Origin of the sequence: Promicromonospora kroppenstedtii, assembly GCF_044389675.1 — a bacterium.
In the GTDB taxonomy this organism is placed as follows: Bacteria; Actinomycetota; Actinomycetes; order Actinomycetales; family Cellulomonadaceae; genus Promicromonospora; species Promicromonospora kroppenstedtii.
In genome coordinates this window covers 258,280-348,870 of the sequence record NZ_JBIRYI010000006.1, presented here as the reverse complement: position 1 = coordinate 348,870, position 90,591 = coordinate 258,280, and the positions used below count along the sequence as shown (strand labels likewise).

The following is a 90,591-nucleotide window of genomic DNA, read 5'->3' as shown; positions in this document are numbered from 1 at the left end:
TGGGTCAGGTCACGGCGGAGTTGGTGGTGACGCAGGCGGAGGGGTCGGAGGTGGTGGTGCGGGCGGAGTCCGGTGTCGAGCACCCCACGGTGATCAGTGCGTTGGTCGCGGGGCGGATCGACGTGAAGAAGGCGCACACGCTGCTGCGGTCGGCTGCCCGGTTGACGGTGGTGGAGCGTGCCGAGGCGATTGCCCGGTACCTACCGCAGGCGCCGTATCGGACGTGGCGGTGGTTGCGGAACAAGATGCTGGCGTTCGCGAAGGCCCGGCATGGCGCGCAAGAGACGGCTCGGGCGGCTGCGTTGGACCGCAACGTTCAGCTGGACCGGGCGGAGAACGACATGGGTTGGCTGTCGGCGTATCTGCCGGCGGTGGATGCTGCGGCGGTGTGGGGTGTGGTGGATGACCTGGCGCATCAGTTGCGGTACACGGCTGGTGAGGAGCGGACTCTGGGTCAGTTGCGTGCGGACTGTCTGACGGGGATCGTGACTGGGCGGTTGGTGCCGGGGGACCGGTTCGCGGCCACTTGCAAAGTGGAGGACGCCACGACCACGCGTGCGGGCGTGACGACGAATGCGACCGGAGGCACGGACCCGGACGCGAGCACGAGCACGAGCACGAGCACGACTGTTCGCACGGAGCCGAGCAGGGACCCGGGCACGAGCGCGGGTGATGCCGGTGCCGGTGCCGGTGCCGGTCGGGTCTGCTCGTGTGGTGGCCGGGCGCCCGTCGTCCACCAGAAGGTCGTGCGGGTGACGCCCACGCGCCCCGTCGTCCGGGTCACCGTCCCGGCGTGCACACTCCTGGGCCTGGACGAAGCGCCAGGTGACCTGGACGGGTTCGGTCCGGTCCCTGCTGAGACGGCGCGGCTTATCGCTGAGGACGCTACCTGGCAGCGTCTGCTCACGGACCCGGTCACGGGTGTGCTGACTGACTACTCCACGACCGCGTACAAGCCGGGCCGGGTGCTGCGCTCGGCGGTCGAGGCGAGGGATGGGACGTGCACTTTCGTCGGTTGCGACGCCCGGGCTGCATCGTGCGATCTGGACCATATCGAGCCGTTCGACCACGACCAGGAAGCGAGTCAGCACGCAGCCGGGAAGGCGGCGCCCGGGCAGACCCGTGCTGAGAACCTGCACGCGCTCTGCCGACGTCACCATCTGCTCAAGACGCACGCGGGCTGGGGCGTCGAACGCGACCCGGCCACCGGGATCACGACCTGGACCACACCCGCGGGCAAGAAGCGCGTCCGTCCGCCGACGGTCCTGGACACCCGGGTCGACCTGGACCAGGTCGACCCGGATACCAGTCACGACCTGACCCTGCGTGCCCTGACCGGCCGCCGGCTACCCCGGGCCTACACCACGGTTGTACCGGTGACCGATTCCTCCGATACCTCCGACGCCTCTGACCTCACCGCCCCATCCGGACCCGGCGAGCCGCCGTTCTGAACAGGGAACACCATGCCGGCCCTGGCCGGCCCGGAACCGACGGCCAGGCGCCGAAGCCGCCGCCATCGCGCACTCGGCGGTGACCCGCCACCGCCGGGAACAAGCCACCCGAGCCGACAGGTTGAGGCGGGTGCGCCCTGGATCTCGGGGCGATCACGCGGCGAGAAAGGCGAGCACATGGGCGAGTCGCGGGACGAGGGGCTGGACGCGCTGATCGGGGCGATACCCGAGGGCTGGTCGCGCGCACGGATAGCAGGGCAGGCGTGGGGAGTCACCCGCACCACGCGCGCGGGGGGCAAGGTCGTCTCGTTCGAGGCGGAACGCCTCGGCAGCGCGGAAGGGCTCGGCGCGAACATCTGGTTCACCGCCGACGGCGCCGTGCTCAAGCCGTGCGAGGTGCCTGCCGAGAGCGTGCTTGAGGTCCTGCGCGCCGCGGCGTCATCGCACCGCCCGTGACCTCAGGCCTCGACGCCCCCGTCCGAGGCCCCTCCGGGCGGTAGCTCCAGCCGGCGCAACTGCCCGGAGGGGCCCGCCGTGTGCTCTTCGACGGTCTTCCGGGCCCGCGCGGGACCATCCTCGCCGAGCACGGTCAATGACTCGCGACCCGGGCCGGGTTGAAAACGTACGCGAATGTACGTTTTGATGAGGGGGTGGCGGGATGTCCGCCGTCCGCCGACGAGAGGCCTTGCCATGTGCTGTCCGCCGAACCCAGACGCCGTCTCCGCCACCGCCGCGAAGGAGAGCTGACCGGTGGGAGCGCCCGGCTGGCTCGGTAGGACAGGCGTCGTCGTCCTGGGCCTTGGCGTGCTGGCCACGGCGGTCGGCTGCGCCTCGGGGCCGGCAACCCTCGTGCCTGATGATCGAGCGCTCACGGCCGAACGAGTGGTCCAGCTGACGTCGGTGCGCGAGGAGACCGGGATGACCCTGCTGGAAGGGCCCACCTTCGGCGAGGACGGCAGGCTCTACGTCGTCGACGTGACGGCTCCGGCCGGCGAGCCCAAGGTCATGGCGGTCGATCTCGACACACGGGAGGTCGAGGAGGTGTTCACCGACGGCACCGGTGCCTACACCTCGGCGCAGTTCGGCCCCGTGGACGGGCGGATCTACCTCACCGACTACGCGGGCGGGCGGATCGTCAGCATCACGCCCGACGGCGACGACCCGCGAACCGTCGCCGAGGGTCGGGTCCGGGGCCGTGCCATGCACCCCGACGACCTCACGTTCGACGAGGCGGGGAACATGTTCGTCACCGACTCCGCGTACACGCCCTACCCGAACGCGGAACCGGCGGGCAGGGTGCTGCGGGTCGACGGCGCCACGGGCAGGGTGACCGTGCTGGCGGACGACCAGCCGAACCCGAACGGGATCTCGTTCGACGTCGGCGGCGACGCGCTCTGGGTCAGCCACCTCGACGCGAACCGCATCGACCGGCTCGTCCTCGACCGGGACGGTACGGCCATCGTCTCGGGCCACGCCGCGATTCATGTCGACGGCGGCGTCGCCCAGACGGACTCGAACGCCGTCGACGCCGCCGGGAACATCTACCAGGGCATGCACGGCCGGCCGGAGGTGCGGGTGTACGGCCCCGACGGCACGCACCTGACCACCGTCTCCGTCCCGGCGGGGGACGACGGCCTGCAGTCCGCGACCAACATCGCGATCCGGCCGGGGGCCACGGACGCCTACGTGACGGTGAGCGGCGCGGCGGGCGGGTTCGTCTACCGGTTCGACGCCCTGGCCGAGGGGATCCGGCAGTCGAACGGCGGCTGACCCCCCCCGGGGAGCGGCGGCGTCCCCGGGGGTGGCGGTCAGATGCTCTCGGCGATGTGCTTGATGGCGGCGAGGCGGCGGTCCCACTCGGTGCCGATCGCGTCGAGGCGGCGGGCCACGGCGCTGAGCTCGGTCCCGATGACGCGGTACCGCACCTCGCGGCCGACCTGCACCGTCTCCACCAGTCCCACCTCCTGGAGCACCGCGAGATGCTTCGCGATGGCCTGCCGGGTGACAGGCAGGCTCCGGGCCAGGGCGGACGCCGAGGCGTCGCCCTGGCCGAGGGCGGTCAGGATGCTCCACCGGGTCTCGTCCGCGAGTGCGCTGCACATGGCGACCACGGTTCCGTCCGGCGATGGTCCGGAGTTCATGCCTGGCCCTCGAGGAGGGCGACGAGCTTGTCGAGCTCCGCGTCCCAGCCTCCACGGTGGTCGGTCATGAGCCCCGCCGGGTCGCTGGTGTTCTCGAAGCCGGTCTCGACGACGGTGAGCCGGGTGCCGCCGGAGGCCGCCTCGAGGGTGAAGGTGAAGACCGTCGAGCGGGCCTCGTCGACGGTGTCCGGCAGCGGACCGTCCTCGTTGCACCAGCGGTAGGAGACCTCGCGCGGGGGCTCGAAGGTCTCGACCCGGATCGGCACCCGGCGCTCGCCCGGCCAGCCGATCGTGCCGAGGGCGCCCGCGCCGGAGCCGGTCAGCGTCACGTGGCCGAACCACTGCGAGACCAGCTCCGGTTCGGTGACGGTGCGCCAGACCTTCTCCAACGGTGCGCTGATCTGGATCGTGCGTCGCACGGTGAAGGCGCCGGCGTCGATCACGGCCTGGGGGTTCTGCGTGTTCTCCATGAATGTTTCCATCTCTCTCGTGTTGGTGGTCTAGTACGTCGGTGGTCAGGGGGCGGGGGCTGGCTCGGGCTCCCCGGGCACGGCCGCCCGCGGTGCGGGCGCGGGGCGCAGCGAGCGGGTCGCGACCGCCGCGGCGACGGACACCGTGGCGAGGGCCGCGGCCGTGACGATCGCCGCGGGGACTCCGCCGACGTCGATCGCGTGCCCGCCGGCGAGGGCGCCGATGGCGTCGCCGAGGTTGCCTGCCGACGCGGGCAGGGAGGCCGCGAGGACGGCGCCGGGTCCGGCGAGGTGCACGCAGATGCCGAGGGCGAGCAGCACGCCCAGGGCGATCGTCACTCGTGAACGACTTCCGGTATGACTCTGTCGACCAGACATCAAGGCCTCCGAGAATATGCAACTCTGCGGTTGCAATGAAGGCTGGCATGATTCTCGGCGACATGCAACCCCAGGGTTGCATTTCCTGGCTGTGGTCGTGCGGTTCCGTGGCGCCGCCGCGTATCGTCCGGCTCGTGGAAGAAGGTGACGCCAGCGACCGCCGGCGCAAGGACGGCCTCGGTGTCGTGGTGCTCGCGGTCGAGCTCGCTGCCGCAGCGGGGATCGTGGTCTGGGCGCTCCTGGACATCTGGGGGCTCGCGTACCCGCCCGCCGTCGGCACGGTGTGCCCGCTCGTCTATCCCGCGCCGCCCGGGTGCGGGCCTCACGCCCGGTTCACACCGGCCTTCGTCTCAGCGATCGTGCTCTCGGTCGGCTACAGCGCCGTGACGTTCCTCCTGCTGACCGTCGGCCGGAGGTCGATCGTTGCGGCGGTGTGGGCGCTCTGTGGCCTGGCGATCCTCGGCGCCCTGGCCGTCCAGTTCGTCACCTGGGGAGGCGTGCGCGGCTGAGCGGGCCGCGCCCCGCGCGGCGTCTCGCCTCAGGAAGCGAGGACGGCCACCGCGGCGCGGTCGTCGGGCAGTCCGACGCGCATCCGCGCCAGGTCCGCGTTGCCGTCGCCGTCGTCCCAGAGCGCGTCGTTGGCGGCCAGCTCGCGGAGCACCGCCTTCTGCGCCTCGTCCAGGTCCTGCGGCGGGTCGGGGCGGACGCCCGGCTGGAACTCCACGGTAGGAAAGGTGCGGAGCAGGATCGGGCCCCAGGTCATGTCCGACCACAGCTTGCCCTGCGCGACCCGGAGCACGGGCAGGCACGCGGGCAGGATCTCGGCGAGCCCGGCGTCGCGGGCCAGCAGGTTCGCCACCAGTTCGAAGTGGACGCGCATGCCGAACCTCGACGGGCGGCGGGTGAACCACTCGTCCGCCGCGAGCGGGTCGTGCAGCGCCTCGACGAGCACGGCGGTCGCCGCGGCGGAGCCCGTGAGTGGCAGGGCGGCGCAGGCGCGGATCGCGGGGTCGTCGTCGGACAGCCAGTGGGTGGTGTCCGCGCCGAGGCCGCCCAGACCCAGGACGAGCACGGCGCGCTCATCCCGCCCCGACGCGATGTTCATGGCGGAGGCCAGCGGTCCGGCCGACGTCGCCCGGTCCCGCGAGGCGGACGTAGGCGTCGAGGGCCGCGAGGCGCACGGCCTCGTCCTTGTCGGACAGGAGCGTCGAGACCGGGGCCAGCGCCGCGCCGCACGCCGCGGGCAGCTCGGTGATCGACCGGGCCCACAGGTATTCGCTGAGCTCGGAACCCCAGACCGACTCGTCGTCCGCCGCCATCGCGCGGTAGAAGGCGTCGATCTCCTTGGCCGTGGGCTCGACGGCATCCGGCTCGCGGGTGTCCTCGTGCCAGGAGGCGCTGTCGCCGACGGCGTCGATCCAGCCCAGCAGCGCGGCCAGGCGTGACCGCCCGTCCCCGTCGCGGCGGCGCAGCACGGGGTCGCCCAGTAGCCCTGCCACGGCCCGCAGCGCGGGCGCCGTCGCCGGGTAGACCGTGCCCTGGTGCAGCACGGCGCCGTACAGGTGGTCGAGGCCCGCCTCGAACGCGGCGTCGTCGGCGGAGACCAGGCCGCGCAGGTGCCCCGGCGTGTCCGACGCGACCCCGTAGGCGTGGAACAGCCGTGCCCAGTCCACCTCGTCGACCAGCGGCGTCGTCGTCATGGCCCCGGACCCTATCGCGCCGAGCACTTCGGTATCGTCCACATCGACTCAGAGCCGATCCGCCGAAGGGACCTCTCGCATGACGGTCGAACGCCGACTGCTCCACGACGGCTGGACCGTTGAACCCGGTCGTGGCCCCGTGCCCGACGCCGTCCGCGGGGCCGGCCCGGTCGCGGCCACCGTGCCCGGCAGCGTGCACACGGACCTCCTGGCCGCCGGGCTGATCCCCGACCCGTACCTCGACGACAACGAGGCGACGCAGAAGTGGATCGGCCTGACCGACTGGACCTACCGCACGACCTTCGAGTGGTCGGCCGGCGGCCACGCCCGCCACGAGCTCGTCTTCTCGGGCCTGGACACCGTCGCGGTGGTGCGCCTCAACGGCGTCGAGCTCGGTGCCGTCCGCAACATGCACCGCACGTACCGGCTCGACGTGGCGCGCACGCTGCGCGCGGGGGAGAACATGCTCGAGGTCGCGTTCTCCTCGCCCGTGCGGTGCGCGGACGCCGCGAGCCTCTCCCTCGGCTACCGGCCCCACACCAACCGCCACCCGTACAACGCGATCCGCAAGATGGCGTGCAGCTTCGGCTGGGACTGGGGCATCGAGACCGCCACCTCCGGCATCTGGCGCCCCGTCACGCTGGAGAGCTGGTCCGCCGCGCGTCTCGGCGAGCTCCGGGTCGCCGGTGACGTCGTTGACGGCGTGCCGCGGGCCCGGGTGACGGCGCACGTCACCGGTGCCGGTGACGGCGCCCGCGTGCGGGTCCGGGTCGCGGGCGCCGAGGCCACCGCGGCGGTGGCGGGCGGCGTGGCCGCGCTCGACCTCGCGGTGCCCGACGCCCGCCTCTGGTGGCCGCGCGGCCACGGCGACCAGCCGCTCTACGACCTCGTCGTCGAGCTGCTGGACGGCGACGGCGACGGCGACAGCAGTGACGACAGCGGTGTCAGCGACGCGCAGACCCGGCGCGTCGGGTTCCGCTCGGCCGCCGTCCGCCTGGAGCCGGACGCGGCCGGCACCGGCTTCGCGATCGTCGTCAACGGCGAGCAGATCCTCGTCCGCGGCGCCAACTGGATCCCCGACGACGCGTTCCCGCACCGCGTGGACCGCGCCCGGTACGCCCGACGCCTCGCCCAGGCCGAGTTCGCCGGCATCAACCTCGTGCGCGTCTGGGGCGGCGGAATCTACGAGTCCGAGGACTTCTACGCCGAGTGCGACGAGCGCGGCATCCTCACCTGGCAGGACTTCCTCACGGCGTGCGCCGCCTACGCCGAGGACGAGCCGCTCTGGTCCGAGTTCGAGGCGGAGGCGCGCGAGGCGATCGTGCGCCTGGCCGCCCATCCCTCGCTCGTCGTCCTCAACGGCAACAACGAGAACGTCTGGGGCCACCAGGACTGGCACTGGCAGGAGAAGCTCGAGGGCCGCACCTGGGGCGCCGGCTACTACTACGACCTGTTCCCGTCCCTGGTCGCCGAGCTCGCGCCGCACGTGCCCTACACGCCCGGCAGCCCGTTCTCGCCCAACCCCGACGCCTACCAGAACGACCCGGCGCACGGCACCGTCCACGTCTGGGACCTCTGGAACACCCGCGACTGGCCGCACTACCGCGAGTACCGCCCACGGTTCGTCGCCGAGTTCGGCTGGCAGGGGCCGCCCACCTGGTCGACCCTGAAGCGCTCGGTCTCCGACGACCCGCTGACCCCCGAGTCGCCGGGGATGATCGTGCACCAGAAGGCCAACGACGGGAACGGCAAGCTCACGCTCGGCCTCACCGCCCACCTGCCGCTGCCCGACGACATGGCCGACTGGCACTGGGCCATGTCGCTCAACCAGGCCGTGGCCGTCCGCACCGCGATCGAGTGGTGGCGCTCGCTGACGCCGCACAACACCGGCACGATCGTCTGGCAGCTCAACGACTGCTGGCCGGTCACCTCCTGGGCGGCGGTCGACGGCGACGAGCGGCGCAAGCCGTTGCTGTACGCCCTGCACCACGCCCACGCGGAGCGGCTGCTCACCCTGCAGCCCGACGACGACGGCGGCCTGGTGCTGGCCGCCGTCAACGACACCGCCGAAGGGTGGGCCGGCGTCGTGCGGGTGGAACGCCGGGCGTTCGACGGGACGGTGCTCGCCGCCGCGACCGTGGACCTGGCCGTCGCGCCGCGGTCGGCGCAGCGCGTCGTGCTCGACGCGGCCGTCGCAGCGGCGGACGACCCCGCCGCGGAACTGGTCGTCGCGCGCCTGGGGGCGGCGGTCAGCCACTGGTTCTACACCGAGGCGCGCGACTCGAAGCTCGGCCCGGCCGAGGTCGACGTCGATGCGTCCCGGACCGACGGCGGCTGGTCCGTGCGGCTCACGGCACGCACCCTGGTCCGGGACGCCACCTTGCTGGTGGACCGGATCGCTCCCGACGCCGAGGCCGACGACGCCCTCGTCACCCTGCTCCCTGGTGAGAGCGTGCGGATCGACGTCCGCGGGGCGGTCGGCGCCGAGGCGGCCGACTTTGCGGACCGGTTGGTGCTGCGGTCGATGAACGACCTGGTGCCCAAGCTCTAGTGCACCCCTGGTCCCAGCACGACGCCGATGGCTCGGCGAGCATGGGCGTGCGCCTCCGCGCGGGACGGCGCGGGGGCCAGCCCGAGCAGGCGCCGTCGGTGCGGCTCGCCGAGCAGGAGCGTGTACAGCGCCTCGGCCGTCTCGCGCGGGGCGTCGTCCGGACCAGCTCTCTCCGGTCCTGCGTCGTCCGAAGGCGTGAGGCTCGCGGTGAGCACCTCGATCGACCGGGCCGGGCCTCGCTCGTAGAACATCGCCGCGAGCTGCGGGAGCTGGCGCGACTCGGCGATGACCAGGCGGTGGAGCGTCACCGCGTCGTCCCCGTGCAGGATGTGCACCATCCGGGTCGTGAGCTCCTCCAGGTCCACGGCGTCGTGGTCCGCGGGCCGCTCGTGGGCGTGCAGCCGCTCCACCGCGGCGAAGAACAGCCCGGTCTTGTCCGTGAAGTGGCGGTAGACGGTCCGCTTGGTCGCGCCCGCCGCGAGCGCCACCGCCTCGATGGTCGTGCCCGCGAACCCGCGCTCCGCGAACAGGCGGACGGCGGCCTCGAGGATCTCCGCCCGCCGGGCGTCGACGTCCTCGCGGCGGGGGCGGCCCGGCCCGCGCCGTGGTTCCCCGCCGGCCGGGCCTGTGGCGCCGGGCCCTGTGGCGTCCGTCTCGTCGTCGTCGATCTTCACGGCGACAATGATACGTTGCCGTTTCATTGATGACGATCTCATGCATGCGGAGGACGGTTGATGGCCGAGGAACGACTGCTGCACGTGGCGTTCAGCGACGACTGGGAGGCGTGCGAGCGGTTCGGGGAGTACGACGTCGCGACGCGCAGCACGCTGTTCGACGACACCGGGTACCTGCACGCGACCACCGCGGAGGCCCTGCCGGCGGTGCTGCGCGCCGTCTACGGTGATGCGTCCGAGCCGCTCGTGCTCGCCGTGATCGACGAGGCGGCCCTCGCGGCCCAGGGCATCACGGTCCGCTGGGAGCCCGGCGCCGGCCCGGACGGCACCGCGGCGCCGCGCATCGAGGGCACGCTGCAGATGGACCGCGTCACCGTTCCCGCGGTGCTGCCCGTGCCACGGGGCGCGGACGGGTGGGTCGCCCCGGACCTCGACGGGTGGAACGTGCGGCGGACGCCGCCGCCTGGCGTCGTCTAGGTCCGGTGGGAATTGGGAAACATTATGAAGATCCTCTTCACGGTCGCCGGGACACTTCTGATCTGCGACGCACTGCTCGTCGCATCGGTGATCAGCGTGAACACGGGCGTCATTGCGGCGTTCGCGGTCGGCGTCGTCTACCTGCTCTACGGGCTGTTCCACGAGAAGATCCGAGCCCGGACAGGCAGTGGCTCGCCCAAGGTGCTGAGGATCTCCCTGCTGGTCGCGAATGCGGCGATCATCCTCGCCATCTCGTCCGTCGCGGCCCTCGGCAGGGTGGACACGGTCTCCTACGACGAGGACGCCGTCATCGTCCTCGGCACCGCGATCAAGGGTGAGGCCGTCACCCCGGCCCTGCGGGAACGGCTGGAGACCGCCGTCGAATACCACGAGGCCAACCCGGACGCCCTCGTCGTCGTCTCCGGAGGGCAAGGCCCCGGGGAGTCCGTCACCGAGGCGCTCGCCATGCGGAGATTCCTGGTCTCGCGGGGTATTCCTGAGAGCGCGATCCTCATGGAGGGCAGGTCGACGAGCACCCACGAGAACTTCGTCCTGACGAAGAGCCTCTTGGACGCCCGGCTGGGGGAGCGGTACAGCACGGTCTTCGTGACGAACGACTATCACGTCTTCCGGGCGAACGAGCTGTCGCGGATCGCGGGGCTCGACAGCGCCTCGCTGCACGCCGCCACACCCTGGTACACCGTTCCGGTCGACTACGTGCGGGAGTCCTTGGCGGTCGTCAAGCTGCTCCTCCTGCGGGAATGACGCCAGGTCGTTCGCCGGGCGTCATCCGCCGACGGCGTCAGCGCCAGTCCTCGTCGGCCGACAGCACGGTGGAGATGTCCCACTCGGGCTCGCGCTGGATGGGCGGGGCGTCCGTGAGCCAGCGCTCTACCGCGAGCCGGGCGACGAGCTCGTCCCGGGTGACGCTGGTCCTGCCGAACCTGCCGTCGACCCACGGGGTCCAGGACCAGGCGTGTATCTCGTCGTCGCCGAGGTCCTCCATCATGAGGCGATGGTTGTCGCTGGCCACGAGCATGGCTCCGACCAGGCGGTTGTAGTTCTCGACGGTGACGAGGTCCACCAGGCCGAGGTCGATCTGGTCGGCCGCGGTGGTGTGCAGGATTTCCTTCGCGGAAGGCATGGACACTCCTTGGTCTGGTCGGGGATCCCGGGGCGAGGACGGCCGGCTCATACGGCGATGCCGCGGGAGACGTAGCCGTCGATGAAGGTGCGTTGCATGGTCAGGAAGAGCACGACGACGGGCAGGGCCATGAGCAGCCCGGCCGCGCTGACGAGGGACCAGTCGGTGGTGAATCCCTGCTGGAACGAGTAGAGCGAGAGCGCGACGGGCTGGAAGTCGCGGTCCTGGATGAACGTGACGGCGAGCATGAACTCGTTGTAGGCCTGCAGCCCGGAGACGAGGGCGGCGGTCAGGACCGCGGGCCGGATCATGGGCAGGACGATGCGGGCGAACACCCCGAGCTCGCCGGCGCCGTCCAGCCGGGCGGCCTCCTCGTATTCCTTGGGCATGCCGATCAGGAACGCCCGCACGAGCAGGGTCGCGAACGGGCTGTACACGGCCCAGTAGATGATGATCAGGCCGATGGGCTGGTTGTAGAGGCCCAGCGTCGACCACCAGCTCACCAGCGGTACGAGGAACAGCTGGATCGGCAGCGACGAGGACACCAGCAGCCACAGGATCCACGCGCCGCCGCCGGGCAGGTCCAGGCGGGTCATGGCGTAGGCCGCCATGGTGGCGATCAGCGCGACGCCCGCCGCGGTGGCCACCGCGATGACCAGGCTGTTCAGGAGCGCCCCGCCCATGTGGGCCTGCTCCCAGGCCACGGCGAAGTTGCCCCAGCTGAACGACTGGGGGAGCCCGAGCGGGTTGCTGTCGATCTCGCGCGCGGACTTGAACGCGTTGAACGCGAACACCAGCAGCGGGCCGAGCGCGTAGAGGGCAAGCAGCCCGAGGACGATCCAGCTCACGGGCTGGGCGCGGCGGGAGGCGGTGCCCATCAGATGTCCCATCGCAGTCGTCGGCGCAGCGCGAGGTAGCCGAGCACGGTCGCGGCGCTGATCGCCGAGAGCAGCATGGCGACGGCGGAGGCGTAGCCGTGGCGCTGGTTCTGGAAGGCCTCGCGGTACAGCACCGTGCTGAGCACGTCGGTGGACCCGGCCGGCCCGCCCTGCGTCAGCACGTAGACGTAGTCGAAGACGAGGAACGACCAGATGATCGTCATCAGGCCCAGGAAGACCAGCGTCGGCCGGATCATCGGCAGCGTGATGTGCCAGAACTCGCGGACCGGTCCGGCGCCGTCGAGCCGCACGGCCTCGTACAGCGCCGGGTCCACCGACTGCATCGAGGCCAGGAAGATCACGAGCAGGAAGCCCCACCACTGCCAGGTGTTCACGAAGGCGACCGAGCCGAGGGCGAGCGACGGGTTACCGAGGAAGTTCACGTCCGCGAGGAACGGGAGGCCCAGGGTCGCCAGGGCGGCGCCGATCCCGCCGTCGGGGTCGAGGATCTGCCGCCAGACGGCGGCGGACACGACCGTCGCCAATACGTATGGGACGAAGTACAGGACGCGGAAGATCGCCTGGTACCGGCGCAGCCGGGACAGCAGGAACGCGCCCACCAGGCCCATCCCCATGGGGACGACCAGGAAGAACAGGGTCCACAGGACGTTGTGCAGCAGCGCGCTGCCGACCGCACCGGACCGGAGCATCTCGGCGTAGTTCGCCAGCCCCACGAACCGGGGCGTGCTCAGCCCGTCCCAGTCGGTGAACGAGTAGAACACCGAGGCCAGACCGGGCCCGGTGATGACCAGCAGGTTGACCACGAGCAGCGGAGCCACGAACAGCCACGCCAGGAGCCGGCGCTGTCGCCGGGCCCCCAGCGGCCGGCCCCGGAGGGCCGGCCGCGGTTCGCGACGCACCGGGGCCGCCGCCAGCGAGGCCCCGGTGGTCGCTGTCTCTGTGGTCACCGGTCAGCCCTGGCTCTGGGGGGTGAAGGGAGTCAGGGTCGTACCGGCGTCGAACTCCTCGTCGAAGACGTCCTGCATCCCGGCCAGGTACTGCTCCGCTGTGCTGTCGCCGGTCACCACCTTGTCGAACTCGGTGATGAGGTAGGAGTCGGTCTTCGGCGGGAAGAAGGTCCAGGTCGCGTAGCCGACGTTGGTCGACTCGGGGATCTGGCTGTAGAGGTCCACGGTGCGGTCGTCGACCTCGTCGGGGAACTGGTCGGCGCTGACCGCCAGCGGCGGCGGGTTCTCGCCCGTGCGCGCTGTGTACTCCAGCGCCCGGTCGACGTCGCCGGCCACGTAGTCGATGAACCCGGCCGCCGCGTCGGGGTCGGCGGAGTCGGCGCTGACGGACAGCGCGGTACCGATCGCGAGGGGGAACACACCCGGCTCGACCGAGTCGCTCAGCGACGGCAGCGGCGCCCAGGCCCACTGCGACGGGTCCTCGAACACCTCCGAGAGGGAGTTGAACGACCAGGTGCCGCTGAGGTACATGGCGGTGGTGCCGTTGGCCAGGCCGGTCACGTTCGCGGTGTCGTCCGTGGTGAAGTAGGACTCCGCGCCGCCGGCCAGCCAGCCCTTGTCGATCCAGTCCTGGATCAGCTCGATCGCCGAGACGAACTCCGGGTCGGTGAAGGACGCCTCGCCCGTCAGGACGTCGTGGATCTTCTCCGGCCCGACGGCGGCGTTGAAGACCGCCGTGACGAGCCACTCGCTCATGCCCTGATAACCGGCGTTCCCGCCGCCGAGCGGCACCATGCCCGCCTCGTCGGCCTCCTCGGCGACCTGCTCGAACTCCGCGAGCGTGGTCGGCGGGGTCCAGCCGTGCTCCTCGAACACCGCGGAGTTGTAGTACAGGACCATCGACCCGTAGCTGGCCGGGACGGAGGAGACCTTGCCGTCGACGGTGCTGAGCTCGTAGGCCCAGGGCAGGAACGTGTCCTGCCAGCCGTACTCCTGCGCGTACTCGTCGAGCGAGATGGTGCGGTCCGCGCGGGCGAAGTCGGAGGCCGACGACGGCCCGTCCGAGTACACGATGTCGGGCGCCTGCCCGGCCGAGACCGCCGTGTCGGTGAGCTGCCCGATCGTGGTCAGCTCCTTGACCTCCATGTCGACCTGCGCGTCGCCGTCAGCGTTGAACCCGTCGACGAAGATCTCCTGGAAAGCCTCCTCGGTGCTCGGCGCGTAGAACGCCCCCCAGTAGGTGACCGCGTCGCCGCTGCCACTGCCGCCGCTGCTCACGCAGCCGGCCAGGGCGACCGAGACCGCGGCGGCGAAGCCGATCGGAGCCAGTGCGCGCTTGGTGATTCTCAAGGTGTCGTGTCTCTCTCGCGAGGGTGGATGGTGCCAGGCGGATAGAACAGGTGGAACGGACGGGGAGCGGTCAGGTCGAGTCGCGCACGACCAGCCGGTTGGACAGGGCCACGGCGCGGGTGACCTCGGTGACGTCGCCGTCGAGCCGTTCGAGCAGCAGGCGCGCGCACGCGCGCCCGATCTCGCGGGCCGGGTTCTCGATGGTGGTCAGCGGCGGGCTGACCAGGGACGCCGCGTCGATGTCGTCGTAGCCGGTCAGTGCGACGTCCTCCGGCACGCGCAGCCCGCGGGCCCGGGTCACGTCGAGCACGCCGATGGCGATCAGGTCGTTGGCCGCGACGATCGCGTCGGGCCGCTCGTCGCGCTCCAGCAGCAGCGCGGCGCCGTCGCGGCCGCCCTGCCGCGTGTACTCGGTGAACACGACGTCGTCGTCCCGGAGAGGCAGGCCCGCCGCCTGCAGGGCGGCCCGGTAGCCCTCCAGGCGCTGCTGGGTCGGGATCACCGACTCCTCGCCGCCGAGGAAGGCGATGCGTCGGCGGCCGCGTGCGATCAGGTGCTCGGTGACCGCACGCGCGCCGCGGACGTCGTCGCTGTGCACGTAGTCGCCGCCGCCCGGCGGCTCCTCGCCGAGCGTGACGAAGGGGATCCCGGCGTCGTGCAGCTCGGCGAGGCCGGCCGCCGGGATGCCGAACGGCGCGGCCACCATCGCGTCGACGCGCCGCGACAGGAGGCGGTGGATGGCGTTGGTCGAGCGGTCCATGCCGCTGGCGTCGGTGACGGTCAGCAGGATGTCGCGGGGCACGAGCACGTCCTGCATGCCGGCGGCGACCAGCGGGTAGAACGGGTTCTCCAGGGTCGGCACGATCAGGGCGATCGTGCCGGTGCGCCCGCCGCGGAGCTGGGACGCGCCGGGGTGGGCGCGGTAGCCGAGGTGGGTGATCGCGGCCTCCACCCGGGCCCGGGTGGCAGCCGAGACGGGCCGGTTGCCCGAGACGACCTGCGAGACCGTCGACATGCTCACGCCCGCGACCTCGGCCACCTCGCGTATTCCGACCATCACCCGCTCCTCGTCGACCCGTCGTGCGCCTCGCCGTGCGCAAAAGGTTTTGGAGTAGCATCCTGCAAACTCACCCTGTGATGCAAGACACAAGCGCAAAAAGGTGCGCAAACATCTCTACTACACCCATGCTCACCTGGCTGACGTATGCAAAACGTTACGTTTCGAGGCGGCGTTCATGGACGACGTCGCCGGGCGAGGCGAACGAGAGGCGAGGACCGGAGGAGCATGAACAACGACCGTGCGCGCGGAGCGCTGCTCGGCCTGGCGATCGGTGACGCCATGGGCGCGCCGACCGAGGGCATGACCCTTCCCGCGATCCGCGAGAGGTGGGGCCGGGTGCGCGGCTTCGTCGACCCCGACGCCGCCGGCACGGACGACACCGAGTACGCCGTCCTGTGCGCCCGGGGCGTGCTGCGGGCGGGCGCGGACCTGACGTCCGCCGTGGTGGCCGACACCTGGCTGGATGCCCTGAGCGCGCAGCGCACCGGGTTCAACCGGGCCGGCTTCAGCGAGATGATCGCGATCGCCAACCTCCACGCCGGCATGGCGCCGCCTGCCAGCGGGCAGCGCAACGCCGAGACCTGGAGCGACGGCGCGGCCATGCGCGTGGCCCCGATCGGCGTCTACGCCGCCGGGGACCCCGCCCTCGCGATCCGGATGGCGCGGGCCGACGCCGAGGTCAGCCACTCGCGCGACGGCATCTGGTGCGCCCAGGCGATCGCCGCCGGCGTCGCCGTCGCCATGGTCGCGGATGACATCGACCCCGTGCTGGACGCCATGCTCGCGTCGATGCCCGAGGACTCCTGGTCGGCCCGCACGGCGCGCCGCGCGCTCGACATCGCCACGCGCGCCGGCTCCCCGGAGGAGGCCGAGGAGGCCCTCTTCGCGGCCATCCCGCTGCGCCACTACATGTGGGCCGACGTCGCCCCCGAGGCCGTCGCGCTGACCATCGGCCTGCTGCGGGCCAACGACGGCACGCTGGGCGCCATCGAGTCCGGCGTCAACATCGGCCGCGACTCCGACACCATCGCGGCCATGGCCGGCGCCGTGGCCGGTGCCCTGCACGGCGCGAGCGCGCTCGACCCGGCGCACGTCGCCCAGGTGCGGTCCGTGACCGGCCAGTGCATCGCGGCGACGGCCGGCACCGACCTCGTGGAGCTGGCGGACGCCCTGGCCGACCGGGCGGCCGCCGACCGCGCCGACGCCGGCGGCGTGACCACCGGCAGCGTGACCACCGACGACGTCCGCGGCGACGCGGACCGTGGCAAGGAGACCCGAGCATGACCGACCGCCTCGACCGCGCCGTGGGTGCCGTGCGCGGGCTGGCCCTGGGCGACGCCCTCGGTGCGCCGGCCAGCGAGCACCGGACCGTCCGCGACCCGTGGGTGCGGCAGATGCTCCGCAAGGGTGCGCTGGAGCTCGACGAGTCCAGGGTGCTGCGGCCGGTGGTGCCGTTCGTCCTGACGGCCATCGACGCTCCGGCGCTCGTGGCGACCGACGACACCGAGACCTTCGCCGTCGCCGCCCGCGTCCTGCTGGAGGCCCCGGGCCGGGACCAGGGCACCCTGTTCGACACCTGGCGTGCCCTGCTCGACACCCCCGACACCTGGACCAGCGCCGCGCAGCGGTCCGCGCTCCTCAATGCGGAGGCCGGCCTGCGCCCACCCCACACCGGCGCCGACAACCCGGCCTTCTACGACGACACCGCTCTGCCCGGCGCCCTGGCCGTGGCGATCGTGACGGCCGACCCAGCGGCCGCAGCAGGGCTCGCGCGCAGCTACGCGAGCATCACGCACGACGGCGTCGGGGTCCACGCGGCCGCCGCGTTCGCGCGCCTGGTGGGCCACCTGCTCCAGGGCGCGCCCGTCCGGGAGGCCCTGGCCGCCGCCGACGAGGATCTCGCCGCCGACGCCTGGCTCGCCGACGGCGTGCGCGACGCGCTCACGATCGCCGACGGCGCCCGTACGCCCTTCGGGGCGGTCCCCGCGCTCGTGACCCGGTTCGCCCCGCGTACCTACAGCCACCCGGGCACGGTCGCCGAGACCCTGCCGCTCGCGATCGCGCTCCTCGTCCTGACCGAGGGCGACCACGCGGCGGCCCTGCCGCTGGCGCTGTCGGTCGCCCGGCACCAGGACAGCCTGCCCGCCCTGGTCGGCGCGCTGTGCGGAGCCACGGGCAGCGCCCCCGAGGTCGCGGACCTGGACGTGCTGCAGGGCGTCACCGTCCCGGCCGTGGCCGGGCGGTCGCTCACCGCCCTGGCGACGGCGCTGGCGCAGCAGGCGCGCTAGCCGGCGACCGCCGGTGGTCGAGCTCCGGTACGGCTCGACGGGCCGCCCCGAGCACCGCTACCGGACGGCGGGGCGCGCCTAAACCCGGGGGCCGCGCGCGCCCCGTCGTGCGGCGCGGCCCCCGGGGGCAGTGGTTCGGGTCAGCGGCTCGGTTCAGCGGCCTCGGTCCGGCGACCGCTCCCGGGCCCACCAGGCGTCGAAGTCGACGTCCCGCTCCTTCGCCAGCTCCTCCAGGCGGGCCTTGGTCGGGGGCTGGAAGAGCTTCGGCTTGATCCTGCGGTCGGCGGCGGCGTACTTCTGCTGAAGCTCGGCCTGCTCCGCGGCGCCGTCCTCCGCCCTGGCCAGGACCGTGCTCGTCGCCGCGACGCTCGCGCCGGTCAGCACGCCACTGACGAGCGGCAGGTAGCCGTTGGCGTGACCGAGCCGGTTCGGGTGGTAGGACTCCTGGACGGGGTTGGAGAAGCCGTTGATCCACTCGGTCGAGTCGCACACGGCGTGGCCGGTGAACCGGCTGACGGGGTTGACGAAGGTGAACCCGCGTGCGGAGGCGGCCGTCTGGGTGACCGAGTTGATGAGCACGACGGCGTTGTTCAGCGCCGTCTCGTCTTCCGGGCTGAAGAAGGTGGCCACGTTGCAGTCCTCGCCCATGAAGATCTTCGGGTAGCCGACCACGACCACCTTCGCGCTCGGGGCCCGCGTCCGGATGGCGGCGTAGAGCGTGTTGAGCCGGCCCGGGAGGGTGCCGGAGATGAACGTGCGTGCTGCACCGACCGCGCCGGCGCAGTCGCTGGCCCACGCCGGCAGGGCGCACTCGGTGAGCACGTCGGCGAAACCGGCGTCGTTGCCGCCCACCGAGATCGTGACGTACCTCGTGCCCGTGCCCAGCGCGCTGAGCTGGGTGCTCGTCACGTCGGCGACCACGGCTCCCGAGCACGCCCGGAAGTTGAGGCTGTAGCCCTTGGCCGCCGCGGTCAGGCTGGCGTAGGCGTAGGTGGAGCGCAGGCACTCGGTGCCGTCGGCGATGTAGGACCTGGTGCCGGTGCCCGAGGAGTAGGAGTCGCCGAGGGCGACGTAGGACTCCCCGGCGGCGTACGACGGTTCGGCCGGTGTCGTCACGAGCCCGACGGTGGCGAGGGTGGTCGCCGCGATGGTGGCGACGATGCTCAACAGGCGTTGCTTCATGTGGGCAGCTCCCTGAAGGTGGGTCGGGACACTCCAGTTGTGACCCGATCGCTACCTTTATAGGAGATTTCACCCACAGAACACAATGTCGGGAAAATGAATATCTCAAGATTGCGCCAGGTGCGCGCGATCACGGTGACGAGCTCGTCACCGTGTCGGACCTGCTGGCGCACGAGCGCCTGCGCCACGCGGTCGGAGTGTCGTGGCCGGTTCCGGTCAGTGGCCCCCACCGGTCGCCGCGGCCCTTGCGCCGGGTGGGTGCTGGTGGCTAGACAGCCCTCATGCACGCGGGAGGAGCCGTCGAGATCCGGGCGGAATCAGGGGTTCGGGTCGCTGTCGTCGAGCTGTTCGCGGCGCGGGTCGCCGGGGCGTCGCCCCGCGACCTGGCGCGACGGTTCGACGCGGACGCGGATACCGGGTTCGAGGGCCTCGCCCTGCTCGGCGAGGCGCTCGACGTCGAGCACGTCGACCTGGACACGATCCGCGCAGAGGGGGACCGGGCGGTGGTGACGGGCACCTGCCGGGCCCGGGTGCGTGCGACCGGTCTCGTCCTGGCCGGTGAGTTCGTGCTCGACGTCGCCGTCGGCCTCGACGGCCTCATCACGCGCTGTCATGTTCTCGAGGAACGCTGGACGGCGCCCGGTCCGTCGTAGCCGCCCGGGTACGGCGGTCAGGGAGCAGCGGGAAGCGCCCGGGTGCGCACGTGGTTGACGCCTCACGTGAGGCTTTCCCTGCTGGACCGTTCCCGCACCCGTACGGGGTACCCCGACAGCGCCGCGCTGACGCACACGATCGAGCGGGCGGTGTCGGCCGAGCGGCTCGGCTACCACCGCTTCTGGGTCGCCGAGCACCACGCCGTGCCGGGAATCGCCTCGGCGTCGCCGCCCGTCCTGCTCGGTGCGCTCGGCGCCCGCACCACCAGCATCAGGATCGGGTCGGGCGGCGTGATGCTGCCGCACCACCAGCCGCTGGTCGTCGCGGAGCAGTTCCTGATGCTCGACGCCCTCTACCCGGACCGGGTGGACCTCGGGGTGGGGCGCACCCTCGGCTTCACGGAGCCCGTGCGCCGGGCACTGCGGCGCGGGTCGGACGCACCGGACACCTTCGTGCAGGACGTCGAGGAGCTGCGCGACCACCTCGACGGAGCCTCGGCGGTCACCGCCCGGCCGGTGGCCGAACGCACCGTACCGGTCTTCGTGCTGGCCACCGGGCGGGGCCTCGCCGTCGCCGCGCGGCTGGGGCTGCCGGTCGTCGTCGGTGGGCCGTTGCTCGACCGCCCTGAGCTGACCGACGCGCTCGCCGCGTACCGCAAGCAGTTCCGGCCCTCGCCCCGTGCTCCCGAACCCTCGGTGACGGTCTCGTCCGACGTCCTGGTGGCGGACACCGACGCGGACGCCCGCGAGCTGGCCCTGCCGGAGGCGTGGGCGATGGCCCGGTCCCGGCAGACGGGTGAGTTCGGTCCGCTGGAGCCGGTCGCGGCGATCCGTGCCCAGCCCTGGAGCGGCCAGCTGCGCGAGCGCGTCGAGGCGCAGCTCGCGCAGGGCGCCGTCGGCTCCCCGGCCACGGTGGGCCGCCGGCTCGACCGGCTGGCGGAGGTCACGGGGGCGGAGGAGATCATGGCGTTCAGCTCCACGTACGACCGCGCGGCCCAGGCCGCGTCGGACGCCGCGCTCCGCGAGCTGGTGCACGGCTAGGCCCGCCGCGCCACTGGTCAGCCCCGGTGGAGCCCTGCCGCGGGCAGGGGTGCCTCCCGCATCCCGCGCGGGATGCTCGATGCCGGGAACGACAGCGCGAAGGTCGCACCGGACCCGGGCGCGCCGTCGATCGTCAGCTCGCCGCCGTGGGCCGTGACGATCTCGCTGACGAGCGCGAGACCCAGTCCGAGCCGCACGCTGCCCGCCTTGTCGTGCGACCCGCGCCGGAACCGCATGGTCAGCTCGCGCGCCCGGGCCGGGTCGAGGCCCTCGCCGTCGTCGGTCACGGCCACGGTGATCCCGGTGCTCCGTGGCCGCAGCGAGATGACGATCCGGCCGCCGTCGGCCACGTGGGCCAGGGCGTTGTCGACGAGCGACGACAGCGCGCGGCGCAGGGCGGTGGTGGTGCCCGTGACGACGTAGTCGGTACCCGGCTGGGTGTCGACGAGCAGGTCGACGCCCGCGAGCTGTGCCCGCGTGGCGAACGAGGCGCGGACCTCGCCGGCCAGCAGGCCCAGGTCGACCGGCACGCGGGGGAGCGGCCGGTGCTGGATCTCCGCGGCGAGGAGGAGGTCGTCGACCACCTCCGCGGCGATCTTGGCGTCCTGGGTCAGCTGCTCCAGCTCCAGCCGCTGGGCCTCGTCGTGCGCAGGACCGCGCTGCAGCAGCTGGGCCCGGGTGAGCAGGATCGCCAGCGGCGTCCGCAGCTCGTGGCTGACGTCGGAGACGAACCGCCGCTGCGACGCCAGGGCGTCGCCCAGCGACCGGACGGCCCGGCGGCCGAACGCCCAGCCGAGCACCGCCGAGGCGAGGACGCCGAGGGCGCCGGCCGTCAGCGAGAACCGGGCGAGCCGCTCGGTCTCCTCCTGCTGCTCGACGAAGTTCATGATCGCGGTGACGCGGGTCCCGTCGGGCGACTCGCCGACATAGGCGAGGAACGGGTTGCCGCAGACCTCGACCCGGGACTGGCCGTCGGGCAGCCGGGCCGCCGTCTCGCGCACGTGGCGCTCCGGGCAGTTGGTGGGCATGCCGTCGACCACCACGGTGTCGGTGCCGTCCAGGGTGACGTGGTGGCTCCCGGCCTCGGCGACCTTGGCCTGCAGCTTGACCTCGGACGCGTCCCGCCGCGCCTCCAGCCCCACCACGTACACCAGGGCGATCACCGCGGAGACCACGATGCCGACCGCGGCGCCGGTCTGGAGGGCGACCGCCAGGGAGGCCTTGCGCAGCAGCCGGCGGTCGCTGATCGCAGCGCTCACGTGGCGCCGAGCTGGTAGCCGAGGCCGCGCACCGTGCGGATCATGCCGGCGCCGAGCTTGCGTCTCAGGTAGTAGACGTAGGTGTCCACGGCGTTCGGGCTGTCCGCGTTCTGGAAGATGCGCCGGTGCAGCTCCTCGCGGCTGCGCACCCGGCCCGGGTTGGCCGCGATGATCCGCAGCAGCGCGCATTCCTGGGCGGACAGCTCCACCGGGTCGGCGTCGGGGGAGAGCACCCGCCGCGACGCGACGTCGAGCCGCCGTCCGCCCAGGTCGATCACGGGGGAGGTGTCGCTGTGCCGGCGCAGGAGCGCCCGCAGGCGCGCCAGCAGCTCGTCGCTGTCGAACGGCTTGACCACGTAGTCCTCCGCGCCGGCGTCCAGACCCTCCACCCGGTCCTCGGTGGTGCCGCGGGCGGTGAGGAGCATCGTCGGCGTCGTGATGCCCCGCGAGCGCAGCCGGCGGACCAGGTCGGCCCCCTCCATGGCGGGCAGCGTGCGGTCGATGACCAGCGCGTCCCACCGGCCCGTCAGCCCGTGGTGCAGCCCGGCCTGGCCGTCGTAGACGGGGACCACGTCGTATCCCTCCGCGGTGAGCAGTCGGACGAGCAGCTGCGAGAGGCGCCTGTCGTCCTCGACCAGCAGGAGACGGCGGGCGTCGAGGTCCATGCGCCGATTCTTTCACCCGGCCTCTGAGGTTGCTCTGAGATTCAGTCCCAAGACTTGGTCTCAGCAGGGACACGCCGAACCACGGCCTCGATCCGTACCGGGTCGCCACATGCACCTCACCTACCCGACGTTCCGCACCATCGTCGACGACCGATGCGCCCAGGGGCGCACCAGGGGGTATCTGATGCAGCATCTTCTCGTTCATGCCCGTTCCTTCGCTGACCAGGCTCGTTCCTCCGCCGACCCGGGCACCCCGCTGTGACCGCGCCCGGGAGCGTGGCGGCAGCCCCGCCGTCGTCGTCGCGACGCCGGACGTTCCTGGCGGACCTGACCGCCTCGTTCGTCGTCTTCCTCGTCGCGGTGCCGCTGTGCGTGGGGGTGGCCGTCGCCTCCGGCGTACCGGCGGAGCTGGGCCTGGTCACGGGCATCGTGGGCGGGCTCGTGACCGGGTTCCTCCCGGGCAGCAGCCTGCAGGTCAGCGGTCCGGCCGCCGGGCTGACCGTGCTCGTCTACCAGGCCGTGCAGCAGTTCGGGCTCTCGGCGCTGGGGGTCCTGGTGCTCGCCACCGGGCTGCTCCAGCTGCTGATGGGCGCGCTCCGGGTGGGCCGCTGGTTCCGCGCCATCTCGGTCTCGGTGGTCGAGGGGATGCTCGCCGGCATCGGTCTGGTGCTGATCGCCGGGCAGCTGTACTCGATGGCGGGGTTGGCCGCGCCCGCCACGAGCCTCGCGAAGATCGCGGGCCTGCCCGGCATGCTGGTGGACGTCGTACGCTCGCCCGCCGCGCTGACGTCGTTCGCGCTCGGACTGGGCACGATCGCGGTGCTCGTGCTGTGGGCGCGGATGCCGCGCCGGCTGCGGGTCGTGCCCGCACCTCTGGTGGCCGTCGGCCTGGCGATCGTGGCGGGCGCGTTCCTCGGGCCGTCGGTGGCGATGGTCGAGGTGCAGGGCCTGCTGGACTCGATCCAGCCGCCGGGGCCCGGCGACTTCAGCCGGCTCGCCGAGCTCGGGGTGCTCGGCACGATCCTCGCCTTCACGCTCATCGCCTCCGCCGAGAGCCTGTTCTCCGCCGCAGCCGTGGACCGGCTGCACGACGGGCCGCGCACGCGCTACAACCAGGAGCTGATGGCGCAGGGCGCGGGCAACGCGGTGTGCGGGGTGCTCGGCGCACTGCCGCTGACCGCCGTCATCGTCCGCAGCGCGGCCAACGTCCAGGCGGGGGCGAGGACCAAGGCGTCCCGCGTGCTGCACGGGGTGTGGCTGCTGCTCTTCGCCGCGCTGGTGCCGGCGGCACTCGGTCTCATCCCCGTCGCGGCGCTGGCCGGGGTGCTGGTGCACGCGGGCTTCAAGCTCATCCCGCTGGCGGAGATCCGCCGGCTGTGGCGTGAGCACCGGGGCGAGTCCTTCGTCCTGACGGCGACCGCCCTGGCGATCGTCTCGGTGGGCATGTTCGAGGGCGTGCTGGTCGGGCTGGCGCTCTCGGTGGTCAAGACCGCCTGGGACACCTCACGCGTGCACCTGGACGTGACCGACCCGGGCGCCGGTCCGCTCACCGTGCGCCTGAGCGGCAGCGCGACGTTCCTGCGGCTGCCCCGGCTGCTCGACCAGCTGGAGGCCCTCCCGCAGGACCGCCCCGTCGAGGTCGACCTGGCAGACCTGCACCACCTCGACCACGCCTGCCGTGCCTCCCTGGAGAACTGGGCGGCCCGGCACAGCGCCGAGACCGTCGAGCCGGTGCGGTTCGCGCAGCGGCTCTGAGGGGACCTCACCCGGTGGTGTGGCACTGTCACGCTTCGGCACGCCGCGAGAAGCGGGTGCTCAGCGCCCAGATCACCAGGAGGTAGAAGCCGATGATGATCAGGCTCCAGATGGGGTAGTACGGGATGAACGCGAAGTTCGCCAGGCAGGCCAGGCCGGCGAGCACGATGCCGGTGACGAACGCCCAGGTCTGGCGGGCCAGCACCCCGATCCCCGCGGCGAGGGCGAGCACGCCCAGGACGATGTGGATCCAGCCCCAGGTCGTCACGTCGAAGGCGTAGACGTAGTCGACGCCGGTCACGTAGACGGTGTCCTGGGCCACGGCGGAGATCCCCTGCAGCACCTGGAACAGGGACACCACGATGAGCATGGCCCCGCCGAAGCCCGCCGCACTGGGCGCTTCGGGTGGCGGGCCGTAGTAGGCGACCGGGGTCATCCCGGGATAGGGGTCGGGCCCGGAGGATTGTGCGCTGGTCATGTTCGCTCCTTGTCGGGCAGGAACGACGAGGTCGGTCCTCGACATGGACCACTCCAGCGCGCCGACGGGCTCGTGGCCTCACCCGTTCCCGGTGATTCCACCGTGGTTCGCACACCCCCGGTGAGTACTCTCGGCGTAACGGACATTCCGGGGGGAGTGGGGTTGGCGTGGACGGTGGCGGGCAGAACAAGCGGTTCGACGCATTCGTTTCCTACAGTCACACGGCCGACGCCGCGTTCAGCCGGGTTCTGCACCGTGAGCTGGAGGGCTTCGGCCGCACGAACCGCCGTGACCGCCCCCTGGAGATCTTCCGGGACGAGAGCTACCTGGCCGCAGGTAGGCAGCTCACGCCGGAGATCCAGAGCGCGCTCGGCAGGTCCGAGTGGCTGCTGCTCCTGGCGTCGCCCGCGGCGGCACGCTCCCGGTGGGTGAACCAGGAGCTCGACTGGTGGTGGGACCGGCACGGGACCTGGGAACGGTTGCTGGTCGCCGTGACCGACGGTGAGGTCGGCTGGAGCGCGGCGGAACGGGACCGCCTCGGTGAACGTTCGGCGATACCGCCCGCGTTGGCCGACCGTCTCGAGGGCGAGCTGATCTGGCAGGACCTGCGCGGCCTCAGCCGTGCGCAGCGGTTCGACTCCGGTGCGGCGGACGTGCGGATGGCGCTCGCCGGCCTTGCGGCCCCGCTGCGCGGGGTGCCCAAGGCCGACCTGATCGGGTTCCACGTCGAGTGGCAGCGCGGGGAGATCCGGCGCGGGCGACGGGTCGCGATCGCGCTCGGCGCGGCGAGCGTGGCACTCGCGCTCGCGGCCGGTGCGGCGTTCCTGCAGGGGCGCGCGGCGGCGGAGTCGAACGTCACGGCGAACGCGAGGTTGCTGTCCAACGCGGCGCTGGCGGTGGCGGACACGGACGACGAGCGGGCGAAGCTGTTGGCGGTCGAGGGGTACCGGCTGCACGAGGACGCCCAGACGACCTCCGCGCTCTATCAGGCGGCCGGTGCGAACGTCTACCGCTCCGCCCAGGTGCCCCTGCCCGGGCCCATGACGTCGACGGCCCAGCACGCGTCACTGACGGCATCAGGGACGCACGTGGTGGCCGCGACGACAGAAGGGCTGGTCCTCTGGGACACCCACGGCGCCACGACAGAGGTCCTCGGCCTCGCCGGCGAGGAGATCCTCGACGTCGCCGTCGGCGGTGACGGCACGGTCGTCGCCGCGGCCACGCCTGAGGCGGTGACGGTGTGGCGCGACGGGCGGGCCTTCGACGTCGCCGCCGAGAACGCCCGGGTCGGCGTCGACGACTCACACCTCGTCGTCGTGGAGTCCGAGCCGTTCAGCGAACGCCCGACGCGGATGAGGGTGATCGACACGTCGGACGGGTCCGTCGTCGAGGACGTCAAGAGGCATGGCGTGCCGTCGGCGGACGAGATAGGCGTCGACGACGGCGTCGTCACCATCGCCTCCGAGCTGGGCACCTGGCAACGCAGGCCGCTGGACGACCTGGGCTCGGTCGACGCGGAGGGTGACCAAGCGCTTGCCCCGATGAACGGCGTCCTACTGGCCCTCGCGCCGAACGCGAGGTATTTCGGCTTCGCCTCCTACGACCTGCGGGTCTTCCCGAACTACACGGGACGTGCGGGCGCGGCCGGCGGGGGTTTCCACCCGACCGACCCGCTGCCGATCACGACCGACAACGACCTCCGCGTGGAAGACGTCCCGGCGGCGTACGTGCCGCAGCCGCTGACATCGGGCAACACCACAGCCTTCGCGATCAGCGGCACGGGTGACCGGTACCTCGTCGCGGGCGGGGACGAGATCTGGGTGACCTCGTTGAGGGAGTCGCTCGACGGCCCGGCACGGTGGCGACTCACGGGCGCACGCCTCCCGGACGCGGCGGTCTTCCTGTCGAACAACCGGGTCGTGACCGTCGACCACGGCTCGATCACCCTCTGGAACCTGTCCGCGCGGCCGGAGGTGTACGACGAGCTGGACCTCGTGGTCCAGGACGGGCCCACCGCTGGGTTCAGCGCGACGCTCGCCGCGTCCGACGACGGCGAGCGAATCGCCGCCGTCGGCGGTTTCGGCCAGATGGTCATCGATGACGGCACCCGGACGAGAACCGTGGAGGCCGAGGGGTACTGGCCGCTCTGGCGCCGCGACGGCTCGCTGCTGATCGCCAGCACGATCGCCGGCTACGTCCTGGACGGCGAGCGCGTGACGGAGCTCTGGCTCGACGACCAGGAGACCGACACCACGTCCTGGGGCCTGTTCGGTGCCTGGGTCGTCGGGGACCGGCTGATCCTCGTGGACGGCGATCATGACGTGCAGGTGCGTGATGCGGAGACGGGCAGGCTGCTCCGCCGCATCGACACGGACATTCCGGAGCCTGAGGAGTGGGGGCGGGACACAAGCATCGTGAACAGCGCGGCCCTGAGCCCGGACGGGACGACCGTCGGGATCGCCACGGCCGACGAGCGTGGCGCCTACCTGGTGGACCTTGGTTCGGGGCGGACCAGAGCGCTGCGTGGCGAGGGCGTGGCCCGGGGCATCCTCATGACCGACGAGGCGGTGATCGTGGTGCGGCCCCAGCAGGTCGACGTCCTTGACGCGACCGGGGCCGAGCTGCGCCGGGTGATTCCGATGGAGGGGGACTTCGTCCATGCGGTCGCCATGGTGCCGGGCACGTCCTTGGTGGCCCGGGTGCGCAACGACGGGCATCTCGTGCTGTTCGACACGGGCACCGGTGACGAGATGGGCAGCTTCCCGATGCCGAGCGGCGGCTCCAGCGGTGTGAACTGGCCGTGGGCCACGGCCACCCTGACGGTCGCCGGGGAGAGCATCCTCTCGGCCTCGGCCAATGCTCCGATCGCACGCTGGGACCTGACGCCGGGGGCGGTGGTCGACGCCGCCTGCAGGGCCGCCGGCCGCGACCTGCGGCCGGAGGAGTGGAGCGCAGTCGCGTCCCTCGACCCACCCGACGACCTGAGCTGCGGCAGGGATCGGGAGCCGGAGACCCCCACCTCGTTCACAAGTGCGGTCACCGCGAACGCAGGTCTCGGCAGCGTCACCGAGCCCTGAGCCGGGCCGCATCGCACCTCCGCACCTCCGCGCGCTACCCGCGCACCCGCCTGCGACAGTGGTGTCAGCGGTACTCGCCAGGGGGACGGTCCGGGACCGGCAGCGGCCTTCGGGTGCGGGAGGAACAGGCATGTCAGAGCAGGCAGTCGTGGCCCGCGGCATCGAACGACACTTCGGTGACAAGCGGGCGGTGGCCGGCGTCGACCTCAGCGTCGAGGCAGGCGAGGTCTACGGGTTCCTGGGACCCAACGGCGCCGGGAAGTCGACGCTGACCCGCGTGCTCTGCACGCTCCTGGCGCCCACCCGGGGAACGGCCCAGGTCGCGGGCCACGACGTGGTCGACGACGCCACCGCCGTCCGGCTGCGGATCGGGGTGGCGCTGCAGGAGGCGGCGCTCGACGACAAGCAGACCGGCCTGGAGCTGCTGCGCCTGCAGGGCCGGTTCTACGGGCTGACCACGCGGGAGACCACGCAGCGGGTCGCGGAGCTGCGTGAGCTCATCGACATCGGCGACGCCCTCGACGACCGCGTGGCGACCTACTCCGGAGGCATGAAGCGTCGCCTCGACGTGGCGCTCGCACTCGTCCACAACCCGCAGGTCCTGTTCCTCGACGAACCGACCACCGGGCTCGACCCGCTCAGCCGCGCGGCCGTCTGGGCGGAGATCCGGCGGCTCAACCGCGACCTCGGCATGACCGTGTTCCTGACCACCCAGTACCTCGACGAGGCCGACGCCCTGGCCGGCCGCGTCGGGATCATCAACCACGGCCAGATCGTCGCCGAGGGCACCCCCGAGGAGCTCAAGCGCACCATCGGGACCGACGTCGTCGTCGTCGAGGTCGCGGACCGGCCCGACGCGGCACGCTCCGCGCTGGCCGGTCTCGGCGGCATCCGGAGCATCGACGTCGAGGCCCACCGGCTCATGGTCTCCGTCGAGGACGGCGCCCAGGCCATCAGCCCGGTGGCGCTCGCGCTCGACCGCTCGGGCATCCGGGTGCGCGAGCTCGCCCTGCGGCGCCCCACGCTCGACGACGTGTTCTTCCGGGTCACGGGCGAGCGGATCCTGGACGACGAGGAGAAGGGACGGCCATGACCACGGACCGGAGCACCGGCCGGAGCACGCAGGGCGTCCGGCAGCAGACCATCAAGGGCCGTCCCGCCGGCTTCTGGCGCGACCTCGCCTCCGTCGCCATCCGTGCCCTGCGGCAGATCCCCCGGGAGCCGGAGGCGATCATCCCCGCGCTCGTCATCCCGGTCTTCTTCTTCGTCGTCAACGTCGGTGCGCTGTCCGACGTCGCCTCGGTGGCCGGGATCGACGACTTCAAGGCGTTCCAGATCCCGGTCGCGATCGTCTTCGCGGTCACCGGCGTCTCGCGGGCGAGCGCGCTGGTCACCGACATCACCGGCGGCTACTTCGACCGGCTCCTGCTCGCGCCGATGCACCGCACCTCGCTCCTGCTGGGGCTGATGGTGGCCGACCTCGTCCTGGTGATCGCGCTGTCGGTCCCCGTGCTCGCCCTCGGCTTCGCGCTCGGCGTGCGGTTCGCCACGGGGGTGGCCGGCGTCGTTGCCTTTCTGCTGCTGGCCGGGTTCTGGGGGCTGGCCTTCACGGGGTTCCCGTACGCCATCGCGCTCCGCACCGGGAACCCCGCCGCCGTCAGCTCCAGCTTCCTGCTGTTCTTCCCGTTCGCGTTCCTGACCACGTCCTTCCTCCCGCTGGACGCCCTGACGGGGTGGCTCGCCACCATCGCGGTCTACAACCCCGTCACGTACCTGCTCGCGGCCCTGCGGTCCCTGATCATGGACGGCTGGGACGGCACCGCCCTCTGGCAGGGCGCCGCCTCGATCGCCGCGGTCGCGCTGGTCAGCTTCACCGTCGCCTTCCGGGCGCTGGCGGGGCGGACGTCGCGCGCCTGAGGCGCAGGCGTCGCCGTCGTACCGCCCGTCGGGCGGGAGTTGTCGGGAGAAGCGGGCCGCCGCTAGGGTCCGCCCTGGACAATTCGCCCATAACAAAATCGGGAGCATGGCGATGACGGCACAAGCGCCGACGGTAGCGCCGACGACGGCGGCTGAGCCGCCCACCACCCCGCAGGATCCGGCGCCGGGACAGGCCGCCGGACAAGCCGTGCCCCAGAACGTGCCCGCCACGTTCGGCGCCCCGTGGATCCGCTCGGCGGGCGAGGTGGCCTGGAAGCTGGTCGGGATCGTGGCCGCCGTCGCGGTCGTGTTCTACGTGGTGGGCCTGGTCCAGGTCGTGTTCGTCGCCCTGTTCCTGGCCCTGGTGTTCACCACCGTGCTGCTGCCGCTGGGCGACTTCTACGACCGGGTCATGCCGCGCGGCCTCGCCATGGCGGCGTCCCTGCTGACGGCGGTGCTCGCCGTCGGTGCGCTCGTGACCTACGTGGTCTCGTCCGTGGTGAGCCGGTGGGAGGACCTCGCCACCGAGTTCGCCACCGGCCTGACCGACCTCGCCGAGCTGCTCACCGGCATCCCGATGCTGGCCGGCCTCGGCGGTCCGGACAAGTGGCTGGAGGACGGCGGCGCCTGGCTCCAGGCCCACGCCGGCGACTACGCCGGTACCGCCGCCCAGAGCGCCGGGTCGATCGCGGAGGGCGCGACCGCCGTCGTCCTCGCGATCTTCTGCACCGTGTTCTTCCTGACCCAGGGCGGCCGCATGTGGCGCTGGGCGCTGGACTTCGTGCCCGCCGACCGGCACGACCGCTGGGAGGCCGCGGCCGCCGCGGGCTGGAACTCGTTCTCCGGCTTCACCCGGGGCATGTTCTTCGTCGCGCTGTCCGACGGCATCCTGGCCGGGATCTTCCTGTCCGTCGTCGGCGTGCCGCTCGCCCTGCCCCTGTCGGTCGTGGTGTTCCTCGGCGCGTTCATCCCCATGATCGGCCCCGTCGCCGCCATCGTGATCAGCGTGCTCGTCGCGCTGGCCGCCAAGGGCCCGGTGCTCGCGCTCGTGGTGCTGATCGGCATGGTCGTCGTCGCGCAGATCGACGCCAACGTGCTCCAGCCGCTCATCACCGGCAAGCAGGTCTCGCTGCACCCCGTGGTCATGGCGCTGGTGGTGGCCGCCGGCTCCGTGCTCGGCGGCCTGCTGGGCGCCGTCGTCGCAGTCCCGCTCACCGCGGTGGCCTGGGCGGTGTACTGCACGCTGCGCCGGACGGCCCCGGCGCCCGGCACGCCGGCCGTCGATGGGGCAGACTGACTCGGTGCCTGACGCACCACGACCAGCCGCACGGCCCGAGACAGCGCAGCCCGGTGTTCCCCACCGGGACCCTGCGCCGCGCGAGTCCGGGCAGCGCGACTCCGCGCCGCCGCCGTGGCTGCGCACCTCCGCGGGCTGGTCGTGGCGCCTGATCCTCGTCGTCGCCGGTGTCGCCCTGGTCTTCTGGGCCGTGACCCAGGTGCTGATCGTGTTCGTCGCGGTCTTCCTGGCGCTGGTCTTCACCGCCGTGCTCAACCCGCTCACCGACCTCTACGACCGGGTGATGCCCCGGGCTCTGGCCACCGCCGCGGCCATCCTGTCCGGCATCCTCGTGGTCGGCGGCCTCGTGACGTACGTCGTCGTCTCGGTCGCCGGCCAGTGGGAACGGCTCGCGGGGGAGTTCAACACCGGCATCGACCAGATCGTCGGCCTCATCGAGAACAACCGGTTCCCGTTCGACGTCCAGCTCGACCGGCGCGACCAGTGGATCGACGACGCCGCCAGCTGGATCCAGGAGAACTCCCAGACCCTCGTGAGCCGCGCCGCCGAGAGCGCCGGCTCGATCGTCGAGGGCATCGCCGTCCTGGCCCTCGCGATCTTCTGCACCGTCTTCTTCCTCGCGTCCGGCGGCACCATGTGGCGCTGGTTCATGCAGCAGGTGCCCGCCCGCACCCGCGGCCGCTGGAACGACGCCGCCGGCGCCGGCTGGTACACCTTCTCCGGCTACACGCGCGGCACGGTGCTCGTCGCGATCACCAACGGCATCCTCGCCGGGATCTTTCTCTCGATCCTCGGCGTGCCCCTCTCCGCGCCGCTGGCGGTCCTGGTCTTCATCGGCACGTTCATCCCGCTCATCGGCGCGCCCCTGGCCATGATCATCGCCGCCGTCGTGGCGCTGGCGGCCGACGGGCTGCTGACGGCCCTGATCGTCACGCTCGGCATCGCCGGCATCGGCCAGCTCGAGGGGCACGTGCTGCAACCGCTCATCATGGGCAAGCAGGTCTCGCTGCACCCCGTCGTCGTCGCCCTGGGCGTCACGTGCGGCACCGTCGTCGGCGGCATCCTGGGCGCGATCGTCGCCGTGCCGCTCATCGCCGTGGCCTGGGCGGTCTACAGCACACTGCGCAAGCCCCCCGAGGAGGCCGCCGCGGAGGCGGGGGACACGCCGGGCGACGCACCCCACGACGCGGACGACGACATCGGCGAGGCGTGACCGACGTCACGTGCCCGACCCCCGCGGCGTCGGGTCGGAATCTGCAAACCTGCAGGTGAGGGCCTATTTCTGTGGCACCATCGAGGGATGGAACCGTTCGTCCTGGCCACGGAGCACGTCCGCCTGTCCGTCCCCACGTACGCGGACGTCGACGCGATCACCGCGGCCTGCCAGGACCCCGCGGTGGCCGAGTGGACGGTGGTGCCCGTCCCGTACGAGCGGCGGCACGCCGAGAGCTTCGTGCGGTACCACGTGGCCGAGGGCTGGGCCAAGGGCTCCGTCTACACGTGGGCCGTGCGCGCCCCCGGCGACGCCGACGGGCCGCTGATCGGCATGGTCGGCCTCACCAACGAGGGCACCCCGGCCGAGGAGCGCGCGGGGGAGCTCGGCTTCTGGATGACACCGGATGCCCGTGGCAGAGGGCTGTGCACCGAGGCGTCGCGCCTGGTGGTCGACTGGGCGCTGGACCCGGACGGCCTCGGCCTGTCCGTGGTGAGCTGGGTCGCCTACGTCGGCAACTGGGCCTCCCGGCGTGTCGCCTGGCGCCTCGGTTTCCAGGTCGAGGCCACGCTGCGCCGGCACGGTCTGCAGCGTGGCGTGCGGCGGGACGCCTGGGTAGGCACGCTGCTGCCCGAGGACCCGCGGCAGCCCAACGAGCCGTGGCCCGACCATGTGCCCGGTCGTGTGGCGGCCCGGCACGTGGGTGTCAGTGAGCATCCGTAGGCTGGGGCGGTGTTCGACGACCTCTTCAGCACGGTGACGACCGACAGCGCGGGTACCCCGACCGCGCGCGCGTCGTCGCCCCTCGCCGTGCGCATGCGCCCGGCCACGATCGACGAGATAGCCGGGCAGGGGCACCTGCTGGTGCCCGGCTCGCCGCTGCGCCGGCTCATCGAACCCGGCGGGGGCGGTCGCGCCGCGCCGTCGTCCGTCATCCTCTGGGGGCCGCCCGGGACGGGCAAGACCACGCTCGCCTACCTGGTGGCCACCGTCTCGGGGCGCCGCTTCGTGGAGCTCAGCGCTGTCACCGCCGGCGTGAAGGACGTGCGCCAGGTGGTCGAGGACGCCCGGCGCCGGCTCGCCACCGGCGGCGACGAGACCGTGCTGTTCGTCGACGAGGTGCACCGCTTCTCCAAGTCCCAGCAGGACGCCCTGCTGCCGAGCGTCGAGAACCGGTGGGTCACCCTCGTGGCCGCCACCACCGAGAACCCCAGCTTCTCCGTCAACTCCCCGCTCCTGTCGCGCTCCCTGCTCCTGACCCTCAAGCCGCTCGAGACCGACGACGTGCGTGGGCTCGTGCAGCGGGCCGTCACCGACGAGCGGGGCCTGGCCGGGTCGGTGGAACTCGACGAGGACGCCGGCGAGCACCTGCTGCGCCTCGCCGGCGGCGACGCCCGCAAGGCCCTGACGATCCTGGAGGCTGCCGCGGGCGCGGTGCTGTCCGACGACGACCCGCCCACCGGCGAGGACGGCACCACCCCGGTGATCGGCCTGGCCGACGTCGAGCGCGCCGTCGACGTCGCCGCCGTCCGCTACGACCGCGACGGCGACCAGCACTACGACGTCATCTCGGCGTTCATCAAGTCCATCCGCGGCTCCGACGTCGACGCCGCGCTCCACTACCTGGCCCGCATGGTCGCCGCAGGGGAGGACCCGCGGTTCATCGCCCGGCGCCTGGTCATCTCCGCGGCCGAGGACGTCGGCATGGCCGACCCCTCCGCCCTGCAGACCGCGGTCGCCGCCGCCCAGGCCGTGCAGCTCATCGGCATGCCCGAGGGGCGCATCGTGCTGGCCGAGGCCGTGGTGCACCTGGCCACGGCGCCCAAGTCGAACGCCGCCTACCTCGGGGTGGATGCCGCCCTCGCGGACGTGCGCGCGGGCAAGGTGGGCACGGTGCCGCCGCACCTGCGCGACGCGCACTATGCCGGGGCCAAGCAGATGGGCCACGGCGACGGGTACCGGTACGCGCACGACTGGCCGCACGGCGTCGCGCCGCAGCAGTACCTGCCGGACGTGCTCGCCGGCTCGCGCTATTACGACCCGAGCGACCGCGGGTACGAGCGGCAGGTGGGGGAGCGCCTGGAGCGCATCCGGGGGATTCTCGGGAGCGACGGCAGGGCTGACGGCAGGGCTGACGGCACGGACGGCGGCAAGGCCGCAGGCAAGGATGGCAGGGCCGGCGCGGGGAAGTGAGCAGCCCCACGGCGAGCCGGAATGCTCCCGTGCGGTAAGATCTTCAGGTTGCCCATGGCAACGCCCTGGGACCTCGGCCCCGCGAGCACGGTGCTCACGCACCTCGCTCCATCGGCTGGTCCCGCACCCGGTGTGTTCCCTCCTCGTGGGGGAGCCGTGTCCGGGTGTGACCTTCAATATCTACAGGACAGGACATCACAGTGACTTCTGTGACCCGTGCGCGCCGTCAGGTGCGCCTGAGCCGCAAGCTGGGCCTCGCGCTCACGCCCAAGGCCGTCAAGCACTTCGAGAAGCGTCCGTACCCGCCCGGCGAGCACGGTCGTGCCCGCCGTCGCACCGAGTCGGACTACGCGGTGCGTCTGCGCGAGAAGCAGCGTCTGCGCGCGCAGTACATGCTTCGCGAGAAGCAGCTTCTCAAGGTGTACGAGAACGCCCGCAAGCAGGCCGGCCTGACCGGTGAGGTCATGGTCGAGGACCTGGAGACCCGTCTGGACTCCGTGGTGCTGCGTGCCGGCTTCGGCCGCACCATCCTGCAGGCCCGCCAGCACGTGACCCACCGTCACATCCTGGTGGACGGCAAGATCGTGGACCGCCCGTCGTTCCGCGTGAAGCCGGGGCAGACCATCCAGGTCAAGCCGAAGAGCCAGACCACGGTGCCGTTCCAGGTCGCCGCCGCGGGCGCGCACCGCGACGTGCTGCCGGCCCTCCCGGGCTACCTGGACGTCCAGCTCGAGAAGCTGACCGCCACGCTGACCCGTCAGCCGAAGCGCGCCGAGGTCCCCGTGACCTGCGACGTGCAGATGGTCGTCGAGTTCTACGCTCGCTGATCTCGTTCAGCAGTACCGGACGGCCCCGTTCGCGCCACGGCGCGGCGGGGCCGTCTGCTTGCCCGGGGCACGTCGCGGCGCCGGCTCGCTGCCGCCGGCGCGTCGCCTGATGCGCCGTCGAACGTAGAGTTCGTCGCTTCAGGCGGCGTCGAACGTAGGGTGCGTCGGTCCATGAGGGCTCAGAAGCCGACGGACCCTACGTTCGACGTCGGGTCCGTGCTTCGGCGCCGGGCCCGTACTCCGCACCGGCGCACACCGACCCGGCGACGGGCGAGGGGGGCCGCCAGGGGGATAGGGTGATCGTCGACCCCCGGCAGACGACTGTGCCGGACATCCGCGGACCTTCAGGCAGGAGCTTGCGCATGACCCTCGGCGACCTCGGAGACGTGGCGGGACTGATCGCGGCGATCGCGTTCGTGCTCCTCGTGGGCTTTCTCGCCGTCCCGTTGTGGAAGCTGGGCAAGCTCCTGGACGAGGCGCGGTTGAGCGTCAAGGACGTCACCGAGCACTCGGTGCCGATCCTCGACGAGGCCGCGAGCACCGTCGCCTCCGCCAACACGCAGCTCGTCAAGGTCGACACGATCACCACGTCCGCGGCGTCGGTCAGCGAGAACGTGTCCGCGCTGACGGGCCTGTACGCGGCGACGCTGGGCAAGCCCCTCGTCAAGGTCGCGGCGTTCTCCTACGGCGTGCGGCAGGCGTTCGGCCAGGCCAAGGGCCGGTCCGGCCGGCACGCCGGCAGCGACACGAACGTGGGCGCGAGCGGGGCCGAGGCGTGATCCGCCGCCTGTTCTGGGTCGGCGTCGGCGTGGCCGTCACCGTGGTCGTGATCCACAAGGGCCGCCAGATCGTCGCCCGGTACACCCCCGAGGCGGTCAGCGAGCGCGCGGCGGCCGCGGTCGACGACGCCGGTGTGCGGCTGAACCGGATGGCGCACACGTTCCGGTCGGACTTCGCGACGGCGCGCGCCGAGCGCGAGGCCCAGCTGATGGCGTCGCTGCGCGGCGAGCTCCCGGGCGACCAGCGGTAGCGGGACACCGCCCGATCTTTCAGTTTCCGTCTGCCGCGCTACCAGCGGCAGAATAGGCACGTGCCCGGGCAACGGTCCGGCACCGTAGTTCGTGCACCCTCCAGCACGACCCACCAGTACGACCGAGAAGAAGGACCACTGACCTCATGCGCACCGCCGAGATCCGCAAGCGTTGGCTCGACTACTTCGAAGCTCAGGGCCACGCGGTGGTGCCGTCGGCGTCGCTGATCTCCCCGGACCCGTCGACGCTGTTCACCATCGCGGGCATGGTGCCGTTCATCCCGTACATGACGGCCCAGCAGACCCCGCCGTGGACCCGCGCCACCAGCGTGCAGAAGTGCGTGCGGACGCTCGACATCGACGACGTCGGCAAGACCACGCGGCACGGCACGTTCTTCCAGATGAACGGCAACTTCTCGTTCGGTGACTACTTCAAGGCCGACGCCATCCGCATGGCCTGGGACTTCCTGACGGGCTCGCTGGAGGACGGCAAGCTGGGCATCGATCCCGACAAGCTGTGGGTCACCGTCTACTACGAGGACGACGAGGCCCGCCAGCTCTGGAAGGACATCGTCGGCCTGCCCGACGAGCGCATCCAGGGCCTCGGCAAGAAGGACAACTACTGGTCCACCGGCCAGCCCGGGCCGGCCGGCCCGTGCTCGGAGATCTTCTACGACCGCGGCCCCGCCTTCGGGCCCGACGGCGGCCCGCTGATCGACGAGGGCGGCGACCGCTTCGTCGAGATCTGGAACCTGGTGTTCATGCAGTACGCCATCGACGACGTGAAGTCCAAGGAGGACTTCCGGATCGTCGGCGAGCTCGCCAAGAAGAACATCGACACCGGTATGGGCCTCGAGCGTGTTGCCTTCCTGCTCCAGGGCAAGGACAACATGTACGAGATCGACGAGGTCTTCCCCGTCATCGAGGCCGCCGAGAAGCTGTCCGGCAAGAAGTACGGCGAGAACCACGACGACGACGTGCGCATGCGCGTCGTGGCCGACCACGTCCGCTCGGCCCTGATGATCATCGGCGACGGTGTGCGCCCTTCCAACGAGGGCCGCGGCTACGTGCTGCGCCGTCTGCTGCGCCGCTCCGTGCGCGCCATGCGCCTGCTCGGCGTCGACGGCGTCGCCCTGCCGTCGCTGCTGCCGGTCTCCAAGGACGCGATGGCCCCCTCCTACCCGGAGCTGGCCACCAACTTCGAGCAGATCTCGGCCGTCGCCTACGCCGAGGAGGAGGCCTTCCGCCGCACGCTGGCCTCGGGCACCACGATCCTGGACAGCGCCGTGGCCGGCCTGAAGAAGCAGGGCGGCGAGCACCTGGTGTTGCCCGGCGAGGCCGCCTTCCAGCTGCACGACACCTACGGCTTCCCGATCGACCTGACCCTCGAGATGGCCGCCGAGCAGGGCGTCCAGGTGGACGAGAAGGCCTTCCGCTCGCTCATGCAGGAGCAGCGCACCCGTGCCCGCGCCGATGCGCTGGCCAAGCGCACCGGCGGGGCCGACGTCGCCGCGTACGAGGCCCTGGAGAAGGAGCTCACCGCCCCCGTCGAGTTCCTCGGCTACACGCAGACCGATGCCACCGTGCGCGTCGTGGGCCTGCTCAGCGGCGGCGTGCCCGCCCCTGCCGTCACCGCCCCGGCCGAGATCGAGGTGGTCCTGGACCGCACGCCGTTCTACGCCGAGGCCGGTGGCCAGCTCGCCGACCACGGCACTATCGTGCTCGACAGCGGCGCGACCATCGAGGTCGACGACGTGCAGCGCCCGATCAAGGGCCTGAACGTGCACCGGGGCCGCCTGGTCGAGGGCACGGCCGCCCTGGGCGACCCGGGCACCGCGCAGATCGACACGGCCCGCCGCAAGGCCATCAGCCGCGCCCACTCGGCCACGCACATGATCCACAAGGCCCTGCACGAGCTCGTCGGCCCGGACCGCACGCAGGCCGGGTCGGAGAACGCGCCGAGCCGCATCCGGTTCGACTTCCGCTCGCCGTCGGCCGTCTCGGCGTCGGCCCTGACGGAGATCGAGGAGCGCGTCAACGTGCGCCTCGCCGACAACCTCGAGGTCACCGACCAGCTCATGCCGATCGCCAAGGCCCGCGAGGCCGGCGCCATGGCGCTGTTCGGCGAGAAGTACGGCGACGTCGTCCGCGTGGTCTCCATCGGCGGTGACTGGTCGCGCGAGCTGTGCGCCGGCACGCACGTCAAGCAGACCGGCCAGCTCGGCCGGGTCACGCTGCTGGGCGAGTCGTCGATCGGCTCCGGCGTGCGCCGCGTCGACGCCCTGGTGGGCGACGGCGCCTACGGCTTCCAGGCCAAGGAGCACGCCCTGGTGGGCCAGCTCACCGGCCTGCTCAACACGCGCCCCGAGGACCTGCACGAGCGGGTCGGCTCGCTCGTGACGCGCCTGAAGGAGGCCGAGAAGGAGCTCGCCACGCTGCGGCAGGGCCAGCTCCTGGCCGTCGCCGGCAAGCTCGCCGCCGAGGCCCCGCGCGTCGGCGACGTCCGCGTCGTCACGCACGACGCCGGCGAGGCCCAGGCCGACGACCTGCGAGCCCTCGTGCTCGACGTGCGCGGCCGCCTCGGCGAGGCGGAGCCCGTCGTGGCCGCCGCCGGCGGCGTGTCGGGCGGCCGCCCCGTCGTGGTCGTCGTGACCAACGCCGCCGCCCGTGCGGCCGGCTACAAGGCCGGCGACCTGGTGCGGACCGCCGCCCAGACGCTCGGCGGCGGCGGCGGTGGCAAGCCGGACATGGCCCAGGGCGGCGGCACCGACCCCGCCAAGCTCGGCGAGGCCCTCGCGGGCATCGCCGAGGGCGTGCGCCTGGTCGCCGTCGGCGCCTGACGTCGTGACGGACACCGGTACCGAGCCGGGCCTCCCGCGGGGGGCCCGGCTCGGGGTCGACGTCGGCATGGCCCGGATCGGGCTGGCCGCGAGCGACCCCGACGGCCTGGTCGCCACGCCCGTGGAGACCGTGCCGCGCGTGCTGGCGGGCTCGGGGAAGCAGGGGGCACCGGGCGCGAAGCAGAAGGCGCAGGGCGCGAAGGCGCGGAGCGCCACGGGCACGACGGCCGACGTGCAGCGGATCGTGGACGAGGTGGTCGAGCGGTTCGCCGCCGTCGTCTACGTGGGGCTGCCCCGGCACCTGTCCGGCAAGGAGGGCGCGGCCACCGCCGACGCCCGCCGGTTCGCGGCCCGGCTGACCGTCGCGCTGGCCGACGCGGGGGAGCGGGCCGCGGTTCGCCTCGTGGACGAGCGGATGACCACGGTCTCGGCGCACCAGGCCCTCCACGCGGCAGGCCGCAAAACCAAGAAGCACAGGTCCGTGATCGATCAGGCCGCAGCCGTTATCATTCTGCAATCTGCACTCGACGCGGAGCGGGCGAAGGGGGAGCGCGCCGGCGAGCTCGTCGTGGTGGAGACCGTGCACGACACGCACGACCGACCGTAGCGCCACCCCCTACACCCCCCGACGAAGGACAGTGAGTCTCCGGTGACGGACCTCTTCACGGCGCCCCCGCGCCCCCAGGCAGATCCCTCGTTCCCCGGCCCGCGATCGGACCGAAGGGCGCAGCGGCGGCGCCGGCGGAGCCGGCGGGGCCGCTCGCTGGTCGTACTGCTCGTCGCTCTCGTGCTGGTCGGCGGATCCGGTTACGCGATCTGGACCAACCTCGACTCCCTGACAGGCCTGACCAACCCGCTGGAGTCCAAGGACTTCCCGGGACCGGGTGGCGACCAGGTCAACGTCGAGATCCCCGAGGGCGCGACCGGCACGGTCATGGGCCAGCAGCTGTACGAGGCGGGCGTGGTCGCCAGCGTGTCCGCCTTCACGACGGCGTTCGAGGCGAACCCGGACTCCGTGTCGATCCGGCCGGGCACGTACAACATGCTCGAGGAGATGCCCGCGAAGGACGCCGTCGCGCTGCTCGTCAAGAGCGAGCGGGTGGACCTCCAGCTCACCATTCCCGAGGGCTACACGGTCAAGCAGATCGTGGAGCGCGCGGTGCAGGTCACGGGCGTGCCGGCCGAGGACTTCGAGGCCGCGCTGGAGAAGCCGTCCGAGTTCGGCCTGCCGAAGCAGGCCGGCGGCAACGCCGAGGGCTGGCTCCACGCCGGCACGTACCCGCTCAAGCCGGACGAGGACACCGCCGTCGGGCTGCTCACGGAGATGGTCGACCGCACCGAGCAGGCCCTGCGGAAGAAGGACATCCCCACCGGCGGCTGGCAGACCGTGCTGACCAAGGCCTCGCTGGTCGAGCGGGAGGGCCTGCACGCGGAGGACAAGCCGAAGATCGCCCGGGCGATCGTGAACCGGCTCGAGGACGGCATGATCCTGCAGATCGACGCCGCGGTCGCGTACGGGGCCGACAAGCCCGGTACCGAGCTCACCAAGAAGGACCTCGCCAACGCGAAGAACAAGTACAACACCTACCAGCACACGGGTCTCCCGCCGGGCCCGATCGCGACCCCGGGTGATACGTCGATCGATGCCGTGCTGAACCCGGCCCCTGGCGACTGGAAGTACTGGATCACCGTCAACCTCGACACGGGCGAGACCAAGTTCTCCGAGACCTACGAGCAGCACCTCGCCTACCAGCAGGAGCTCCGCGAGTGGCAGGCCGCCAACAGCTGAGGGTGACTAATCCCGGGAGTTGGCCGGGAATGTACAGATCGGGGTAGCGTTCGCCGCACCCGGGCTGTGATGTGATCGTGACATGTGGCTGAATTCTGGTTGCATAGTCGTGTTCCCGGTTGGTGACCAGCGTGGATCGGCCAGTGATCCGCGCACCGTAGAGGATGGAGCGAGCGTGACCGAGGCCCTTCCCGGAGTGGACTATCAGGGGCCACCGAGGCACGCCAGCGGCCGACGCGGAGGCCGGGGGGACCGCGACGGGCAGCACCGCACAGGGCGGCGGAGCAGTGGGGGACGCAGCGGGAGGCGCGGTGGAGCCCGGGGCGGCGGTCAGCGAGGCTCGCTGCGCCCGGTGCTCATCGCCGTCGTGGCGGTGCTGGTCGTCGTCGGCGCGCTCGGCGCGTGGACGGTGAAGAACGACGGCTACCTGTTCGGCATCAAGACCCCGCTCGCGGCCGCGGACTACGAGGGCACGGGCGGCGAGCCGGTCGACATCGACGTCCCCGAGGCCGCCAACGGGTACACGATCGGCGCGGAGCTGGCGGCGAAGGACGTCGTGGCGAGCTCCGAGGCGTTCGTGCGCGCGTTCAACGCCAACCCGGACGCCGCGGGCATCCAACCGGGAACGCACACCATGAAGCTCCGGATGAGCGCGGAGTCGGCCGTGGCACTGCTCGCGGCGAACGACGTCAAGCGGGGCGGCCTGACCGTCGTCGAGGGCTACACGGTGGCGCAGATCAAGGAGACGATGGTCGAGCAGGGCTGGCCCGAGGCCGACGTCGACGCGGCCCTCGCGAACACGGAGGCGCTCGGCCTGCCGCCGGAGGCCAAGGGCGAGCTGGAGGGCTGGCTGGCGGCCAGCACGTACGACGCCAAGCCGGAGTCCACGAGCGCCGCCGACGTGCTCAAGCAGATGGTCGCCCTGACCATCCAGGAGCTCGACGCCCTCGACGTGCCGGCGAAGCAGCGCAACGACCTGATCATCAAGGCCTCGCTGGTCGAGCGCGAGGCGCCGGACGAGTACCGCGGCGAGGTCGCCCGGGTGATCGACAACCGGCTGGCGAACAACGAGCCGCTCGGACTGGACGCCATCGACTCGTACGGGCGCAACAAGCCGTCCCACCTGATCACCACCGAGGAGTTCCAGGACAAGTCGTTCCCGTACGCGTCCCGGGTGGTCGCGGGCCTGCCTCCGACCGCGATCGGGGCCCCGAGCAACGCCTCGGTGGAGGCCGTCATGAACCCGCCGGAAGGCCCGTGGATCTGGTACGTCACGGTCAACCTGGAGACGCAGGAGACCAAGTTCACGGACGACTACGACGAGTTCCTGGCCTTCAAGGACGAGTACCAGGCCTGGGCAGCGGAGAACGGCTACTGAGCATGAGCACCACCCCTACCACCCCCACCGGCCCCGCTGCCTCGGTCGGCGGCCCGACGACGGCGGTCGTGCGCCGTGCCGCCGTGCTCGGCCACCCCGTCGCGCACTCCCTGTCCCCGGTGCTGCACGGCGCCGCCTACCGGGCGCTCGGCCTGGAGGGCTGGGACTACGGCGTGCACGACGTCACCGAGGAGACCCTGGCGGGCTTCCTGGGCGGGCTCGGCCGTGAGTGGGCGGGCCTGAGCCTGACCATGCCGCTCAAGCAGGCGGTCTTCCCGCTGCTCGACCACGTCGAGCCGCTTGCCGCGGCGGTCGGGGCCGTGAACACGGTGCTGTTCACGGCGGTCGGCGGCACGGTCACCACGACAGGCACGAACACGGACGTGCACGGCATCGTCGCGGCGCTGCGCGAGGGGCTGGGGACGGGCCCGGGTGAGCACCCGGTCGCCCAGGCCGTGGTGCTCGGCGGGGGAGCGACGGCGGCGTCGGCCCTGGCCGCGCTGGCCGAGCTGGGCTGCCCCTCGGCGCGGGTGTTCGTGCGCTCGCTGGACCGCATCGGCCCGCTGCGCGAGGCCGTCGCCCGGATGGGGGTCACCCCGTCGTTCGAGGTGTTCGACGACGCGGCGACGACGTCGGCCCTGGTGAGCGCGGACGCCGTCGTCTCCACGACGCCGAAGTACGCCGCCGATGTCTGGGCCAAGCTGCTGACCGACGGCGTGCCGGGGGCCGGTGGCGCGGCCGGGGGCGCTGTGCCGCGTGGCGTGCTGCTCGACGTCGTCTACGATCCGCGGCCCACCGCCCTGCAGTCGGCGTGGACGGCGCTCGGGGCGCACGCCGTGGGCGGCGAGCGGATGCTGCTGCACCAGGCCGCCGAGCAGGTGCGCCTGATGACGGGGCAGCCGGCGCCGCTCGACGCGATGGACGAGGCGCTCGGCGCGGCTCTCGTCACGCCGGCCCGCTGAACCGGCTGAGCCCGCTGAGCTGCCTGAGGCTGCCGGGCGCAGGGCCCACGCAGAGCACACGCGAGGGCTCCTGGAAGAGCCTGCGCGTCCGGGTGCGTTGCGCAGCGTGGACAATGTCGACTCTGCGCAACACACCCGCCGTGGCAGGTGTCTCCCCGCCACGACACGCCGATGTCGAGCAGCACGTGCCTTCGGTGTGTCGCCCATCGGACCGGTGCGCCGACCTCGTCACCCGCGTGAAACAATCCGACCATGCTGCGTTGGTTGACATCGGGTGAGTCGCACGGTCCTGCTCTCGTGGGCGTGATGGAGGGTCTGCCCGCCGGGGTGGAGCTGACCACGTCCGACATCCAGGGGGCACTCGCGCGCCGCCGCCTCGGCTACGGGCGCGGTGCCCGGATGAAGTTCGAGCAGGACCAGGTCCGCGTGCTCGGCGGGCTGCGCCACGGGCTCACGCAGGGCGGGCCGCTCGCGATCGAGATCGCGAACACGGAGTGGCCCAAGTGGACCGACGTCATGTCGGCCGACCCGGTTCCCGCCGACGCGCTGCTGGTCGACGCCGGCACCGGCGACGAGCGCGAGGTGGCCCGCAACCGGCCGCTGACCCGCCCGCGTCCCGGGCACGCCGACCTCATCGGCATGCGCAAGTACGGCTTCGAGGACGCGCGCCCCGTGCTGGAGCGCGCGTCGGCCCGCGAGACCGCGGCTCGCGTGGCGCTCGGCGTCGCCGCCGCGAAGTTCCTCGAGCAGGCCCTCGGCATCCGCCTGGTCTCGCACGTCGTCGCGATCGGGGAGGCCGAGGCACCCGACGACGCCGCGCTGCCCACGCCCGACGACGTCGCCGCGCTCGACGCCGACCCCGTGCGCTGCTTCGACGCGGCGTCCTCCAAGCTCATGGTCGAGGAGATCGACCTGGCCAAGAAGGACGGCGACACGCTCGGCGGCGTCGTGGAGGTGCTGGCCTACGGTGTGCCGTCCGGCCTGGGCACCTACGTGCAGGGCGACCGTCGCCTCGACGCGCGTCTGGCCGCCGCGCTGATGGGCATCCAGGCGATCAAGGGCGTCGAGGTCGGCGACGGCTTCCGCACCGCCCGCCGTCGCGGCAGCGCCGCCCACGACGAGATCGTCCGTGGCACCGCGCCCGACGGGCGCCCCGGCATCGAGCGCACCACCAACCGCGCGGGAGGCATCGAGGGCGGCATGTCGAACGGCGAGATCGTGCGCGTGCGCGCCGCGATGAAGCCCATCTCGACCGTGCCGCGCGCGCTGCCGACCGTCGACACCGCCACCGGCGAGCCGGTCACGGCCCACCACCAGCGGTCCGACGTGTGCGCGGTGCCGCCGGCCGCCGTCGTCGCGGAGGCGATGGTCGCGCTCACCCTGGCCGAGGCCGCCGTCGAGAAGTTCGGTGGCGACTCCGTGGCCGAGGTGCGTCGCAACCTGGACTCCTACGTGGCCGCCATCCCGGAGCTGCTGCAGTGACCGGCACGTCCGGCTCGGCGGGTGCGATCCGTCCGGTCGCCGTCATGATCGGACCGCCCGGCTCCGGCAAGTCGAAGGTGGGCCGCACGCTCGCCGCGGGCCTCGGTGTCACGATCCGCGACACGGACGCCGACATCGAGGCGCACGCGGGCAAGCCCGTCAGCGAGATCTTCGTGGACGACGGCGAGCCGCACTTCCGCGAGCTGGAGTCGGCGGCGGTGCTCGCCGCGCTGACGGAGCACGACGGCGTCGTGTCGCTCGGCGGTGGCGCCGTCATGAGCCTGACGACCCAGGCGGCGCTCACTCGGTACGCGGCCGCGGGCGGGCACGTCGTCTTCCTCGACGTGCCGCTGGCGATCGCCGCCCAGCGCGTCGGCATGAACCAGGCCAGGCCGCTGCTGCTGGGCAACCCGCGTGCGCAGTGGCAGAAGCTGATGAACGAGCGGCGGCCCACCTACGAGCGGCTCGCGACGCTGACGATCGTCTCGAGCGACCGGCCCGGCGAGCAGGTCGCGGCGGAGATCATCGAGGCGCTCGGCCTGGAGCTGCGTGTCCCTGAGCTCGTGGACCCGAAGCGGGCCGAGGAACACGACCAGCCGGAGAACAAGACGGAGGAGAGCATCACGTGAGCACGGACAGCGCCCCCACCCGGATCACCGTCCGGGGAGAGGCGCCCTACGACGTCGTCATCGGCCGGCACCTGCTGGGCGAGCTGCCGGGCCTCGTGGGCGCGGCCGCGAAGGTCATGGTGATCCACCCCGCCGCGCTGTCGGCGACGGCGGACGCGATCGCCGAGGACCTCAAGGCCTCCGGCTACGAGGCCTTCGTCGCCGAGGTGCCGGACGCCGAGTCGGCGAAGACGCCGCAGGTCGCGGCGTTCCTCTGGGGCCTGCTGGGCCAGCTCGACTTCACGCGCTCGGACGCGATCGTCGGCGTCGGCGGCGGCGCCACCACCGACCTCGCCGGGTTCGTGGCCGCGACCTGGCTGCGCGGTATCCGCGTGGTGCACGTGCCGACCACGCTGCTCGCGATGGTCGACGCCGCCGTGGGCGGCAAGACGGGCATCAACACGTCGGAGGGCAAGAACCTCGTGGGCGCGTTCCACCCGCCGGCCGGCGTGCTGTGCGACCTGGCGGCGCTGGGCTCCCTCGACAAGTGGGACCTCGTGGCGGGCCTGGCCGAGGTGGTCAAGACCGGCTTCATCGCCGACCCGGTGATCCTCGACCTGGTCGAGGCGCACGTCGACGAGCTGCGGAACTGGGCCGGCGCGGCCACCACCGACGAGACATGGGCCGTCGTGGCCGAGCTCGTCGAACGGTCGGTCCGGGTCAAGGCCGATGTCGTGGGCGAGGACCTCAAGGAGGCCGGCCTGCGCGAGATCCTCAACTACGGGCACACGCTGGGGCACGCGATCGAGCTCGTCGAGCGCTACCAGTGGCGCCACGGCGCCGCCGTGAGCGTGGGCATGATCTTCGCCGCGGAGCTCGCCCGGATGGCCGGCAAGCTCCCCGACGACGTCGCCGACCGGCACCGGTCGATCCTGGACTCGCTGGGGCTGCCCGTGCACTACCGCGGCGACCGCTGGGACCAGCTCCTGGCCGCGATGCGCCGCGACAAGAAGGCCCGCGGCGACCTGCTCCGGTTCGTGGTGCTCGACGACGTCGCCAAGCCCGTGCGCCTGGAGGGACCCGACCCGACGCTGCTCGCCGCGGCCTACGCCGAGGTGTCCAAGGAGCCGCCGACCAAGGGCCCGGGTACCCCGGTCACGCTGACGCTGGGCTGAGCCGCCATCCTGGGTCGAACCGTGTCTCGGTTTCGAGCTCTCCCCTTTGAGGCCTAAGTTTCTTCGCTTTGACGTGGCTCAAAGCGAAGAAACTTAGGCCTCAAAGGGGAGCGGGAATCGCAGCGCGGGAGCAAAGCGGACATTAGCCTCAGCACATGACCTCCGACCCCGGCTTCCGGGCCGCGCGCAAGGCCGGTGCGCAGAGCGCGTTCCGGCTGTTCTTCCCACCGCTCTTCTTCCTCGGCTTCCTGGTCCTCTTCGTGGGCCCGTTCTCGTCCGGCGAGGAGCTCGGCAGGTCGACGCCGGTCCTTGTCGTGGCGCTGATCGTCGCCGTGATCGTCCTGCTGATCTTCGCCACGAGGGCTCGCCGCTGGTCCCGCAACCGGAGCGCCTGGTCGCGGGCCGCGCGAGGAGCGGTGTCGCTGACCCTCCGCGGCGAGGCCGTGGCCGCGGAGCGGAAGGTGTCGGGCCGGCCCATGCGGACGGTCGTGGTCGAGCACCGCGGCAGCCGGCAGTACCTGCACCTGCTGTTCGCGCCGGGTGCGCCGGTGCACATGATGGGCCCCGGCTGGGTGACCGTCGAGTTCTTCGCCGGAGACGACGCCGAGGGCCCGGCGCGGCTGCTCCTGGCCGACGGCCGCACGCTGTGGGCCTTCTCCGCCCGACTCGGGACGGTCGCCGCCGAGCCGCGGTCCCGTGCGCGACGGTCCTCCGACGCGACGGCGGTGGGCACCACCGACGACGGTGCGGGCCTCATGGTCCCGGCGGTCGTCGCCCCCGGCCTCGACGGCGAGGACCGCGGGCGGGGGGACAGCCGCGGGCGAGGCGACGACCGGCCCGGCGACCCGGACCCGTCGCCTTCCGCGTCGGAGCGCGTCGACGCGTCGGACTCCGGCCCGAACGGTGGCTCGTCGAACGCCGCACCCGCCCACGCCGCGTCGTCGAGCGCGGTGTGGGCCGGTGGCGACGGCTGGACCGGCGGCGGGTCCTGGGGCGGCGACCCGACCTGGTCGGGTTCTGACGGCGGCGGCGGCGTCGGCGGCGGTGGTGGCAGCGGCAGCTCGGACAGTGGCGGTGGGTGGTTCGGCGGTGGCGACTCCGGCGGCTGGTCGGGAGGCGATTCCGGCGGTGGTGGTGGCGGCGACTAGGGGCGCCGCGCCACCCGGCCCCCGCCGTCTTCGGCCCAGGTGGGGGATATCTGGGTGATCTTGTCTGGTTTTCTGTGCAATGCAGGAGCTCCAGCGCCTACGGTCCAGGAGCAGGGGTGCACAGCGCGCGCGGACCGGCCGCGCGCCGTTCGGAAGGTGCCCGTCATGCGCAGGATCTACAACCTCCCACCCGGCTGGCCGCCCCCGCCTGCGGGCTGGAACCCGGATCCCGACTGGCAGCCCAATCCCCAGTGGTCGATGCCTGCCGGCTGGCGGCTGTGGGTCGATGTTCCGGACACGGCGCTGCTCGGCACCGACGCGGTCGCCGTCGACGTCCCTGATGTGGAAGCAGTCCCGCCCGCAGCCCGTCGTCCGTGGCGGGTGATCGGCTGGGCCGCTGCGGTCGTCGTCGCGTTCTTTCTCGGTGTCGGCCTCGGCGGTGTCGGCGGGGGAGGGACCGCGGTCGCCGACGCCGAGGCGTCCGCGTCGGCATCGGCGGCGGTCGCGGCCGCCGAGGAGCAGCGCGCGGAGCTGGAGAGCGAGCAGGCCGACCTCACCGAGGCACGGACGGCGCTCGAAGCAGACCAGGCCGCGCTCGTCGAGGCCCAGACGGCGCTGAAGGCAGACCAGGAGGACCTCGAGGCGCGCGCCTCCGCCGTCGCGAAGCAGGAGGACAAGGTCGACTCCCGTGAGTCCGACGTCGCGGACCGCGAGGCCGCCGTCGAGGCCGAGGAGGCCGCGGGCATCTCGGGCGGGGGCGCGACAGGCGGCGGCGCCGGCGACTCGGCCGACGCGGCCGACGACACCTCGGAGGCGACCTACTACGAGAACTGCGACGCGGCTCGGGCCGCAGGCGCCGCACCCGTGTACCGCGGCGACCCGGGCTACGCGTCGCACCTCGACCGGGACGGTGACGGCGTCGGCTGCGAGTGAACCCGCCTACCCCCAGAGACCCCGTTCCACCAGCACGTCCTTGAGCAGGTCGGCGCGGTCGGTGATCAGGCCGTCCACGCCGTCGTCGATGAGCTGGTTCATCTCGTCCGGCTCGTTGATGGTCCAGACGTGCACCTTCTTGCCGAGCGCGTGCGCCGCCGCCACGGACGCGCGGTCCACCACCGTGATCGAGTTCTCCCGCACCGGGACCTGCAGCGCGTCGGCGTCCCGCAGCGCGCGGCGGGACAGGGCCGGCAGGCGCAGGCGCACCCCGGTCAGGAAGCTGGCGATCTCACGGCGTCCGGCCGACGTCGCCACCGGGTGCGACAGCTTGGTGAGCGTGGCCCGCCGCCGGGCCACCTCGAACGAGGTGACGCAGACCCGGTCCCAGGACGCCGTCTTCTCGATGGCGCGCGCAACCGGGCCGACGCCGGAGCTGTGCTTCACGTCGATGTTGACGCGCAGCTCGGGCCAGCCGCCGAGCAGGTCCTCGAGCAGCGGCACGGGTTCCACGCCACCGATCCGGGCCTCGCGCACCTCGGACCACGGCAGCTCGGCCACCAGGCCGGTGCCGTCGGTGGTGCGGTCCAGCGACTCGTCGTGCAGCGCGACAGCCACGCCGTCGACGGTCCCGTGCGCGTCCGTCTCCACGTACCTGTAGCCGAGGTCGACGGCGGCGCCGAACGCCGCCAGCGAGTTCTCCAGCCCCTCGGTACCGGCCGAGGCGTGCGCGAAACCGCGGTGGGCGAGGGCTTGGAACGGCCCCTCGAAATAGGTCACTGGCTCGTCCCTCACGTAGTGGTGCCGATCTCGACGCTCTGTCCGTCGATACGTCTGTCGATATGTCCGTCGATGCTGCTCTGGGTCCATTTCAACATGCCGTCGAGGTACGCCTCCCGCGGCCCCCGGGCCGACAGCGACAGGTCGTGCACGGCGCCGGGCACGACCAGCTCGGTGACGTCCTGGCCGAGGCCCGGGGCGAGCGCCGCCATCTGCTGCACGTCGAGCACCGTGTCCTGCGCGTCGAGCAGCGGGTTGTCGAGCGTGTCGGGGCCCGAGGAGTCCGACCGGGCGAGCAGGACGGGGCACGCGATCTCCAGCCCGGCGGCCACGCGCGCCTGCCCGCGCCGGATCGCGACGAACCAGCCGACGCGCCCCGGCACGCCCTCGGGTCGCTTGAGCGTGGTGTCGAACTCCCACCGCCCGCCGTTCGTGGCGAGCAGGTGCTCGGCGTACCGCGACGGCCCGTCGCTGATGATCGCTGTCGTCGCCAGCCGCCCGACCGTGTCCAGGAAGCGCGTCCCGACGGTGCGCTGCCAGTGCGGCGCCCGCAGGTCGAGGAACGGCGAGTTCAGCACCAGCGCGTCGGGTCCGGCGTCGGCCCCGGCCGCGTTGCGGTGTGCGTGGGCCCAGAGGGATGCCGTGAGCCCGCCGGTGGAGTGGGCGTGCACGACGAGCGGCAGCCCGGGCTCCAGGCCGCGCACCGTGCGGGCGGCCGCCGCGATGTCCGTGGCCTGCTCGCGCAGGTCGAGCACGAAGTGCGGGATCTGGTCGGGCTGCAGGGACCGCCCGGCGGCCCGCAGGTCGACGGCGTAGAACGCGTAGCCCGCTGCCGTGAAGGTGCGGGCCAGGTGCTCCTGGAAGAAGTAGTCGTTGTACCCGTGCACGTGGATCACGGCCGCCCGCGGTGGCGGATGGTCCGTCGGGTGCGGGTAGCGCACCAGGGTGGCGGGCCCGAGAGCCGCCTCCTGGAACGGTTCGCCGAGCAGGTGGTCGGTGCGCCAGTCGAGCGCGTCTTCCGAAGAACCAGGCACTTGCGGATCGTATGCTGCCGGACGTCCTCACCGCGCCCGGTCGCAGGTCAGGCGGGCTTGATCAAGCGGGCCGCAGGCCTGCCAGCAGGATCTCCAGGTACGGCTCGCGGTCCGACGACGCGCCCAGCCGCACGGCGTGCTCCATCCCGCACACCAGGTGCTCCACCTGTTCGGTGGACAGGTCCGGCCGGACGACGCCGGCGGCACGGGCGCGGACCAGGATCTGCTCGAAGCCGCCCAGGATCTCCTGCTTGGCCTCGCGCACCCCGTCGGACTCGTCCTCGGCCGCCAGCAGCACCGGCTGCAGCCCGCCCTCCTCGAGCTGCAGGCCGAGCGCGGCGCGCAGCAGGTCCGCGACCGCCCGGCCCGCATCGGTCTCGGCGAGCGCGGCGCGCACCAGCACGCGCAGCCGCTCGAGGGTGTCCAGCGTGAGCGCCTCGACGAGGGCATGGGTGCTGGGGAAGTGGCGGTAGACCGTGCCGACCCCGACACCGGCCTCCCGGGCCAGGTCGTTGAAGCGCAGGGCGCCGGGGTCGTGGCGCCGGGCCACATCGAGGATGCGCGCGCGGCTGCGGGCGGCGTCGGACCGGAGAGCGGGCATGGGGTGAGCCTACCCCGGAAGCGGATGGAGAATCCGCTTGGGGTGCTACGCTCAAACGGATAGTTCATCCGAATTGCTCGAACGGCAGAATCCGAGGACCACCCATGCCCACTTCTGTACCCACCCCCAGGCCCACGTCTAGCCGCATGCCCAGCCCCACCACCTGGGACCCCGCCCACCTGCCCGACCAGACCGGACGCACGCACGTCGTGACCGGCGCCACGGCCGGCATCGGCTACTTCGCCGCCGAGCAGCTCGCCGCCGCCGGGGCGCACGTCGTGCTCGCGTCCCGGTCGGCGGCCAAGCTCGCGACCGCCGTCGCCGCGATCGAGCGGGAGGTGCCGGGCGCGCGGCTCGACACCGTCGTGATCGACCTCGCCTCCCTGGCCTCCGTGGCTGGCGCCGCCACCCGGATCTCGGCCCTGCCCCGCGTCGACGGCCTGCTGCTGAACGGCGGGACCATGGACATGAAGCGTCGCGCGCGCACCGCCGACGGCCTGCCGATGCTGCTCGGCACCCACACCGTCGCGAGCGCGGCACTCCTGGCCGGCGTGCTCCCGGCGCTCGCGGCCACCGGCGAGCGGCTCGGCGTGCCGTCCCGGGTGGTGCACACCTCCACGGGATTCGTCACACAGTTCCCGACGGCGGTCGACGACGTCGCCCGGGTGCCGTTCGCGGGCGTCGTCGCCTACACCAAGGCGAAGACGGTGACCGAGGTGCTCGCGTTCGAGCTCGCCCGGCGCCTGGAGGCTGCGGGGACGCCGGTCGCCTCGCTCGTTACCCGGCCGGGGGTCGGTGTAGACGCCCGCACGCCGCGCCGTGCCGGGATCCGGGACGCGACCACGACCTACCGCCCCAACCCGTACACGCCCTGGGCCCAGGGCAAGGACGCCGCAGCGTGGTCGGCGGTGCGCGCCCTGACCGACCCGGAGGCGCGCAACGGTCAGTACTACGCGCCAGCCGGCCGGCTGCGGGGAGCGCCGGTGCTCGTGGAGCCGACCGCCCGGACCGCGACGCCTGAGGGCGACCTCGCCGCGCGGGTGTGGGCCCAGGTCGAGGACCTCGCGGGCCTGCCGCTGACGGTGCCGGCCCGGACGGGAGAAGCGGCAGCCGGGCGGTAGGCGGCTTTCGGCGACTGCCGCTCCGTCGACCACGTGGCAGGATGTCCGACATGCCTACTAACGGTGGGATCAGTACAGCGGGTGGCGCCCAGAGCAACGTGGGCCGGACCGTCCAGTCCGCGATCTACCGCGCCGGCGTCTACGGCCGTCGCCCGGTCGTGCCGACCAGCCCTGACGCGCTCGCCGACGCCGCCCGCCGTCGGATGACCCGCACCGGCTGGTCCTACGTGGTCGGCGGCGCCGGCGCGCAGCGGACCGTGTCGGCCAACCGGGAGGCGTTCGGCCGGTACCGCATCGTGCCGCGCCAGCTGGTCGACGTCGGCGAGCGGTCGCTGCGCACCACCCTGCTCGGCCGTGACCTGCCCGCCCCCGTGCTGTTCGCCCCGGTCGGCGCGCTGGAGCTCGCCGTGCAGCACCAGCGCGGCGGCCGGGCCGCGGCGCCGGGCAACGCGGAGCCCGCCCTGTCCCGGGCCGCCCGCGACCTCGGCCTGCCCGTCGTCATCTCGTCCCAGGCGTCCACACCCATGGAACAGACCGCAGCTGCCCTCGGTGACAGCCCACGCTGGTTCCAGCTCTACTGGTCGTCCGACGACGCCCTGGTCGAGTCCTTCGTGTCCCGCGCCGAGGCCAGCGGCTGCGAGGCGATCGTCGTCACCGTCGACACCCATGTGCTCGGCTGGCGTACCGCCGACCTCGACCTGGGCTACCTGCCGTTCGCCCGCGCCGAGGGCATCGCCCAGTACCTCAGCGACCCGGTCTTCCGTGGCCTCGTGGAAGCGCGGGTGCGAACAGCGGCGTCGGCGGGGGAGGAGGCGACGTCGGAGCGGCCCACGCCCGCCGCCGTCCGCTCCCTGCTGTCCATGGCGCGCCACCACCCCGGCCCCACCCTGCGGAACCTGACCCAGCCGCACGCCCGCGCGGCCGTCGAGACCTTCCTCGACGTCTTCTCGCGCTCCACCCTCACGTGGGCCGACCTCGCCTGGCTGCGCGAACGCACCACCCTGCCCATCCTCGTCAAAGGCATCCAGCACCCCGACGACGCCCGCGCCGCCCTCGACCACGGGGCCGACGGCATCATCGTGTCCAACCACGGCGGGCGCCAGATCGACAACGCCGTCGCCTCGATCGACGCGCTCGGACCCGTGGTCGACGTCGTGCGGGAGTGGACGGGGGCGTCCGGTCCGGGAACGGACGGCTCGGTTCCCGTTCTCTTCGACTCCGGCATCCGCACCGGCGCAGACGTCTTCACCGCCCTCGCCCTCGGCGCCGACGCCGTCCTCCTGGGCCGCCCCTGGGTCTACGGCCTCGCCCTGGCCGGAGCCGACGGCGTCCGCGCCGTCGCCGAGCACGTGCTGGCCGAGCTCGACCTGACCATGGCGCTCGCGGGCGTGTCGGGGGTCGAGCAGATCGGGCGGGCCAACCTCGCGCTCTGACGCGCGTGCCTGACGTGCGTGCCTGACGTGCGCCGTCCGACCTGCTGGTCGGTATGAGATCGTGACCGCTCCAGCACCCACGGTTCACGCGACCCGGGCAGACTGCGGCCATGACCGACGCCGTTCCCGGACCCGACCCGCAGGCGCGCCCTGCCGGCGAGACCCCGAAGCCCCCCAAGATGGGCCTCGAGCTGCAGGAGGGGGCGCGGATCCCGCGCCGCCAGGTGATCTCCTGGGCACTGTGGGACTGGGGTACCCAGCCGTTCAACACGGTGATCCTCACGTTCGTGTTCACCGCGCTGTACCTGACCACCGAGGCGTTCCTCGACCCGGCCGTCGTGGCGCTGGGCGAGGACGACCCCGCCTACCAGCACGGCCTCGCCGAGCTGAGCAGCGGGGTGGGCCTGTGGAACACCCTCGCGGGTCTGCTCATCCTCTTCCTCGCGCCCGTGCTCGGGCAGCGCGCCGACGCCACCGGGCGACGCAAGGTGTGGCTCGCCGGCGGGACGGCGGGCATGGTCCTGTGCATGCTCGCGCTGTGGTTCGTCGAGGCCGACCCGGCCTACTTCGTGCTCGGCGCCGCGCTGATCGGCCTGGGCAGCGTGCTCAACGAGATCGCCGGCGTGAACTACAACGCCATGATGGTCTCCGTCGCCACGCCGAGGACCGTCGGCAAGGTGTCCGGGCTCGGCTGGGGGCTCGGCTACGTCGGCGGCATCCTGGCGCTCCTGTTCGTGGTGATCGCCAACGGCGCCGACTGGTGGGGCATGCCCACCGACAACGGCCTCGCGTTCCGCGTGATCGCCGTGGGCTGCGCGCTCTGGGCGCTGGCGTTCGCCTGGCCGATCCTGGCCTTCGTGCCGGAGCTCCCGCCCACCAAGGGCCGCGCCACCGTCGGGTTCTTCGCCAGCTATGCGGTGCTCTACCGCGACATCAAGGGCCTGTGGCACACATTGCGCCGCACCTTCTGGTTCCTGCTGGCCAGCGCCGTGTACCGCGACGGCCTGAGCGGCGTCTTCGCGTTCGGCGCGATCATCGGCGGCGTCAGCTTCGGGTTCTCCGCCGACCAGGTCATCGTCTTCGGCATCGCAGCCAACCTCGTGGCCGGGGCGAGCACGGTCCTCGTGGGCTTCGCCGACGACCGCTTCGGCCCGCGCTCCGTCATCCTCAGCACGCTCGGCGTCATCGTCGTGGCCGGGCTCGGGGTCGTGTTCCTGCGCGACCTCGGCCCCGTCGTCTACTGGGTGGGCGGCCTGATCCTCTCGGCGTGCGTCGGCCCGGCCCAGGCCGCGTCCCGGTCCTACCTCGCCCGCGTGACGCCGGCCGGCAAGGAGTCCGAGATCTTCGGCCTCTACGCCACGACCGGCCGCGCCACGTCCTGGATGTCCAGCGCCCTGTGGACGATCACCATCGCCGCCACGGGCGCGACCATCTGGGGCACTCTCGGCATCGTCGCGGTGGTGCTCATGGGCCTCGCGATGATGTGGTTCGTGCGTGAGGCGCCCCTGGCGGGCGCCGACAGCCCGGCCGGGCCGACGGCGGAACCGACGGGCGACCGGTCCACGGTCTGACGGGTGTTCTAGTCCCCGGACGGCTGGTTCCTGGGCGTCTGGTTCTCGGGCGTCTGGCTCTCGGGGTCCTCGGGCTCGGCGGCCCGGTGTGCTGCGGCGCGCCGGGCCGCTGTCCGCTCCTCCAGCGCGTGCCGCAGCGCGGTTTGGACCCGATCGAGGTCCGCGAGCGGCCCCAGGTGCCCGAGCTTGCGCGGGTTGATCACACCGCGGATGCCCGAGAGCCGTCCGTCCGTCATTTCGAACGACCAGGTGCCGATCAGGCCACCGCCCACGACGTCGTCGGCCACGATGAGAAGGCCTGGGTCACCGCCCACGAGCGCCCGCTCGAAGTGGACCGGCGCGCCCCGGCTGACGAAGGAAGCCAGCATGCGGGCGACGGTCACCCGCCCGGCGACCGGCCGGACGATCGACATGCCCTGCGGCACGTTCCCGCCGCCGTCGCCCGTGAGCACCACGTCCTCGGTCAGCAGCTCGAGGAACGAGTCCACCGCACCCTCCTCGCACGCGGCCAGGAACCGGGACACGAGCTGCTCGGCCCGAGCCCGGTCGGTGGCGCCACGCAGCGAGGTGGTCTGTGTCCGGGCCCCTGTTTCCGTAGGGGCCTGAGCCCCCGTCCGGGCCTGTGTCTGGGCCTCGGCGAGGGCCGGGACCCGGTCCGGGGCGGTCGCCGCGATCCGGCGTCGGGCACGCGAAGCCAGCTGCCGCGCCGCGACCTCGCTGGTGCCGATCACCCCGGCAGCCTCGCTGTGCGGAAAGCCGAGCACGTCGTGCAGCAGGAACGCCGCCCGCTCCGTAGGCGTGAGGGTCTCCAGCAGCACCAGGAACGCGGTCGAGAGATCGTCGGCGAGCTCGGCATGGCGTGCGACGTCGGGCGCGGGCGTGCCCATCGCCACCGGCAGATGCGGCACCGCGCCGACCAGCGGCTCGGGCAGCCACTCACCCACGTACGACTCCCGCCGGACCCGCGCCGAACGCAGCACGTCGATCGCGATCCGCGTGGTGACCGTGGTGATGAACGCGTCGGGGTTACGCACGTCAGGAGCCTGCGCGACGCGCGTCAGCGCCTCCTGCACCACGTCCTCCGCCTCGGCGACACTGCCGAGCATCCGGTAGGCCACCGTGAACGACAGCGGACGGAGGCGCTCCAGTGCGGCGTCGTCCAGGAACGACGCGCCGGACCGCGGCGGAGCGAGCTGCTCCGTGTCCCGCGACCCTGGTCGGTCAGTACCTGCCGAGGAGGTCGCCGAGGCCCGGGGATCCGTCATGCGCACATGCTCTCGCGTCATACCCCCTTGACGGGACAGCGACGCGAAACGTGACAGCGAGACCAGAGTCCGGATCGTCCCCGCGTCCGGCGAGCAAATTCGTGTTGCCCGCCCCCGCGCGGACCGTACTCTTGCGCGCGTGAGAACAACCGCGCTCCTCGTGCGCTTTCTCCTCGAGCTCGCCCTGGCCGCCGCGGCCGGCTACGCCGCCTGGAACCTGGCCGACGGCGGATGGCGCGCCGCCGTCGGCCTGCTCGCGCCGATCAGCGTCATCGCGCTCTGGGCGACCTTCCTCTCGCCGAAGGCGCTCGTGGCGATCCCACCGTGGTCGCGGATCCTCCTGGAGGCGCTCCTCTTCGGCGGCGTCGGATACCTGTGCTGGCTCGCCGGAGCGCAGTTCACCGGACCGGCGCTCGCGGTCCTGTGGGTCGTCGACCGCGCGGTGCTGTGGCTGACCCGCGGCGCGCCCAGCGTCCTGGAGCCCGAGGGCGCGGCCCGGGAGCGCTGAGCGCGCGGAGTCGTCAGCGCGACCGCATGGCATCGATCTCGTCGCGGCGGAACAGGACGAGGCGGTCCAGGACGTCGTCGGGCAGCGGGTTGTCCGGTGTGAACCTGACGGTGCCCTTCGACGTCGAGAAGCCGGCCAGGTCGGGTGCGAGCGCGTCGATCGCGGGCGGGCTGAAGGGGTAGAGCCCGATGTGCTTCGCGGTCGCGCGCGCCGAGATGAGCGGGCTGCCGCGATACCGCAGGGCGGCCATGCCGTAGCTCATGCCCTCGTCGGCGTCGGGCACGAGCTCGAGCGCGCGGGAACGTATGTGCTCGACGGCGTCCTTGGCCGGACCGTCCAGACCGGCGATGTACCTCGTGAACTCGTGCATGAGCACAGCCTCGCCAGGTCCGACGAGTTCCGCGAGGGCTGACGCCGCGCGGGTGTGCCGTGGGTTCGGTCGTTGCCGTGTCGGACGTGATGAAGGGTTATCCACAGATTTCAAATGTGCCTCGCGGTGCGTATGAAGGTTCGAGACAGAGGCCACCACCCGGGCTGGGCCGGGTCTCGACCTGGCCACGTCCCGGTCGGCCGCCGTCCCGGCCGACGGGGCCTCGGCCTGTGCACCGAGACTCCGGCAGGCCCACCGCGGGCGCCTGGGTCCGACGCGCCGCAGTTGCGGTTGCCAGAACGACGGCTGACGCCGGCCCCTGCCCGGGCCGGGTCACAGGCCGACCTGTCCAGGTCGGCCTGCCACGACCCGTCCGGCGCCAGCCAGTTGCCCACACAGCCGCCGCCGCAGCGCCTGCGCGCTGCGTCCTCGCGGTGGGACCTTCGTGGTGTCCGCATGCGCCTCGGTCAGGACGCGACGGGCCCCACCTGGACCTGGGTCCGCCCCGCCAGCGCCAGGGCGACCGCAGCCAGCAGCCCCGTGAGTCCCAGTACGACCGCGTACGCGGGCAGGCCCGCGACGTCGTACAGGGCCCAGAGCAGCGCGCCCGTCGCGGAAGACGCGATGGCGGCGGCCACGGCGTCGGCCACCTGGAGGGCCGACGAAGCCGACCCGTGCTCGTGGGGTGGCGCCAGCTCGAGCGTGAGGACCGACAGCGTCGGGTACACCAGGCCCATCCCGCTGCCCGAGAGCACCCAGAACGCCATGCCGACGCCCGCGGGCACGTCCGGCAGCACGAGGAGGGCCGCGCCGACCATGCCCAGGGCGAGCAGTCCGCCGCCCAGCCGCACGTATCCGGTGTGGCTCAGGTGCAGGAGGTTGCGTCCGCGCACCCACGACGCCCCGGACCAGCCGAGCGCCCCCACGGTGAGGATCAGCCCCGCGCCGCCGGGGCTCAGCTGACGCTCGTGGACGAGCAGCAGCGGGAGCAGCACCTCGGCACCCGTGAACGCCGCCGACACCAGCGCTCGCACGGACACGACGGCGGGCAGGCCGCGTCCCGCGCGCAGCACGGCCAGAGCCAGGTGCAGCGCGTGCGCCACGGGGCGCTCGGTCCGGTCGATCCCAGGTTCCTGCACCGCCGGACCGGGAGCTTCACCGCTGCGCGCCCTGCGCCCAGGACGGTCGCGCCCCGACGCGCCGTCGGCCGTGGGGCCCCCACCGTGTGCGGCTGTCAGGCCCGGGCGCATCAGGATCGCCGCGGGGATCGTGAGCGCCGCGGCGCCGAGGAAGACCCAGCGCCAGCCCAGGTGGTCGACGACGAGCCCGGCCAGTCCCGGCCCCACGATCGCGGGGACCACCCACGCGGCGGCGAACGCCGAGAACACCGCGGGGCGTCGTTCGGGGGCGAACACGCGGGCCACCAGCACGTACAGCGCGACGCCGAACAGCCCGCTCCCGACACCCTGGACCGCGCGCCCCGCGATCAGGGCGCCCATCCCGGTCGCGGTCCCGGCCACGACGAGCCCGACGACGAACAGCGCCACGCCGGTCCACATCGCCGGCGTCGGTCCGGTGCGGTCGCACCAGCGTCCCGCGGTGAGCATGCCGACCACGCTGGTGGCGAAGACCACCGCGAAGGCGAACGTGTAGTGCCGCAGCCCGTCCAGGTCGACGGCGATGGTGGGCATCGCCGTCGCCACGGCCAGGGCCTCGAACGCGCCAAGAGAGCAGAGCGCGACCATCCCGATCAGCACCAGGCGCTGTCCGCCGGCACTGAGAGCGCCGGGCTGTGCGTCGGACAACGCGTCCGGCTCCGCGACCGGCGGTTCTCCCGGCTGGGAGGCCGGCTGATCAGCCGACACCTCCGCGGTCACACCAGCACCACCTTGCCGGTGGTGCGGCGCTCCTCGAGCTCGCGGTGGGCGCGTGCGGCCTCCGCGAACGGCACGCGGTGCGTCGCCACCCGCCACCGGCCCGACGCCGCCATCGCCAGTGCGCGTTCCTGGTACGGCCGCTGGTCGCCCATCGGCGGCGCCTCCGGCCCGACGGCGTAGCGCACCTCGATCGGGGACTCGATCCGGTCGGCCTCCGCCCAGGACGTGTACCGGTTGGCCGTGCCCGAGGCCCAGCCGTACGCGACGAGCCTGCCCGGTGTCACGCCGGAGTCCGCATCGGCGCCGTCCGCCCCGCGCAGCAGACCCGTCGCCGCCGTCCCGAGGTCTCCGCCCACGCCGTCGAGCACGAGGGTCGCCCCGGGGGCGCCGAGCGCCGCCCGGGCCTGGTCCAGCCAGCCGGGGACGGAGTAGTCGACCAGGGCCAGCTGGTCCGTTCCGGACTGAGCCTCGCCCTCCAACGCCTCGCCTGACAGCAGGTCGCGCAGCACCTTCAGCTTCACCGCCCCGCCGGCGAGCGCGACGACGCGTGCGCCCGCGCGCAGCGCCTCCTGCACGAACAGCGTGCCGAGCCCGCCCGCGGCGCCCGTCACGACGACGGCGTCGTCGGCCGTCACCGCCGCGATGTCGAGGGTGTAGACGGCCATCCGGCCGGTGCCGATCATCGTGATCGCGTCGGCCGGGTCGAGGGGGGCGCCGTCGGCCCCGTCGGGCACGGCGTGCAGCTTCTCCGCGCCGACGACGACGCGCCTGGCGTACGCGCCGCCGTCGGGCACCGGGCCGAGGTGGGCTGCCACGGGCCGGCCGATCCATGCGTCGTCGACCCCGGGGCCGACGGCGGCGACGGTGCCCGCGAGCTCGCGGCCCGGAACTGTCGGGAGGCTGGGCAGCGGGAGCGGTGGGCCTGCCTCGCCGCGCCGGAGGCTGGTGTCCAGAAGGTGCACCCCGTGCGCGACCGCGTCGACGAGCACCTCGCCGGGGCCGGGGACGGGGTCCGGGATCTGCTCGAGCTGAAGGACTTCCGGCGGCCCGAAGGTGTGGTGTCTGATCGCGTCCATGCGCTCATCCTTTAACCTGAACCAAAGTTGAGGTCAACCCGCCGCCCTGGCGTCGGCCGGCGGACCGAGAAACAAGTCCTGGGCACCAAGTCCTGGGCACCAAGCTAGTAGCGAGCCGTGGAGGCCGGACATGGAAGCGCCCAACCCCGCCGTCCCGTGGGACCGAGACGAGCTGACGGTCGGTGACCTCGCCGCCCGGAGCGGCGTGGCGGTGTCCGCGCTGCACTTCTACGAGCGCAAAGGCCTGATCGCGAGTCGGCGCACCTCCGGCAACCAGCGGCGCTACCGGCGTGAGACGCTGCGGCGGGTCGCGTTCATCCGGGTGTCCCAGCGGGTCGGGATCCCGCTGGCCGACATCGGTGCCGCACTCGCCACCCTGCCCGGTGACCGGACGCCGACCGCCAAGGACTGGCGCCGCATCTCGCAGGCCTGGCACGACGACCTCGACGCGCGGATCGAGCAGCTGTCCCGGCTGCGTGACCACCTCACCGACTGCATCGGTTGCGGCTGCCTCTCGCTGCGCCGGTGCACGCTCACCAACCCGCACGACGAGCTCGCCGAGGCGGGGCCCGGCCCGCGCACGCTGCTGGTCGAGGGGCTGGAGTCGGACGGCGCCTGAGGCTCGGGCGCGTCTTTCCGGGCCCTGTGTCAGTGGTCCCGGGTAGCGTGCGGCGCGCCGGACGACCTGTCCGGACCCTGCGCATGAACCGGTGCGCAGGAAGACTGGCGCGCAGGAAGACTGGCACGCAGGATGCCGGCGCGCCGCAGCCGAGAGGGAGACGTGGGTACGTACTTCGAGTGGATCGCTGACCTGGACGCGACCGAGGCCGAGGCCCCCGAGCTGGGGCGGCGGGTGGTCGACGCGCTCGTCGCGCGCGGGGTGCTGCTGCGGGAGGTCTCCGGGGCGGCTGCGCTCGGCGGCGTCGGTCACCTGCCGGGTCCGGCCTGGGCGGACACCGTGGCCACGTCCGTGTCGGGAGAGGCGCCGTGGGGCATGGCGGTGGGCACGGGGCGCGAGGTGTACGACGGCGGGCAGGGCGGCGTCGACGCTGTGACCTGTCCCCGGTGCGCGGTGCGCCGGTCGTTCTTCGGGCCGCCCGAGGAGTTCGGCCCCACCTGCTCGGACGAGGAAGGGCTGAGCTGGTTCTACGATGCGGCGGCCACCTGGCGCGACGGCGACGCGGCCGACCTGGAGTGTCGGGCGTGCGGGGCGGTCTCCTCGGTCACGGAGTGGTCGGCCGACGACGCGGCGCTGGCCTGCCTCGGGTTCACGTTCTGGAGCTGGGACGAGCTGCGGCCCGAGGTCTGCGACTGGATCGCCGAGGCGACGGGCGGGCACCGGATCGTGCACGGCAGCGGCAAGGTGTGAGATCCGACGGCACCCCGACCCGCTGACCACTAGGCTCGCGGCCATGGCTTCTGCACTGCCCAGCGTTCTGGTGCTCAACGGTCCCAACCTCGGTCGTCTCGGTGTTCGTGAGCCCGAGATCTACGGACACGCCTCGATGGCGGACCTGAAGGTCGCGGCCGGGGAGTGGGGCACGGAGCTCGGCCTGGCGGTCGAGGTGCGGCAGACCGACAACGAGTCCGAGATCGTCGGCTGGCTGCACGAGGCGGTCGACGCGGAGGCGCACGTCGTGCTGAACCCGGCGGCGTTCACGCACTACTCGTACGCGCTGCGTGACGCCGCTGCGCAGGTCACCACGGCGGGGCTGCTGCTGGTCGAGGTGCACCTCTCGAACCCGGCGACGCGCGAGTCGTTCCGGCACTACTCGGTGGTCGCCGGGATCGCGACGGGCACGGTCGCGGGCTTCGGGTTCGACTCGTACCGGCTGGCGCTGTCGGCGATCGCGTCGAAGCTGGGGGAGTAGCGGCTTCGCGTTGATTTGTGATATTCAAGCGCTCAGGCTTAAGGCGCACTGATCAAGGCGATAGCCTTGAATTGCTTACCTCAAGTCTTTAGGCTTAAGTCATGATCGTCCTGACCATCGACCAGCGGGGCTCGACCTACGCGGACGACCGTGTCCCCGAGATCCTCGCGGAGCTCGCGGACCTGACGCGAGGCCGCGACGGTGTCGTCGTGCGGTTCGAGCGCACGGTCGGCGACGAGGTGCAGGGCATCCTGGCGCCCGGTCGCGCGGGCGCTCAGCTCGCCGTCGACCTCACCCTGCACCTGCTGCGAGACCAGGGCTGGAGCGTCGGCATCGGCGTCGGCCAGGTCGAGGGTCCGCTGCCCGCGGTGTCGCGCGAGGCGCGGGGCTTCGCCTTCTACCGTGCCCGCGACGCCGTCGAGCGCGCCAAGACCCGTGGCCGCGGCACCTCGGTCGCCGTGGAGGGGCCGCCCCCCGGGGCGGCGGACCTCGTGACCGCGGGCGCCCGGCCGCTGGATGGCCAGACGTCGAGGCCCGGGACCGCCGAGCCGCACCCGCCGGACCTGGCCGCCGAGGTCGAGGCCCTGCTCCGCCTTCTCGCGGCGATTCGCGCGCGCCGTACTCCCCAAGGGTGGGAGGTCGCCGATACGCTCGCCTCGCTGGCGGACAAACCGGGCCGACAAAGGATCGTCGCCCAGTCCTTGCACGTCAGCGAGCAGGCGGTGAGCCAGCGGGTCCGCGCGGCCCTCTGGCAGGAGGAGGAAGCTGTCCGACCGGTGGTCGTGCGGCTCCTCGCCGAGCTGAGCGACTCGGTGGGCCCGGAGCCCGCTGAGCCCGCTGAGGCTACGGGTCCGGCCGAGGCTCCCGAGCCTGCTGTCCGGAGCACCACGAAGAAGCGCGGCAAGAGCTGACGCGCAGAGCTGAGGGGAACGTCACGCCGTGACCTGGGAGACGCTGGACAACATCGACGGCTGGCAGTGGGTCGCCGCCGTCGCGACCTGGTTGATCACGCTGACGCTCAGCGTGATCGTGGGCTCCTGGGTGGTGCCGTGGGTGCTGCGCCGTGCCGGGCGGGGAGACCTCCCATGGGCGCGCTACAAGCCGCCGGTGTACCCGCAGGCCCTGGAGGCAGGGGAGGGCGAGGGCGCTGCGGGTGAGGGCACTGCAGGTGAGGAGGCCGGAAGCGCCGGCGACGGCTCACCTGCCGCGGGCACTCAGGGCGCCGCAGGCGCCGAGAGGGCAGCCGAGAAGAGCTCCGGCTCCGACAGCGGCGCCGCCACGAACGCGTCCGGCGCGATGCTCCCCAGCCCCGGCAAGTCTGGCACCGGCAAGTCCGGTTCGAGCGTGTCCGGCGCGAGCAACGCCGGACAGGTGCCCGACGGCGAGGAGTCCCCCACGGGCACGATGCACCCGGACGCCGTCGCGATCCTGCGCGGCGGGGCGTGGCTCGGCGTCCTGGAACGCCTCGCGATCACGGGCTCCCTGCTGGCCGGCTACCCGTACGGCATCGCGATCGTCGTCGCGATCAAGGGCCTGGGGCGGTACGCGGAGCTGCGCGACCAGCCCGTCGCGTCGGAGCGGTTCGTAGTGGGTACGCTCGCCTCGCTGATCTGGTCGGTCGCGACCGGACTGCTCGGGCTCGTCGTCCTCAATGCGCTCGTCCTCTGACCGGTCCGTTAGACTTGGTCGCTGCTGCTTGACCCCGTGCACGACCACCGCAAGACCACTGCACGACCACCCCAGCCGCCGGCGCAGCGTCGGCGTGCCCGGGGCACACCCTTACCCAACACAGGAAGACGAACGTGGCTACCTCCAACGACATCAAGAACGGCACTGTGCTCCGCATCGACGGCAACCTCTGGTCGGTCATCGAGTTCCAGCATGTCAAGCCGGGCAAGGGTGGAGCGTTCGTCCGCACCAAGATGAAGAACGTGCTGTCCGGCAAGGTCGTCGACAAGACGTTCAACGCGGGCATCAAGGTCGAGACGGCCAACGTGGACCGCCGCGACTTCCAGTACCTGTACATGGACGGCGAGGACTTCGTCTTCATGGACAACGACACGTACGACCAGATCAACGTGTCGGCGGCGACCGTGGGCGACGCCAAGGACTACATGCTCGAGGGCATGAACGTCATGCTCGCCTCGAACGACGGCACCCCGCTGTACATCGAGCTGCCGGCGTCCGTGGTCCTGGAGATCACCTACACGGAGCCGGGCCTGCAGGGTGACCGCTCCACGGGTGGCACCAAGCCGGCGACCCTCGAGACGGGCGCTGAGATCCAGGTCCCGCTGTTCCTCGAGCAGGGCGTCAAGGTCAAGGTCGACACCCGCACGGGCGACTACCTCGGTCGCGTCTCCGAGTGACCCACTCGCGGCGGGCCCGGAAGGGTCCGCCGCGCCGCAGTTCAGCCGCTGACAGCTCAGCCGCTGAGAGCTGAGCCGCTGACAGCTCAGCAGTCGAGTTTCGTAGCAGAGAGAGACCATGGGCGCACGCACCAAGGCGCGCAAGCGCGCCGCCGACATCCTCTTCGAGGCGGAGCAGCGAGGCATCGACCCGCTGACGCTCCTCGCCGACCGTGTGGCCGTGCCGCACACCGAGGCGGCCGTGCCGCAGTACGCGGTCGAGATCGTGGAGGGCGTGGTCGCCCACCGCGACCGTATCGACGAGGTGCTGGAGACCTACTCGCAGGGCTGGACGCTGGACCGCATGCCCGCCGTCGACCGCGCCCTGCTGCGGATCGGCTCCTGGGAGGTCCTCTTCAACGACGACGTGCCCGACGCCGTTGCACTCGACGAGGCGGTCGACCTCGCAGGCGACCTGTCCACGGACGACTCCCCGGCCTTCGTGAACGGCCTCCTCGGCCGGGTCAAGGACCTGAAGCCGACCTTGCTGGCGTGAGCACTGCTGGCGTGAGCACCGCTGGCGTGAGCCGGCAGGCAGGCCGGCCCGTGAGCCCCCACGCACTGTGAGCACCGGTCCCGGCGCGGCACGGTTCGACGAGAGACGTCTGCTCGTCGCGCTGTTCGGCGCCGGGACCGCTGCGTTCGCGCAGCTCTACGCGCCGCAGTCCGTCCTGCCTGACGCCGCCCGCGAGCTCGCGACGTCCGCCTCCGACTCGGCGCTGCTCGTCTCCGCAGCGACCCTGGGCCTGGCCGTGGGCGTGCTGCCGTGGGCCTGGGTCGCCGACCGTGTCGGCCGCGTCCGGGCGATGACCGTCGCGATGTTCGGTGCCACCGCGCTGGGACTCGCGGTGCCGTTCGCCCCGTCGTTCGAGCTCCTCGTGGCCGGTCGCGCCGTCGAGGGACTGTTCGTCGCGGGCGTGCCCGCCGTCGCGATGGCCTACCTGACCGAGATGCTGGTCGCCTCGGGCGCGGCGTCGGCCGTGCCGAGGGCGGCCGGGACGTACGTCGCGGGCACGTCGATGGGCGGGCTGCTCGGACGCATCGTCTCGGGTGGCGTCGCGGAGGTGTTCGGCTGGCGGGCCGGCGTGGGCGCCGTCGCGGTGGCCTGCCTGGTCGCGACGGGCGTCTTCGTCTGGCTCGCGCCCCGGGACCGCGGGCCACGGGCGGCGACGTCCGAGGGCGCGGCCGCTGACCATGGGACCGGTCACGTTCGTCGCCACGGCCGGCTCCGCGCGCTGCTCAGCCCGCGCCTGCTCGTGCTGGACGCCCAGGGCCTGCTGCTCATGGGCGGCTTCGTCGCGATCTACAACTACCTCGGCTTCCGTCTGGCCGCCGCTCCGTTCGGTCTGTCGCCGGGCGTGGTCAGCCTCGTGTTCCTCGCCTACCTGGCCGGAACCTGGTCGTCGGCCCGGACGGGTCGGCTCGTGGTGCGGCACGGGAGGCGTCGCGTGCTGATCGTCTCGACGGCGGTGATGGCGCTCGGCGTGGTGGCCACGCTGTCGGCCTGGCTGCCGCTCGTGCTGACCGGGCTCGTCGTGCTGACCGCCGGGTTCTTCGGGGCGCACGCCGTGGCCAGCGGGTGGACGCCGGTCGCGGCCCCCGAGGCGCGCACCCAGGCGGCGGCCGTCTACAACCTCGCCTACTACGCGGGCTCCAGCCTGTTCGGCTGGCTCGGCGGGATCGGCTTCGCGCTGGCGGGCTGGCCGGGCACGGTGGGGATGGTGCTGGCCCTGATCGCGATCGCGGCGGGCCTGGCGACGGCGGTGCTGCGCGACTAGCGCCTCCGCCGTTCGCTCCTGAGGTTGTGTTCAGACCACGAGCTTCTGCCCACAGAAACCGGCTTGAAACGTTGCAATGTAGTGGCTTGAACAGAACCTCGGGGGTCGGCCGGCAGCAGCGGCAGCGACGCCAACGGTGCGCCACGTGCCAGATGTCGCACTGCGGCAGAAAGATGACGTGGTGCTCATGGCGCTCCGGGTCCGGCGAGTGCTGCCGTGCCCGCGCCGGTGTGAGCAACGCCCCTTCCAACGGGTCGTGACCCCGGCATCTCGCCCCGGCGGAGCGGGTTAAGGTGGTGGCTGTCAGACTCCCTTTAATCCCGTCCAGTGAGGCGGAGAAGGAGGTCGCCAGATGCATCCTGGCAGCCGCATGCCCGAATCCAGCACCACCGCCGGCAGCACCAGCGAGATCCCCAGCGACACCCCGAGCACTGCTCCCGGCACCGGCGCCGCGCGCACCGTGCTCGGCGAGGCCGACATCGCCCGGGCGCTGACCCGCATCGCCCACGAGATCGTGGAGCGTAACAAGGGCGCCGCCGACCTGGTCCTCCTCGGCATCCCGACGCGCGGCGTCCAGCTCGCCGGCCGGCTGGCCGAGCGCCTCGCGCAGATCGAGCCCGCCTTCAGCGGCGAGCACGGCACGCTCGACGTGACCATGTACCGTGACGACCTGCGCCGTCAGCCCACGCGAGCCGTCGGGCAGACGGTCCTGCCGGGCAGCCTGGACGGCACGATCGACGACAAGGTGGTCGTCCTCGTGGACGACGTCCTCTTCTCCGGCCGCACCATCCGAGCCGCGCTCGACGCCCTGAACGACCTCGGCCGCCCCCGCGTGGTCCAGCTCGCCGCGCTCGTCGACCGCGGCCACCGCGAGCTGCCGATCCGCGCCGACTACGTCGGCAAGAACCTGCCCACCTCGCGCAGCGAGCGCGTGCGGGTCCGGCTGGCCGACGTCGACGGGGGAGCCGACGCCGTCGTCATCAGCGGTGCGCCCGCTGCCGCCGAGCACGCCGCCGCCGAGCACGCCGCCGCCGACAACGCCGACGAGAGGAGCGCCCGGTGAAGCACCTCCTGACCACCCAGGGCTTGTCCAAGGACGACGCGATCCTGCTCCTGGACACCTCCGCGCAGATGGCGGCCACGCAGTCGCGCGAGAACAAGAAGCTGCCGACGCTGCGCGGCCGCACCGTGGTGAACCTGTTCTACGAGGACTCCACGCGCACCCGGATCTCGTTCGAGACGGCGGCCAAGCGCCTGTCCGCGGACGTCATCAACTTCTCGGCCAAGGGGTCGAGCGTGTCCAAGGGCGAGTCGCTCAAGGACACGGCTCTCACCCTGCACGCCATGGGCGCCGACGCCGTGGTGGTGCGCCACTGGGCCTCGGGCGCGGCGCACCAGCTCGCGCACGCCGGCTGGCTCGACGCGGCCGTGCTCAACGCGGGCGACGGCATGCACCAGCACCCCACGCAGGCGCTGCTGGACGCGTTCACGATCCGCCGCCACCTGGTCGGCCGGGTGGGTGAAGACGGTCGCGGCACAGACACCTCGGTCGGCGCCGACCTGGCCGGCCTGCGCATCGCGATCGTCGGCGACGTGCTGCACTCCCGCGTGGCGCGCTCGAACGTGTACCTGCTGCACACCCTCGGCGCCGAGGTGACCCTGGTCGCGCCGCCCACGCTCGTGCCGGTGGGCGTCGAGACCTGGCCGTGCCGCGTCTCGTACCACCTGGACGAGACACTCGAGCAGTGGCAGCCGGATGCGGTCATGATGCTGCGGGTGCAGCGTGAGCGGATGTCGGGCGGTTCGGGGGCGTTCTTCCCGAGCCCCATGGAGTACAGCCGCAAGTTCGGGTTCGACGCCCGGCGGCTCGCGGTCCTGCCGGACCACGCGATCGTGATGCACCCCGGGCCGATGAACCGCGGCCTGGAGATCTCGGCGGCCGCCGCCGACCACCCGCGCTCCGTGATCGTGGAGCAGGTGGCCAACGGCGTCGCCGTCCGGATGGCCGCCCTGTACCTGCTGCTGTCCGGCGACACGGGCAGCGAGAAGACCAGCACCGACGAGAGGAACACTCTGTGAGCGCCCCTTCAACCACGACCTACGTGCTGCGTGGGGTGCTTCCCTACGGCACGGACGCGGTCGACGTCGTCCTGGCGGACGGAGTGATCACCACGATCGGGGCGCCCGGCTCTGTCGAGGTGCCCGAGGGTGCCCACGAGGTCCGCGCGGAGGGGCACGTGCTCCTGCCCGGCCTCGTCGACCTGCACACCCACCTGCGCGAGCCGGGCCGGGAGGACGCCGAGACGGTGTTCTCCGGCACCCGGGCCGCCGCGGCAGGCGGGTTCACCGCGGTGCACGCCATGGCCAACACGACGCCGACGCAGGACACCGCGGGCGTCGTCGAGCAGGTCTACCGGCTCGGCCAGGAGGCCGGCTGGGTGGACGTGCACCCCGTCGGCGCGGTCACGGTGGGCCTGGACGGCGAGAAGCTTGCCGAGCTGGGCGCCATGGCCGACTCCGCCGCCCGCGTGCGCGTCTTCTCGGACGACGGCAAGTGCGTGCACGACCCGGTGCTCATGCGCCGCGCGCTGGAGTACGTCAAGGCGTTCGACGGCGTCGTGGCCCAGCACGCGCAGGAGCCGCGCCTGACGGAGGGCGCGCAGATGAACGAGGGCGTCGTGTCCGCGCAGATCGGCCTGACGGGTTGGCCCGCCGTGGCCGAGGAGTCGATCATCGCCCGCGACGTGCTGCTGGCCGAGCACGTGGGCTCGCGCCTGCACGTCTGCCACCTGTCGACGGCGGGCTCGGTGGAGATCATCCGCTGGGCCAAGGGCCGCGGCATCGACGTCACCGCCGAGGTGACGCCCCACCACCTGGTGCTCACCGACGAGCTGGCCCGCGACTACGACCCGGTGTTCAAGGTGAACCCGCCGCTGCGCACCGCGAAGGACGTCGAGGCGGTCCGGGCCGGCCTGGCCGACGGCACCATCGACATCGTCGCCACCGACCACGCCCCGCACCCGGTCGAGGACAAGGACTGCGAGTGGTCCTCGGCGGCGTTCGGCATGACCGGCCTGGAGACCGCGCTGTCCGTGGTCCAGCAGACCATGGTCGACACCGGCCGCATGACCTGGGCCGACGTCGCCCGCGTGCTCTCGCAGAACCCGGCCCGCATCGGGCGGATCGACGCGACGCAGGGCCGCCCGATCGCCGTCGGCGAGCCGGCCAACCTGACCCTCGTGGACGCGGGCGCCACCCGCGCGATCGACGGCCGCACCCAGGTCACGGCCAGCGACAACACCCCGTTCGGCGGGATGGAGCTGCCGGGCCGCGTGGTCGCGACGTTCCTGCGGGGACGCGCGACGGTCCTGGACGGTGCGGTCGTCGGTACCACCAGCAACCCGCAGAACACAGCTCTCGAAGGAGCCGGCCGATGAAGATCCTCGCCGTAGCCCTGCTGATCGCCCTGGCGATCTTCCTCGTGCTGTACGTGACCCTCATCGGCCGACGTCGGCTCGCGCAGCGCACCACGACCGTGGTCCCCGTCCCGCCGGTGGCGCCCACGGCCGACGGCGTCGGCGCCGTCCGCTTCGGCCCCGTCGAGGCCGTCTACGTCTCGACGACGCTGCACGGCGACTGGCTCGCCCGCGTGGGCGCGCACGGGCTGGGCGACCGGGCGCACGCCGTCGTCTCCGTGCACGACCAGGGCGTGCTGATCGAGCGCGACGGTACCGCCGACCTCTGGCTCCCGGTGACCGAGATCCGCAGCACGGGCCTCGCCCCGGGCATGGCCGGCAAGTACGTCGGCGCGGACGGGCTCGTCGTCCTCACCTGGGCCGTCCCGGAGTCCGGTGGCGTGCCCGCGGCCCTGGTCGACACCGGCCTGCGCACGCGCCGCGCCGAGGACCGCGGCGGCCTGGTGGACGCCGTCCGGCACCTGCTGGCCGCCCAGCAGCGCTCGGGCCAGCAGCCCGGCGAGCAGCCCGGCGAGCAGATCGAGCACCTTGACCAGCAGTACCCGCAGCAGCAGTACCCGCACCAGCAGGAGGCCCGGTGACCATCCCGATGACGCCCGCAGACACGCCGGCAAGCACGCCGGCACAGACGCCAGCACAGACGACTACAGCAGCGCTGGTCCTCGAGGACGGCACCACCTACCGCGGCCGTGCCTACGGCGCCACCGGCACGTCGTTCGGCGAGATCGTCTTCTCCACCGGCATGACCGGCTACCAGGAGACGCTGACGGACCCGTCCTACCACCGGCAGATCGTCGTCATGACGGCGCCGCACGTGGGCAACACGGGCGTCAACGACGAGGACCCCGAGTCGGGCCGTATCTGGGTCTCGGGCTACGTGGTCCGCGACCCCGCGCGCCGCGTCTCGAACTGGCGCGCCCAGCGCTCCCTCGGTGAGGAGCTGGCCGCGCAGGGCGTCGTCGGCATCTCCGACGTCGACACCCGCGCGCTGACCCGCCGCCTGCGCGAGGAGGGCGTGATGCGCGCCGGGATCTTCTCCGGCGACGACCTGGTACGCGGCGGCTACCCGCGCCCCGTCGAGGAGCTCGTGGCCGAGGTGCAGGCGTCCCCGCAGATGGCGGGGGCCAACCTGGCCCCCGAGGTCTCCACCCAGGAGGCCTACACGGTGGAGCCGTCCGGCGAGCACGCCGGGCAGCCGCCGGTCGCCACCGTGGTCGCGGTCGACCTGGGCATCAAGGCCATGACGCCGGCGCGGCTGGCCGAGCGCGGCGTGCGCGTCGTCGTCGTGCCCCAGTCCTCGACGATCGACGACGTCCTGGGTGCCTTCGCGGACCTGCCCGACGAAGCCCCCCGCGGCGTCTTCTTCTCCAACGGCCCCGGCGACCCCGGCGCCGCCGGCCACGAGGTCGAGCTGCTGCGCGCCGTCCTGGACCGCGGCATCCCGTTCTTCGGCATCTGCTTCGGCAACCAGCTCCTGGGCCGCGCGCTCGGCTACGGCACCTACAAGCTGGGCTACGGGCACCGCGGCATCAACCAGCCTGTGCTGGACCGCACGACCGCCAAGGTCGAGGTCACCGCGCACAACCACGGCTTCGCCGTGGACGCGCCGGTGTTCGCCGAGGACGGCTCGCCCGCGATCTCCGACGCCCCGCACGACGGCGGCCGCTACGGTCGCGTCGTCGTCTCGCACGTGGGCCTGAACGACCAGGTCGTGGAGGGGTTGACCTGCCTCGACCGGCCCGCCTTCTCGGTGCAGTACCACCCGGAGGCCGCCGCCGGCCCGCACGACGCCGCCTACCTGTTCGACCGCTTCGTCGGCCTGATGACGAACCCGTCGGCCTGGCCGCCCGCCCTCACCACCCAGCCCGCAGCACAGCCCGCCGCAGCACAGCTCAACTCCGAGGAGAACCACTGATGCCTCGTCGTACCGACATCTCCTCGGTCCTGGTGATCGGGTCCGGCCCGATCGTGATCGGCCAGGCCTGCGAGTTCGACTACTCCGGGACCCAGGCCTGCCGGGTCCTGAAGGAGGAGGGCCTGCGGGTCATCCTGGTCAACTCGAACCCGGCCACGATCATGACGGACCCCGAGTTCGCGGACGCGACCTACGTGGAGCCGATCACCACCGAGGTGCTGACCACGATCATCGCCAAGGAGCGTCCGGACGCGCTGCTGCCGACGCTGGGCGGCCAGACGGCGCTCAACGCCGCCATCGCGCTGGACGAGGCGGGCGTGCTGGAGAAGTACGGCGTCGAGCTGATCGGCGCCAACATCCCCGCCATCCAGAAGGGCGAGGACCGCCAGCAGTTCAAGGACGTCGTCACCAAGTGCGGCGGCGAGTCGGCGCGCTCCGAGATCGTGCACACGATCGACGAGGCCCTGAAGGCCGCCGAGGTGCTCGGCTACCCGATGGTCGTGCGCCCGTCGTTCACCATGGGCGGCCTGGGCTCCGGTCTCGCCTACGACGAGGCGGACCTGCACCGCATCGTCGGGCAGGGCCTGCACTACTCGCCCACCACGGAGGTGCTCCTCGAGGAGTCCATCCTGGGGTGGAAGGAGTACGAGCTCGAGCTCATGCGCGACAAGAACGACAACGTCGTGGTCGTCTGCTCCATCGAGAACGTCGACCCGGTGGGCGTGCACACCGGCGACTCCGTGACCGTGGCGCCCGCGCTGACGCTCACCGACCGCGAGTACCAGAAGCTGCGCGACATCGGCATCGCCGTCATCCGCGAGGTCGGCGTCGACACCGGCGGCTGCAACATCCAGTTCGCGATCGACCCGGCCGACGGCCGCATCATCGTCATCGAGATGAACCCCCGCGTGTCGCGCTCCTCGGCGCTGGCCTCCAAGGCGACCGGCTTCCCGATCGCGAAGATCGCCGCCAAGCTCGCCGTCGGCTACACGCTGGACGAGATCCCGAACGACATCACCAAGGTGACCCCTGCGAGCTTCGAGCCCACGCTCGACTACGTCGTGGTCAAGGTGCCGCGGTTCGCGTTCGAGAAGTTCCCCGCCGCCGACGACACCCTGACCACCACCATGAAGTCGGTGGGCGAGGCCATGGCGCTGGGCCGCAACTTCACCGAGGCGCTGGGCAAGGCCCTGCGCTCCATCGACAAGGGCGGCGTCACGTTCCACTGGGACGGCGACGCCCCGACCGGCGAGGAGCTCGCCACGCTGCTCAAGGAGATCGAGCGGCCCACCGAGCAGCGCCTGGTGCAGGTCCAGCAGGCCCTGCGTTCGGTCGGCGTGCCGGGCGGCACCACGCTCGAGGAGGTCTTCGAGGCCACCAAGATCGACCCGTGGTTCCTCGACCAGATCCAGCTCGTCAACGAGGTCGCCCAGCAGGTCGCGACGTCGCCCACGCTGACAGAGGACGTGCTGCGGCACGCCAAGCGGCACGGCCTGTCCGACGCCCAGGTCGCGGCGCTGCGCGGCATGAGCGGCTCCGGCGAGGCCACGGTGCGCGAGATCCGGCACGCCCTCGGCGTCCGCCCGGTCTACAAGACCGTCGACACCTGCGCGGCCGAGTTCGCGGCCAAGACCCCGTACCACTACTCGAGCTACGACTCCGAGTCCGAGGTCGCGCCCCGCGAGCGGGAGGCCGTGATCATCCTTGGGTCGGGACCCAACCGCATCGGCCAGGGCATCGAGTTCGACTACTCCTGCGTGCACGCCACCCTGGCGCTGGCGGAGAAGTACGAGACCGTCATGGTCAACTGCAACCCCGAGACGGTCTCGACGGACTACGACACGTCCGACCGCCTGTACTTCGAGCCGCTGACCTTCGAGGACGTCCTGGAGGTCTACCAGGCCGAGCTCGCGGCCGGCCCGGTCAAGGGCATCATCGTCCAGCTCGGCGGGCAGACGCCGCTGAGCCTGGCCAGGCGTCTGGCCGAGGCCGGCCTGCCGATCCTGGGTACCAGCCCCGAGGCCATCGATGCCGCCGAGGACCGCGGCATCTTCGGCCAGGTGCTGCTCGACGCCGGCCTGCCGGCTCCTGCGTTCGGCACGGCCCGGTCGCTGGCCCAGGCCCGCGACGTCGCCGAGTCCATCGGCTACCCGGTGCTCGTGCGCCCGTCGTACGTGCTCGGCGGCCGCGGCATGGAGATCGTCTACAGCGAGGACCAGCTCACCGGCTACGTCGAGCGGGCCCTGGCCGAGAGCGCGGCGGCCGCCGCGCGCGACGGCGCCCCGGGCACGCTGGCGGCCCCGCTGCTCATCGACCGGTTCCTCGACGACGCGATGGAGATCGACGTCGACGCGCTGTACGACGGCGAGGAGCTGTTCCTGGGCGGCGTCATGGAGCACATCGAGGAGGCCGGCATCCACTCCGGCGACTCGGCGTGCGTGCTGCCCCCGGTGTCGCTGAGCGAGACCGAGATCGCGCGCATCCGCCGCTCCACCGAGGCCATCGCCAAGGGTGTGGGCGTGCGCGGCCTGCTCAACGTCCAGTACGCGCTCGTCAGCGACGTCCTGTACGTCCTGGAGGCCAACCCCCGCGCGTCGCGCACCGTGCCGTTCGTCTCCAAGGCGACGGGCACGCCGCTGGCCAAGGCCGCGGCCCGCGTGATGGTGGGCGAGTCCATCGCCGACCTGCGTGCGGCCGGGGTGCTCCCGGAGCACGACGGCGCCACGCTCGACCTGGGCGCGCCGCTGGCCGTCAAGGAGGCCGTGCTGCCGTTCAAGCGGTTCCGTACCCGCGAGGGTCTGGTCGTCGACTCGGTGCTCGGCCCGGAGATGCGCTCCACGGGCGAGGTCATGGGCTTCGACAAGGACTTCCCGCACGCGTTCGCCAAGTCGCAGGCGGCGGCGTTCGGCGGCCTGCCGACGTCGGGCACGGTCTTCGTGTCGGTGGCCGACAGCGACAAGCGGCACGTGGTCTTCCCGGTCAAGCGTCTCGTGGAGCTCGGCTTCAAGGTGCTCGCCACAGCCGGCACCGCCAACGTGCTGCGCCGCAACGGCATCGAGGCCACCGAGGTGCGCAAGCACACCGAGGGCCGTGGCCCGGACGGTGAGCTGACGGTCGTGGGGCTCATCACCGAGGGGCAGATCGACCTCGTGGTGAACTCGCCGTCGGGCCAGGGCGCCCGTGCGGACGGCTACGAGATCCGCGCGGCGACGACAGCCGCCGACAAGCCGATCGCGACCACGGTCGACCAGCTCGCCGCGGCGGTGCAGGGCATCGAGGCGGTGCTCGCGGGCCCGTTCGAGGTGGCGAGCCTGCAGGAGCACACGGCCGCCACGACGGCGCGGCGCACGGCCGCTCAGGTGGGCGTCGTGGCCGGGGTGACCGCGTGAGCGCGGGCTCCCCGGGCGCTGCCGCGGCCCCGAGCGGAGCGCCGTTCGGTGCGCGCCTGGCCGCGGCCATGGACGAGCACGGGCCGCTGTGCGTGGGCATCGACCCGCACGCGTCGCTCCTGCACGCCTGGGGCCTGCCCGACGACGTCTCGGGCCTGCGGGAGTTCTCCCTGCGGGTCGTGGACGCGCTCGGAGGCCGGGTCGCGGCCTTCAAGCCGCAGGCCGCGTTCTTCGAACGGCACGGCTCGCGCGGCCTGGCGGTGCTGGAGGAGGTGATCGCGGCGGCCCGGGCTGCCGGTTCCCTGACGATCGTCGACGCCAAGCGCGGTGACATCGGCTCGACCATGGGGGCGTACGCCGAGGCGTTCCTGGCGGACGGCTCACCTCTGGCGGGTGACGCGCTGACGGTCTCGCCCTACCTCGGGTTCGGCTCGCTGGCGCCCGCCGTCGAGCTGGCCACGGCCACGGGGCGCGGGCTGTTCGTGCTGTGCCTCACCTCCAACAAGGAGGGTTTCGAGGTCCAGCACGCGGTGCGATCCGAGGACGGTACCGAGCGCGGCACCTCGGTCGCCGCCCTCATGGCGACCCATGCCGCCGTGCTCAACGCGGGGGCGGAGCCCATGGGCTCCGTCGGCCTCGTGGTGGGCGCGACCATCGGCGACGCGGTGGCCGCGACGGGGACCGACCTGGTCGCCGTCAACGGCCCGCTGCTCGCCCCCGGCGTCGGCGCGCAGGGGGCGGGGGAGCGAGAGCTCGCCACGACCTTCGGCGAGGCTCGGCGGAACGTCCTCGCGTCGTCGTCCCGGGCGGTGCTCGGGGCCGGACCGACGCCCGAGGCGCTGGTGAGCGCGGCGCGTGACGCCGCACGGGAGGCGACCGACGCGCTGCGTGGCTGATTTTTTCGGTTGACCGACGCGTTGGACACGGGTTGGACAAAGCGCCCACGATCCCTACGGATCGTGGGCGCTTTGTTGTGAAATGTACTAAATGCCTATTTGCGCGGGTGCATGAGTTTTCACGAAGTGGCGTTCTGCGATTGCCGACCACTGAGGCGATGGCTACTTTCGATGCAGCAGTTCACACCAGACCGGTTGCGGGCCAGGTCACGGACTTGGGCATCGGGCCCGAGCGAGGACCGACGTCCCGAGTCAGAAGGCCGGTCGAGAGACGAGTAGGTGACTTGCGTGGCACTACCACCCCTCACACCCGAGCAGCGTGCGGCAGCACTCGAGAAGGCAGCCGAGGCGCGACGCGCGCGGGCAGAGATCAAGAACAAGCTCAAGTACTCGCAAGGTTCCCTGAGGGAGGTCATCGAGCAGGGCCAGAAGGACGACGTCGTCGGCAAGCTCAAGGTCGTCTCGTTGCTCGAGTCGCTGCCAGGTGTCGGTAAGGTTAAGGCCAGGGCGATCATGGAAGAGATCGGGATCGCCGAGACCCGCCGCGTCCGAGGCCTCGGACCGCACCAGTCGGCGGCGCTCATCGAGAGGTTTGGCTGAGATCAGTACGACACAACCCGCACGGCTGACCGTGCTCGCAGGCCCCACCGCGGTGGGCAAGGGCACGGTCTCCGCCGACGTGCGGGACCGCTATCCGCAGGTCTGGCTCTCCGTGTCGGCGACCACCAGGTCGCCGCGCCCGGGCGAGGTGGACGGAGTGCACTACCTGTTCGTGTCGTCGGAGGAGTTCGACCGTATGGTCGCCGCCGGCGAGATGCTCGAATGGGCCGTGGTGCACGGTCGTAACCGGTACGGGACGCCACGGCGACCGGTGGAGCAGAAGCTCGCCGCCGGGGTCCCCGTGCTCCTGGAGATCGACCTCCAGGGCGCGCGCCAGGTGCGCGACGCTGTGACGGCCTCGGGCCTGGAGGCCCGGTTCGTCTTCCTCGCCCCGCCGAGCTTCGACGAGCTCGTCCGCCGGCTCGTCGGGCGGGGCACCGAGGACTCGGAGGAGCGCGAGCGACGCCTCGCCACGGCGCGCGTCGAGCTCGCGGCCGAGGAGGAGTTCGACGTCTCCATCGTGAACGACGACGTGCACCGTGCCACGGACGCGCTCGTCGCCTTCATGGGTGTGGGTTCCACCACACCGGTCGGCTAGAGGGGCGTGTCGCCTGCCACCTCCGGGTGACAGAGCAGGTAGACTCATTCCTCGGACTTTCCCCCTTCACCCAAGACTTCTGGAGCTTCATCATGGCCGGAACCGTCGCCGCCCCCGAGGGCATCACCGACCCGCCGATCGACGAGCTGCTCGAGCGCATCGACTCGAAGTACGGCCTCGTGCTGTACGCGTCCATGCGTGCCCGTCAGATCAACGCGTACTACTCGCAGCTCAACGAGGGCCTGCTGGAGAACGTGGGCCCGCTCGTCGAGACCCGCAACCAGGAGAAGCCCCTCTCCATCGCGATGCGCGAGATCACCCAGGGCCTCCTCACCATCGAGGAGGTCGACCCCGCCGAGGTGCAGGCGCAGGCCGACGCCGCTGCCGCCGCCAAGGCCGAGCAGTCGCTGCCCGAGTTCCCGGCCTGATCCGGACGTGACGCGCGGGCCGGCTGTCTGCGGGGCACCGTCCCCGTCGAAGGGTGACCACCGATGAGGATCCTCCTGGGCGTCTCCGGTGGCATCGCCGCGTACAAGGCGGTGCTCCTGCTGCGGCTGTTGCGCGAGCAGGGGCACGCCGTGCGCGTGATCCCCACCCGCGCGGCGCTGGAGTTCGTGGGCGCGCCGACCTTCGAGGCGCTGTCGGGCGAGCCCGTCAGCACCGAGGTGTTCGACGACGTCCCCGGCGTGCAGCACGTGTCGCTGGGGCAGCACGCCGACCTGGTGATCGTGGCCCCGGCCACGGCCGACCTGATGGCGCGGGCGGCCGCCGGCCTGGCGGACGACCTGCTGACCACCACGCTGCTGGCCGCGCGCTGCCCGGTGGTGCTCGCCCCGGCGATGCACACCGAGATGTGGGACCACCCCGCGACGCGGGCCAACGTGGCCACCCTGCGCGAGCGGGGCGTGCACGTGATCGAGCCCGCGTCGGGCCGGCTCACGGGCAAGGACACCGGCCCCGGCCGCCTGCCCGACCCGGAGGAGATCGCTCGCGAGGCGCTCTCGCTGATCGACCCCGCGCTGGTCGGGCCTGTCGAGACCCGGCCTGTCGAGACCCCCGCGTCCGCCTCCTCGGCGGACGGGGAGCACCTCGACCTCGCGGGCCGCCGCGTCGTCGTCTCCGCGGGGGGTACCCGCGAGGCGATCGACCCCGTGCGGTTCATCGGCAACCGGTCCAGCGGGCGTCAGGGTGTGGCCCTGGCGCAGGCCGCCGCCGCGCGGGGCGCCGTCGTGACCCTGGTCGCGGCCAACCTCGCGGCGGACGTGACCGACCAGGTGCTCAGCGGGCCGCGCCCGTGCTCCGTGGTGCAGGTCGAGTCCACGGCCGAGCTGCGTGAGGCCGTGCGGGCGGCGGGCGCGGAGGCCGACGTCGTCGTGATGGCTGCCGCCGTGGCGGACTTCCGGCCCGCGGCCACGCCCGACGCCAAGATCAAGAAGGTGCCGGGGCAGGGCCCCGCGCCGATCGAGCTCGTCGAGAACCCCGACATCCTGGCGGAGCTCGCGCACGAGCGGTTGCGGGCCGACCAGGTGGTGGTGGGGTTCGCTGCCGAGACGGGCGACGCCAGCGGCAGCGTGCTGGACCACGGCCGGGCCAAGGCGCGGCGCAAGGGCGCCGACCTGATCGCGGTGAACGCCGTCGGATCCGGGCGTGGGTTCGGCACCGAGAGCAACGAGGTCACCATCCTGGACGGGGCCGGCGACGTGGTCGGACTGGCCTCCGGAACCAAGCGCGAGGTGGCGGACGCCCTGTGGGACGCCGTCGCCAAGCTGCTGCCGTGACCCCCGTCTCACCTGCCAGGATCGACTTCTCGCTGTGCGAGACATTAGGCTGGGCCCCATGAGCGAGCTGCGCCTTTTCACGTCCGAGTCCGTGACCGAGGGTCATCCGGACAAGGTCTGTGATCAGATCAGCGACGCCATCCTCGATGCCCTGCTGGAGCAGGACCCGACGTCGCGCGTCGCTGTGGAGACCATGGTCACGACCGGGCTCGTGCACGTCGCGGGCGAGGTCACCACCGAGGCGTACGTCGAGATCCCGCAGATCGTGCGCGACGTCGTGCGCGGCATCGGCTACACGTCGTCCGCCATCGGGTTCGACGGCGACTCGTGCGGGGTGTCGGTGTCGATCGGGCAGCAGTCGCCCGACATCGCGCAGGGCGTCGACAAGGCGCTCGAGATGCGCGACGACACGAGCGATCTCGACCCGCTGGACGCCCAGGGCGCCGGCGACCAGGGCCTGATGTTCGGTTACGCGTCCGACGAGACACCCGCCTTCATGCCCGTGGCCGGCTGGCTCGCGCACCGCCTGTCGGAGCGCCTGGCCGCCGTGCGCAAGTCCGGCGAGCTGCTGGGGCTGCGCCCCGACGGCAAGACCCAGGTGACCATCGGGTACGACGGCGACCGGCCCGTCGCCGTGGACACCGTGGTGCTCTCCACCCAGCACGACGCCGACGTCCTGCAGGAGAAGCTGCACGCCGAGGTGGCCGAGACCGTGATCGCTCCGGTGCTGGAGGCCGCAGGCCTCGACTGGAGCGGCGCGCGGCAGTTCGTGAACCCGACCGGCAAGTTCGTCATCGGCGGGCCGCAGGGCGACGCCGGCCTGACCGGCCGCAAGATCATCGTCGACACCTACGGCGGCATGGCGCGCCACGGCGGCGGCGCGTTCTCCGGCAAGGACCCCTCGAAGGTGGACCGCTCGGGCGCGTACGCGATGCGCTGGGTGGCCAAGAACGTCGTGGCCGCCGGGCTCGCGCGGCGCTGCGAGGTCCAGGTCGCCTATGCCATCGGCAAGGCGCACCCCGTGGGCCTCTACGTCGAGACGTTCGGCACCGAGACCGTGCCCGTCTCGAAGATCACCTCGGCCATCCACGAGGTCTTCGACCTGCGCCCGGCCGCGATCGTGCGCGACCTGGACCTGCTGCGCCCGATCTACCGGGCGACGTCCACGTACGGGCACTTCGGGCGCGACCTGCCCGACTTCACGTGGGAGCGCACCGACCGCGTCGAGGACCTGCGCAGCCTGTTCTGAGGGCTGACCCCTGGCTGGCTGTTTCTCTGAGGTCGGCACTCGGCATTGAGATCGGTCCATCCCTGGACCGATCTCAATGCAGAGTGCCGACCTCCGCGCTTGGTGCCGATGGCGAGGGGTGGGCGGACCGGGTCGGCGCGCGCCGCGGCTGTGGGTGGCGCGTGGTGGGATAGGGGCGTGAACGGGGACGTGGACCAAGTCGTGCAGGACGGCGTCGTGCAGGACGGCGTCAGGGAGGGCGGCGTCACGGAAGATGGCGTCACCGAAGTTGGCGTCGCGGAGGACGGGGCGCTGCTCGGGCTGGACGAGGTGGGCGGCGCTCCTGCTGGGGACCGGGGACACGGTCGGGGCGGAAAGCGCGCGCGGGGCCCGCTCGACAACGCCGAGACCAACGGCATCCCTATCGCCGAGCACCTGCCCGTCGCCCGCGTCGTGCTCGACCTGCAGCCCGGGCACCTGGACCACCCGTACGACTACCTGGTCCCGGTCACCATGGACGCCGACGCCCAGCCCGGCGTCCGCATCAAGGCGCGGTTCGGGCGGCAGGACGTCGCGGGCTACGTCGTCGCGCGTCAGGAGACCTCGGACCACGACGGCCGGCTCGTGCCGCTGCGGAAGGTGGTGTCCGGCGAGCAGGTGCTGACGCCGCAGGTGCTCGCGCTGTGCCGCGCCGTGGCGGACCGGTACGCCGGGACGCTCGCCGACGTGCTGCGGCTGGCGCTGCCGCCGCGGCACGCGCGGGTCGAGAAGGAGCCCGAGAAGGAGCCCGGGAAGGTGCTCGAGAAGGGGCCCGAGCAGGAAACGGCAGGGAAGGGCGGGGCGGCCGGGCCGGGCGCGAGGTCTGCCGAGACCGCGGATGCTGCGCCCGCCGAGACGGGGCCGGCCGCGGCAGCGGACAGCCCCGCGGTCGTGCCGGACTCCTCCGCGTGGGCCCCGTATCGCGGGGGAGAGGCGTACCTGCGGCGGATCGCGGCCGGCGAGGCTCCGCGGGCCGTGTGGTCGGCGCTGCCGGGCGTGGGGACCGAGCGCGCGGGGGAGGCCACGGAAGCGTCCGCGGTCACCCCGCACTGGGCGGCCGCCGTCGCGCAGGCCGTGCGGGCGTGCACGGCGGGCGGGCGCGGGGCGCTGGTCGTCGTACCGGACGCGCGGGACGCGGAGCGGGTCGTCGCTGCGCTGGAGGACGCTGCGCCGGGGGACGCTGCGCCGGGAAGCACAGCCCTGGAAGGCGCAGGGAGTGCCGAGACCGGGTCCGACGACGTCGTGCGGCTGCTCGCGGACGACGGTCCAGCGCCACGGTACCGGGCGTTCCTGCGGGCGCTGCGCGGTGCGGCCCGGGTGGTGGTCGGGACGCGGGCCGCGATGTTCGCGCCGGTGGCCGACCTCGGGCTGGTGGTGCTGTGGGGTGACGGCGAGGAGACGCTGGCCGAGCCGCACGCACCGTACCCGCACGCGCGCGACGTCCTGGCGCTGCGGGCCGAGCGGGAGGACGCGGCGTTCCTGCTGGGCTCGCCGGGGCGCACCGTGCAGGCGCAGGCGCTGCTCGCGTCCGGCTGGGCGCGCGAGCTGGCCGCGCCCCGCGACGTGGTGCGGGCCCGCGCGCCCCGGGTGCGGGCGCTGACGTCCGTGGAGCTGGCGCGCGACGGCGCCGCCGCCACTGCCCGGCTCCCGTCCGTGGCGTGGCGGGCGGCTCGTGAGGCCCTGGAACGCGGCCCGGTGCTGGTGCAGGTGCCGCGCTCGGGCTACCTGCCGGTCGTCGCGTGCTCGCGCTGCCGCGTCGCGGCCCGCTGCGCGCACTGCCACGGCCCCCTGGGGCTCCCGCACGCCGACGGCGCCCCGCAGTGCACCTGGTGCGGCCGGCTGGCCGGCGGCTGGCGCTGCGACGAGTGCGGGTGGACCGGCCTGCGCTCGGTGCGCGTCGGCTCGGCGCGTACCGCGGAGGAGCTCGGCCGGGCGTTCACGGGGGTACCGGTGCGGTTGTCGGCGGCGTCCGCCCCGGGCGGGGTGATCGACGCCGTCCCGGACACGCCCGCCCTCATCGTCGCGACCCCCGGGGCGGAGCCCGTCGCTGCGCACGGCTACGCCATCGCCCTGCTGCTCGACGCCGCCGTGATGACCGGCGGCACCGGGCTCGCGGCCGGCACGGAGGCGCTGCACCGCTGGCTCGCAGCGGCGTCGCTGGTCCGGCCCGGGCCCCAGGGTCAGGTGCTGCTCGTGGGTGACGGCGCTCCCGGGCCCACCCAGGCGCTGGTGCGCTTCGACCCGGCGGGCTTCGCGGAGCGGGAGCTCGACGAGCGCGCCGGGCTGCACCTGCCGCCCGCGGTCCGGGTCGCCGCCGTGACGGGGGACCGGCCGGCGGTGGACGCCGTCGTCGGACGTGTGGGCCTGCGTGAGGACCTGGGCACGGGGTCGGGCGTGCTCGGACCGGTCGAGCTCGATCCCGACACGCCGGGTCGGGGTGCTGGTGGGCGAGGACCGGGCGGCCGGGGCGGCGCGGCGCCGTCGGGCCGCCGGGAGCAGGGCAGGGGCGCTGGTGGGAGCGCGGGTGGGAGCGCAGCCGGGTTCCAGGCGCTCGACCTGCCCGTACGCACCGTGCTGCGGGTACCGCTCGCCCAGGGTGACGAGCTCGCCCGTAGGCTCAAGGCCAGCCTCGCCGTCCGCTCCGCCCGCCGCGAGGGCGGGACCGTCCGTGTTCAGCTCGACCCGAAGGAGATGCTGTGACCGCAGCCGACCCCGCGCCCCTCACCGACGCCCACGTCCCCGTGACCGATGCCCCCGTGATCGACACGGTCGTGTACGACTTCGGCAACGTTCTGATCGGCTGGGACCCCTTCGGGCCCTACACGGGCCGGCCCCGGGCCGAGATCGAGGCGTTCTTCGAGGCGGTGGACTTCGGCTCGATCAACCACGCAGCCGACGCCGGCACACCGTACGCGGTGCTGCTGGAACGCGTGGGGCGCACCCACCCCGACCACGTCGAGGACCTGCGCCGGTACGTGGAGCACTACGAGCTGTCGCTGACGGGGCCGATCGAGGGCTCGGCCGAGCTCGTGGCCGAGCTCAAGGGCCTCGGCCTGCGCCTGTACGGGCTGACGAACTGGCAGGCCGAGACCTTCCACAGCGCCGAGCCCGCTGCGCCGGCGATCGGGCTCATGGAGGACGTCATCGTCTCGGGCCGCGAGGGCATGGCCAAGCCCGACCGGCGCATCTTCGAGCTCGTGGTCGAGCGGTTCGGCGTCGACCCGTCCCGCGCCGTCTTCGTGGACGACAAGACGGTGAACGTCGACGCCGCCCGCGGCGTCGGGTTCCACGGTGTCGTGTTCACCGACACCGAGACCCTGCGCCAGGACCTGCGCGCCCTGGGGCTGCCGGTCGCGCGGTAGCCGGCCGGTCCTGTCCGGCACGGCAGAGCTCCTCGGTCGGCACCGCAGCAGGGCTTCGGCGACCGGCGAATCATCTCCCGGCCCCGCCCCGGACGGTGTCACGCTCCGGAGATGACCTCGCTGCTCGTGCGGACCGTCCGCACCAACCCGCCGCTGGCTCTGACCGGGCTGATGACCGTCGCGGTGCTCCTGGTGTGCCTGGTCGGGCTGGTGACCGACCCGCGCCAGGTGCTCGGCGAGCCCACCTGGCTCAAGCCCGCGAAGTTCGCCGTCTCGATCTCGGTCTACAGCCTCACGCTGGTCTGGTTCCTCACCTTCGTCCGCGGCCGACGACGCCTCGTCGCCGCCATCTCCTGGATCGTCGCCGCCGCGCTGCTGATCGAGCAGGTGCTGATCATGGTGCAGGCGGCGCGCGGACTGCGCAGCCACTTCAACATGAGCACCCCGCTGGACCAGACCATCTACTTCGCCATGGCGGGCGCCGTCGCCACGCTGTGGGCCACCAACGTGGTGCTGGCCGTCGTGCTGCTCGCCCAGCGGCTCGAGGACCCCGTCCTCGCCTGGGGCCTGCGCGCCGGCCTGGTGGTCGCCGTGACCGGGATGGCCGTCGCCTTCCTCATGACCGACCCCACCCCCGCCCAGCTCGACGCCGTCCGAGCGGGCGGGGACCGCGTGCTGGTCGGCGCGCACACCGTCGGCCCGGTCGACGGCGGGCCCGGCCTGCCCGTGCTCGGCTGGTCCACCGTGGGCGGCGACCTGCGCGTCGCCCACTTCGTCGGCATCCACGCCATGCAGGCCCTGCCCCTGGTCGCCTGGTTGCTCGCCGCCCTGCCCGCCACCTGGCTCACCGTCCGCGACCGCACCCGCCTGGTACAGGTCGCCGGCGTCGCCGGCCTCGCCGTCGTCCTGCTGCTGGCCTGGCAGGCGCTGCGCGGGCAGCCCCTGACGGGACCGGACGCCCTGACGGCAGGGACGGCCGCCGTCGTGGCGCTCGCGGCCCTGACCACAGCCGGGGGTGTGGTGCTCGTCGCCCGGCGCCGAGCCGCGGTGAGCGAGGCGGCACACCTAGACTGACCTGGTGCGTCTTCTCTTCGCCGGAACCCCTGAACCCGCCGTCGCCTCCCTGGAGGCCCTGCTCGGCTCGCGCCACGAGGTGGTCGCCGTCCTGACCCGCGCCGACGCGCCGTCGGGCCGCGGCCGCAAGCTCACGCCCAGCCCCGTGCGGGCGAGGGCCGAGGAGGCCGGCCTGCGCGTCATCACCGACGTCCCGCGCGGCGACGAGTTCGTGGCCATGCTCCAGGAGCTGGAGATCGACGCCGCCCCCGTGGTCGCCTACGGCCACATCCTGCGGCCCGCCGTCCTGGCCGTACCCCGCCTCGGCTGGGTCAACCTGCACTTCTCCGTGCTCCCCGCCTGGCGCGGCGCCGCTCCCGTACAGCGCGCCGTCATCGCCGGCGACGAGGTCACCGGCGCCACCACGTTCCTGCTCGACGAGGGCATGGACACCGGCCCCGTGCTCGGCACCACCACCGAGACCATCCGGCCCACCGACACGTCCGGCGACCTGCTGGCCCGCCTCGCCGGCTCGGGCGCCCAGCTCCTCGTGTCCACCCTCGACGCCCTCGAGGACGGCACCCTCCAGCCCCAGCCCCAGCCCGCCGACGGCGTCTCCGTGGCCCCCAAGCTCACCACCGACGACGCCCGCGTGCTCTGGACCGACCCGGCGCTCGCGGTCGACCGGCTGGTGCGTGGCTGCACGCCCGCTCCGGGCGCGTGGACGCTGCTGCCGGACGGCTCCCGGCTGGGCCTCGGGCCCGTCTCGCCACGTCCCGAGGTGACCGACCTGACCGCCGGTGAGGTGCGCGCCCTCAAGCACGAGGTGCTGGTCGGCACGGCCACGCACGCCGTCGCGCTCGGAGAGGTGCGGCCCGTCGGCAAGAAGGCGATGCCCGCGCCCGACTGGGCCCGCGGCGGCGGCCGCGCGCTGGTCGAGGCGGGGCTCGTGCTGGGCGGGGCGGCTGCTGCCACGACGTCCACGACGACGGGGGCCTCCGCATGAGCGGCTACGCCGGCGACCCGGACGGTCGTGGGGGTCAGGGCCGTGGGGGTCACGAAGGCCGCGGCGGCCGCGGGTACGGCGACGAGCGCCGTAGCTCCGCGGGACGGCAGCGCTCGGCGGCCCGTTCCAGGGGCGCCCGGTCGACGACGTCGCAGGCGCCGTCCGAGCGCCGCAAGCGGACGGACCAGGCCCGGACGGCCGCGTTCGACGTGCTGCGCGAGGTCGACGAGTCCGACGCGTACGCCAACCTGGTGCTGCCCCCGCTGCTGCGCGAGCGGCGCATCCGCGGCCGGGACGCCGGGTTCGCCACCGAGCTGACCTACGGCACGCTGCGCCTGCGCGGCCGGTACGACGCGATCCTGGCCACGTGCGTGGACCGGCCGCTGTCGGGCCTGGACGGGGCGCTGCTCGACGTCCTGCGCCTGGGCGCGCACCAGCTCCTCGGCATGCGCGTGCCCGTGCACGCGGCGGTCTCCGAGACGGTCGGCCTCGCGCGCAACCGGGTCGGCGCGGGTCCCGCGCAGATGGTGAACGCGGTGCTGCGCCGGGTCTCGGAGCGGACCCTGGACGAGTGGCTGTCCGTGCTCGAGAAGGAGGCGCCGGACGCCCTGAGCGGCCTCGCGAGCACGCAGTCGCACCCGCTGTGGATCGCCCGCGCGCTGCGCGAGGCGCTGGCGGGCAACGGTCGCGCCACCGACGAGATCGGTGACCTGCTCGCCGCGGACAACGCCGCCCCGCGGGTCACCCTGGTGGCGCGGCCCGGCCTGACCGACGCCTCCGACGAGGACGCCTGGGGCGACGCCGACCTGGTCGCGGGTCGCTGGGCGCCCACCGCGCTGCGGCTGGAGGGTTCGGACCCGTCGGGCATCCCCGCGATTCGCGACGGCCTCGCGGGCGTCCAGGACGAGGGGTCGCAGCTGGTCACCCTCGCGCTGGCCGGGGTGCCCGTGGACGGTGCCGACAGCCGGTGGCTGGACCTGTGCGCGGGCCCGGGTGGCAAGGCCGCCCTGCTCGCGGCGCTGGCCGCGCAGCGGGGCGGGAAGCTGGTCGCCAACGAGGTGGCGCCCCACCGCGCCCGCCTGGTCGCCAGGGCGCTGGCCGCGCTGCCCGAGGGTGTGGTCGAGGAGGTGCGGATCGGCGACGGGCGTGAGGTCGGCGCCGAGGAGCCCGGGGCGTACGACCGGGTGCTGGTCGACGCGCCGTGCACGGGGCTCGGCGCGCTGCGTCGTCGGCCCGAGAGCCGGTGGCGGCGGACGCCGTCCGACCTCGCGGCCCTGACCGGCCTGCAGCGCGAGCTGCTCGCGTCGGCGCTGGACGCCGTCCGGCCCGGGGGAGTGGTGGCCTACGTGACGTGCTCGCCGCACCTGGCCGAGACGCAGCTCGTGGTCGCCGACGTGCTCAAGAAGCGCGACGACGTCGAGCGGCTGGACGCGCCGGCCGCGGTGCGTGCGGTGGTGCGGCCGGCGGCGCGCGAGGAGGACGAGATCCCGCTGGGGGAGCGCGACGACGTGCAGCTCTGGCCGCACGTGCACGGGACGGACGCGATGCACCTGACGCTGCTGCGCCGTACGGCGTAGGGCCGCTGCTCGATCTGCGTCCCGGAGGGATGCTTCGCGCACGAGCTGCGTTGCGGGGAGTCGACAATGTCCACTCTCCGCAACGCAGCTCGCAGGACTGTCTCTTGTCCGGGCCCGCGGCGGCGCCGCGCGCGTCGGCCGGTTGATCGGACCTACACGCCCGCCGGCGGCCACACCCCGATGATCACGGACATGACCAGGATCGTCACCAGCTCGTGCGCGAGGTTCAGAGTGGTGAGCGCGGGCGGGCGGCCCTCGAAGGCGTCGTGCGTGATCATCCGGGCTGCCGTGAAGCCGATCCAGAGCAGCACGCCGGTCACGACCGCCGCGCTGAAGAAGCTGCCCTCGTAGAACCGCCAGGCGATGAAGACGGCGCCGGCCAGTACCCACGCTGTCAGGAAGCTGACGATCACCGTGACGACGATCGGCCAGACGCCTCTCGCCTCGGCCGCCTTTCGGTCTACCTTCGCCAGGCGCATCCAGCGGGTGCCGAACACCCGGGGCGTGTACCAGACCGAACCCACGACGAGCGTGGAGAGCGTCGCCACGATCACGGCCCAGTAGTTCACATCGGGGATCATCGTCGCTCCTGTCCGGTGGCCTCTAGGCTGGCATCATGGCAGCACTCATCGCCCCCAGCATCCTGTCCGCCGACTTCGCGAACCTCGAGCGGGACCTCGGCAAGATCGCCTCCGCCGACTACGCGCACGTCGACGTCATGGACAACCACTTCGTGCCGAACCTGACGCTGGGGCTGCCGATCTTCGAGCGGCTCGCCAAGGTGTCGCCGATCCCGCTCGACGCCCACCTCATGATCGAGGACCCCGACCGCTGGGCGCCCGCGTTCGCGGAGGCCGGGGCGGCGTCGGTCACGTTCCACGCGGAGGCCGCGCAGGCGCCCGTCCGCCTGGCCCGGGAGCTCCACCGGCTCGGTGCGCGGGCGGGTGTCGCGCTGCGTCCGGCGACCCCCGTGGAGCCGTTCCTCGACCTGCTGGCCGAGGTCGACATGATCCTCGTGATGACGGTCGAGCCCGGGTTCGGCGGGCAGTCGTTCATTGAGGGCACGCTGCCCAAGATCCGCCGCGCGCGGCAGGCCGTGAGCGAGTCCGGGCTCGACGTCTGGATCCAGGTCGACGGGGGAGTGTCGCGGGACACGATCGAGCGGGCGGCCGACGCCGGCGCGAACGTCTTCGTGGCCGGTTCCGCCGTGTACGGGGCCGAGGACATCCCGGCGGAGATCGCCACGCTGCGTGAGCTGGCGGACAAGCACACGCACTGACCGGCGTCCGACCGGCGTTCTGACCAGGGTTCCCAACGCCGTCGGGCCGCACCCGCCGAGTGTCGGGCTGGAGAAATAGTGTGCCAAGCGCGTGTTATGCACCCCAGACCGGTCAGCGGAGACCTCACCAACCGGCCCCGGCGGGGAGTCCAGTTCGTACTTCTGGCCGATCCCGTGGGGGCGCCCGCGCTCGTAGCATGAGGCCGTGTCCGCCATCCGATCGGTCTGGGACGAGCCGCGGCCCGCCGACCCGCCCGCACGGGCGTGGTGGGACTGGGCCGTGGTCGGCGTGTTCGTCGGCGCCGCGGTGATCGAGGGGATCGCGCGCCCCGACCTCCCCGGGCGCTGGCTGCAGGTCGCCACGGTCGTGGTGCTCGCGCCGACCCTGCTCTGGCGTCGTGCCCACCCGCTGCTGATGGTCGCGATCGCGTTCGTCGCCTCCGGGATCCCGGCCGTGCTCCTGGGCCGGGAGCTGGACCTCGCGGCCGGCGTCTTCCAGCTGGTGCTGGCGTACGCGCTCTTCCGGTGGGGGAGCGGGCGTGCCATGGTGCTCGGCGGCGCGCTGATCCTGGCCAAGCTAGGCGTCAACACGGCCCTCGGCTACCAGGGCTGGTCCGACGTCGCCGCAGGGCTGGTGATCCTCTCCGCCGCCTTCGCGCTCGGGCTGGCGTTCCGCTACCGCGCCGGTGCCCGGCGCCGCGAGCGCGAGCAGGTCGTCCTGCTGGAGCGCGAGCGCCTGGCCCGGGACCTGCACGACGTCGTCGGGCACCACGTCTCGGCCGTGGCCGTCCGGGCGCAGGCCGGGCTCGCGGTGTCCCGCACCGATCCCGCGGCCGCGGCGGAGGCCCTGCGGGTCATCGAGGGCGAGGCCACCCGCGCCCTGGCCGAGATGCGCACCCTGGTCCGGGCGCTGCGCTCGGACGAGGCGCCGGCAGCCGGCGCCGCGGGCGACGCCACGACCAGAGCGCCTGCCGACCGCACCCCCGGCCCCACGCTTGCCGACGTCGAGCGCCTCGCAGACGCCGGGCCGCCGCCCGTCCGCGTGGTCATCGAGGGCGACCCCGCCCGGGTGTCGGCGGCGGTCGGCTCCGCCGTGCACCGCATCGCCCTGGAGTCGGTCACCAACGCTCGCCGGCATGCCCGCGGGGCTACGGGGATCGCCGTCCTGGTCACCGTCCGGGACCAGGACGTCCGGCTCCACGTGTCCGACGACGGCGCAACCCCGGCGCGGCCACCGCGCGACGGGTACGAGCCGGTCGGGTACGGGTCCACAGGTTATGGGCTGGCCGGGATGCGCGAGCGTGCCGTGCTGCTCGGCGGCACGCTGGCCGCTGGTCCCGACGTCGCGGGCGGGTGGGCCGTCGAGGCGGTGCTGCCGCTCTCGGGCCCGGCGGGGGCCGGTGCCCCGAGAGCCAGGCAGTACCGGCCAGGTAGGCCCGCGTGAGCGTGTACGGCGCGTCCGCTGACCTCGAGCCCGCTGACGCCGCGCCCATCACCGTGCTCGTCGCGGACGACCAGGAGATCGTGCGCACCGGCCTGGCGATGATCCTCGACGCGCAGCCCGGCATCGAGGTGGTCGCCCAGGCAGCGGACGGGCGGACGGCTGTCGAGCTCGCGCGCCGGCTGCGGCCCGACGTCAGCCTGCTCGACATCCGGATGCCCGGCCTGGACGGGATCGAGGCCACGGCGCTGCTGGCCGGGCGCGGGGTGGCCGACCCGCTCGCCGTCGTCGTCATCACGACCTTCGACCTGGACGAGTACGTCTACGCGGCCCTGCGGGCCGGCGCGCGCGGGTTCCTGCTCAAGGACGCCGGTGCGGCGCTCCTGGCCCAGGCCGTGCGGGCCGCGGCGGCCGGGGACGCGCTCATCGCGCCGAGCGTGACGACGCGGTTGCTGCGGGCCTTCGCCGACTCGGCCCCCGCGGGCGGGGCGGGTGGGTCAGGCGGGTCCCGCTGGTCCGGCGTGGGCAAGGCTGCTTCCGACGGCGGTGTCCCGCAGCCGCTCGACCCGCTGACGGCCCGCGAGGAGGAGGTGCTCCTGGCCGTGGCCCGCGGCCGGACCAACACCGAGATCGCGCGCGAGCTGTTCGTCACGCTCAGCACGGTGAAGTCGCACGTCGCCAACCTGATGACGAAGGTGGGTGCCCGCAACCGCGTCGAGGTGGCGCTCTGGGCCTACGACACCGGGCGGGTGCGGCCGGGGCAGTCTTGACCCTGTCCGCCCGCCGGCCTCGTCGGACCTGACTCGTACTTTCGGCTGGTCGGAAGACCGGA

Annotated in this window: 87 protein-coding genes; 64 read left to right on the top strand and 23 right to left on the bottom strand. The window is 72.8% G+C overall.

Going from position 1 to position 90,591, the window contains the following annotated elements; all coding sequences use genetic code 11:
• From ACH47X_RS12315 to ACH47X_RS12305, 3 genes are all read left to right on the top strand, one after another.
• Positions 1 to 1,451, top strand: a 1,451-nt coding sequence (locus tag ACH47X_RS12315) for an HNH endonuclease (protein WP_397404607.1), incomplete at its 5' end; no start/stop codon positions are given.
• Positions 1,452 to 1,628: 177 nt separating this feature from the next.
• A complete protein-coding gene (locus ACH47X_RS12310) occupies positions 1,629 to 1,907 on the top strand; it encodes a hypothetical protein (protein ID WP_397404605.1) in 279 nt (92 codons plus the stop codon).
• A gap of 294 nt (positions 1,908 to 2,201) precedes the next feature.
• A complete protein-coding gene (locus ACH47X_RS12305) occupies positions 2,202 to 3,221 on the top strand; it encodes an SMP-30/gluconolactonase/LRE family protein (protein WP_397404603.1) in 1,020 nt (339 codons plus the stop codon).
• A 38-nt stretch (positions 3,222 to 3,259) separates the two neighbouring features.
• Here the strand turns inward: ACH47X_RS12305 and ACH47X_RS12300 are convergent, their stop codons facing one another.
• The 3 genes from ACH47X_RS12300 to ACH47X_RS12290 are packed head-to-tail and all read right to left on the bottom strand — an operon-like array spanning position 3,260 to position 4,401.
• A complete protein-coding gene (locus ACH47X_RS12300) occupies positions 3,260 to 3,592 on the bottom strand; it encodes an ArsR/SmtB family transcription factor (protein ID WP_397404601.1) in 333 nt (110 codons plus the stop codon).
• Positions 3,589 to 4,062 (bottom strand): SRPBCC domain-containing protein, encoded by a 474-nt coding sequence (locus ACH47X_RS12295; protein ID WP_397404599.1) that lies wholly within the window; start codon positions 4,060 to 4,062, stop codon positions 3,589 to 3,591. The genes ACH47X_RS12300 and ACH47X_RS12295 overlap by 4 nt, the downstream gene beginning before the upstream one ends.
• A 45-nt stretch (positions 4,063 to 4,107) precedes the next feature.
• Positions 4,108 to 4,401 (bottom strand): hypothetical protein, encoded by a 294-nt coding sequence (locus ACH47X_RS12290; protein ID WP_397404597.1) that lies wholly within the window; start codon positions 4,399 to 4,401, stop codon positions 4,108 to 4,110.
• A 173-nt stretch (positions 4,402 to 4,574) separates the two neighbouring features.
• On the opposite strand from ACH47X_RS12290, the gene ACH47X_RS12285 reads away from it, so the two are divergent.
• Positions 4,575 to 4,949, top strand: a complete 375-nt coding sequence (locus tag ACH47X_RS12285; RefSeq protein WP_397404595.1) for a hypothetical protein — start codon at positions 4,575 to 4,577, stop codon at positions 4,947 to 4,949.
• 29 nt (positions 4,950 to 4,978) lie between these two features.
• Here the strand turns inward: ACH47X_RS12285 and ACH47X_RS12280 are convergent, their stop codons facing one another.
• Both ACH47X_RS12280 and ACH47X_RS12275 read right to left on the bottom strand, forming a co-directional pair.
• Complete coding sequence (locus ACH47X_RS12280) at positions 4,979 to 5,512, bottom strand: hypothetical protein (protein ID WP_397404593.1); 534 nt, start codon at positions 5,510 to 5,512, stop codon at positions 4,979 to 4,981.
• Positions 5,513 to 5,519: 7 nt separating this feature from the next.
• The gene (locus tag ACH47X_RS12275; RefSeq protein ID WP_397404591.1) at positions 5,520 to 6,140 is read right to left on the bottom strand and encodes a hypothetical protein; all 621 of its coding nucleotides are present in this window, start codon (positions 6,138 to 6,140) and stop codon (positions 5,520 to 5,522) included.
• Between the two features lie 79 nt (positions 6,141 to 6,219).
• On the opposite strand from ACH47X_RS12275, the gene ACH47X_RS12270 reads away from it, so the two are divergent.
• Complete coding sequence (locus tag ACH47X_RS12270; RefSeq protein ID WP_397404589.1) at positions 6,220 to 8,691, top strand: glycoside hydrolase family 2 protein; 2,472 nt, start codon at positions 6,220 to 6,222, stop codon at positions 8,689 to 8,691.
• Here the strand turns inward: ACH47X_RS12270 and ACH47X_RS12265 are convergent.
• Entirely contained in the window at positions 8,688 to 9,365 is a 678-nt protein-coding gene (locus ACH47X_RS12265) for a TetR/AcrR family transcriptional regulator (RefSeq protein WP_397404587.1), read from the bottom strand. The genes ACH47X_RS12270 and ACH47X_RS12265 overlap by 4 nt on opposite strands.
• A gap of 60 nt (positions 9,366 to 9,425) precedes the next feature.
• On the opposite strand from ACH47X_RS12265, the gene ACH47X_RS12260 reads away from it, so the two are divergent.
• Both ACH47X_RS12260 and ACH47X_RS12255 read left to right on the top strand, forming a co-directional pair.
• Positions 9,426 to 9,842 carry a DUF952 domain-containing protein gene (locus tag ACH47X_RS12260; protein WP_397404585.1) on the top strand — a complete coding sequence of 139 codons (417 nt, stop codon included), beginning with the start codon at positions 9,426 to 9,428 and terminating at the stop codon, positions 9,840 to 9,842.
• A gap of 24 nt (positions 9,843 to 9,866) precedes the next feature.
• Positions 9,867 to 10,607, top strand: a complete 741-nt coding sequence (locus ACH47X_RS12255) for a YdcF family protein (protein WP_397404583.1) — start codon at positions 9,867 to 9,869, stop codon at positions 10,605 to 10,607.
• A 37-nt stretch (positions 10,608 to 10,644) separates the two neighbouring features.
• Here the strand turns inward: ACH47X_RS12255 and ACH47X_RS12250 are convergent, their stop codons facing one another.
• The 5 genes from ACH47X_RS12250 to ACH47X_RS12230 all read right to left on the bottom strand — a co-directional run bounded on the left by ACH47X_RS12250 (position 10,645) and on the right by ACH47X_RS12230 (position 15,239).
• Entirely contained in the window at positions 10,645 to 10,986 is a 342-nt protein-coding gene (locus ACH47X_RS12250) for a hypothetical protein (RefSeq protein ID WP_036961775.1), read from the bottom strand.
• A gap of 47 nt (positions 10,987 to 11,033) precedes the next feature.
• On the bottom strand, positions 11,034 to 11,864 hold the full coding sequence (locus ACH47X_RS12245; RefSeq protein WP_397404581.1) for a carbohydrate ABC transporter permease: 831 nt from the start codon (positions 11,862 to 11,864) through the stop codon (positions 11,034 to 11,036).
• A complete protein-coding gene (locus tag ACH47X_RS12240; protein WP_397404579.1) occupies positions 11,864 to 12,832 on the bottom strand; it encodes a carbohydrate ABC transporter permease in 969 nt (322 codons plus the stop codon). Before ACH47X_RS12240 ends, ACH47X_RS12245 begins: the two co-directional genes overlap by 1 nt.
• 3 nt (positions 12,833 to 12,835) lie before the next feature.
• The gene (locus tag ACH47X_RS12235) at positions 12,836 to 14,182 is read right to left on the bottom strand and encodes an ABC transporter substrate-binding protein (protein ID WP_397404577.1); all 1,347 of its coding nucleotides are present in this window, start codon (positions 14,180 to 14,182) and stop codon (positions 12,836 to 12,838) included.
• 70 nt (positions 14,183 to 14,252) lie between these two features.
• Positions 14,253 to 15,239, bottom strand: a complete 987-nt coding sequence (locus tag ACH47X_RS12230) for a LacI family DNA-binding transcriptional regulator (RefSeq protein ID WP_397404575.1) — start codon at positions 15,237 to 15,239, stop codon at positions 14,253 to 14,255.
• Between the two features lie 228 nt (positions 15,240 to 15,467).
• Between ACH47X_RS12230 and ACH47X_RS12225 the strand changes: the two genes are divergently transcribed.
• Together ACH47X_RS12225 and ACH47X_RS12220 are read left to right on the top strand one after the other, a co-directional pair.
• The gene (locus ACH47X_RS12225) at positions 15,468 to 16,526 is read left to right on the top strand and encodes an ADP-ribosylglycohydrolase family protein (protein WP_397404573.1); all 1,059 of its coding nucleotides are present in this window, start codon (positions 15,468 to 15,470) and stop codon (positions 16,524 to 16,526) included.
• On the top strand, positions 16,523 to 17,530 hold the full coding sequence (locus ACH47X_RS12220) for an ADP-ribosylglycohydrolase family protein (protein ID WP_397404571.1): 1,008 nt from the start codon (positions 16,523 to 16,525) through the stop codon (positions 17,528 to 17,530). Before ACH47X_RS12225 ends, ACH47X_RS12220 begins: the two co-directional genes overlap by 4 nt.
• Before the next feature lie 153 nt (positions 17,531 to 17,683).
• Here ACH47X_RS12220 and ACH47X_RS12215 read toward each other — a convergent pair whose 3' ends face one another.
• Positions 17,684 to 18,712 carry an SGNH/GDSL hydrolase family protein gene (locus ACH47X_RS12215; RefSeq protein WP_397404569.1) on the bottom strand — a complete coding sequence of 343 codons (1,029 nt, stop codon included), beginning with the start codon at positions 18,710 to 18,712 and terminating at the stop codon, positions 17,684 to 17,686.
• A 281-nt stretch (positions 18,713 to 18,993) separates the two neighbouring features.
• Here ACH47X_RS12215 and ACH47X_RS12210 point away from each other — a divergent pair, with 281 nt between their 5' ends.
• Positions 18,994 to 19,365 carry a hypothetical protein gene (locus ACH47X_RS12210; RefSeq protein ID WP_397404567.1) on the top strand — a complete coding sequence of 124 codons (372 nt, stop codon included), beginning with the start codon at positions 18,994 to 18,996 and terminating at the stop codon, positions 19,363 to 19,365.
• A gap of 66 nt (positions 19,366 to 19,431) precedes the next feature.
• The gene (locus ACH47X_RS12205; RefSeq protein WP_397404565.1) at positions 19,432 to 20,406 is read left to right on the top strand and encodes an LLM class flavin-dependent oxidoreductase; all 975 of its coding nucleotides are present in this window, start codon (positions 19,432 to 19,434) and stop codon (positions 20,404 to 20,406) included.
• Positions 20,407 to 20,423: 17 nt separating this feature from the next.
• Here the strand turns inward: ACH47X_RS12205 and ACH47X_RS12200 are convergent, their stop codons facing one another.
• Both ACH47X_RS12200 and ACH47X_RS12195 read right to left on the bottom strand, forming a co-directional pair.
• Entirely contained in the window at positions 20,424 to 21,665 is a 1,242-nt protein-coding gene (locus tag ACH47X_RS12200; RefSeq protein ID WP_397404563.1) for a sensor histidine kinase, read from the bottom strand.
• On the bottom strand, positions 21,662 to 22,330 hold the full coding sequence (locus ACH47X_RS12195; RefSeq protein ID WP_397404561.1) for a response regulator transcription factor: 669 nt from the start codon (positions 22,328 to 22,330) through the stop codon (positions 21,662 to 21,664). Before ACH47X_RS12195 ends, ACH47X_RS12200 begins: the two co-directional genes overlap by 4 nt.
• Before the next feature lie 258 nt (positions 22,331 to 22,588).
• Here ACH47X_RS12195 and ACH47X_RS12190 point away from each other — a divergent pair, with 258 nt between their 5' ends.
• Positions 22,589 to 24,085: a SulP family inorganic anion transporter gene (locus ACH47X_RS12190; protein WP_397404559.1), complete on the top strand. Its 1,497-nt coding sequence runs from the start codon at positions 22,589 to 22,591 to the stop codon at positions 24,083 to 24,085.
• A gap of 28 nt (positions 24,086 to 24,113) precedes the next feature.
• Here the strand turns inward: ACH47X_RS12190 and ACH47X_RS12185 are convergent, their stop codons facing one another.
• Positions 24,114 to 24,563, bottom strand: a complete 450-nt coding sequence (locus tag ACH47X_RS12185; protein ID WP_397404557.1) for a DUF7144 family membrane protein — start codon at positions 24,561 to 24,563, stop codon at positions 24,114 to 24,116.
• Between the two features lie 167 nt (positions 24,564 to 24,730).
• Here ACH47X_RS12185 and ACH47X_RS12180 point away from each other — a divergent pair, with 167 nt between their 5' ends.
• From ACH47X_RS12180 to ACH47X_RS12085, 20 genes are all read left to right on the top strand, one after another.
• Positions 24,731 to 27,640 (top strand): WD40 repeat domain-containing protein, encoded by a 2,910-nt coding sequence (locus ACH47X_RS12180; RefSeq protein ID WP_397404555.1) that lies wholly within the window; start codon positions 24,731 to 24,733, stop codon positions 27,638 to 27,640.
• A gap of 130 nt (positions 27,641 to 27,770) precedes the next feature.
• Positions 27,771 to 28,733 (top strand): ATP-binding cassette domain-containing protein, encoded by a 963-nt coding sequence (locus tag ACH47X_RS12175; protein ID WP_397404553.1) that lies wholly within the window; start codon positions 27,771 to 27,773, stop codon positions 28,731 to 28,733.
• Positions 28,730 to 29,557, top strand: a complete 828-nt coding sequence (locus tag ACH47X_RS12170; protein ID WP_397404551.1) for an ABC transporter permease — start codon at positions 28,730 to 28,732, stop codon at positions 29,555 to 29,557. Before ACH47X_RS12175 ends, ACH47X_RS12170 begins: the two co-directional genes overlap by 4 nt.
• Before the next feature lie 112 nt (positions 29,558 to 29,669).
• Positions 29,670 to 30,854, top strand: a complete 1,185-nt coding sequence (locus tag ACH47X_RS12165) for an AI-2E family transporter (RefSeq protein ID WP_397404548.1) — start codon at positions 29,670 to 29,672, stop codon at positions 30,852 to 30,854.
• Between the two features lie 4 nt (positions 30,855 to 30,858).
• Positions 30,859 to 32,067 (top strand): AI-2E family transporter, encoded by a 1,209-nt coding sequence (locus ACH47X_RS12160; protein WP_397404546.1) that lies wholly within the window; start codon positions 30,859 to 30,861, stop codon positions 32,065 to 32,067.
• 87 nt (positions 32,068 to 32,154) lie between these two features.
• Positions 32,155 to 32,790, top strand: coding sequence for a GNAT family N-acetyltransferase (locus ACH47X_RS12155; RefSeq protein ID WP_397404544.1), 636 nt, complete (start codon positions 32,155 to 32,157; stop codon positions 32,788 to 32,790).
• A 9-nt stretch (positions 32,791 to 32,799) separates the two neighbouring features.
• On the top strand, positions 32,800 to 34,260 hold the full coding sequence (locus ACH47X_RS12150; RefSeq protein ID WP_397404542.1) for a replication-associated recombination protein A: 1,461 nt from the start codon (positions 32,800 to 32,802) through the stop codon (positions 34,258 to 34,260).
• A 200-nt stretch (positions 34,261 to 34,460) separates the two neighbouring features.
• Entirely contained in the window at positions 34,461 to 35,087 is a 627-nt protein-coding gene (gene rpsD, locus ACH47X_RS12145) for a 30S ribosomal protein S4 (RefSeq protein WP_020015444.1), read from the top strand.
• Positions 35,088 to 35,449: 362 nt separating this feature from the next.
• Entirely contained in the window at positions 35,450 to 35,866 is a 417-nt protein-coding gene (locus ACH47X_RS12140) for a DUF948 domain-containing protein (RefSeq protein ID WP_036967547.1), read from the top strand.
• The gene (locus ACH47X_RS12135; RefSeq protein WP_020015442.1) at positions 35,863 to 36,117 is read left to right on the top strand and encodes a hypothetical protein; all 255 of its coding nucleotides are present in this window, start codon (positions 35,863 to 35,865) and stop codon (positions 36,115 to 36,117) included. The genes ACH47X_RS12140 and ACH47X_RS12135 overlap by 4 nt, the downstream gene beginning before the upstream one ends.
• A 146-nt stretch (positions 36,118 to 36,263) precedes the next feature.
• Complete coding sequence (gene alaS / locus ACH47X_RS12130; protein WP_397404539.1) at positions 36,264 to 38,957, top strand: alanine--tRNA ligase; 2,694 nt, start codon at positions 36,264 to 36,266, stop codon at positions 38,955 to 38,957.
• 4 nt (positions 38,958 to 38,961) lie between these two features.
• Complete coding sequence (gene ruvX, locus ACH47X_RS12125) at positions 38,962 to 39,564, top strand: Holliday junction resolvase RuvX (protein ID WP_397404537.1); 603 nt, start codon at positions 38,962 to 38,964, stop codon at positions 39,562 to 39,564.
• A 42-nt stretch (positions 39,565 to 39,606) separates the two neighbouring features.
• Positions 39,607 to 40,746 carry an endolytic transglycosylase MltG gene (gene mltG, locus ACH47X_RS12120; protein WP_397404535.1) on the top strand — a complete coding sequence of 380 codons (1,140 nt, stop codon included), beginning with the start codon at positions 39,607 to 39,609 and terminating at the stop codon, positions 40,744 to 40,746.
• 352 nt (positions 40,747 to 41,098) lie between these two features.
• Positions 41,099 to 42,124 carry an endolytic transglycosylase MltG gene (locus ACH47X_RS12115; RefSeq protein ID WP_397404533.1) on the top strand — a complete coding sequence of 342 codons (1,026 nt, stop codon included), beginning with the start codon at positions 41,099 to 41,101 and terminating at the stop codon, positions 42,122 to 42,124.
• A 2-nt stretch (positions 42,125 to 42,126) separates the two neighbouring features.
• Positions 42,127 to 43,086 carry a shikimate dehydrogenase gene (locus tag ACH47X_RS12110; protein ID WP_397404531.1) on the top strand — a complete coding sequence of 320 codons (960 nt, stop codon included), beginning with the start codon at positions 42,127 to 42,129 and terminating at the stop codon, positions 43,084 to 43,086.
• 252 nt (positions 43,087 to 43,338) lie between these two features.
• A complete protein-coding gene (aroC, locus tag ACH47X_RS12105) occupies positions 43,339 to 44,568 on the top strand; it encodes a chorismate synthase (protein WP_026365707.1) in 1,230 nt (409 codons plus the stop codon).
• A gap of 44 nt (positions 44,569 to 44,612) precedes the next feature.
• Entirely contained in the window at positions 44,613 to 45,197 is a 585-nt protein-coding gene (locus tag ACH47X_RS12100; protein WP_397404629.1) for a shikimate kinase, read from the top strand.
• Positions 45,194 to 46,351, top strand: coding sequence for a 3-dehydroquinate synthase (gene aroB / locus ACH47X_RS12095; protein WP_036961805.1), 1,158 nt, complete (start codon positions 45,194 to 45,196; stop codon positions 46,349 to 46,351). Before ACH47X_RS12100 ends, aroB begins: the two co-directional genes overlap by 4 nt.
• Positions 46,352 to 46,506: 155 nt before the next feature.
• The gene (locus tag ACH47X_RS12090) at positions 46,507 to 47,499 is read left to right on the top strand and encodes a hypothetical protein (protein ID WP_397404528.1); all 993 of its coding nucleotides are present in this window, start codon (positions 46,507 to 46,509) and stop codon (positions 47,497 to 47,499) included.
• A gap of 165 nt (positions 47,500 to 47,664) precedes the next feature.
• On the top strand, positions 47,665 to 48,432 hold the full coding sequence (locus ACH47X_RS12085; RefSeq protein ID WP_397404526.1) for an excalibur calcium-binding domain-containing protein: 768 nt from the start codon (positions 47,665 to 47,667) through the stop codon (positions 48,430 to 48,432).
• 6 nt (positions 48,433 to 48,438) lie between these two features.
• Here ACH47X_RS12085 and ACH47X_RS12080 read toward each other — a convergent pair whose 3' ends face one another.
• The 3 genes from ACH47X_RS12080 to ACH47X_RS12070 all read right to left on the bottom strand — a co-directional run bounded on the left by ACH47X_RS12080 (position 48,439) and on the right by ACH47X_RS12070 (position 50,847).
• Positions 48,439 to 49,212 carry a glycerophosphodiester phosphodiesterase gene (locus ACH47X_RS12080; RefSeq protein WP_397404524.1) on the bottom strand — a complete coding sequence of 258 codons (774 nt, stop codon included), beginning with the start codon at positions 49,210 to 49,212 and terminating at the stop codon, positions 48,439 to 48,441.
• 11 nt (positions 49,213 to 49,223) lie between these two features.
• Entirely contained in the window at positions 49,224 to 50,246 is a 1,023-nt protein-coding gene (locus ACH47X_RS12075; protein ID WP_397404522.1) for an alpha/beta hydrolase, read from the bottom strand.
• 61 nt (positions 50,247 to 50,307) lie between these two features.
• On the bottom strand, positions 50,308 to 50,847 hold the full coding sequence (locus tag ACH47X_RS12070) for a TetR/AcrR family transcriptional regulator (RefSeq protein ID WP_397404520.1): 540 nt from the start codon (positions 50,845 to 50,847) through the stop codon (positions 50,308 to 50,310).
• Positions 50,848 to 50,993: 146 nt separating this feature from the next.
• On the opposite strand from ACH47X_RS12070, the gene ACH47X_RS12065 reads away from it, so the two are divergent.
• The 3 genes from ACH47X_RS12065 (at position 50,994) to ACH47X_RS12055 (ending at position 54,972) form a co-directional block, all read left to right on the top strand.
• Positions 50,994 to 51,968 (top strand): SDR family NAD(P)-dependent oxidoreductase, encoded by a 975-nt coding sequence (locus ACH47X_RS12065; protein WP_397404518.1) that lies wholly within the window; start codon positions 50,994 to 50,996, stop codon positions 51,966 to 51,968.
• Positions 51,969 to 52,018: 50 nt separating this feature from the next.
• Positions 52,019 to 53,401: an alpha-hydroxy-acid oxidizing protein gene (locus ACH47X_RS12060; protein WP_397404516.1), complete on the top strand. Its 1,383-nt coding sequence runs from the start codon at positions 52,019 to 52,021 to the stop codon at positions 53,399 to 53,401.
• A gap of 110 nt (positions 53,402 to 53,511) precedes the next feature.
• On the top strand, positions 53,512 to 54,972 hold the full coding sequence (locus ACH47X_RS12055; protein ID WP_397404514.1) for an MFS transporter: 1,461 nt from the start codon (positions 53,512 to 53,514) through the stop codon (positions 54,970 to 54,972).
• A gap of 8 nt (positions 54,973 to 54,980) precedes the next feature.
• Here the strand turns inward: ACH47X_RS12055 and ACH47X_RS12050 are convergent, their stop codons facing one another.
• Complete coding sequence (locus tag ACH47X_RS12050) at positions 54,981 to 56,237, bottom strand: sigma-70 family RNA polymerase sigma factor (RefSeq protein ID WP_397404512.1); 1,257 nt, start codon at positions 56,235 to 56,237, stop codon at positions 54,981 to 54,983.
• A 139-nt stretch (positions 56,238 to 56,376) separates the two neighbouring features.
• Here ACH47X_RS12050 and ACH47X_RS12045 point away from each other — a divergent pair, with 139 nt between their 5' ends.
• Positions 56,377 to 56,745: a YrdB family protein gene (locus ACH47X_RS12045; protein WP_397404510.1), complete on the top strand. Its 369-nt coding sequence runs from the start codon at positions 56,377 to 56,379 to the stop codon at positions 56,743 to 56,745.
• Positions 56,746 to 56,758: 13 nt separating this feature from the next.
• On the opposite strand, the gene ACH47X_RS12040 is transcribed toward ACH47X_RS12045, so the two are convergent.
• The 3 genes from ACH47X_RS12040 to ACH47X_RS12030 form a co-directional block, all read right to left on the bottom strand.
• Positions 56,759 to 57,115: an iron chaperone gene (locus ACH47X_RS12040; protein ID WP_142034919.1), complete on the bottom strand. Its 357-nt coding sequence runs from the start codon at positions 57,113 to 57,115 to the stop codon at positions 56,759 to 56,761.
• A gap of 467 nt (positions 57,116 to 57,582) precedes the next feature.
• Complete coding sequence (locus ACH47X_RS12035) at positions 57,583 to 58,992, bottom strand: MFS transporter (protein ID WP_397404508.1); 1,410 nt, start codon at positions 58,990 to 58,992, stop codon at positions 57,583 to 57,585.
• Entirely contained in the window at positions 58,989 to 60,068 is a 1,080-nt protein-coding gene (locus tag ACH47X_RS12030; protein WP_397404506.1) for an alcohol dehydrogenase catalytic domain-containing protein, read from the bottom strand. The genes ACH47X_RS12035 and ACH47X_RS12030 overlap by 4 nt, the downstream gene beginning before the upstream one ends.
• 130 nt (positions 60,069 to 60,198) lie before the next feature.
• On the opposite strand from ACH47X_RS12030, the gene soxR reads away from it, so the two are divergent.
• The 25 genes from soxR (at position 60,199) to ACH47X_RS11905 (ending at position 87,039) form a co-directional block, all read left to right on the top strand.
• Positions 60,199 to 60,687: a redox-sensitive transcriptional activator SoxR gene (gene soxR, locus ACH47X_RS12025; protein ID WP_397404504.1), complete on the top strand. Its 489-nt coding sequence runs from the start codon at positions 60,199 to 60,201 to the stop codon at positions 60,685 to 60,687.
• Positions 60,688 to 60,849: 162 nt separating this feature from the next.
• On the top strand, positions 60,850 to 61,437 hold the full coding sequence (locus tag ACH47X_RS12020) for a hypothetical protein (RefSeq protein WP_397404502.1): 588 nt from the start codon (positions 60,850 to 60,852) through the stop codon (positions 61,435 to 61,437).
• Positions 61,438 to 61,480: 43 nt separating this feature from the next.
• A complete protein-coding gene (locus ACH47X_RS12015; RefSeq protein WP_397404500.1) occupies positions 61,481 to 61,939 on the top strand; it encodes a type II 3-dehydroquinate dehydratase in 459 nt (152 codons plus the stop codon).
• 101 nt (positions 61,940 to 62,040) lie between these two features.
• A complete protein-coding gene (locus tag ACH47X_RS12010; RefSeq protein ID WP_397404498.1) occupies positions 62,041 to 62,850 on the top strand; it encodes a hypothetical protein in 810 nt (269 codons plus the stop codon).
• 28 nt (positions 62,851 to 62,878) lie between these two features.
• Entirely contained in the window at positions 62,879 to 63,607 is a 729-nt protein-coding gene (locus ACH47X_RS12005; protein ID WP_397404496.1) for a hypothetical protein, read from the top strand.
• 134 nt (positions 63,608 to 63,741) lie between these two features.
• On the top strand, positions 63,742 to 64,305 hold the full coding sequence (efp, locus tag ACH47X_RS12000) for an elongation factor P (protein ID WP_036961827.1): 564 nt from the start codon (positions 63,742 to 63,744) through the stop codon (positions 64,303 to 64,305).
• Positions 64,306 to 64,423: 118 nt separating this feature from the next.
• Positions 64,424 to 64,840, top strand: coding sequence for a transcription antitermination factor NusB (nusB, locus tag ACH47X_RS11995; protein WP_036961828.1), 417 nt, complete (start codon positions 64,424 to 64,426; stop codon positions 64,838 to 64,840).
• A gap of 67 nt (positions 64,841 to 64,907) precedes the next feature.
• Positions 64,908 to 66,122: an MFS transporter gene (locus ACH47X_RS11990; RefSeq protein ID WP_397404493.1), complete on the top strand. Its 1,215-nt coding sequence runs from the start codon at positions 64,908 to 64,910 to the stop codon at positions 66,120 to 66,122.
• A 370-nt stretch (positions 66,123 to 66,492) separates the two neighbouring features.
• Positions 66,493 to 67,185 (top strand): bifunctional pyr operon transcriptional regulator/uracil phosphoribosyltransferase PyrR, encoded by a 693-nt coding sequence (pyrR, locus tag ACH47X_RS11985; protein ID WP_397404491.1) that lies wholly within the window; start codon positions 66,493 to 66,495, stop codon positions 67,183 to 67,185.
• A complete protein-coding gene (locus tag ACH47X_RS11980; RefSeq protein WP_397404489.1) occupies positions 67,182 to 68,201 on the top strand; it encodes an aspartate carbamoyltransferase catalytic subunit in 1,020 nt (339 codons plus the stop codon). The genes pyrR and ACH47X_RS11980 overlap by 4 nt, the downstream gene beginning before the upstream one ends.
• On the top strand, positions 68,198 to 69,559 hold the full coding sequence (locus ACH47X_RS11975; RefSeq protein ID WP_397404487.1) for a dihydroorotase: 1,362 nt from the start codon (positions 68,198 to 68,200) through the stop codon (positions 69,557 to 69,559). Before ACH47X_RS11980 ends, ACH47X_RS11975 begins: the two co-directional genes overlap by 4 nt.
• On the top strand, positions 69,556 to 70,179 hold the full coding sequence (locus ACH47X_RS11970; RefSeq protein ID WP_397404485.1) for a PH-like domain-containing protein: 624 nt from the start codon (positions 69,556 to 69,558) through the stop codon (positions 70,177 to 70,179). The genes ACH47X_RS11975 and ACH47X_RS11970 overlap by 4 nt, the downstream gene beginning before the upstream one ends.
• Positions 70,180 to 70,187: 8 nt before the next feature.
• Positions 70,188 to 71,513 (top strand): glutamine-hydrolyzing carbamoyl-phosphate synthase small subunit, encoded by a 1,326-nt coding sequence (gene carA, locus ACH47X_RS11965; protein WP_397404627.1) that lies wholly within the window; start codon positions 70,188 to 70,190, stop codon positions 71,511 to 71,513.
• Positions 71,513 to 74,902, top strand: a complete 3,390-nt coding sequence (gene carB / locus ACH47X_RS11960; protein ID WP_397404483.1) for a carbamoyl-phosphate synthase large subunit — start codon at positions 71,513 to 71,515, stop codon at positions 74,900 to 74,902. The genes carA and carB overlap by 1 nt, the downstream gene beginning before the upstream one ends.
• The gene (gene pyrF / locus ACH47X_RS11955) at positions 74,899 to 75,798 is read left to right on the top strand and encodes an orotidine-5'-phosphate decarboxylase (protein WP_397404481.1); all 900 of its coding nucleotides are present in this window, start codon (positions 74,899 to 74,901) and stop codon (positions 75,796 to 75,798) included. Before carB ends, pyrF begins: the two co-directional genes overlap by 4 nt.
• A gap of 288 nt (positions 75,799 to 76,086) precedes the next feature.
• Positions 76,087 to 76,398, top strand: a complete 312-nt coding sequence (gene mihF, locus ACH47X_RS11950; protein ID WP_020015403.1) for an integration host factor, actinobacterial type — start codon at positions 76,087 to 76,089, stop codon at positions 76,396 to 76,398.
• A 31-nt stretch (positions 76,399 to 76,429) separates the two neighbouring features.
• Positions 76,430 to 76,996, top strand: a complete 567-nt coding sequence (gmk, locus tag ACH47X_RS11945; RefSeq protein ID WP_033325942.1) for a guanylate kinase — start codon at positions 76,430 to 76,432, stop codon at positions 76,994 to 76,996.
• Positions 76,997 to 77,088: 92 nt separating this feature from the next.
• Positions 77,089 to 77,424, top strand: coding sequence for a DNA-directed RNA polymerase subunit omega (rpoZ, locus tag ACH47X_RS11940; protein ID WP_020015401.1), 336 nt, complete (start codon positions 77,089 to 77,091; stop codon positions 77,422 to 77,424).
• Between the two features lie 63 nt (positions 77,425 to 77,487).
• A complete protein-coding gene (gene coaBC / locus ACH47X_RS11935; RefSeq protein ID WP_397404478.1) occupies positions 77,488 to 78,774 on the top strand; it encodes a bifunctional phosphopantothenoylcysteine decarboxylase/phosphopantothenate--cysteine ligase CoaBC in 1,287 nt (428 codons plus the stop codon).
• Positions 78,775 to 78,832: 58 nt separating this feature from the next.
• On the top strand, positions 78,833 to 80,023 hold the full coding sequence (gene metK / locus ACH47X_RS11930; RefSeq protein ID WP_397404476.1) for a methionine adenosyltransferase: 1,191 nt from the start codon (positions 78,833 to 78,835) through the stop codon (positions 80,021 to 80,023).
• A gap of 177 nt (positions 80,024 to 80,200) precedes the next feature.
• Positions 80,201 to 82,741 (top strand): primosomal protein N', encoded by a 2,541-nt coding sequence (locus ACH47X_RS11925; RefSeq protein ID WP_397404474.1) that lies wholly within the window; start codon positions 80,201 to 80,203, stop codon positions 82,739 to 82,741.
• A complete protein-coding gene (locus ACH47X_RS11920; RefSeq protein ID WP_397404473.1) occupies positions 82,738 to 83,403 on the top strand; it encodes an HAD family hydrolase in 666 nt (221 codons plus the stop codon). The genes ACH47X_RS11925 and ACH47X_RS11920 overlap by 4 nt, the downstream gene beginning before the upstream one ends.
• A 111-nt stretch (positions 83,404 to 83,514) precedes the next feature.
• The gene (locus ACH47X_RS11915) at positions 83,515 to 84,477 is read left to right on the top strand and encodes a hypothetical protein (RefSeq protein WP_397404471.1); all 963 of its coding nucleotides are present in this window, start codon (positions 83,515 to 83,517) and stop codon (positions 84,475 to 84,477) included.
• A gap of 4 nt (positions 84,478 to 84,481) precedes the next feature.
• Entirely contained in the window at positions 84,482 to 85,462 is a 981-nt protein-coding gene (fmt, locus tag ACH47X_RS11910) for a methionyl-tRNA formyltransferase (protein ID WP_397404469.1), read from the top strand.
• A complete protein-coding gene (locus ACH47X_RS11905; protein ID WP_397404467.1) occupies positions 85,459 to 87,039 on the top strand; it encodes an RsmB/NOP family class I SAM-dependent RNA methyltransferase in 1,581 nt (526 codons plus the stop codon). Before fmt ends, ACH47X_RS11905 begins: the two co-directional genes overlap by 4 nt.
• A 152-nt stretch (positions 87,040 to 87,191) precedes the next feature.
• Here ACH47X_RS11905 and ACH47X_RS11900 read toward each other — a convergent pair whose 3' ends face one another.
• A complete protein-coding gene (locus ACH47X_RS11900) occupies positions 87,192 to 87,620 on the bottom strand; it encodes a DUF1761 domain-containing protein (protein ID WP_397404465.1) in 429 nt (142 codons plus the stop codon).
• Positions 87,621 to 87,655: 35 nt separating this feature from the next.
• On the opposite strand from ACH47X_RS11900, the gene rpe reads away from it, so the two are divergent.
• The 3 genes from rpe to ACH47X_RS11885 all read left to right on the top strand — a co-directional run bounded on the left by rpe (position 87,656) and on the right by ACH47X_RS11885 (position 90,529).
• Entirely contained in the window at positions 87,656 to 88,318 is a 663-nt protein-coding gene (rpe, locus tag ACH47X_RS11895) for a ribulose-phosphate 3-epimerase (protein ID WP_397404463.1), read from the top strand.
• Positions 88,319 to 88,523: 205 nt separating this feature from the next.
• The gene (locus tag ACH47X_RS11890; RefSeq protein ID WP_397404461.1) at positions 88,524 to 89,762 is read left to right on the top strand and encodes a sensor histidine kinase; all 1,239 of its coding nucleotides are present in this window, start codon (positions 88,524 to 88,526) and stop codon (positions 89,760 to 89,762) included.
• 98 nt (positions 89,763 to 89,860) lie between these two features.
• The gene (locus ACH47X_RS11885) at positions 89,861 to 90,529 is read left to right on the top strand and encodes a response regulator (RefSeq protein ID WP_397404625.1); all 669 of its coding nucleotides are present in this window, start codon (positions 89,861 to 89,863) and stop codon (positions 90,527 to 90,529) included.
• Positions 90,530 to 90,591 lie beyond the last annotated feature (62 nt).

What these genes read in the sequence shown, in the direction of transcription:
- pyrR (WP_397404491.1), top strand. Translation starts at nt 66,493, where the DNA reads ATGCCCGAATCCAGCACCACCGCCGGCAGCACCAGCGAGATCCCCAGC.
- ACH47X_RS12185 (WP_397404557.1), bottom strand. Translation starts at nt 24,563, where the DNA reads ATGACCAGCGCACAATCCTCCGGGCCCGACCCCTATCCCGGGATGACC.
- ACH47X_RS12100 (WP_397404629.1), top strand. Translation starts at nt 44,613, where the DNA reads ATGATCGGACCGCCCGGCTCCGGCAAGTCGAAGGTGGGCCGCACGCTC.
- ACH47X_RS12245 (WP_397404581.1), bottom strand. Translation starts at nt 11,864, where the DNA reads ATGGGCACCGCCTCCCGCCGCGCCCAGCCCGTGAGCTGGATCGTCCTC.
- ACH47X_RS12090 (WP_397404528.1), top strand. Translation starts at nt 46,507, where the DNA reads ATGACCTCCGACCCCGGCTTCCGGGCCGCGCGCAAGGCCGGTGCGCAG.
- coaBC (WP_397404478.1), top strand. Translation starts at nt 77,488, where the DNA reads ATGAGGATCCTCCTGGGCGTCTCCGGTGGCATCGCCGCGTACAAGGCG.
- rpoZ (WP_020015401.1), top strand. Translation starts at nt 77,089, where the DNA reads ATGGCCGGAACCGTCGCCGCCCCCGAGGGCATCACCGACCCGCCGATC.
- ACH47X_RS11905 (WP_397404467.1), top strand. Translation starts at nt 85,459, where the DNA reads ATGAGCGGCTACGCCGGCGACCCGGACGGTCGTGGGGGTCAGGGCCGT.
- ACH47X_RS12055 (WP_397404514.1), top strand. Translation starts at nt 53,512, where the DNA reads ATGACCGACGCCGTTCCCGGACCCGACCCGCAGGCGCGCCCTGCCGGC.
- ACH47X_RS12175 (WP_397404553.1), top strand. Translation starts at nt 27,771, where the DNA reads ATGTCAGAGCAGGCAGTCGTGGCCCGCGGCATCGAACGACACTTCGGT.
- ACH47X_RS12050 (WP_397404512.1), bottom strand. Translation starts at nt 56,237, where the DNA reads ATGACGGATCCCCGGGCCTCGGCGACCTCCTCGGCAGGTACTGACCGA.
- ACH47X_RS12110 (WP_397404531.1), top strand. Translation starts at nt 42,127, where the DNA reads ATGAGCACCACCCCTACCACCCCCACCGGCCCCGCTGCCTCGGTCGGC.
- metK (WP_397404476.1), top strand. Translation starts at nt 78,833, where the DNA reads ATGAGCGAGCTGCGCCTTTTCACGTCCGAGTCCGTGACCGAGGGTCAT.
- ACH47X_RS11970 (WP_397404485.1), top strand. Translation starts at nt 69,556, where the DNA reads ATGAAGATCCTCGCCGTAGCCCTGCTGATCGCCCTGGCGATCTTCCTC.
- ACH47X_RS12220 (WP_397404571.1), top strand. Translation starts at nt 16,523, where the DNA reads ATGACCGACCGCCTCGACCGCGCCGTGGGTGCCGTGCGCGGGCTGGCC.
- carA (WP_397404627.1), top strand. Translation starts at nt 70,188, where the DNA reads ATGACGCCCGCAGACACGCCGGCAAGCACGCCGGCACAGACGCCAGCA.
- ACH47X_RS12225 (WP_397404573.1), top strand. Translation starts at nt 15,468, where the DNA reads ATGAACAACGACCGTGCGCGCGGAGCGCTGCTCGGCCTGGCGATCGGT.
- ACH47X_RS12140 (WP_036967547.1), top strand. Translation starts at nt 35,450, where the DNA reads ATGACCCTCGGCGACCTCGGAGACGTGGCGGGACTGATCGCGGCGATC.
- ACH47X_RS12270 (WP_397404589.1), top strand. Translation starts at nt 6,220, where the DNA reads ATGACGGTCGAACGCCGACTGCTCCACGACGGCTGGACCGTTGAACCC.
- ACH47X_RS11915 (WP_397404471.1), top strand. Translation starts at nt 83,515, where the DNA reads ATGACCTCGCTGCTCGTGCGGACCGTCCGCACCAACCCGCCGCTGGCT.
- ACH47X_RS12015 (WP_397404500.1), top strand. Translation starts at nt 61,481, where the DNA reads ATGGCTTCTGCACTGCCCAGCGTTCTGGTGCTCAACGGTCCCAACCTC.
- ACH47X_RS11900 (WP_397404465.1), bottom strand. Translation starts at nt 87,620, where the DNA reads ATGATCCCCGATGTGAACTACTGGGCCGTGATCGTGGCGACGCTCTCC.
- ACH47X_RS12260 (WP_397404585.1), top strand. Translation starts at nt 9,426, where the DNA reads ATGGCCGAGGAACGACTGCTGCACGTGGCGTTCAGCGACGACTGGGAG.
- ACH47X_RS12210 (WP_397404567.1), top strand. Translation starts at nt 18,994, where the DNA reads ATGCACGCGGGAGGAGCCGTCGAGATCCGGGCGGAATCAGGGGTTCGG.
- ACH47X_RS12230 (WP_397404575.1), bottom strand. Translation starts at nt 15,239, where the DNA reads ATGGTCGGAATACGCGAGGTGGCCGAGGTCGCGGGCGTGAGCATGTCG.
- ACH47X_RS12250 (WP_036961775.1), bottom strand. Translation starts at nt 10,986, where the DNA reads ATGCCTTCCGCGAAGGAAATCCTGCACACCACCGCGGCCGACCAGATC.
- ACH47X_RS12275 (WP_397404591.1), bottom strand. Translation starts at nt 6,140, where the DNA reads ATGACGACGACGCCGCTGGTCGACGAGGTGGACTGGGCACGGCTGTTC.
- ACH47X_RS12195 (WP_397404561.1), bottom strand. Translation starts at nt 22,330, where the DNA reads ATGGACCTCGACGCCCGCCGTCTCCTGCTGGTCGAGGACGACAGGCGC.
- ACH47X_RS12310 (WP_397404605.1), top strand. Translation starts at nt 1,629, where the DNA reads ATGGGCGAGTCGCGGGACGAGGGGCTGGACGCGCTGATCGGGGCGATA.
- ACH47X_RS12070 (WP_397404520.1), bottom strand. Translation starts at nt 50,847, where the DNA reads ATGCCCGCTCTCCGGTCCGACGCCGCCCGCAGCCGCGCGCGCATCCTC.
- carB (WP_397404483.1), top strand. Translation starts at nt 71,513, where the DNA reads ATGCCTCGTCGTACCGACATCTCCTCGGTCCTGGTGATCGGGTCCGGC.
- ACH47X_RS12295 (WP_397404599.1), bottom strand. Translation starts at nt 4,062, where the DNA reads ATGGAGAACACGCAGAACCCCCAGGCCGTGATCGACGCCGGCGCCTTC.
- rpe (WP_397404463.1), top strand. Translation starts at nt 87,656, where the DNA reads ATGGCAGCACTCATCGCCCCCAGCATCCTGTCCGCCGACTTCGCGAAC.
- soxR (WP_397404504.1), top strand. Translation starts at nt 60,199, where the DNA reads ATGGAAGCGCCCAACCCCGCCGTCCCGTGGGACCGAGACGAGCTGACG.
- ACH47X_RS12040 (WP_142034919.1), bottom strand. Translation starts at nt 57,115, where the DNA reads ATGCACGAGTTCACGAGGTACATCGCCGGTCTGGACGGTCCGGCCAAG.
- nusB (WP_036961828.1), top strand. Translation starts at nt 64,424, where the DNA reads ATGGGCGCACGCACCAAGGCGCGCAAGCGCGCCGCCGACATCCTCTTC.
- ACH47X_RS12085 (WP_397404526.1), top strand. Translation starts at nt 47,665, where the DNA reads ATGCGCAGGATCTACAACCTCCCACCCGGCTGGCCGCCCCCGCCTGCG.
- ACH47X_RS12060 (WP_397404516.1), top strand. Translation starts at nt 52,019, where the DNA reads ATGCCTACTAACGGTGGGATCAGTACAGCGGGTGGCGCCCAGAGCAAC.
- ACH47X_RS12155 (WP_397404544.1), top strand. Translation starts at nt 32,155, where the DNA reads ATGGAACCGTTCGTCCTGGCCACGGAGCACGTCCGCCTGTCCGTCCCC.
- ACH47X_RS12165 (WP_397404548.1), top strand. Translation starts at nt 29,670, where the DNA reads ATGACGGCACAAGCGCCGACGGTAGCGCCGACGACGGCGGCTGAGCCG.
- ACH47X_RS12215 (WP_397404569.1), bottom strand. Translation starts at nt 18,712, where the DNA reads ATGAAGCAACGCCTGTTGAGCATCGTCGCCACCATCGCGGCGACCACC.
- ACH47X_RS12010 (WP_397404498.1), top strand. Translation starts at nt 62,041, where the DNA reads ATGATCGTCCTGACCATCGACCAGCGGGGCTCGACCTACGCGGACGAC.
- ACH47X_RS12170 (WP_397404551.1), top strand. Translation starts at nt 28,730, where the DNA reads ATGACCACGGACCGGAGCACCGGCCGGAGCACGCAGGGCGTCCGGCAG.
- ACH47X_RS12255 (WP_397404583.1), top strand. Translation starts at nt 9,867, where the DNA reads ATGAAGATCCTCTTCACGGTCGCCGGGACACTTCTGATCTGCGACGCA.
- ACH47X_RS12300 (WP_397404601.1), bottom strand. Translation starts at nt 3,592, where the DNA reads ATGAACTCCGGACCATCGCCGGACGGAACCGTGGTCGCCATGTGCAGC.
- ACH47X_RS11885 (WP_397404625.1), top strand. Translation starts at nt 89,861, where the DNA reads ATGATCCTCGACGCGCAGCCCGGCATCGAGGTGGTCGCCCAGGCAGCG.
- alaS (WP_397404539.1), top strand. Translation starts at nt 36,264, where the DNA reads ATGCGCACCGCCGAGATCCGCAAGCGTTGGCTCGACTACTTCGAAGCT.
- ACH47X_RS12030 (WP_397404506.1), bottom strand. Translation starts at nt 60,068, where the DNA reads ATGGACGCGATCAGACACCACACCTTCGGGCCGCCGGAAGTCCTTCAG.
- ACH47X_RS12065 (WP_397404518.1), top strand. Translation starts at nt 50,994, where the DNA reads ATGCCCAGCCCCACCACCTGGGACCCCGCCCACCTGCCCGACCAGACC.
- aroC (WP_026365707.1), top strand. Translation starts at nt 43,339, where the DNA reads ATGCTGCGTTGGTTGACATCGGGTGAGTCGCACGGTCCTGCTCTCGTG.